We start from the raw sequence: 115,343 nt of genomic DNA, 5'->3' as shown, positions 1-115,343 counted from the left end.
AGCCATTCAAAGAAGTATCATTAGGTCAATACTCTTTGAATTTACCATTGTTAAATAAACAGCTGCTAAGAAATGCTGGAATTGAAGAAGAGCATATTCTAAGCTCATCCTTTTGTACCTCTTGCGAAGAAAAACTGTTTTTTTCACATCGCAGAGATCAAGGAAGTACCGGACGTATGATGAGTTTTATTGGGTACAAGGAGGATTGAAATTCTTTGTCAGTAAAAGAAAACCTAGCTCAAATTCAACATAGAATACATGAAGTATGCCAGATTACAGGTCGAAATCCTGATGAGATTACTATTGTTGCAGTGACAAAATATGTTACTATTGATTTAGCTGGGAAAGCCATTGAAGCTGGGATTAAACATATTGGTGAGAATCGAGACGTTGGTTTGCTTGAAAAGAAGCATTCGCTTGGAACTGGGCCAACCTGGCACTATATTGGATCCCTTCAAACAAGAAAAACAAAAGATATTATTAATGAAATTGACTACATACATTCTCTGGATCGGATTTCTTTAGCAAAAGAGATTAATAAGCGTTCTTCAAAAATAGTAAATTGTTTTGTCCAAGTAAATACATCCGGAGAAGGAACGAAGCATGGTCTTGCTCCGGATGAAACAATTAAGTTTATTAAAGAACTGAGTACCTTTAATAATTTAAGAGTTGTAGGGCTTATGACGATGGCCCCTTTTACAGAAGATAAGGTGGCCGTTAGACAATGTTTCAAATCGCTTAAAGAACTAAGAAATGATGTACAAGCATTACAACTTCCATATGCTCCATGTACAGAGCTTTCAATGGGAATGTCAAACGATTATGAAATTGCGATAGAAGAGGGAGCAACATTTCTTCGCATAGGTTCTTCACTGTTCGAGTAACAACCGGCGCACTTTCAGTATTTTAACTTGTTGTGTCTAGCTTCATTGCCCATACCGCCTTAGGTCAAATAACCTAACGCCAGAAAGGCAAAGAACGCCTTTCTGGCGTTAGAACATTTGTTATTTCTGAGTCTAAGCGGGGTACTTCAGCATTTCTAATTAGGAGGTATATATATGACTATGAAGTCAAAGCTCAAGAATTTTTTTGCCTTAGATGAAGAATTTGAATACGATGAGCATGAACGTGAAATAGAAGAGGAAGAGTTTCCGATATCTCGTTCTGCTAAGCATCAGGTGAGTGGGAAACAAAATGTGGTAAATCTTCAGAGTGTTCCAAAATCCACGTCTAAGATGATCTTATTTGAACCAAAATCCTACTCTGAAGCACAGGGAATTGCAGATCATTTGAAGAACAGACGTTCAGTGGTTATAAATTTACAAAGAATTTCACGTGATCAAGCACTTCGAATTGTTGATTTTTTAAGTGGCACGGTTTACGCAGTTGGAGGAGATATCCAAAAAATTGGTTTGAATATCTTTTTATGTACACCTGATAATGTAGATGTTTCTGGAAACATTTCTGAAACTCTCCATGATGAAGAATTATCTGAAAAGGGGTGGTAAGTATGGAGGCAATTTTAGGAATATTGTTATTGGCAATTCGGTTCTATACGTATGCATTAATTGTTTATATTCTATTATCATGGTTTCCGAATGCTAGGGAAAGTGGCTTTGGAAAATTATTAGCTAGAATTTGTGAGCCTTATTTAGAACCATTTAAACGCATTATCCCACCATTAGGCATGATAGATATTTCACCAATTGTTGCGATCTTCTTATTGAATTTCGCAAGTATAGGTTTAACAGCATTATTTGGAATGTTAGGACTAACTTGAGGGAAAGGGAATCTATTGAATTGGATTCCCTTTCTTTTCGCATTTTAGTTGCTATGAGAGCCGTGAATGAGGAGAATTTTTATGTCGATTTATCAGCACTTCAGGCCAGAAGAACATGCTTTTATTGATCAAGTTCTAAAATGGAAGGAATCTGTGCGCTCTACTTTTGTTCCAAGGCTGACAGATTTCCTGGATCCAAGAGAACAAAAAATAATAAAAAGCATAATTGGTGAAGATACCGAAATTACCATTTCCTTTTTTGGAGGAGCAACACAAGTAGAGCGTAAGCGTGCGTTGCTTTTTCCAGATTACTATGTGCCTTTAGAAACTGATTACCAAGTTCAGTTTTTTGAAGTACAGTATCCTCATAAATTTGTAACAATTGAGCACCCCCAAGTATTAGGTTCGTTAATGTCTCTTGGCTTAAAACGTTCGAAATTCGGGGATATCTTAAAAAAAGAAGAAACGATTCAGCTTATGGTTGCAAAAGAAATCTCTGACTTCATTTTGCTTAATCTACAATCTATAGGCCGTGCAAAGATAACATTAGTTGAAAAAGAGGCCAATGAGATGATAAAGGTTATTGATGAATGGAGAGAAGAGGCGTTTACGGTTTCTTCGATGAGGCTAGATGTCGTGGTTGCAGAAGCCTACAATCTTTCTAGATCGAAAGCAGCTCCTTTAATCAAGGGAGGGGTTGTCAAGGTGAACTGGAGGCAAGTCGAAGAGGTATCTTTTGAATGTAAAGAAGGAGACGTGATTTCTGTGAGAGGTCATGGAAGATGCAAGATTATCGAGATAGAAGGACAAACAAAAAGGGAAAAATGGAGAATAAAAGTTGGGAAAGTAAAATAATAATTAAAATTTTTTCACTTTTTAGAAGGAATCTAGCCTAAATTTGTCGAATTAAGAGGTTAATTGTAATTAAGAGAATTATGTGGAGGTGGCCAGCGTGCCTTTAACACCATTGGATATTCATAATAAAGAATTTTCTAGAGGATTTCGTGGGTATGATGAAGATGAAGTAAATGAGTTTTTAGATCAAGTGATTAAAGATTATGAATTAGTCATCCGTGATAAGAAGGAATTAGAGGAAAAAGCAATTGAGCTAAAAGAAAAGCTAGGATACTTCTCTAATATTGAAGAAACTTTAAATAAATCGATTTTAATAGCCCAAGAAACGGCTGAAGATGTAAAAAGGAATGCTACAAAGGAAGCCAAATTAATCGTAAAAGAAGCAGAGAAAAATGCTGATCGTATTATTAACGAATCCTTAACTAAAGCAAGAAAAATTACATTTGAAATTGATGATTTGAAAAAACAATCCAAAATTTTCCGCAATCGATTTAGAATGTTAATCCAAGCTCAACTTGAGTTAATTGATAATGATGATTGGGATCATCTCATGGAATTGAATAAAGAAATTAAAGTTCCGAATTTAGATGGAGATTCGAACGAATAAAATCTTGACGGATATGAATTTTTTACATATAATTCATTAACAACCAAAGATAAAATAAATGTATGACCATGATAGGGACAGTATCTCTTTTATAAAAACTGCACTAGCGAACCGGGGACAGTGAAAGCTCGGTACAGTATTAAAGAGTGAAAATCACCCTTGAGTTCCATGCTGAAATAGTAGTAGGCTATGGCGTTTCATTCACGTTACGAATTTCAAGTGGACTTATTAAAGCTAGTTACTAACATACTCATTTTCAATAAGTATGTTTTAAGTCTATAAGGGTGGTACCGCGAGACCTTCTCGTCCCTTTGGGGATAGAGGTCTTTTTTTGTTTTAATCTAGCTCCAGCGCTTATCCCTCTCGAGGTCAAATAACCTGAAGAATAGAAAAGGGAAAAACACTCTTTTTTCTTCAGAACATTTGCTTTTCAAGTCTAACCAGGGCGCTTACGCTTTTTGTTTTACTTACTAGTAGTTTTGGACATGCTGAAAATGAAGAAAACTGGAGGAATTTTGATGGAATATAAAGATACGTTACTAATGCCAAAAACAGAGTTTCCTATGCGAGGAAACCTCCCAAACAAAGAGCCAGAAATTCAGTCGAAATGGTCTGAGATGAGCATATATGAAAAAGTTCAAGAGCGTACAAAGGACCGACCTTTATATGTTTTACATGATGGGCCTCCATATGCCAACGGTGACCTTCATATGGGCCATGCCTTAAACAAGGTACTAAAAGATTTTATCGTCCGTTATAAGTCAATGAGTGGATATAACGCTCCTTATGTACCAGGTTGGGATACTCATGGTCTTCCAATCGAAACGGCTCTAACTAAAAATAAAAAGGTGAACCGTAAAGAACTTTCTATTGCGGAGTTTAGAAAGCTATGCGAGGAATATGCATACGGTCAAATCAATAGTCAGCGTGAACAATTTATGCGATTAGGAGTACGTGGAGACTGGTTTAATCCTTATATTACGTTGGATCCTGCGTACGAAGCACAGCAAATTAAAGTGTTTGGTGAGATGGCGAAAAAAGGCTATATCTACAAAGGTCTAAAACCTGTTTATTGGTCTCCCTCAAGTGAGTCAGCTTTAGCAGAAGCAGAGATTGAGTATCAAGATAAACGATCTCCATCTATTTATGTTGCATTTGATGTGAAGGATGGAAAAGGAGTATTAGCAGGGGATGAGAAATTAATCATCTGGACAACGACTCCATGGACAATTCCAGCAAACCTAGGAATTTCCTTACACCCAGAATTAGATTACAGTATCGTTAAAGTTGACCAGACGAGCTATGTGGTTGCCTCTGCACTTCTAGAAGAAGTGACAAAGGTGCTAGAATGGGAACATCCTGAGACTGTAAAAACTGTAAAAGGAATCGAACTAGAGGGTGTGATTACGAAGCATCCATTGTACGACCGTGACTCTCTCGTTATGGTAGGGGAACATGTAACGACAGAAGCTGGTACTGGTTGTGTACATACAGCACCAGGTCATGGGGAAGAAGATTTTATAGTGGGTCAAAAATATAACTTGGATGTACTTTGTCCTGTCGATGAGAAGGGTTATATGACCTCAGAGGCTCCTGGATTTGAAGGGATTTTCTATGAGGAGGCAAATAAGGCGATAACAGAGAAGCTTCAAGAGTCTGGTGCTCTTTTGAAACTAAGCTTTATTACTCATTCATACCCACATGATTGGCGTACGAAAAAGCCGACCATTTTCCGTGCAACAGCTCAGTGGTTTGCTTCTATTAAAGACTTCCGTCAAGAATTATTACAGGCAATCCAAGATACCAAATGGGTACCTTCATGGGGAGAAACACGCCTCTTCAATATGGTCCGTGACCGTGGAGATTGGTGTATATCCCGTCAACGTGTATGGGGCGTTCCTATTCCTGTTTTTTACGGTGAAAATGGAGAGCCAATTATTACAGACGAGACGATTGATCATGTATCAAGCTTATTTAGAGAGCACGGATCCAACATATGGTTTGAACGTGAAGCAGTTGACTTACTTCCAAAAGGTTTTTCTCATGCTTCTAGTCCGAATGGTCAATTCACGAAAGAAAAAGATATCATGGACGTTTGGTTTGACTCTGGTTCCTCACATCAGGCAGTATTAGAGGAGCGTTCAGACTTAAAACGTCCAGCTGACTTATATTTAGAAGGTTCAGATCAATATAGAGGATGGTTTAATTCATCTTTATCAACAAGCGTAGCTGTTACAGGTAAGGCAGCATATAAGGCAGTGCTTAGTCATGGATTTGCTCTAGATGAGCAAGGAAGAAAGATGAGTAAGTCCATTGGAAATGTCATTGTACCAAGCAAAGTAACGAATCAATATGGTGCAGATATTTTACGATTATGGATCGCATCCGTTGATTTTCAATCAGATGTACGTGTTTCAGATAATAGTTTCAAGCAAGTATCTGAAGTCTATCGAAAGGTTCGTAACACGTTCCGCTTTCTGCTAGGGAACCTTGCTGATTTTGACCAAATGACAAATGCAGTTAGCAATGAAAATTTACGTGAAGTCGATTTATACATGCTCGTAAAGTTGAATAAACTGATTGATAAAGTTAAAAAATCTTATGAATTATATGATTTCGCAGGGATTTATCATTCTATTCATAATTTCTGTACAATGGAATTAAGCTCATTTTATTTAGATTTTGCTAAGGACATCTTATACATTGAGTCTGAAAATCATCATGATCGCCGATGCATTCAAACGGTATTGTATGAGTCCCTCTTAACTTTAACAAAACTTGTTGCACCCATTCTTCCTCATACAGCAGACGAGGTTTGGCCTTATATCCCAGGAATGGCAGAAGCAAGTGTTCAGCTAGTAGATATGCCTGAGGCAGGAATAATTGCTCAAAGTGATGAGTTAGAGAAGAAATGGGATCATTTTATGCTGCTACGAGATGATGTATTAAAAGCATTAGAAATAGCTCGTAATGTGAAAATCATTGGAAAATCGCTCACAGCAAGTGTTACACTATTTACTTCAGTAAAAGTGGATGCTTTGTTACAATCCATTCATGAGGATTTAAAACAATTATTTATTGTTTCAAACGTTGAGATTGGTGGCTCTGTGGAGAATGCACCTGGGACTGCACATAAGTTTGAGGATGTATCTATTGTCATTACAGCAGCAGAAGGTGAAACATGTGAACGGTGTTGGATCGTTACTCCAACAGTTGGCCAAGATGTAGACCATCTAACACTGTGTACTCGATGTGCGGAAGTCATAAAAACTAGCTATACAGAATAAGTTTAAAGAGGCTAACCTTGACGATATGTTAAAGGATTAGCCTCTTGATTTGTTTATTGGGATATTTTAATTTTATTGTAAAATTAGGTCAATTTTGACGGGCTAAAGGGCAATCTTGTTATCGTATCTTTTGAAAGAAAGGAAAAAGTTGTTGCTTCTAATTTCTTGCCTGAGGGTTACACTAACTGTTAAGTAGCACAGTGAATACCATTCAAGAGGAGGCGTCCGATGAACAACGACTTTACGGAACTTTATTCTGAACTTCTTCTGATCAAAATGGAGCTTGAAAGTAGTCTACTTAAAGGTAAAGAAAACTTTAGTCAAGAACTTGCTAATGAACCCCTTTTTCAGTCCACTCCAAATGAAAAAAAAATTATGATCCAAAAACACATCCAAGATGATTTAGTTGATGTTAATCATGCCTTATATAAAATCGAATTTGGTTTTTATGGAATTTGTGAAGACACTGGCGAACGGATTCCTATTGATAAATTAAAAACCATTCCGACGGCAAGAAGCATTCATGATTTTAGATATAAAGAGCTAGTGAGAATATGACAATGAAGGGGCGCACTATATTTGCGTCTTTTATTTTGTTTTTTTCGTTGGATTTAACAAAATAGGAATGTTTTTTGGTTTAATTGTCTGTTTTGTCCATAATGTGATAAAATCAGTAAGTATCTTATAGGAATCGGGGGAATTAGTGTTGGTCTATTATGTTATCGCACTAATGGTTATTTTATTAGATCAAGGAACGAAATGGTTAGTTGTTACAAAAATGGAACGTGGAGAGAGCATTCCACTCATTACGGACTTCCTCTATCTAACTTCACACCGGAATACAGGGGCAGCTTGGGGGATTCTAGAAGGTCAAATGTGGTTTTTCTATATTGTGACAACAGCGGTGGTAATTGGGATCGTTGTCTTTATCCAACGATTGAAGGCGCATGAAAAATTAATAGGCTGGTCTCTTAGTCTCATGCTAGGTGGAGCAATTGGAAATTTTATAGACCGTTTATTTCGTAAAGAAGTCGTAGACTTTATAAATACATTCATTTTCACATATGATTTTCCGATTTTTAATGTGGCAGATTCAGCTTTAGTAATCGGGGTAGGGCTTTTCTTCATTCATACTTTATTAGAAGGAAAGCAAGAAAAGGAGAAACAGCATGGAACAGGTAAACTACACAATTAACAAAGAACAACATTTAGAAAGACTTGATAAATTACTTACTGGGATCGATGACGACTGGACACGCTCTCAAGTCCAGCATTGGATTAAAGATGAGTTTGTAACAGTGAACGGATTAGCTGCAAAAGGAAACTATAAATGTAAGACAGGGGATGAAATTATCATTACCATCCCTGATCCAGTTTCTCTCGATGTGGATCCCGAGGAAATGAATCTTGAATACTACTACGAGGATTCAGATGTGCTCGTTGTAAATAAGCCAAGAGGAATGGTTGTGCATCCAGCACCTGGACATAGTTCGGGTACGTTAGTGAACGGTTTAATGGCACACTGTAATGATTTATCTGGGATTAATGGAGTGATGAGACCAGGAATTGTCCACCGGATCGATAAGGATACTTCAGGGCTATTAATGGTTGCAAAAAATGATATCGCACATGTGTCATTAGTTAATCAACTTGTCAAGAAGACGGTGACAAGACGATACAAAGCGGTTGTTCATGGTGTCATTCCACACGATAAAGGAACGATTGATGCCCCAATTGGTCGTGATGAAAAAGACAGACAAAGTATGACTGTAACGGAAAAGAATAGCAAGGATGCGGTTACTCATTTCCAAGTACTAGAGCGGTTTAAGGACTTCACTTTTGTGGAGTGTCAATTAGAAACAGGTAGAACACATCAAATTCGTGTTCATATGAAATATATTGGCTATCCTTTAGCTGGTGATCCGAAATACGGTCCGAAAAAGACAATTGAATTAGAAGGACAAGCTCTTCATGCAGGGGTACTCGGCTTTGATCATCCAAGAACAGGGGAATACATTGAGTTTGAAGCCCCATTACCACCAGAATTTGAAGCAGTATTGGACTTGCTTCGAAAAAGAAGTTGACAAAATTCGACCTCACTGACATAATAAGTTTAATAACAAATGGCCCTTTAACACAGTCCCGTGAGGCTGAGAAGGAAACGGAGTAAGTGCTTAAGATACTTGTATCTTATTTGCACTACAAATCTATCCTCTCACTACGGTGAGAGGATTTTTTACTTCCTATGGGTACAAAAGTGTATGGTGAGGTGAGAAATTTGTCACAAAAAGCAATCGTTCTTGACGAACAGGCGATCAGACGTGCATTAACAAGGATAGCCCATGAAATCATTGAACATAATAAAGGGATTGAGAATTGTGTTATTGTAGGGATTAAGACACGTGGTATTTACTTAGCAAAACGGTTAGCGGATCGTATTGAACAAATTGAAGGGAAATCCATTCCAGTTGGTGAAGTTGATATTACGCTCTACCGAGATGATTTAACAAAGAAAACTGAAGATCATGAGCCATTAGTTAAGGGTTCAAATGTACCAGTCGATATTACGAACCAAAAAGTGATCCTAGTAGACGATGTTCTTTTTACAGGCAGAACAGTCCGCGCAGGAATGGATGCATTAATGGATATGGGTAGACCTGCACTTATCCAACTTGCTGTTCTAGTAGACAGAGGGCATCGCGAGCTTCCAATCCGAGCAGATTTTGTCGGAAAAAATATTCCTACCTCAAGTTCAGAAAAAATAGAAGTAGAACTACAAGAAGTTGATGGGATCGAACAAGTGACCATCCATGATTTATAAATTATACACCCTTTTAAGTTTAGTCCAGAGAGACTAGCAAAGGGTAGACGTATACTTACACATTTGTGAGTATTCTCTGCCTCTTTGCGATCATGCAAAGAGGTTTTGTTATTCTTAGGATAATTTTAAAAAAATAGAGAACTAATAATGTAGGTATATATAGGGGGAAAACACATGAAATCCAAAAATGATATGATCTTAGACATTCACGAAAAACCAACACCGCTTAATTGGTTCTCACTTAGCTTTCAGCACTTATTCGCTATGTTTGGCGCAACCGTATTAGTACCATTTTTGACAGGCTTAAGCCCAGCCGTTGCTTTAATCTCAAGTGGTCTTGGAACATTAGCTTTCTTACTCATAACAAAGGGTCAAGTACCTGCATATTTAGGCTCATCTTTTGCCTTTATTGCACCAATCATAGCTGCTCAAGCTTTGGGTGGTCCTGAAGCTGCTATGCTAGGAAGCTTCCTAGCAGGTATCGTATACGGTATTGTCGCACTGATTATTAAAGCGGTAGGTCATAAATGGTTATTGCGTCTATTACCACCTGTCGTTGTTGGTCCCGTCATCATCGTCATCGGATTAGGTCTTGCAGGGGTGGCAGTCAATATGGCCATGCTTGAAAATCCAAGTGATAGTTCAACATACAGCTTAGTACACTTCTCTGCCGCACTAGTTACTTTATTACTCACGATCATGTTCTCAGTTTTCTTGAAAAAAGGATTCTTTAGTCTAATTCCAATCCTATTAGGGATTGTAGGCGGTTATATCTACTCATTCTTTGTTGGATTAGTGAATTTTACAGGAGTGATGGAAGCTAAGTGGTTTCAAATGCCTGAGTTCGTAACATTTTATACAGAGGTAGACTTTTCAATGAATATCGTTTATCTTATGGTGCCTGTTGCAATCGTGACATTATCTGAACATATTGGACACCAAATGGTACTAAGTAAGGTTGTTCATCGCGATTTAATTAAGAAGCCTGGCTTACATCGCTCCATTATGGGAGATGGTGCAGCGACCATCATCGCTTCCTTAATCGGTGGTCCGCCAAATACAACGTACGGTGAAAATATTGGTGTATTAGCGATAACAAGAGTATATAGTGTATACGTTATTGCTGGTGCCGCGATATTTGCAATAGTATTTGGTTTCATTGGTAAAATTAGTGCCCTTATAAGCTCGATTCCAACTCCAGTAATGGGAGGGGTATCCATCCTACTGTTTGGTATTATCGCTTCATCTGGTCTTCGAATGATGATCGATTCAAAGGTAGACCTTGGAAACAACCGAAACCTGATTATATCTTCTGTTATTCTGGTTATCGGTATCGGAGGAGCTATCATTAAAGTATCCGAACACTTTGAACTACACGGCATGGCTTTAGCTGCCATTTTAGGAATACTTTTAAATGTCATATTGCCTGGTAGAGATGAAGTGTCAGGTGACTTGTATGACGCAAAGGATCAGCTAACTGAATAATTCACCTTTTAACTAAAGTCCAGAGAGACTTAGAAGGGTGTGTCGGGAGAGTGCTTTTTAGTTTCCTCTTCTGACTTCTCACACCCTTTTCAACAGTCAAAAGGGTGTTTTTTTTCAAAAAAGGAGGAGAATCGATTGAAGCATTTATTGAAAATGAGTGATTTATCGGTTTCAGAGATCTTTCAAGTCCTAGACGTGGCTAAAGGATTTGAACAAGGAGAAGCGTGGAAAAGTGAAAAAGAAAACTTTGTAGCCAATTTATTCTTTGAACCGAGTACACGAACACGCTTCAGCTTTGAAGTAGCAGAAAAAAGACTTGGTCTACAAGTAGTGAATTTTGAGTCAGAAAACTCTAGTGTTCTAAAAGGGGAGACTCTTTATGACACGGTGAAGACATTTGAAGCCATTGGAATGGATGCTCTAGTGATCAGGCATACAATGGACAATTATTTTGAAGAGCTTATCCCTCATATCAACATTCCTATCCTTAATGCTGGTGATGGTTGTGGACATCATCCAACACAATCCTTACTTGATCTATATACAATCCAACAGGAGTTTCAAAAATTTAATGATTTAAATGTTGTGATTGTTGGAGACATCAGGCATAGCCGAGTGGCGCGTTCGAACGCGGATGTTTTGAAAAGATTAGGCGCAAACGTCTTTTTCTCTGGTCCTAAGAACTGGCACGATGAAGAAAACTCGAATGGTACTTATCTAGATATAAACGAAGCCATAAAACTAGCTGATGTTGTGATGCTTTTACGAATTCAACATGAAAGACATGGAGAAAAAATGGGATGGTCGCCATCTGATTATCATGGTTTATACGGTTTAACACTTGAAAGAGAGAGAAACATGAGGACAGACAGTATTATCATGCACCCTGCACCTTTTAATAGAAATGTAGAAATTGCCGATGGCTTAGTAGAGTGTGAGCGCTCGAGAATTTTTAAACAGATGAAGAATGGTGTGTATATAAGGATGGCCGTGCTTAAACGTGCATTACAAAATTAAGGGGGACTTTTTAATGGCAACAATTCTAAAGAACGGACAAATGATTAATAAGGAAGGTCAATTAGAAAGTGTTGAATTAAAAATTGAGAATGGAAAAGTACTAGAACTTGCTCCTTCCATACAAGAGTCTCCTTTGGATGACGTAATAAATGTGAATAACCAACTTATTGTACCTGGCCTTGTAGACTTACACGTCCATTTACGTGAACCAGGTGGAGAGCATAAGGAAACAATTGAAACTGGGTCAAGAGCTGCGGCAAAGGGTGGATTTACAACGATTGCGGCCATGCCAAATACAAGACCTGTTCCTGATTCAAAAGAACAAATGGAATGGCTCCAAGCTCGTATTAAAGAAACAGCCTATGGCAGAGTTTTACCTTACGCTGCGATCTCAATTAGACAGTTAGGTGAAACGTTAACAGACTTTGAAGCACTTAAGATTGCGGGGGCGTTCGCCTTTACCGACGATGGTGTTGGAGTACAAAGTGCTGGAATGATGCTTGAAGCAATGAAGCGTGCAGTGGAACTGGATATGTCAATTGTCGCTCACTGTGAAGACAATACTCTCATTAACAAAGGCTCCGTTCATGAAGGTATTTTTTCAAAACAAAATGGACTTAACGGAATTCCATCAGTTTGTGAAGCCGTTCATATTGCCAGAGATGTTTTGCTTGCTGAAGCAACAGGGTGCCATTACCATGTTTGTCACATCAGTACGAAGGAGTCAGTCCGAGTAGTAAGGGATGCCAAAGGAGCGGGCATTCGTGTAACAGCCGAAGTAACCCCACACCATTTACTTTTATGTGAGGATGATATCCCGGGTCTAGACTCTAATTACAAGATGAATCCGCCACTTCGAGGGAAGAAAGACCAAGAAGCCCTGATTGAAGGGCTATTAGATGGAACAATCGATTTCATCGCGACAGATCATGCTCCACATACAGCAGAAGAAAAAGCAGAGGGGATGCAGCTGGCACCATTTGGTATTGTTGGATTAGAAACAGCCTTTCCACTCCTTTATTCGCACTTTGTTGAAAAAGGCATTATTACATTAAATCAGCTAATTGACTTCCTAACAATAAAGCCATCAGATGCCTTTAATCTTCCATACGGCAGGCTAGGTGTAGGGACAGATGCAGATTTAACAATACTAGATTTATCATCAGAGAAGGAAATCAACCCTTCTACCTTTTTGTCAAAAGGAAAGAACACTCCATTTTCAGGCTGGAAGTGTAAAGGCTGGCCACAGCTAACAATGGTAGGTGGAAGAATCGTTTGGGAAATGGAGAGTGCTCGAGTATGAAAAGACAACTAATACTAGAAGACGGTACAGTATTTGTAGGTGAAGGCTTTGGTAGCACAGATTCTACAATCGGAGAAGTTGTATTTAATACAGGGATGACTGGCTATCAAGAGATTTTATCTGACCCTTCCTATTGTGGTCAAATTGTTACCCTGACGTATCCTTTAGTAGGTAATTACGGAATTAACAGAGATGATTTTGAGTCCATTATACCAGCGATATCTGGTTTTATCGTAAAAGAAGTATGTGATGTTCCTTCTAATTTCCGAAGTCAATTCACATTAGATGAATATTTTAAAGCGAAAAATATTCCTGGCCTATCTGGGATTGATACCCGAAAGCTGACAAGAATTATTCGCCAATATGGAACATTGAAGGGAGCTTTATGCTCGTTAGATGTTGATGTTTTTGAGGTGATTCAATTATTAAAGGGCGAGGAACTCCCAACTAACCAAGTCCAACAAGTTTCAACAAAGGATCCGTATCCAAGTCCGGGTCGTGGCGATCGTGTGGTTTTAGTAGACTTTGGTATGAAGCACGGAATTCTTCGTGAGCTGACGAAACGAAAATGTGATGTAATCGTAGTTCCTTACAATACAACCGCAAAAGAAATACTACAACTGAACCCTGACGGAATCATGCTAACTAATGGACCTGGAGATCCAAAGGATGTACCAGAGGCAATCGAAATGATAAAAGAGATCCTAGGGAAAGTCCCTTTATTCGGAATATGTTTAGGGCATCAATTATTTGCACTAGCTTGCTCTGCCAATACAGAGAAAATGAAATTTGGTCACCGTGGCTCAAACCACCCTGTTAAGCACTTACAGTCTGGTAAGGTAGCAATTACAGCCCAAAATCATGGATATACAGTAGAGGAATCCTCACTTTTAAAGACTAGATTAGAAGTAACGCATGTTGCATTAAATGATGGAACAGTTGAAGGATTGAGACACCTTGATTTTCCTGCCTTTACGGTACAATATCACCCTGAGGCATCACCTGGACCAGAAGATGCAAATGGATTATTTGATGAATTTCTATCTATGATTGAACAAAGCAAAAAAGAAGGGGTTGCTAGAAATGGCTAAACGTCACGATATTGAAACGATTCTTGTCATTGGATCAGGTCCGATTGTTATCGGCCAAGCAGCAGAATTTGATTATGCGGGCACACAGGCATGTCTTGCTCTTAGAGAAGAAGGCTATAAAGTGATTCTTGTAAACTCCAACCCTGCGACGATTATGACAGATACAGAAATTGCAGATAAAGTGTATATTGAACCTCTTACCGTTGAATTTTTAAGTAAAATCATTCGTAAAGAACGTCCAGATGCAATCCTACCAACTCTTGGTGGTCAAACAGGCCTGAATTTAGCTGTAGACCTTTCAAGAGTTGGAGTTCTAGAAGAGTGTGGAGTTGAGATTCTCGGAACAAAGCTTTCAGCCATTGAACAAGCGGAGGATCGTGATCTTTTCCGTCAGCTGATGAACGAGCTAGGGCAGCCAGTTCCAGAAAGTGACATCATCCACTCATTAGAACAAGCGTATGATTTTGTTGAACGAATCGGATACCCAGTCATTGTTCGTCCTGCTTATACAATGGGCGGAACGGGCGGTGGAATTTGTGAAGATGAAGAAGAACTTATCGAAATCGTAACAGGAGGATTAAAAAGTAGCCCTGTTACGCAATGCTTGTTAGAGAAAAGCATTGCTGGTTTCAAGGAAATTGAATACGAGGTTATGCGAGACAGCTCTGACCATGCGATTGTTGTATGTAACATGGAAAATGTTGATCCAGTCGGTATTCACACAGGCGACTCCATCGTTGTCGCACCAAGTCAAACATTAAGTGATCGCGAATACCAGCTTTTACGAAATGCTTCATTGAAAATTATCCGTGCCCTGAAAATCGAAGGTGGATGCAACGTTCAGTTAGCAATTGATCCCGATAGCTTTCAATACTTTGTAATTGAAGTAAATCCACGTGTGAGCCGTTCATCAGCACTAGCTTCCAAAGCAACAGGTTATCCAATTGCCAAGCTAGCAGCGAAGATAGCTGTCGGATTAACACTAGATGAAATGATGAACCCGGTTACAGGAAAAACGTTTGCTTGTTTCGAACCAGCCCTTGATTATATCGTGACAAAGATTCCAAGATGGCCGTTTGATAAATTTGAGTCAGCTAATCGTAAGCTCGGAACTCAAATGAAGGCAACAGGCGAAGTCATGGCGATCGGTAGAACATTTGAGGAGTCACTATTAAAAGCAATACGATCACTTGAAGCGAACGTTTTTCATCTTACTGAAGCTGCATTCGAGAGCTTAACCAATGAGGAACTGCAACATCGTATAACAAAAGCCGATGATGAACGATTATTTATCGTAGCAGAAGCCTTACGGAGAGGTATATCAATTGAACAAATCTTTGAGTGGAGTAAAATTGATCGATTCTTCCTTCATAAGTTTTGGAAGGTCATTCAAATGGATCAAAAAGTTAAGGATCACCCACTCGATATAGAGGTATTAACAAAAGCGAAGCGAATGGGATTCTCCGATATTACCATATCAAAAATGTGGAATATGCCAGAGTCTGAAGTGTATGACCTAAGAAAACAAGAAGGACTTTTACCAGTTTACAAAATGGTCGACACATGTGCAGCAGAATTTGAATCTTCTACCGCTTACTTCTACGGTACTTACGAGGAGGAAAATGAGTCGGTAGTAACAAATAAGGAAAGTGTATTGGTTCTTGGGTCAGGTCCCATACGAATTGGCCAAGGGATAGAGTTTGACTACGCTACCGTTCATTCTGTTTGGGCGATCAAGGAAGCGGGTTATGAAGCCATCATTATCAACAACAACCCAGAAACCGTTTCGACTGACTTCAGCATATCTGACAAACTATATTTTGAACCATTAACAGTCGAGGATGTTATGCACGTAATTGAAGTAGAAAAGCCGATGGGTGTCATCGTACAATTTGGTGGTCAAACAGCTATTAATTTAGCAGCAGGATTAGCTGAGAAGGGCGTTCGTATCCTAGGGACGTCACTCGAAGACTTGGATCGTGCCGAAAACAGAGATAAATTTGAAGCGGCCCTTTCTACAATGGGAGTTCCTCAACCAGAAGGAAAAACAGCAACCTCAGTTGAGGAAGCGGTTGTAATAGCAAAACGAATCGGTTATCCGGTTTTAGTGCGACCTTCTTACGTTCTTGGTGGTCGAGCTATGGAGATTGTCGATCAAGAAGAAGAGCTCCTTTACTATATGGAAAATGCAGTCAAAATAAATCCGCAGCACCCGGTCTTAATTGACCGTTATTTAACAGGGAAAGAAATAGAAGTGGATGCAATCTCAGATGGTGAAACAGTCTATATTCCAGGAATAATGGAACACATCGAGCGCGCAGGGGTTCACTCTGGAGATTCAATCGCAGTCTATCCTGCACAAAGCTTGTCAGACGAAAAGAAGCAGCAGATTATTGATTATACAATTGCCCTTGCAAAAGGTCTTAACATTATCGGGTTGCTAAATATACAGTTTGTCATCTCAAAGAATAATGTATATGTATTAGAAGTGAATCCAAGATCAAGCCGGACTGTACCATTTCTGAGTAAGATAACGGGTGTACCGATGGCAAATCTTGCGACAAAGGCTATCCTTGGAACTTCTTTAAGAGAACTAGGATATGAAACAGGCTATCATCCAGAGTCACAAGGCGTATATGTAAAGGTTCCAGTGTTCTCGTTCGCGAAGCTAAGAAGGGTAGATATTACGCTCGGACCTGAAATGAAGTCAACAGGGGAAGTAATGGGCAAGGATACTACATTAGAAAAGGCCCTTTATAAAGGATTAGTTGCTTCTGGTATCTCCATCCCAACTTATGGGTCGGTACTATTTACGGTTGCAGATAAAGACAAACAAGAAGCATTAAGCCTAGCAAAACGTTTTCACCAGATTGGTTACAACATATTGGCAACTGAAGGAACGGCTGCTTTTATTCAGCAAGAAAAGATACCGGTAACGGTTGTAAATAAAATTGGGGCTCAAAAACCAAACCTCCTTGATGTTATTCGGAAGGGGGAAGCGCAATTCGTTATTAATACCCTAACAAAAGGAAAGCAAATTGCTAGAGACGGCTTTAGAATTAGACGTGAATCGGTTGAAAATGGTGTTGCCTGCTTAACTTCACTTGACACTGCTTATGCGATCTTACGAGTGTTAGAGTCGATGACATTTTCAACGCAGTCGATGAGACAAAACAGCACACCTCAAAAGGTGGTACTAACATGATTCGTCAAGAATGGATGACGATTGTTCATCAGGAATCCATTGCCAAAGACATTTTTGAACTAACTGTTAAAGGAAAGTTAGTAGAAGAAATGAGCGAGCCAGGACAGTTTGTTCATATTAAGATAGGTAGTGGTGTAGAACCATTGCTGAGAAGACCAATAAGTATTTGTTCGATTGATAAAGAAAATTTACAATTTACGATGCTGTACCGCAGCGAGGGCATTGGAACGAAGATGCTCTCTGAAAAGCCAGTGGGTGAGAAGGTCAATGTTCTCGGACCACTAGGGAATGGTTTCCCAGTTGTTGAAACAAAAAAAGGTGAAACAGCCTTACTCGTCGGGGGAGGAATTGGTGTTCCCCCTCTTTATGAGCTATCGAAACAGCTTGTAAACCTAGGAGTAAAGGTGACTCACGTCCTTGGCTTTCAATCCATTGATAATGTATTTTATGAATCGCATTTTCATGAACTTGGAGACACGTATGTATCCACCGTGGACGGCACTTATAGTACAAAAGGATTTGTTACCGATGTGATCGACCAATTCAAGTTAGAGTTTGATACCCTATATTCTTGTGGGCCAAATGTCATGCTACAGGCATTAGAAAGCCGCTATATAGATAGAAGAGCTTATATCTCTCTAGAAGAGAGAATGGGCTGTGGAATTGGGGCTTGCTTTGCTTGTGTATGTCATGTTCAAAATGATCCAACAGGATTCGCCTATAAGAAGGTTTGTAGTGATGGTCCAGTATTCAAAGTCGGTGAGGTGGTATTGTGAGTCGCTTATCAATCGAACTTCCAGGGTTGCAGTTAAAGAACCCGATCATGCCAGCTTCAGGATGCTTTGGATTCGGGAAAGAGTATGCTAATTTTTATGATCTAAGTGTTTTAGGTGCCATCATGATTAAGGCAACGACCGTGGAGCCACGTTTTGGTAATCCCACTCCACGCGTGGCGGAGACGTCATCAGGGATGTTGAATGCAATTGGGTTGCAAAATCCAGGGTTGGAAAAGGTTCTAACTGACGAGTTACCTTGGCTAGAAAAATTCGACACGCCGATCATTGCGAATGTTGCAGGTTCTGTTGTTGAGGATTATATCGAGGTTGCAAGGGAGATTTCAAAGGCAAAGAATGTTCACGCGTTAGAGCTGAATATATCTTGCCCTAACGTGAAAACAGGCGGGATTGCTTTTGGAACAATTCCTGAGATTGCAGCTGAATTAACTAAAAAGGTGAAAGAAGTGTCAGAGGTTCCAGTTTATGTAAAACTATCGCCGAACGTCTCAAATATTGTAGATATGGCAAAAGCGGTGGAGGCTGCTGGTGCTGACGGAATCACGATGATTAATACACTTATAGGCATGCGCTTGGATTTAAAAACAGGTAAGCCAATCCTAGCCAATCGGACAGGTGGTTTGTCTGGTCCAGCTATTAAACCAGTAGCTATTCGAATGATCCATGAGGTTAGTCAACAAGTATCTATTCCGATAATTGGAATGGGTGGGGTTCAATCAGCTGAGGATGTAATCGAGTTTCTATATGCTGGTGCGAGTGCAGTAGCTGTAGGGACGGCAAACTTTGTAGATCCTTTTGTTTGCCCAACAATCATCGATGAATTACCACATCTACTAAAAAGTTTAGGCTATGACCACGTTTCAGAGTGTATCGGAAGGAGCTGGAATAAACCATGCAACGTTCTCTCATCATCGCATTAGACTTTCAAAACCTAGAGGAAGTGAAGAAATTTCTAGCTCCTTTTGGAAATGAACAGTTATTTGTAAAAGTAGGAATGGAACTATTTTATAAAGAAGGTCCACAAATACTTCACTATTTGAAGAACGCGGGACACCAGATTTTCCTAGATCTAAAGCTTCATGATATTCCGAACACGGTTAATAAAGCGATGAAAAGCATTGCAACACTTGGGGTAGACCTGGTTAATGTTCATGCTGCGGGTGGAAAGGCCATGATGGAAGCGGCTCTTGAAGGATTAGATGCAGGTACTTCCCCAGGATTAGAACGACCTAAGCTTATCGCTGTAACTCAATTAACAAGTACGTCTGACACAATACTGAAACAAGAGTTACTAATTGAAACATCGTTGTCTGAAACAGTCATTTCCTATGCGAGTTTAGGACAAGATGCAGGATTAGACGGAGTTGTTTGTTCAGTTAAAGAAGTACCGATACTTCGTAAGGTCCTGGGAGACTCTTTTTTAACGGTCACACCTGGAATCAGGTTGAAAGAGGACTCAAAGGATGATCAGACAAGAATTGCCACACCAACAGAAGCTCGTATTGCTGGCTCAAGCATGATTGTCGTTGGCAGAAGTATCACGGGTTCTTTAAATCCGATTGAAAAATATAAAGTCATAAAGGGTCAATGGGAGGGTGTTACTGTATGAAAAATCAAATAGCTGAACATTTGCTAAAGATTGGAGCTGTTTCACTACAGCCACAAAATCCTTTTACATGGTCTTCGGGCATTAAGTCGCCCATCTATTGTGATAACCGTCTAACTATGTCCTATCCACATGTTCGAAAAGACATAGCTAGTGGCCTGAAGGAATTGATTACTGAACATTTTCCAGATGCAGAGCTGATTGCGGGAACGGCAACGGGTGGTATTGCACCTGCTGCTTGGGTAAGTGATTTGCTAGAGCTTCCGATGTGTTATGTAAGAGGAAAAGCAAAAAGCCATGGCCAAGGCAAGCAAGTTGAAGGAGCTTTCAAACCAGGCCAAAAGGTCGTTGTGATTGAAGATCTCATTTCAACCGGAGGCAGCTCTTTAGCGTCGGTCGAAGTACTGCGAAAAGCAGGCTGTGAAGTACTAGGGATAGCGGCTATTTTTACTTATGAATTAGAAACAGCCAAAAAAGCATTTTCTAACTTAGAGGTAGATGCGCATACATTAACTACTTTTTCATCATTAGCAGAGATTGCGGCGGCAAATGGGATCATTTCTACTCAAGATTTAGACAAACTTGAGCGATGGAGAAAGAATCCAAAGGATGAAACGTGGATTACTACTTGATTGAATCTTAGAATCTAATTTTATTGGCGTGAATTTAAATATATTGGAAAAACACAGAATATACTAGGTATAAGCCAAAAATCCCACGTTTAAAAGAAAAAAAGCACAGTCACTAATTATATTTCCTAAACTGTGGAGAAATGGGAAATAACAGTAATTTTAGAACACAAAAGGCTTGGTATTAAAACCAAGCCTTTTGCGACTTTTTTTAGGACTGATATAAATAAAATCCCCGTTTGATGAATAAGTATATCATCCTAATTTCCAAGAGCGTGGTCTAAATCCACCGTTTGTAGACGGTATACGCTTTCAGCCTTATCTTTAAATGGTTATCAAAAAAGTAGTCATGCCGTATCTGATATAAAATATCACGTTATATGGGTTACAATATATAGGAATAAGGTTTTGAATGGTGCAATTGCCAAAAGAACAAGAGAGTTGATAAGGCAAGGATGCGAAGCTAGAGGAATAACTATTCTGCAGGGAAGTGTGGGCAAAGATCACATCTACCTTTTGCTTTCTTGTCCTCCTAGCCTAGCTCCGAGTAAAATTATGCAGTACTTAAAAGGAAGATCATCAAGGCTGTTACAAGATGAATTTCCTGAACTAAAGAAGAGGTTTTGGGGACAACATCTATGGGAAAGAGGTTACTTTTTGTTCGACAGTTGGTAATGTCACGGAAGAAATTATTAGAAATATTTATTTTCACTTTATAAGTATGAAAAAAATCCCTATCTTTGATATGTTTTAATCACCACAAAAAAACAAGAAGAAGAAGGGATTCTATATGAAAAGTGTACAAGAAAATGCTTATCTTTCAACAAAAGAGTAAAGGTTAATTTTGACGGTGGGATCTTTCGTCCGATTTAGGGTTACTACTATAAAAGAGTTTGTTAAAAAAGTTAGGCATAACCGGAACGCTTAAATAAAACATCAAGATCACGGATTCTGCCTTCCATCACACACTCTCCAACCAAGATGTCATCATGCGGAAAGTGTACCAACATCTTGCGGGCTATCATACGGGAAATTCAGCTGACGATCTACAAGTGGAACCCACTATTTCGCGTTTGAATTAAAAAGTAGACGAAGAAACAGTCGGTCAATTTCAACAGACCATTCAATGATTATTTGGTTGAGTGCAACGAATAAAGCCAAGTGAGGGCAATATCTTCGATATCGATTCTTCTAATTTCAAGACAACAGGAAATCAAGAGGATACTGCTTATAATGCACATTATCAGACAATGGGCTACCATCCTTTATTCTTATTTGCAGTCGGTTTAACCAACAAGAAATAATAAGACAATATCAAATTCTTAGCCCTAAAAAAATGAAAATATAGAGGGCTTAGTTTAGTGTTGCCTTCTGGCCAAAAGTGTTTTCATACAAACAGCATTGTTGAATTGAATGGACCAACTCGCATGTGAATTGGTCTTTGTCTGCTATTTATATTGACTCTCATATGCGGAACTAATAAAAAATCGACTGTCCTTATTTTTTTAACTGCCGTACCAAATCTTGGTCAGGTGTGACATATACAGTTTGCTGATTGTCATATATAACATAGCCTGGTTTAGATCCATTTGGCTTCTTTACATATTTCACTTTCGTATAGTCAACAGGGACTGAGCTAGAGTTTCTCGCTTTACTGAAGTAGGCTGCTAAGGTAGCTGCATCGATGATCGACTGCTCGTCTGGTTCCGGATGACGAATGACCACGTGAGAACCAGGTATGTCCTTTGTGTGAAACCATAGTTCCTCACGATGTGCTAACTTATTGGTTAAATAGTCGTTTTGTTTGTTGTTTTTTCCAACAAGGATTGGTTTCCCGTCACTTGATTGATATTCTTCTAGGGTTGGTTTTTGTGGCTTGTTTTTCTTATTTCCTTTTGTTTGTTTGGCTTTTACATACCCTTCTTCAACAAGCTCTTCCCTGATTTCCGCAATATCCTTTGGAGAGGCAGACTCCATTTGCTGTAATAACGATTCGAAATACATAGATTCTAGTTTTGCTTTTTCAATTTGGTCTAAGATGAAATTAACCGACTTTTTGGCTTTCTGGTATTTTATATAATAGCTTTGTGTATTTTGGGATGGAGTCCTTAAAGGATTGAGGGGAATCGAAACTAATCCATTAAACTCATCATAATAATTATTTACTTCAATCTCTTTTTGACCTTTTTTCATCAAATGCATATTAGCAGTGAGTAACTCCCCAAATAATTGATACTCTTCAGCTTTGCCCGCATCTTTCAGCGTTTTTTCCAGTTTAATAATCTTTTTATCATTTTTCTCTTTTTCATTTCGGATAAAACGCTCAAGGTCATGTCCTTGCTGTTTAACTCGGTCTCGTTCTGCTTTTCCAAAATAGAAACGATCGAGTAGATCACTTGGAGATGGAAAGGATTTTACTTCGCCGCCTAAATGACTCAAAGGTAATACGTAGAAATATTCTTTCTCCTTACCCACAACGATCACAGGCTGAAATTGATGGTTTTTGATCTTTTCTATTTGCGTAACAAAGGCATTCGCAAGCTTTTGTTTACCCGTTATCCCCGCTAGATGAACAACTTCATTTGCAAAAAGAGGTGATACACCACTAAAAGCGCCGACAATCTGGTTGGCAAGCTTTCCAGAATTGAAGTCGAGCTTTCTCAAAAACGTCTCTTCATCAACTAAAAGAGGGTTTAATTTTTCTTGTGATGGTGGACTCACATAGTCATATCCAGGCAGTATGGTTCGGTGACGGTTTACAACAGGTGGAACATGCTTAATACTGTCCAAGATGATGTTGCGTTCCTTATCGATTAACACAATATTACTATGTTTGCCCATAATCTCAATGATTAATTGTTTAACCGTTTCATCTCCAAGCTCGTTCCTACCTCTTGTTTCAATAGAGATAATCCTTTCCATCTCCAATTGCTGGATAGAGGTAATGACATAGCCCTCTAAATGCTTTCGTAACAGCATACAAAACATTGGTGGTTCTGACGGATTATCAAAAGACTCATTGGTAAGATGAACCCTTGAATAAGAAGGATTGGCCGAGATCAATAGTTTATATGATTGACCATTGGCACGAATTTGAAGTAAAAGTTCTTGTTTATAAGGCTGATAAATCTTTGAAATGCGACCATTTAAAATTTTTTGCTGTAACTCATTTGTTATAGCTTTTGTGAAAATACCGTCAAATGACATAATAACACCCTTTCAACCGATACACTGCTTCAATCTTATGGAGAGCTTTTTCCAAAAATGAAATTGAACAATTGCTCTTAGTATAGCATTTTTTACACCTTGTCTGAATAAGATTCTCTAGGAGAGTGTCGTACAAGCGTCTTGACTATTTAGAGAAAAGGTGTGAGGTTACTCGATGAAGTGGTATGAACTAAGGACAGAAGATGTAGAGAAAAGAGTAAACACAAATTATGATGCTGGCCTTTCAGTTAAGGATGTGCAAGATCGTCTTCAAAAATTCGGGTATAATGAGCTGCAAGAAGCAGAAAAGCCGAATATGTTTCTGTTATTTTTAGAGCAATTTAAAGATTTTATGGTATTAGTATTACTTGCAGCCACTCTTGTTTCAGGGTTACTCGGCGAGTATATAGATGCTATTGCCATTATTGCAATCGTCATTATTAATGCCTGTCTAGGCTTCTTCCAGGAACGAAAGGCAGAAAAGTCGTTGGATGCATTAAAGGAATTGTCTGCACCGCAAGTTTTGGTAAAAAGAGATTCGATTTGGGCGAAAATACCATCTAAAGAACTAGTAGTTGGAGATGTTGTCAAGTTTTCAAGTGGAGACCGAATAAGTGCAGATATTCGTTTGATTCAGTCCAATAGTCTTGAAATCGAGGAGTCTGCCTTAACCGGAGAGTCCCTACCTGTTCAAAAAGTAACGGGTCCCGTTAGTGGACAACACATCGGTCTTGGTGATCAGGAGAACATGGCATTTATGGGAACGATGGTTACGAGAGGGTCTGGTGTTGGAGTTGTTGTGGCAACGGGGATGAAGACGGCAATGGGCCAAATTGCGGACTTACTTCAAAACGCTGAAACGATGATTACACCCCTACAACTAAAGCTTGAGCAACTTGGAAAGATTTTAATCACAGTTGCCTTGTTCTTAACGGCAATCGTTGTTTTATTAGGTGTGATGCAGGGGCATGACGTATATAGTATGTTTTTAGCCGGTGTGTCTCTTGCGGTAGCAGCTATTCCAGAAGGTTTACCAGCTATCGTCACAGTCGCTTTGTCGTTAGGTGTTCAACGAATGATTAAAAATAACGCGATTGTTCGCAAGCTACCAGCGGTTGAAACGCTTGGGTGTGCCTCTGTCATCTGTTCAGATAAAACAGGAACGTTGACTCAAAACAAGATGACAGTAACCCATTTATGGTCAGGTGGGCAAACATGGAATGTCACAGGTACAGGCTATGAGCCTGATGGTCGTTTTTATGAAAATGACATTGAAATCTTTCCAAAAGAAGTAAAGTCACTTCAACAGCTACTTACCTTTGGTTTGCTTTGTAATAATGCAGAAATTAAGCAAAAGAAAAAGAATATTGTCTTAGACGGAGATCCAACAGAAGGAGCCATGGTTGTTTCAGCTATGAAGGCAGGCCTTATAAGAAAACTGCTAGCAGAACAATTTACAATTGAGAAGGAATTTCCTTTTGATTCAACAAGAAAAATGATGTCAGTAGTTGTCCGAGATGCTAGCGGGAAAAGATTTGTGGTCACAAAAGGTGCACCAGATGTACTCATCACAAATAGTGAATCGATTCTTTGGGATCATAGACAGCAATTTCTATCAGACCGATTGAAAACTGAGGTTGAAGCTGCTATCGAAGGTCTTGGCCAGCAAGCACTTCGCACCATTGCTGTAGCCTTTAAAGCACTTGGGCCTTCTCAAACCATTTATAATGAGATAGAAGCCGAGAAAAATTTAATTTTTATCGGCTTACAAGGAATGATCGACCCACCAAGACCAGAAGTGAAGCTTGCTGTAAAAGAATGTAAGGATGCCGGAATTCGAACAGTTATGATTACGGGAGATCACATTGTTACAGCTAAGGCTATTGCGAAACAGCTTGGAATCCTACCTGAAAACGGAAAAGTAGTGCAAGGCAGTGATCTTGCAAATATGTCTGATGAGGAATTAGTAGACATAGTTGAAGATGTTTACGTATATGCACGCGTCTCACCAGAGCACAAGCTGAAAATTGTAAAAGCTCTCCAGAAAAATGGTCATATTGTGGCAATGACAGGTGACGGGGTCAATGATGCACCTGCCATCAAAGCAGCGGATATCGGAATTGCTATGGGAATTACAGGAACAGATGTAGCCAAAGAAGCTTCATCTCTAGTTCTTCTTGATGATAACTTTGCTACTATAAAGACAGCCATCAAAGAAGGCAGAAATATTTATGAAAACATTAGAAAATTTATTCGTTACCTGCTTGCTTCAAACGTCGGTGAAATATTAGTTATGTTGTTTGCCATGCTCCTTGCCCTTCCGTTACCACTCGTTCCCATTCAAATATTATGGGTTAATCTTGTCACAGACGGACTGCCTGCTATGGCACTAGGACTAGATCAAGCTGAAAATGATGTCATGAAAAGAGCACCAAGAAACCCAAGAGAAGGCATATTTTCGCGAGGGTTAGCTTGGAAGATTATTAGTCGCGGTTTTTTAATCGGTGGTGTAACATTAGCAGCTTTTATGATTACGTATTCAAATGATCCTGAGAATCTTATGTATGCTCAAACCATTGCTTTTGCAACGTTAGTTATGGCTCAGCTTATCCATGTATTTGATTGTCGTAGTGATCGTTCCGTTTTCCATCGAAACCCATTTGAGAATAAGTATTTAGTAGGAGCGGTTATTTCATCCATTTTGCTAATGTTAGTGGTCATTTACTATCCGCCATTCCAACCAATCTTTCATACAACAGCTATTGCGCTAAGAGATTGGCTACTCATATTAGGATTATCTGCAATTCCGACATTCCTGCTTGCAGGAGCATTGTTAACGAAAAAACGTTTATAACAGTCCTGTTTAAAGTGAGAATTAGAGTAAATCTAATTCTCTTTTTTTGCATGATCACCTATAAACCACCACCAGAGAAGGATGTAAGGTATGTTTGCATTTGTACAAATATTACGAATAATCATCTCATCTTGCCTTTTTACTATCGGATTCAAACAATAGGTGTTAAACTAGTTAGACTAGGAGTTAGGATGTGATAATATGCTAGCTAGTATGACTGGATTTGGTCGGGTACATAAACAGTTTGACCACTATTCAATAACGGTCGAAATGAAATCGGTCAACCATCGATTTTGTGAAGTAAATATTCGATTACCAAGACACATGATGAACCTGGAGGAAAAGTTTAAGAAACTGATAACAAACCATCTACACCGGGGTCGTATTGAGGTATTTATTACTATCGAAGGAAATGCACAAACCTCAAAGGCAATAAGGGTAGACTGGGCGCTTCTCGATCAATATTACCAAGCACTCTTAGCCTCTAAAAGGCGATACAAGTTAGAAGATTCTATTACCTTAGAACTCCTAATGGGGCAACCTGAACTAGTTGAAGTTATTGAAAAAGAAGAACCAATTGAAGGGCTAGAACAGAGTTTAATTGAAATGGTTGAGCAAGCTGTCAAACAACTTAAAGGAATGCGGCTTGAAGAAGGTACAAAATTACTCCAAGACATTCAGTTAAATCTTACATACATAGAAGAAAGCTGTGAGAAAGTTGCCTCATACGCTCCTCAAGTCATAGAGCAATACCGAGAACGGATACATAAGAGATTAGCAGATTATACGGCAGGCATTGTAGATGAATCTCGACTTTTGACAGAGGTTGCCGTCTTTTCTGAAAAAGTAGATATTAATGAAGAACTTACACGGATTAACAGTCATGTTAGGCAGTTTTATAATACACTTCAAGGCAAAGAAGAAGTGGTTGGCAGGAAGCTAGACTTCCTTGTTCAAGAGCTTAATCGTGAAATTAATACCATTGGTTCAAAATCTTATGACATAAATATTTCTGAGAATGTGGTTAATATGAAAACAAATTTAGAAAAAATTAAGGAACAAGTCCAAAACATTGAATAAGTGGCTTATAATCATGAGGGAACAGGGTTAGAATAGATTTGTGACTTTAGGAGGACGTAATGAGTATTAAGTTAATTAACATTGGATTTGGAAATATTGTTTCAGCCAATCGGATCATTGCGATTGTCAGTCCTGAGTCTGCACCGATTAAACGAACCATACAAGAAGCAAGAGACCGAAGTGTACTTATTGACGCTACGTATGGTAGGCGAACAAGAGCAGTCATTATTACAGATAGCGGACATATAATATTAGCTGCAGTTCAACCAGAGACAGTCGGACAGCGCTTTGGAAACAAAGAAGATTTATCTGATGAAGGGTAGGAAAAGAATCACATGAATGAAAGAGGACTATTAATCGTTCTTTCCGGACCTTCTGGTGTGGGGAAAGGAACTGTAAGGAAAGCTATATTTAACAAATTGGATACGAAACTTCAGTACTCAATCTCAATGACAACTCGAGGTCCACGAGCGGGTGAAGTAGATGGTGTCGATTACTTCTTTAAATCAAGGGAAGACTTTGAAAGCCTTATAAAGAAGGATAAACTATTAGAGTGGGCTGAATATGTAGGCAACTACTATGGTACACCGATAGATTATGTTGAAGAAACCTTGCAACAGGGTCGAGATGTCATTCTTGAAATTGAAGTTCAAGGAGCTCTGCAAGTTCGTAAAGCTTTTCCAGAAGGTTTGTTTATTTTCTTAGCTCCACCTAGCTTAAATGAACTGAAGAATCGGATTCATTCAAGAGGAACGGAATCAGAGGAATTAATAAACAATCGTATGACCGTTGCAAAAGAAGAAATCGAAATGATGGATGCCTATGATTACGTCGTAGAAAATGATAAAGTGGAGTTTGCTTGTGAACGAATTCAAGCAATCGTAACGGCTGAACATTGCCGTCGTGAACGTGTTGCAAACCGATATAAAAAGATGCTGGAGGCGGAATAATATGTTATATCCATCTATAGACACATTAATGAATAAAGTCGATTCTAAATACAAGCTAGTTACGTTAGCTTCAAAACGTGCAAGGAATCTTCAAAATAAAGATACATTATTTCTTGATAAAACAGTATCACATAAATTTGTTGGGAAAGCCTTAGAAGAAATAGAGGCTGGTCTGCTTCGAGCAAAGCCTGTTCTAGATTCGACTACTTACGAAGACGAGGAATTATAACAACCTAGTGGCTAGGTTGTTATTTTTTTCATTTATTTAATTGAAATTAGATTCATTGTATGTATTTGCGTTTTTTTAGATAAGAGTAGGATAGTAAAAGTTTTTTAAAAATGGTTTTTGTTTCTAGCTCTTGCGCAAAGGCCCGCCTGTGGTCAAATAACCTGAAGCAAATTTAAGGATACCACCCTTTTATTCGATTCAGAACATTGGCTATGCCTGAGGCTAAACAACGTGCTTGCGCTTTTTGTCAAAGGGGGAAATTGCATTGAAAAAAAATGTGCTTTTATGTGTAAGCGGAGGAATTGCGGTATATAAAGCAGCTGCATTAACTAGCAAGCTGGTACAGGCTAATTTTAACGTGAAAGTTATGATGACTGAATCTGCGACAGAGTTTGTCTCTCCTCTAACCTTTCAATCGTTATCAAGAAATCCTGTTTTTACAAATACGTTTGATGAAAAAGATCCAAATGTGATTGCACATATTGATCTTGCAGATTGGGCTGACCTCTTACTTGTGGCTCCAGCAACTGCAAATACGATAGGGAAGCTTGCGAATGGTATTGCAGATGATATGGTAACAACGACCATATTAGCGACGAAAGCACCCGTTTGGATTGCTCCTGCCATGAATGTGAATATGTATGATAACCCAGCTGTAAAGCGTAATATTGCTGTGCTTTTTGACGATGGCTATCGCTTCCTAGAGCCAACTGATGGATATTTGGCTTGTGGTTATTTAGGGAAAGGTAGATTAGAAGAGCCTGAAATCATAACAGAGTTAGTTAAAGATTTCTTTACCTACTCTAATCAGTTTCTAAAAGGTCTATCTATACTTGTTACGGGTGGACCAACGAGAGAGAATCTAGATCCTGTTCGTTTCTTTTCCAATCGCTCATCTGGAAAGATGGGTTTTGCTATTGCTGAGGTTGCGGCCAAGCTAGGTGCACAAGTCACACTAGTATCAGGACCATCTTCTTTACCAAGTCCGTCCAATGTGAAAGTTGTTAGGGTAGAATCAGCTCAGGAAATGTATGAGAGTGTGTTGGAGTCGTTCCCTAAAACGGATGTCGTAATCAAATCTGCTGCGGTAGCTGATTATCGCCCAAGCGAATCATTTTCTGAAAAAATGAAGAAGCAAGAGGGTACTTTAACAATTGAGTTTGAACGAACGATTGATATTTTAAAAACGTTAGGTACCATGAAAGCTGATAAACTTTTAATTGGATTTGCAGCAGAGACAGGAAGTATAGAGGAATATGCGAAAAAGAAACTATATGCAAAAAATCTAGATCTTGTTGTTGCAAACAATGTAAATGAAGCGGGAGCAGGCTTCCAAGGTGATACCAACATCGTAACTTTCTACCGAAAAGATCACACATTAAGAAAACTGCCAATCTTGTCAAAGAAAGAAGTTGCCTTTATTTTGCTACAAGAGGTTAAACAGCTTAGGGGAGAGTTGAAATGAACATAGCCAAGGTTATTGTCGACGTACCTGCAAAGCAAACGGATCGCGCCTTTGATTACTTGATTCCACAGGACTTTATTGGACTTATTTCTCCAGGAATTCGAGTGGTGGTGCCCTTTGGTCCAAGAAATGTACAGGGCTTTGTAGTTGCACTCGACACTAAATCAGATGTGAAAAAATTGAAGCCCATTTCGCAATTATTGGATGTTGAGCCCATATTAAATTTGGAGCTTCTACAATTAGGGAAATGGGTTTCAGAACAAACGTTAAGTTTTCAAATATCCGCCTATCAAGCCATGCTACCAGCTGCATTAAAGTCCAAATATGAAAAAGAAGTTATGTTAAAACAAGCTGAAAAAATGGAAGATCTACCGAAAGTCCTACAAGTACTATTTCAAAACAGAAGATCGTTTCAATGGGAAGAAATTGAAAAACATACAGATGTGATAAAGGCGATTCAACAAGCTATAAAGAATGAAATCGTAGAAATAGACTATGTGGTAAAATCTAGAGCAAAAAAGAAAACACAAAAGGTTTTATCATTAAATGTATCGATTGAAGAAGCACAGAAAACGGTCGAGTCCTTTTCTGCTCAGGCTGCACGTCAAAGGGAGGTTTTAGAATTTTTTATAGATCGAAATCAAACGAGTATCCCAAGAATTACACTAAAGGAAGTCCTATCAACAACAGACGCCCCCATTAAAACCTTACTTGGTAAAGGGCTATTAGCAGAAAAAGATATTGAAATCTACCGAGATCCTCATCGTGATTTAACGTTTAAGAAAACCACTTCACTGCCTTTAACGGACGAACAATCAAAGTCTATTGCCCCCATATTAAATTCCATCGAAATGGAGTCACATCAAACCTACTTGCTTTATGGTGTTACTGGGAGTGGGAAAACAGAAATATACTTACAGTCTATTGAAGAAGTGATCAAACAAGGGAAGCAAGCTATTGTGTTAGTGCCTGAAATTTCCTTAACACCACAGATGGTGGATCGGTTTAAAGGTAGGTTTGGGTCAAGTGTCGCCGTTTTACATAGTGGATTATCTATCGGAGAAAAGTATGATGAGTGGCGAAAGATTCACAAAAAAGAAGTCAAGATCGTGGTTGGAGCAAGATCAGCTATTTTTGCTCCCTTTGCTAAGCTCGGAATTATTATCATTGATGAAGAGCATGAGTCAAGTTACAAACAAGAGGAAAATCCCAGGTACCATGCTAGAGATGTTGCCATCAACCGAGGGCAATATCATAATTGCCCCGTTGTGTTAGGGAGTGCAACACCAACGCTAGAATCTTTTGCAAGGGCTAAAAAGGGTGTTTATCAACTTTTAACTTTATCTAAAAGAATGAATGATAGAGAGATGCCAAGTGTCGAAATTATTGACATGAGAGAAGAGTTAAGAGATGGTAATCGATCCATGTTCTCAACCCTTCTTTTTGAAAAGCTACAAGACCGGCTTCAAAAAGGAGAGCAAATTGTTTTATTTTTAAATCGTCGTGGATTTTCGACATTTGTTATGTGCAGGGATTGTGGATATGTTGTCAATTGCCCTGATTGTGATATATCTTTGACGTATCATCGATCCCAAAACGTGATGAAATGCCATTATTGTGGCTATGAGGAACCAGTAGTAAAAGAATGTCCATCGTGTCAGAGTGATCACATCCGTTTTTTTGGAACAGGTACGCAAAAGGTTGAAGAAGAAATTGGTAAACTTCTACCTGAGGCTCGCATCATTCGGATGGATGTAGACACAACAAGCCGAAAAGGATCTCACGAAAAGCTATTAACTGCATTTGGTGAAGGAAAGGCAGATATCCTTCTTGGCACCCAAATGATTGCAAAAGGATTAGACTTTCCTAGAGTTACACTAGTTGGTGTCTTAACAGCGGATACAATTTTAAATTTGCCTGATTTTAGATCAAGTGAAAAGACATTTCAGCTATTGACTCAGGTGAGTGGAAGAGCAGGAAGACATGAGTTGCCAGGAGAAGTGGTCATTCAAACCTATACACCAGAGCATTATAGTATTCAGTTAGCCAGCCATCACAATTTTAATGAGTTTTATCAAAAAGAAATGGGTCTAAGAAAGATTCTTCAATACCCTCCATTTTTTTATATCTCCTTACTTACGATAAGTCATCCCGAGATAACAAAAGTGGTATCTGTTACAGAGAGAATTACAACCTATTTACGTACAAATCTTTCTAGTCAATCTGTTGTTCTTGGACCGGTTTCTTCTCCAATACCTCGAATCAAAAATAGATATCGCTATCAATGCATGATAAAATACAAAGATGAACCGAAGCTAAAGCAATTGCTAAAAGGGTTAATTGATCATTACCAAAAAGAGATGCAACAAGATCTCCAAATTTCGATTGATATGAACCCGTATATGATGATGTAAAAGAGGAATATAGATGAGTAAAATAACGATTTTGACCTACCCGAATGAGCTTTTACAACAACACTGTGAACAAGTGAAGGTTTTTAATATAGAGCTTCGGAGATTATTAAACAGCATGCATAAAGCGATGACCGCTGCAGATGGAGTTGGGTTAGCAGCTCCACAAATAGGGCTACTGAAACAAATTGCTATCGTAGAAAATGAGGATGAAGAAATCATCCATTTGATAAATCCGGTCATCCTTGATAAATCCGGAAGTCAACTAGGACTTGAGGGTTGTCTTAGTTTTCCAGGATTATTTGGTGAAGTGGAGAGGCCATATTATGTTAAGGTTCGTGCTCAAGATAAATTAGGTAGATTTTTTGTTCTAGAAGCAGAGGAGTATTTTGCTCGTGTAATACTTCATGAAATCGATCATTTAAACGGCATTTTATTCCCTTCAAAAGCAGTAACACTATATAACGAGTAGTTGACCTAGGAGGTAGAGGAATGATAAATATAGTGTTTATGGGGACACCTGATTTTTCTGTCCCGGTTTTACAAAGAATCATAAAGGACGGCTACAATGTGATTGGAGTCGTTACTCAACCAGATCGTCCAAAGGGAAGAAAAAGAGAATTAACTCCTCCGCCAGTAAAAGTAGAAGCATTAAAGCACGGTATTCCTGTGTTTCAGCCAGAGAAAATACGAGTAGTTGAGGCTTATGTAAAAGTGATTGAATGGGGAGCAGATTTAATCATAACGGCTGCATTTGGACAAATACTACCAAAAGCTTTGCTAGAAGCACCAAAGCTTGGATGTATCAATGTTCATGCTTCACTTTTACCAGAACTTAGAGGTGGAGCACCCATTCATTATTCCATTCTTCAAGGAAAATCGAAAACAGGTGTAACGATTATGTATATGGTTGAAAAGCTAGATGCAGGTGACATTTTAACCCAAGTGGAAGTTCCTATTTTAGAGAATGATCATGTTGGTACAATGCACGACAAATTAAGCATTGCAGGCTCTAATCTTCTCTCTCATACAATTCCTTCTCTTTTAAATGGAAAACTAAAACCGATCAAGCAGAATGGATCTGAAGCGACCTTTGCCTATAATATAAAAAGGGAACAAGAACGAATTAATTGGTCCAAAAGCGGTGAAGTTATTTATAATCACATTCGTGGATTACACCCTTGGCCTGTTGCCTATACTTCTCTTCATGGAGTTGTGCTCAAGATATGGTGGGGGGAAAAGGTGAACGTTGACGCGGATGCTCAGCCAGGTCAGGTCATTCGGTTAGACCAAGATGGATTTGTCGTATCGACTGGGGACAAAATCGCAATTAAAGTAACGGACCTTCAGCCCTCTGGGAAAACTCGAATGAGTGGAAGCCAATTTTTACGTGGGGCAGGATCTGCACTTCAAGTAGGAACCTTGTTAGGAGATAATGATGAAAACAACAACAACAACGAAAACTAGGAATGTTCGCGAAGTCACATTAGACATTCTTTTGCAAATAGAAAAAAATCAAGCTTACAGTAATCTTCTATTAAATTCTGCAATAAAACATCATCAAGTTTCTTCAATTGATGTTGGGTTATTAACGGAAATTGTATATGGAACGATACAACGAAAGCTTACGTTAGATTATTACTTAAGCCCCTATCTTAAAAACCCAGGCAAGATTGAAGACTGGGTCGTAATACTATTAAGAATGACACTGTATCAAATGCATTACTTAACTAGAGTACCTGACCGAGCAGCTATTTTTGAAGCGGTTGAAGTGGCGAAAAAAAGAGGCCATAAGGGCATTGCCTCCATGGTAAACGGAGTTTTAAGGTCTGTTCAAAGAGCCGGTATTCGTCCAATAGATTGTAAGGATGATATGGAACAACTATCAATTGAAACGAGCTTTCCTTTATGGCTTGTTAAACGCTGGGTAGGTCAGTATGGTTTAGAGGAAACTAGACAATTATGTGAGGCTACCCTTCAGCATCCAATATCCTCTGCACGTGTTAACCGTTCTATTCATTCTGTGGATGAAGTTCTGAAGAAGCTAGCAGACGAAGATATTATTGCTCAAAGAGGCGAACTTTCAGTAGATTCTGTGACAATCGATAAGGGGAATTTTATTCATACAACTGCCTATCAAGAAGGCTTTTTAACCATTCAAGACGAAAGCTCTATGCTTGTAACGAGAGCACTGGGCATTAAAGAGAATGAAGTCATTTTAGATAGCTGTGCAGCTCCTGGTGGAAAAACAACGCATATTGCGGAGCTTTTACAGAATACAGGTAAGGTTGTCGCGGTTGATTTACATGAGCATAAAGTTAAGTTGATCAACGAACAAGTTGCAAGGCTTAACCTTTCCAACGTAGAAACTTTGGTAATGGATAGCCGTAAATTACTTGACCACTTTAAGAAAGAGACGTTTGATCGAATTTTAGTTGATGCTCCTTGCTCAGGTTTAGGTGTGATAAGAAGGAAGCCGGATCTTAAATATCAAAAGAACGAAAAAGATATTAAAGCCTTAGCTTCCATTCAATCTACCATATTAGAAAGTGTTGTACCGTTATTGAAAAAAGGTGGAACCCTCGTGTACAGTACCTGTACAATGGATAAAGAAGAGAATGATGAAGTTGTAGAAAGATTTTTAGAGAGTCACCCAAGCTTTGAGAGAGATCGAGAGCTTATCGAACGATTACCAAACAAAATAAGAGGAAATGCTATATATAAAGATGGACAAATCCAAATTCTTCCTCACCATTTTGGAACGGATGGATTTTTCATTGCATGTTTACGAAAGCGGGTGTAATAGTGGAAAATGTTTTATCAACAAAGAATAGTCAACTAGAAAAAGTCGTGAAACCATCAATCTATTCCCTAAGGATAGAAGAATTAGAGCAATGGTTAATTGAAAATGGTGAACCTAAATTCAGAAGCACACAGGTCTTTGAATGGCTCTATACGAAGCGTGTCACTTCATTTAGATCGATGTCAAACATCTCAAAAGCGGTTCAAGATAAGCTAGACCAAGCTTTCTCCTTATCCGAAATGAAAACAATTATTAAACAAGAATCAAAGGATGGCACCATCAAGTTTTTATTTGAACTGCATGATGGCTATTCAATTGAAACCGTGCTAATGAGACATGAGTATGGAAATTCAGTTTGTGTGACCACGCAAGTAGGATGTCGCATAGGATGTACGTTTTGTGCTTCTACATTAGGTGGATTAAAACGAAATCTTGAAGCCGGAGAAATCGTTGGACAGGTTGTAAGTGTACAAAAAGAGTTGGACGAAGGAGGAGAACGTGTTAGTCATGTCGTAATAATGGGAATAGGAGAACCTTTTGATAACTATGATGCCATGTTATCGTTTTTAAACATCATTAATCATGATAAAGGTTTAAATATTGGCGCCCGCCATATTACGGTTTCGACGAGTGGAATCATACCTAAAATCTACGCATTTGCAGATGAGTTATTACAAATTAATTTTGCCCTATCTTTACATGCACCAAACAACGAACTTCGCAGTAAGCTAATGCCAATAAACAAAGCTTATAAGTTAGATGATCTCATGAAGGCAATTCGTTACTATGTTGATAAGTCAGGTAGACGTGTAAGCTTTGAATATGGTTTATTCGGTGGCGAAAATGATTCGGTTACACACGCGGAAGACCTTGCAAAATTAATTAAGGGCATTAAATGCCACGTAAATTTAATTCCAGTAAATTACGTCCCGGAACGAGATTATGTTCGAACACCAAAGGAACAAATTTTTGAATTTGAACGGACACTAAAAAAACATGGCATTAATGTAACGATTCGAAGAGAGCATGGCCATGATATAGACGCTGCTTGCGGGCAACTCCGAGCAAAGGAGCGAAAAGAGGAGACTAGTTAAAATGGTGGGAACGTTTTTTCTGACAGATAGAGGAAGAGTTAGACAGCATAACGAGGACAATGGCGGTACTTATTACAATAAAGGAAACCAATTGTTAGCGATTGTAGCAGACGGTATGGGAGGTCATCGTGCAGGAGATGTGGCGAGTTCGATGGCAATAGGAGCTTTTGAAGAATATTGGTCTAAAACTGAAACTCTACGTACCTCTGATGAAGCAGAAAAGTGGTTAGAAAAGCACGTTAAACTTGTTAATGAGCAGGTATTTAAGCATGCAAAGGTAAATACGGAATGTGACGGGATGGGAACAACACTCGTTCTTTCAGTATGTATACAGGGTTTTATAACTTTGGCACATATTGGTGATAGCCGCTGCTACATAATTGAAAAAGGTGAGATTCTAATAGCAACTGAAGATCACTCACTGGTTAATGAACTTGTTCGTTCTGGGCAAATTTCAAAAGAGGATGCTGAGTATCATCCAAGAAAAAATGTCTTATTGCGTGCATTAGGAACGGATCTATCTGTTCAAGTAGACATTAAAACGTTAACCAACGATGACTTTGACTACATATTGCTTTGCTCTGATGGCCTTTCAAATAAGATTTCAAGTGAAGAAATAGTAAATGCACTTCAAGAAAACGTTTCATTAGAAGAGAAAGGTAAAGCACTTGTTGCTCGTGCAAATGAAAATGGTGGCGAGGATAATATTACTCTTGTGCTTATAGATTTTTCAAATGTTCAACCTGAAAGCGGTGAACGTTAATGATTGGAAGAAGACTAAGTGGGCGATATAAGGTCATTGATGCGATCGGTGGCGGTGGGATGGCCAATGTCTATTTAGCTAGAGACATGATTCTAGATCGAGATGTCGCTGTAAAAGTATTACGACCGGACTTTTCTGATGATCAAGAATTTATTCGTCGTTTTCATAGAGAAGCGCAATCTGCCACGAGTCTGAATCACCCAAACATTGTTAGCATTTATGATGTAGGTGAAGAGGACAGAATCTTCTACATCGTTATGGAACTTATTGAAGGAACAACATTAAAACAATATATTCAAAAATATGGACCACTCTCAAATGAAGAGAGTGTAAATATTATGCTTCAGTTAACATCTGCTATTGCAAATGCTCATGAAAATCAAATTGTCCACCGAGATATAAAACCACAAAATATATTAATAGATGAAAACGGTGTAGTTAAAGTAACAGATTTTGGCATTGCTGTAGCTTTAAGTTCGACCACGATTACTCAGACGAATTCATTTCTTGGGTCTGTACACTATCTATCCCCTGAACAAGCACGTGGTGGAATGGCAACAAAGAAATCTGACATTTATTCTTTAGGTATTGTTATGTTTGAGCTGATTACAGGAAGACTTCCGTTTTTTGGAGAATCTGCTGTTTCAATCGCTTTAAAGCACTTACAAAATGAAACTCCATCACCGAAACGATGGAACCCGTCCCTTCCACAAAGCTTAGAAAATATTATTTTAAAATCCACAGCCAAGGATACCTTTCATCGATATGACTCAATTGAAGCTATGGAAGTGGACTTAAGAACATCTTTAGAGCCGCGTCGTTTACATGAGGCTCCTTTCAAGGTTCCACAGCTTGAGGGGGATGTTACAAAAGCAATACCTATCATTACAAACGAAAAAATGTTTGAAAATAATAATTCTGATGAAACGATTGTTCATAGTGATAAGAAAAAAGAAGAGCCGAAGAAGAAAAATAGAGGAAAGAAAATAGCCATTTGGGTAATCACTATTTTCTTCTTATTAGCAGCTGCTGGTGTGGCTTCTATTACCATTATTCCATCATTGTTTATGCCAGGGGATGTAACAGTTCCAGATGTAACTAATGAAGACTATAGAACTGCATACAATGAACTAGATACACTTGGTCTTATTATCGGTGAACCAGTAGTAGAAGTTTTCGATGATGAAATAGAAGAAGGGAAAGTAGTAAAAACAATCCCTAAAGCTGGAGAGGTTGCCAAGGAAGGCTCTGAAATCATCATATATACAAGCAAAGGGAAAGAAAAAGAAGAATTAGTTAACTTTATTGGGCAAAACATAGATGAAGTAAAGAAACAGCTCCAATCAAAGGTGAAAAATATTGAGGAAAGACTACAATATTCTCAGGATATACCTGCTGGTGAGATTTATGATCAATACCCTAAACCAGGAGAATTTTTATTAGAAGAAACGGAGGTCATTTTTTTCATAAGCGAAGGACCTGCGCCGTTTAATTTAAATAACTTAGAGAGATTAACATTGATTCAAGTAGAGAATTATGTATCTGACAAGATTCTTATCCTTGAGAAAATTACAAAAGTACATTCCGAGGAGTTTGAAGAAGGGTTAGTTATCACACAGAATCCCGCACCTGGTACTCAACTAAAAGCGGGTGATAGTATAACTGTCACGGTTTCTTTAGGACCTGAAGAAAAGCCACCGAAATCTGTTTCAAGAGAAGTTACTGTTCTCTATGAACCTATCGAAGAAGGTAAGCCACAAGAGGTCCAAATCTATGTGTTTGATTTAGATCATAATGAAAGCAATGCACTAGTTATTTCTGAAAAAATAACAAAAGACAAAAAGTTTAAAATCGACTTACAAATTCCTTATGCTAATAGCGCAACGTATAGAATTGAAAGAGATGGAACAGTTACAGAAGAAACCACCGTTACTTATGAAGAAGAGTAAACAAGGAGTGAGGGTATGCCAGAAGGCAAAATTATTAAAGCTTTAAGCGGTTTTTACTATGTTAAGAACGAAGAGGGTATCACCCAATGCCGTGGTAGAGGGATATTTCGACTAAATAAAGTCACTCCACTTGTTGGTGACCAAGTTGTCTTCCAAGCTGAAAATAAGCGTGAAGGCTATTTAATGGAAGTTGCAGGACGAAAAAACGACTTAATCCGTCCACCAATTGCGAATGTCGATCAAGCCATATTAGTGTTTTCAGCTATTCAGCCTAATTTTAACCCGTTATTACTAGACCGCTTTCTCGTTTTAATTGAGTCTAAACGTATTTTACCTATAATCTGTATCAGTAAAATAGATATTATTACAGTTGAGGAACGGGCAAGCATTGAACAATTTGCATCCCAGTATCGAGATGTAGGATATGACGTGTTGCTTACTTCAACAGATGACCAACAAACGATCGACCTTTTACTACCCTATTTTGAAAATAAATTAACTGTTTTTGCGGGCCAATCAGGTGTTGGTAAGTCGTCCATTTTACAGACATTACGTCCAGATTTGGTCATAAAAACCGATGAAATATCTACTCATCTAGGTCGAGGGAAACATACAACGCGTCACGTAGAGCTGATAGAGATTGGCAATGGTCTTGTTGCTGATACACCTGGATTTAGTTCATTGGAGTTTTCGGAACTTGAGGTTACTGACCTCTCGAACTGTTTTCCAGAGATGAGAAGAATACATGAAGAATGTAAATTTAGAGGTTGTACTCATCTTTCTGAGCCCAAATGTGCTGTAAAAAAAGCTTTAGATGAAGGAAGTATTATGGAGTATCGATATGAGAACTATTTAGAATTTCTTCAAGAAATAAAAGATCGAAAGCCGAGGTATTAAGGATGCTTAAAATCGCTCCCTCCATATTATCAGCTGATTTTGCCAAGCTTGGTGAAGAAATTATTGATGTTCAAAAAGCAGGGGCAGATTATATTCATGTTGATGTGATGGACGGGCACTTTGTGCCCAATATTACAATTGGACCGTTAATTGTAGAAGCAATACGGCCTGTAACCAAATTGCCGCTTGATGTTCATTTAATGATTCAGAACCCAGACTTGTTCATAGATCGCTTTGTAAAAGCTGGTGCAGATATCATTTCTGTCCATGTAGAAGCTTGTAATCACTTACATCGAACCATTCAGCTGATAAAAGACTATGGAATAAAAGCCGGTGTAGTTTTGAATCCCGCGACACCTGCAGAAATGATTGAACCGATACTCGATGATTTGGATTTAATCCTTATCATGACTGTAAACCCTGGTTTTGGAGGGCAGCAGTTTATCTCAACAACTCTTCCAAAAATACGGAAAATTTCGCAATGGATCAAGGATAGGAACCTGTCAACTGAGCTAGAAGTTGATGGAGGAATAAATCCTAAAACAGCTTCGTTATGTGTGGAAGCTGGCGCGAATGTTCTTGTTGCAGGATCTGCAATTTTCAATGAAATTGACAGATTTAAAGCAATCCAATCACTTAAAGGATAGTAGAATATAGGTTATCAATGAAAGTAGACTGTTTCCTTATGCAGTCTACTTTTTTAGCAAAGGAAGAATATCTAATAAAGGTGGTATAAGATGATTTTTCATATCATGGCAGGTGGCCCAATCGAGATGCTACCTGAAATTGCCCATTATAAGTCTGATCCAGTTTCTTGGATTGGTGTAGATCGAGGACTGTTAACTTTATTAAATCTTGGAATCACTCCGGTAAAAGGAATAGGTGATTTTGATTCGGTAACAGAAGCTGAGCTAAAGTGGGTAAAAAGAAATTACGCCCATTTAGACATATCTCCTGCTGAAAAAGATCAAACAGATACTGAGCTTGCCGTTAATTGGTGTTTAGCTCAAAAACCTAATAAAATTAGGATCTTTGGAGCTACGGGAGGTAGACTCGACCATGCTTTAGCTAATATGCAACTCTTGATGAAAGGGGTATCACAAGAGATAGTTATTGAGATTATTGATAGGCAAAATATTCTTACTCTTTTGTCTCCAAATACATATAACTTTGAACAACATGAGGAGTATCCTTATGTTTCCTTTCTACCCTTTTCTAGAGAGGTTCATGGAATTACACTCAATGGGTTTAAATATCCTTTAACAAACCGAAGCATTGAATGGGGTACAACCTTATGTGTAAGTAATGAAATAATTGAACAAATGGGTACTTTTTCATTTAGTGAGGGCATAGTCATAATGGTAAAGAGTAAAGATTTAGGTGCAGGATAAAGATTTATTCAATTAGGTACTATTTTAGGCTTTACGAATATACTTATAATGAAATCGTCTATGAATTTTATTTTAAAAGTAGCATGTCTATAATAGGAGGGACAATATGAGATTTTATACAATTAAGCTTCCGAAATTCCTGGGTGGTATAGTGAGAGCTGTACTTGGATCGTTCAAAAAAAATTAGTTAGAAGCACCTTTGGGTTAAATGTGCTTTTTTTGTGGTATTAGGCTAGATATTTCCACTCCCCACCTGAATTTCATTCAGGTGGGGAGTGGAGAGGCATATTCGGGGAAGGGCGGCCTCGGCTCCAAAACCAAAACCAAAACCAAAACCAAAACCAAAACCAAAACCAAAACCAAAACCAAAACCAAAACCAAAACCAAAACCAAAACCAAAACCAAAACCAAAACCAAAACCAAAACCTAAAAGAAAAAAGAAAAAAGAAAAACCCAAGACAAATGAAAAAGACGGTGGGGATCCACCGTCTTTTTATCGTGCTATCATTTTATTATACGCGTTCTACTTTACCAGACTTAAGTGCTCTAGCAGATACATATACACGCTTTGGTTTACCGTTTATAAGAATGCGAACCTTTTGTAGGTTTGCTCCCCAAGAACGCTTAGTTGAGTTCATCGCATGTGAACGAGCATTTCCGAAAGAAGTTTTTTTACCAGTTATTACACATTTACGAGCCATTTTAATTTCCCTCCTTGCAACAATCTACATCAAGTACTTATTATATTTTTTGATAAGCACTCTACTACTACATATGAGATAAAAACACTTTTTAACTTTATCATATCGATTAATAGAATGCAATAATCTTATCAAGAAAAAAACCTTGACATAGTATTTTTTCATTTGCCGTATAATAAATGATGATGGGATTACTTGAACACTTAGGTTATGCTTTTAAATTGCATTATTGTATAGTAAAATGACGATAGCTGTGTTAAAAAACCCAAACATATAATGGTCTCCTATGTCTGGAACTTAAATAAAGCAAGTTCGATTTTTCAAAGGGGGAAGAATAAATGTCCATTGAAATGAAAACACAATATGGAAATATTGATATTTCCAACGATGTAATTGCTACCATTGCAGGAGGGGCTGCCATTGAATGCTATGGAATTGTAGGAATGGCATCAAAGAAGCAACTGAAAGATGGGATTACAGAAATATTGAAAAAGGAAAACTTTACCAAAGGTGTGCTCGTTCGCCAAGTTAGTGACGAGATTCACATTGATATGTACATTATTGTCAGTTACGGTACGAAAATCTCTGAAATTGCACATAATGTTCAAACAAAGGTAAAGTATACGTTGGACCAAACTTTGGGACTTGCTGTTGAGACAGTGAATATTTATGTGCAAGGAGTTCGTGTAACGAACGTATAATGAGGAGGAAGTCGTAGTGACAATTACAAAATTGGATGGGAAACGTTTTGCGCAAATGGTTATTCAGGGTGCGGAAAACTTATCAAACAACGTGATTATGGTTGATGCCTTAAACGTTTTTCCAGTTCCTGATGGTGATACTGGTACTAATATGAACTTATCTATTAGTTCTGGTGCAAAAGAAGTAAGAAATAATGTCAACTCTCATATTGGTAAAGCTGGGGCAAGTTTAGCTAAAGGTCTTTTAATGGGCGCAAGAGGAAACTCAGGTGTTATTCTTTCGCAACTATTTAGAGGCTTTGCAAAATCAATCGAACATAAGGAAACCATTAATAGCATGGAGTTTGCAGCTGCATTAGAAGCAGGAGTAGAAACAGCTTATAAAGCAGTAATGAAACCAGTAGAAGGAACCATATTAACAGTTGCAAAGGATGCTGCTAAAAAAGCCGTAATCGTTGCAAAGAAAGAAAAAGATATCATTGTCCTAATGGAAGAAGTTCTAAAGGAAGCTAGGGCGTCACTTGAGCGGACTCCTGATCTATTACCTATTCTAAAAGAAGTGGGAGTAGTAGATAGTGGTGGACAAGGACTAGTTATTGTGTACGAAGGTTTTCTTGCAGAATTAAAGGGTGAAGAATTGCCAACAGCTTCTGCTACGGGTCCTTCTATGTCTGAGTTAGTAAATGCAGAACACCATAAAAGCGTTCAAAGTCATATGAGTACTCTAGATATTGAGTTTGGATATTGTACGGAATTTATGGTCCGATTTGAAGAAGATAAATTAAAGGACAATCCATTTTCTGAAGAAGTGTTTAGATTGGATCTGAGTAACCATGGTGACTCCTTGTTAGTAGTAGCCGATGAAGAACTTGTTAAAGTACATATTCATGCCGAGTATCCTGGAGAAGTTCTGACATATGGACAAAAGTACGGAAGCTTAATTAACCTTAAAATAGATAATATGAGACAACAGCACAGTAATATCTTGTTTGAAGATGAACGCCATGAACGACCGACCCCGACTCCAAAAAAGAAAAAAAAGTCCGAGTATGGAGTTGTAGCCGTCGCGATGGGTTCAGGGATTGCTGACCTATTCAAAAGTTTAGGTGCGGGTGCCGTCATAGAAGGCGGACAAACAATGAATCCCAGCACAGAGGATATCGTCAAAGCAATAGAGGAAGTTAATGCAAAGCATGTTTATATTCTACCAAACAATAGTAATATTGTGATGGCAGCACAGCAGGCATCTTCTGTTATGGGTGACCACGTGGCCGTTATTCCTTCTAAAACTGTACCCCAAGGAATGGCAGCCTTACTAGCATTTAACCCTTCCATTTCAATGAATGAAAATACAGATTTAATGAAAGAAGCTCTTTCAAAAGTAAAAACAGGACAAGTAACCTATGCCGTTCGTGATACAACTATTGACGGTTTAACTATTGAAAAAGATGACTTCATGGGAATCTCAAATAGTAAAATAGTCGTAACTTCAAAAGAGCAAGTTGATGTAGCACAGCAATTATTAACTTTTATGATAAGCGAAGATGATGAAATCATCACTATTCTTCAAGGTGAAGATGCAACAGATGCTGAAGTAGAAGAATTAACTGCTTTTATTAAAAATAACTACGAAGATATAGAAGTAGAAGTCCATAAAGGGAACCAACCTTTATATTCTTATATATTCTCAATCGAATAAATTTCATGAAATAGAAGGGGATTTCCCTTCTATCTCAATGTATTTGGGGAGGGGAGCACTAATGAAATACAGAAGTGTATTCGATATAATTGGTCCAATTATGATTGGTCCTTCTAGTTCACATACAGCTGGAGCTGCTAGAATTGGGAGAGTAGCGAGAAGTTTATTTGGTAGAGAGCCTAAATGGATTGACGTTTCTTTTTATGGTTCTTTTGCTAAAACGTATAAAGGTCATGGTACAGATGTTGCCATCATCGGAGGCATCCTTGATTTCGACACGTTTGATGAACGAATCATTACGTCCATGGAAATTGCAAAAAAGGCAGGCATTGCTATTACATTTAGAGAAGAAGAAGCCATTACAGACCACCCGAATACGGCAAGAGTTCGAATTGGTGATAGCTCAGGAGAGTTAGAAATTGTCGGTATTTCAATTGGTGGTGGGACGATTGAAATTACTGAATTAAACGGTTTTTTTCTTAAGTTGTCTGGTGCAAATCCTGCTATAGTAGTAGTTCATAATGACCGATATGGTGCCATTGCATCTGTATCTAACGTACTAGCAAAATATGAAATTAATATTGGTCATATGGAGGTTTCAAGGAAAGAAAAAGGTCAGCTTGCTCTAATGACAATCGAAGTTGATCAACGAATCGAAGATAATGTGATACAGGAACTTTTGAAATTACCTAATATTATTCAAGTAACAAAAATTGTTGAGTAAATAGAAAATTGTGAACGCTTTCAATAGATGCCAAGCAAGGTGATGAAAAAACAAAGGGAGGGATATCAATGTTTCGAAATGTAGCTGAACTAGTAGAGCTAGCGGAATCGAAGAAGATGAAAATCTCTGAGATTATGATTCAACAAGAAATGACTGTTTCAAACAAGTCTAGAGAGACGTTAATTGGATTAATGGAAGCCAATCTTACGGTGATGGAGCAGGCGGTTGAAAAGGGTATTGCTGGTGTCAAGTCACACTCAGGATTAACAGGTGGGGACGCTGTACTCATGCAAAAATATATTGAAAAAGGTAACTTTTTATCAGGTAGACCCATATTGGATGCTGTGAGTAAAGCTGTTGCTACAAATGAAGTGAATGCTGCAATGGGCACCATTTGTGCGACTCCAACTGCTGGATCTGCAGGAGTTGTACCTGGTACTTTATTTGCTGTCCGTGATATATTGCATCCGACTCGAGAGCAAATGGTTCAGTTCTTATTTACGGCTGGTGCATTTGGTTTTGTCGTTGCAAATAACGCCTCGATTTCGGGTGCAACTGGTGGGTGCCAAGCAGAGGTTGGATCTGCGGCGGGTATGGCAGCTGCTGCTATTGTGGAACTAGCAGGTGGAACACCTAGCCAATCTGCAGAAGCAATGGCGATCACACTGAAAAATATGCTTGGACTTGTCTGTGATCCTGTAGCCGGTTTAGTAGAGGTACCCTGTGTGAAACGAAATGCTATGGGTGCTGCCAATGCAATGGTAGCTGCAGACATGGCTTTAGCTGGTATTACAAGTAGAATCCCGTGCGACGAAGTAATTGATGCCATGTATAAAATCGGTTTAGCCATGCCTTCATCACTAAAAGAAACCGCTGAGGGAGGTTTAGCGGCTACACCAACAGGTCGAGAGCTTGAAGCGAGGATCTTTGGTTTACCGCTTAACAAAGGTGAGTAACATACTTTCTCGATCTGTAACAAATGTTAAAGGAATTGGTGAGGGGTCAGCTGGGGCATTAGCCGAGATGGGCTTGTATACAATCCAAGACCTGTTTGAACATATACCATTTCGTTATGAGGATTATAGGCTAAAGGATTTATCAGAAGTAAAGCATGAAGAACGTGTTACCTTAGAAGGGAAGGTTCATAGCGAGCCTTCTCTAACTTTTTTTGGAAAGAAGCGTTCAAAAATAATGGTGAGGATACTTGTAGATCGTTATTTGATTTCGGCCGTGTTTTTTAATCAAACTTATGTAAAAAGTAAATTAACGTTAGGGTCAACTGTCACGATTACAGGAAAGTGGGATTCTCATAGACAAACGGTTACTGTAAGTGAGATGCAAGCTGGAGAGGTTAATAGGGATATAGAATTAAAACCCATTTATCATACAAAAGGTGATGTAACCACAAAAACTCTTCGACGGTATATTGAAAATGCCTTTACGCAATATGAGGTCCATATTTTTGAAAATCTACCAAATACGTTAAGAGAACGTTATAAACTATTATCAAAGAGAGAAACTCTTAGATTGCTACATTTCCCTTTGAACTTTCATAGTGTGAAGCTTGCGAGAAGAAGAATTGTGTACGAAGAGTTCCTATTATTTCAATTAAAAATGCAAGCACTTCGTAAATATGAACGGGAAAATTCTAATGGAATAGCCCATCACTTCTCAGAAGAAAAACTTCAGTCTTTTATCGATATACTACCTTTTTCGTTAACCTCTGCTCAAAAGCGAGTTGTCGATGAACTCTCGCTTGACTTGAAATCACCCTATCGTATGAATCGGCTTTTACAAGGAGATGTTGGTTCTGGTAAAACAGTAGTGGCAGCTGTTGCCCTATATGCATGCTTTTTGTCAGGATATCAAGGAGCATTAATGGTGCCAACAGAAATCTTGGCTGAGCAACATGCGGAAGGATTAAAACAGCTTCTTGAACCTTATGGTTTAAAGGTTGAGCTTTTAACATCCTCTGTTAAGGGAAAACGAAGAAAGCAATTATTAGGCGAGCTTGTCGAAGGTGAAATTCACTTATTAATCGGAACTCATGCACTGATTCAAGAAGAAGTGAATTTTTATCGTCTTGGTCTCGTTATAACAGACGAACAACATCGCTTTGGAGTGGAACAAAGAAGGGTACTTCGTGAAAAGGGTGTATCACCAGATGTCCTCTTCATGACAGCAACCCCGATTCCTCGTACACTGGCCATAACGGCCTTCGGTGAAATGGATGTTTCAGTGATTGATGAGCTTCCTGCAGGAAGAAAGCTAATTGAAACTTACTGGGTAAAGCATGATATGCTAGATCGAATCATTGGCTTTATTGATCGCGAGCTTAAAATGGGTAGACAAGCCTATGTGATTTGTCCATTGATTGAAGAGTCTGAAAAAATCGATGTACAAAATGCCATTGATGTCCACAGTATGCTCACACATACATTTGCTTCTACCTATAAAGTTGGACTTATGCATGGAAGACTCTCTTCTGAGGAAAAAGAAAATGTAATGAAGTCCTTCAGTCTAAATGAAGTCAACGTACTGGTTTCTACAACAGTTGTAGAGGTCGGAGTCAACGTCCCAAATGCAACAATCATGATTATTTACGATGCGGAACGTTTTGGTTTGTCACAGCTACATCAGCTAAGAGGGCGAGTAGGGCGTGGAGCAGATCAATCTTACTGCATTCTTCTTGCAGATCCTAAGTCAGAAACTGGAAAAGAACGCATGCGAATCATGACTGAAACAAATGATGGATTTGTTTTATCTGAGAAAGACTTAGAACTTAGAGGACCAGGAGATTTCTTTGGTCGTAAACAAAGTGGACTTCCAGAATTTAAAATAGCTGATATGATCCATGATTACAGGGCCTTAGAAATTGCGAGGCAGGATGCAGTGAAGCTAATTAATTCAAAAGTGTTTTGGGAAAGTGAAGAATACAAAATACTTCGGGAAATGGTCGAAGTCTCAGGCGCACTATCTGGAGAAAAACTAGACTAAGTGCGTTAGACATTTTTTTCGATAGGATTGAGTATTCATTTTTAACATGATTCACCTGAAAACCATTTAAATAGAATTGGTTTTTATTAGGATAGCATAGCTCAAGGAAGCAGAAATGGTTGCATTCTGCTTCTTTAAATTATATACTTCTTTTAGTACCTAGTCTTAATAGCGCGAAGGGTGTCATTATGAAGAGAAATAAAAAAGAGAGGCAGCTCCTACTTCAAGAAACAATCTTAGAGAATCCGTTTATAACTGATGAGGAGTTAGCTGATAGATTTACAGTTAGTATTCAGACTATTCGATTAGACCGACTCGAGCTTTCTATACCTGAGCTACGTGAGAGAATTAAACATGTTGCAGAAAAGCAACTCGATAAAGAAGTTCGTTCTTTGCCCATTGATGAAATTATCGGTGAAATTGTAGACCTTGTTTTAGATGAATCGGCAATTTCAATTTTTGATGTTAAGGAAGAACATGTCTTTAAGAGAAATCAGATTGCTCGTGGTCACCATTTGTTTGCACAAGCCAACTCTTTAGCTGTTGCAGTGATTAATGACGAACTAGCCCTAACAGCCAAGGCAAATATTCATTTTACGCGCCAGGTAAAAGTGGGAGAGCGTCTAATTGCAAAAGCAAAAGTAACTTCTGTTGAAAAAGTGAAGGAACGAACGATCGTTGAGGTAAATAGTTTTGTAGGAAATGAATTAGTTTTTTCAGGGGAGTTTCATATGTTTAGATCAAGCCGTACTGAGCATTATAACGAATAACAAGTAGAACCTGCTTATAAAGGAAGGTAAAAGAGTGAGAATAGCAATTGATGCAATGGGTGGAGATCATGCTCCTAATGAGATTGTTAAGGGTGTTTTACAAGCAGTCCATACATATACAGATATTTCGGTACTACTAATTGGTAATGAAAAGCTCATACAACCATTACTTACATCAAATGAAAGAATTGAAATAATCCATACCGAAGAAGTTATTGAAGCAACAGATGATCCTGTTCGATCCGTTAGAAGAAAAAAGAATGCATCCATGGTTCTTATGGCAAAAGAAGTAAGTGAAAATAGAGCAGATGCCTGTATATCTGCAGGAAACACGGGAGCTTTAATGTCCTCAGGTCTATTTATAATTGGACGAATTGAAGGTATCGATCGCCCAGCATTAGCTCCAACTTTACCAACGATAAATGGGGATGGATTTTTGTTTTTAGATGTAGGTGCTAACGCCGATGCAAAGCCTGAGCATTTACTTCAATATTCTATCATGGGCTCTATCTATGCAGAAAAAGTAAGAGGTATAAAAAAGCCTCGAATCGGTCTACTAAACGTTGGAACAGAAGAAAAAAAAGGTAACGAACTTACTAAAGCGGCGTATGTGTTACTTTCAGAAGCAGATATTCACTTTGTTGGAAACGTAGAAGCTCGTGATTTGCTAAATGGTGTGGCAGATGTAGTCGTAACAGACGGTTTTACAGGTAATGTGACTCTAAAGACGATAGAAGGCACAGCCTTATCTGTATTTTCAATGTTGAAAACAGCTTTATCGAGTAGTCTTTCAACTAAATTAGCTGCTGCCGTTTTAAAGCCTAAATTAGTAGGATTAAAAAAAATAATGGACTATTCCGAGTATGGTGGAGCGGGTTTATTTGGTCTTAAAGCACCTGTCATTAAGGCACATGGATCCTCAAACGCTAACGCAATATTCCATGCCATTAGACAAACGAGAGAAATGCTTCAAAATCAGGTTACTGAAACGATTGCAACAGCTGTAAAAGCTAAAGAGTAGAGAAGATATAGAGAGGGGAAAAGCATATGAGTAAAATTGCGTTTATTTTTCCTGGACAAGGCTCTCAGAGTGTTGGAATGGGGAAGCAGTTAGCTGACCTTTACCCTGAGGTTCAAACCATATTTACTATAGCAGATGAGAAATTGGGGATTTCCTTGTCCTCCATTATTTTTGAGGGACCGACTGAAAAATTAATCTTAACTGTTAATACACAGCCAGCTCTTTTGACAACAAGTATGGCCATTTATGAGAAGTTTAAACAATCTGGAATTGTGCCAGATTTTGTTGCGGGACATAGCTTAGGTGAATATACCGCTCTAGTTGCTGCTGGAAGTATCTCTTTTGAAGATGCCGTTTATGCAGTTAGAAAACGCGGTGAGTTTATGGAAGAAGCTGTTCCAGCTGGGCTTGGAGCAATGGCTGCAGTATTAGGACTGGAAATGGAGATGCTGGAACAAGTGACTACTTCAGTTACGAATGAGGGTCATTCTGTTCAACTCGCAAACCTAAACTGTCCAGGGCAGATTGTGATTTCCGGCACTGCAAAAGGGGTGGAAATGGCATCGGTTCGTGCGAAGGAAAATGGTGCTAGACTTGTAATACCTCTTGAAGTAAGTGGTCCATTCCATTCTTCTCTCATGATGCCTGCTGCAGAAAGACTTAAAGAAGTGTTAAATGGTATAGAAATTCTTGAAGCAAAAGTACCTGTCATTGCGAATGTTACGGCTCTGCCAATGAACGGGTCAGATGAGATAAAAGAAAAACTAATACAACAACTTTACTCGCCAGTAAGATGGCAGCAATCTGTTGAAAAACTGATTGAACTAGGAGTAGGGACCTTTATTGAAATTGGACCTGGTAAAGTACTATCGGGACTAGTGAAAAAAGTGGACCGCTCGATCAAAACGTATGCTGTTTCTGATGAAGAATCTTTACGAAAAGCGATTGACGCGGTAAAGGGGGAAATGTAGATGTTGACTGGAAAAGTAGCCCTTGTAACAGGTGCATCGAGAGGAATCGGAAGAGCGATAGCAATAGAGTTGGCAGAGAAGGGTGCAACAGTTGTTGTTAACTTCTCTGGAAGTGAAGCAAAAGCAAACGCGGTCGTTGATGAGATTAAAACACTTGGTAGAGAAGCAATCGCGTTTCAAGCAGATGTATCAAATAATGAATCTGTCACACTAATGGTGAAGTCTGTTATCGACACATTCGGTCGTTTGGATATACTTGTTAATAATGCAGGAATTACAAGAGACAACCTATTGATGAGAATGAAGGAAGAAGAATGGGATGCCGTGATTAACACGAATCTTAAGGGTGTGTTTCATTGTATGAAAGCAGTGACTAGGCAAATGATGAAGCAAAGAAGTGGGAAAATCATCAACATTGCTTCCATTGTCGGTGTTAGTGGGAACCCAGGTCAAGCAAATTACGTTGCTGCAAAAGCTGGTGTCATTGGTTTAACGAAGACTGTAGCAAAAGAACTTTCAACTCGTAACATTAATGTAAACGCTGTTGCACCAGGCTTTATTTCGACAGATATGACAGAAGAACTGCCAGAAGAGGTAAAAACTGAAATGCTAAAACAAATTCCATTAGCACGGTTTGGCGAACCGCAGGATATTGCAAAGGTAGTTTCATTCCTTGCTTCAGAGGATAGTAAATACATCACAGGTCAAACACTTCATGTTGATGGTGGAATGGTGATGTAAGTTTAAAGGTTAGAAAAAAAGGAACTAAGGTAATGAAATATCGTTACTGATAAAACTAGTTTTTTTTACTGGAATTAACTATAATGATTTGAGGGGAGGTGAACGACAATGGCAGAAGTTTTAGAACGAGTAACAAAAATTATCGTTGATCGTCTTGGAGTAGATGAGACTGAAGTAAAGTTTGAATCTAAATTCAAGGAAGATTTAGGTGCAGATTCCCTAGATGTAGTAGAACTTGTTATGGAACTAGAGGATGAGTTTGATATGGAAATCTCTGATGAGGATGCTGAAAAGATTACAACAGTTGGAGATGCTGTTACTTACATACAAGGTACCCTTTAATAGACACATTACCATTTAAACAAAGAAAGTCCCTTATAAATACGGGACTTTCCTAGCTTTTAGGGACACTAAAGTGAGTGAAGAGCATATGTATTTTAGGCCTGGAGGAAGGTTTCATGAAATCTACAAATAAAAAGTCATTTAGTGCACAGAAGACAGCCTTTCATGCCTTTCAAGAACAAATAGGCATTAATTTTCAAAATGAAAAGCTATTATTTCAGGCTTTTACCCATTCATCGTATGTGAATGAGCATCGTAGAAGACCGTTTGAAGACAATGAACGGCTTGAATTTTTAGGAGATGCTGTTTTAGAGCTGACTGTTTCCAAGTTTTTATTTGAGACCTATCCAATGATGAGTGAAGGTGAATTAACAAAACTAAGAGCATCAATTGTTTGTGAGCCTTCATTAGTCCAATTTGCGATTGATTTTCATTTTGGTGAACTCATTTTACTTGGAAAAGGAGAAGAACTCACAGGTGGTAGAGCACGTCCAGCACTTCTCGCCGATGTGTTTGAGGCCTTCATTGGTGCCTTGTATTTAGATCAAGGAATCAATACTGTGTGGCAGTTTTTGGAACTGGTCATTTTCCCGAAAATTCAAAAGGGTGCTTTTTCTCATGTGATGGACTATAAAAGTCAGTTACAAGAGCTTATTCAGCGTGATGGCAGTGGTGTAATCGAATACAAAGTACTTCAGGAAAAAGGTCCTGCACATAACAGAGTCTTTGAATCCCGTGTATACTTAAACAGTGAGACCCTGGGAACTGGCATTGGAAAATCAAAAAAAGAGGCAGAGCAGCAAGCAGCTCAAATGGCTCTACAAACACTATTAGATATCTAGTCTCATTTCTAATAGGGATACTTCTACTATCTATTTTTTGCAAATTAAAGGAATCCCTTGAAAATAAGGGATTCCTTATTCGTTTTGTGATAAAATCAAGCATAAGTGAATTTGTTTTTACTATTAAAATTGAATGTAAATAGAGCTTATTTAGGAGGGGAATTAGATGTTCCTCAAACGTTTAGATATTGTAGGTTTTAAATCATTTGCAGAGCGTGTTTCCATTGATTTCGTTCCTGGTGTGACTTCTGTAGTTGGACCAAATGGTAGTGGGAAAAGTAATATCACGGATGCGATACGTTGGGTACTTGGTGAGCAGTCGGCCAAGTCTCTTCGAGGTGCAAAAATGGAAGATATTATTTTTGTAGGAAGTGATTCTAGGAAGGCTCTAAATGTTGCGGAGGTAACTTTAACTCTAGATAATGAAGATCAATTTCTTCCAATTGATTATCACGAGGTTAGTATAACTAGAAGAGTCTATCGATCGGGTGACTCTGAGTTCTATATCAATAAGCAATCTTGTAGATTAAAAGATATTGTTGATTTATTTATGGATTCGGGACTAGGACGCGAGGCTTTTTCTATCATTTCACAAGGTAAAGTAGAAGAGATTTTAAGTAGCAAAGCCGAAGAAAGAAGAACGATTTTTGAAGAAGCAGCTGGCGTGTTAAAATATAAAACACGTAAAAAGAAAGCTGAATATAAGCTTGCTGAAACACAGGAGAATTTAAATCGAATCGAAGATATTTTACATGAGTTAGAGAATCAAGTGGAACCATTAAAAGTACAGTCATCACTTGCCAAGGAATTTCTAGAGAAAAAAGAAGAGTTAGAGAAAATCGAAGTGGCACTAACGGTTTTCGAAATTGAAGATCTTCACACTAAGTGGGAATCTCTTCAAAAGTTACTAGAAGAGTATAAAGACAAGGAGATCCAATTAGGTTCTACCATTCAAACTGAAGAAGCACAAATTGAGAACCTTCGAGACAATGTTCGTGATCTAGACGCTTCCATTTCACAGCTTCAAGAAGTTCTATTGCTGGCAATAGAAGATTTAGAGAAGGTTGAAGGGCGAAAAGAAGTACTAAGAGAAAGAAAAAAGAATGCCTCTCAAAATCGTCATCAACTAGAAAGTTTAGTTGCAGAAAATGAAGTGAGATCAGCTAGTTATAAAGAGCTCCTTAAACAAGAGATGATACGATTACATGAGCTAAGGGAAAAAGTGAAATCTTTAAAGACTGAACTTGATATGAAAGACAAGATTTACAGTGCTTTTTCCGAAAATATTGAGGAACAATTAGATAATAGTAAAAGTGAATATATTGAGCAATTAAATGAACAAGCAGCAAGAAGGAATGAAATTTCTTATATAGACGAGCAATTTAAGCAACAGCAGATTAAAAACGAAAGACTCTACAGCTCTAATGAAAAATATGTTGGTAGGCGTAAAGAATTAGAGCAAAAAAAAACAGAGATAGAAAAGCAATTAATTGGCATGCAAATCCAAGTAAATGAACAGATTGATGAATATAGAAAACTTCAACTTAAGCTTGAAAAGAGTAAAGAGGATTATCAAAAGAAAGAAACAATGCTGTATCAAGCCTATCAAGTATTGCAACAAACGAAATCAAGAAAAGAAGCTTTAGAAGAAATGCAAGAAGACTACTCAGGCTTTTTTCAAGGTGTAAAGGAAGTCTTAAAAGCACGTGATCATAAACTTGATGGAATACATGGGGCTATCGCTGAACTCATAAAAGTCCCGAAAAAGTATGAGATAGCGTTAGAAATCGCGCTTGGTGCCTCGATGCAGCATATCGTTGTTGATCAAGAATCTAATGCAAGAATGGCTATACAATTTTTAAAGCAAAACCATTACGGTAGAGCAACGTTTTTACCATTAACTGCTATAACAAGTAAAAAAATACCCGAAGATGTAGTCAGACGAGTTCATGTACATGATGCATTTATAGGTGTAGCCTCTGACTTATTAACATTTGATGCAAAATATGCTAATGTCGTGGGAAGCTTATTGGGAAATGTAATCATTACAACCGACTTAAAGGGCGCAAACGAGCTTGCGAAGCTTATTAATTATCGATATCGTTTAGTTACGTTAGATGGAGATGTTGTAAGCCCTGGAGGAGCAATGACTGGTGGTGCTATCAAGCAAAAGTCTAGTTCTATATTAGGTAGACAAAGTGACTTAGAACTGCTAACAATCCAGCATAAAGAGATGGAAGACAAGACTGCGAAGCTTGAGGATTATGTGAAAAAAGCAAAAAAAACAATTGTAGACGAAGAGACGTTACTAAACGAAGTTAGAGCAAGTGGTGAAGAACTTCGCTACCGTGAACAAAGTATTAAGGCCAGTATTCGAGAGATTGAAGTAGAGGAAAAGAGTTTAAACGAACGATTATCCATGTATGACTATGAAAAGGAACTAAATACATCTGATACTCAGGATATGAGTAAGCGTAAGGAAACAATTCAATTTCAGCTTATATCCATAGGCAAAAATATCATTCGTTTAAATGAAGAAATTAAACGATTAACTGAGCTCAAGACACAGCAACAATTCTCTAAAGAAACAGTACAAACGGAGATTACAAACATTCGCGTAGAACTAGCGGAAAATCGACAAGCACTTTCTAATCAACAAGAAAAAGTCAATCGACTTCAACAAGACTTAACAGAAACAGATCGGTTACTGCTAACCACGAAAGAGGACTTACAATTTCTATCAGATGAAATGACTTCTAGTTTGTCTGGTGAAGAGCAGTTAGAGAATCTATCTAAACAAAAACTACAGGATAAAAACGACACGATCTTACTTATTTCTGAGAGACGTGAAGAACGCCTCCAGCTTCAAACTAAGATAGAGGACACTGAGCATGAATTGAAGGAAATAAGACGTCAATATAAGCAATTTATAGAAATGAACAAAGATGAGGAAGTCAAGTGTAATCGGTTAGATGTAGAATTAGAAAACCGATTAAATCATCTTTCAGAAGAATACACGCTCACCTTTGAAGCTGCGAAAGAAAAATTCCCTCTTACTGTTGAGTATCAGGAAGCTAGAAAAAAGGTAAAACTAATTAAGATGGCTATTGATGAGCTTGGAGCAGTGAATCTTGGTGCTATCGAGGAGTATGAGCGAGTATCCGAACGCCATCACTTCTTGCTTGAGCAGAAGACTGACTTAGTGGAAGCAAAAGATACCCTTTATAGAGTGATTGATGAAATGGACGAAGAAATGACGAGACGATTTGAATCAACCTTCACAAGCATTCGTTCACATTTTGAACAAGTATTCCAATCATTGTTCGGTGGAGGAAGAGCTGATTTACGTTTAACAAACCCAGAAGATCTTCTCAATACAGGTGTAGATATAGTTGCGCAACCACCCGGAAAAAAATCACAGAACTTAAGTCTCCTATCGGGCGGAGAACGGGCACTCACAGCTATTGCATTATTATTTTCAATCTTAAAGGTACGCCCTGTTCCATTTTGCATTTTAGATGAGGTCGAAGCTGCTCTAGATGATGCAAACGTGCACCGCTTTGGACTATACTTAAAGAAATTTAGTAAGGAAACACAGTTCATTGTTATCACTCACCGTAAAGGTACAATGGAAGAAAGTGATGTATTATACGGTGTTACGATGCAGGAATCTGGAGTATCAAAGCTTGTATCTGTAAGATTAGGGGGTTCGAAAGACCTTGTTGGGATTAAGTGACCGTAGAAAAGAGGGAAAAAGAATGAGCTTCTTTAAAAAATTAAAAGAAAAAATTTCAAAACAAACAGATTCAGTTACAGAGAAGTTTAAAGAAGGGTTAACGAAGACAAGGAACTCATTTGCTGAACGTGTGAATGATTTAGTTTACCGATACAGAAAGATAGATGAGGACTTTTTTGAAGAATTAGAGGAAATCTTAATTTCGGCTGATGTCGGTGTTACAACCGTTATGGATTTAATTGATGAACTAAAAGACGAAGTGAAGAAACAAAATTTACAGGACCCTCGCGAAGTGCAATCCATGATTTCTGAAAAGCTTGTGGAGATTTATAAAGGAGATGACCGTGGAACTGAAGGACTTAACCTACAGGAAAATGGTTTAACCGTTGTATTAGTTGTGGGTGTGAATGGTGTAGGAAAAACAACTTCAATTGGTAAACTTGCACATAAGCTTAAACTAGATGGAAAAAAGGTAATGTTAGCAGCAGGTGATACGTTTAGAGCGGGAGCCATTGAACAATTAGAGGTATGGGGAGAAAGAGTCGGAGTAGAGGTTATTAAGCAATCAGCAGGTTCAGACCCAGCAGCAGTTGTGTATGATGCATTGCATGCGTCAATATCCCGCAATGTCGACGTCTTGCTTTGTGACACAGCGGGTCGATTGCAAAACAAAGTGAATTTGATGAAAGAGTTAGAGAAAGTGAAGCGAGTAATTGAACGGGAAGTTCCGGGAGCCCCTCATGAAGTGCTTCTTGTCTTAGATGCAACAACGGGTCAAAATGCGATGAGTCAAGCAAAAACCTTCACTGAAGCAACAGATGTTACTGGAATTGTCTTAACAAAATTAGATGGTACAGCAAAAGGTGGAATTGTTCTAGCCATTCGTAATGAGCTTAAGACTCCTGTAAAATTTGTAGGTCTGGGTGAAAAAATGGACGATCTCCAAGAATTTGATGCTGAGCAATTTGTATACGGTATATTTAGTGAAATGCTAGAACAATCAGAGGATAATGAAGAGAACTGAACATGAAAAACCCTTTAAGTCAAGTCAAATAACTTGACACTCGATTCTTCGTCATGTAAGATGTTGTTTTGTAAAGGTAATTTACTTAACAAGGGGGAGAATTCATGCTTGAAAAAACAACAAGAATGAACCTTCTGATGGATTTCTATCAATCCCTGCTTACACCAAAGCAGCGAAGCTATATGGAGTTTTATTACTTAGATGATTACTCCTTAGGAGAAATTGCCGATGAATATAAGATTAGTCGACAAGCAGTCTATGACAATATTAAGCGAACTGAAACAATGCTAGAAGAATATGAATTGAAATTGCTTTTGCTTTCGAAGTTTCAAAAGAGGCAAAACATTATTCTTAAATGTAGGGAAGCGATACTGAATCAGTCCGAATTATCAGTATTGTTCGAGGAACTTGAGGAATTAGATTAGGGGGCGGCCATAAATGGCATTTGAAGGATTAGCCGACCGGTTACAAAGTACAATTCAGAAAATAAAAGGCAAAGGTAAAGTTTCTGAGACTGATGTTAAAGAGATGATGCGAGAGGTTCGTCTAGCCCTTCTTGAGGCAGATGTTAACTTCAAAGTTGTAAAAGACTTTGTCAAGAAGGTTGCCGAGCGATCAGTTGGAATTGAGGTTATGAAAAGTCTAACCCCTGGTCAGCAAGTGATTAAGGTAGTTCAAGAAGAACTAACGACACTAATGGGTGGAGAGCAAAGCAAGATTGCAGTGTCTAGTCGTCCACCAACTGTTATCATGATGGTTGGTCTTCAAGGTGCTGGTAAAACGACTACAACTGGTAAGCTTGCCAATATGCTGAGGAAGAAGTACAACAAAAACCCGATGCTTGTTGCAGCAGATATATACCGACCTGCTGCTATTACACAGTTAGAAACTCTCGGTAAACAGCTAAGTATTCCTGTGTTTTCATTAGGAGACCAAGTAAGTCCAGTTGAAATAGCAAAGCAAGCCATTGACCATGCAAAAAAAGAACATTATGACTATGTAATAATTGATACCGCTGGTAGACTTCACATTGACGAAAATCTCATGGCTGAGCTAAAAGACGTAAAAGAACTAGTGAAGCCAGACGAGATCTTCTTAGTCGTTGATGCAATGACAGGTCAAGACGCAGTTAATGTTGCACAAAGTTTTAATGAACAGCTCACGATTACGGGTGTTGTGTTAACAAAGCTTGATGGAGATACACGCGGTGGGGCGGCCTTATCAGTTAAGGCTGTTACGAATGTTCCGATTAAATTTGTTGGTTTAGGTGAGAAAATGGATGCAATTGAACCTTTTCACCCTGAACGAATGGCTTCACGTATACTTGGTATGGGAGACGTCCTCACTCTTATTGAGAAAGCTCAAGCATCAGTCGATGTAGAGAAAGCGAAGGAACTAGAGCAGAAAATGCGGACAATGTCCTTCACTTTTGATGATTTCTTAGATCAGCTTTCTCAGGTTAGAAGTATGGGCCCGTTAGATGAAATTCTAGGGATGCTTCCAGGTGCGAGTAAAATGAAAGGCCTCAAAAACATGCAAGTTGACGAAAAGCAAATTAGTCATGTTGAGGCAATCATTAAGTCAATGACAAAAAAAGAAAAGGTCCAACCTGAGATCATTAATGCCAGTAGAAAAAAGAGAATTGCGAAAGGTAGTGGAACTTCTGTGCAGGAAGTCAACCGTTTACTAAAGCAATTCGAGGATATGAAAAAGATGATGAAGCAAATGACGGGTATGCAAAAAGGGAAGAAAAAAGGTAAGTTTGGATTTAAGCCTCCTTTTATGTAATCCCAGATCATTTTCTGTGCATGGGTTGATCGAGGTGCTTTAGCATCTCTTTGTCTGTTGCCCTAGCTTCAGCACCCAGTTCCCCGAGGTCAAATAACCTGAAACAAATAAAAGGTAAAGTGCGCCCTTTTCTTTGTTTCAGAACATTTGCTTGTCGGAACTAACCGGGGTGCTTCAGCTTTTCTATGAGTTGCCCTAGCTTCAGCACCCAGTTCCTCGAGGTCAAATAACCTGAAACAAATAAAAGGGAAAGTGCGCCCTTTTCTTTGTTTCAGAACATTTGCTTGTCGGAACTAACCGGGGTGCTTCAGCTTTTCTATGAGTGTTGCCCTAGCTTCAGCACCCAGTTCCTCGAGGTCAAATAACCTGAAACAAATAAAAGGTAAAGTGCGCCCTTTTCTTTGTTTCAGAACATTTGCTTGTCGGAACTAACCGGGGTGCTTCAGCTTTTCTTGTGGGGTGTTAAGAAAAAATACTTTACAAACATTTTGCTTACTGATATTATATTATTTGTTGTCAATTAACAGGATAATGTATATATCCAAAATTAAATTTGATAGTAAAAAAATCCGGAGGTGCTATATAAAATGGCAGTAAAAATTCGTTTAAAGCGTATGGGTTCAAAGAAGACTCCTTTCTATCGTGTAGTTGTAGCTGATTCTCGTGCTCCACGTGACGGTCGTTTCATTGAAGAGATCGGAACTTACAATCCAGTAGCTGCACCAGCAATTGTTCAAATTAACGAAACTCAAGCTCTTAAATGGTTACAGGATGGGGCAAAGCCGTCTGACACAGTTCGTAACCTATTTTCAAAGCAAGGAATCATGGAAAAGTACCACAATCTAAGAAACAGTAAGTAATGAATGTGGTTATGATGAAGGGTTTAATTGAAACGATCGTTATGCCTATAGTTGATTATCCAGAAGATGTTGTCATAACAGAAGTTGAAGACAACTTCACTATTACGTATAAGCTTACTGTTCATAAAGAAGACGTAGGCAAAATAATTGGGAAAAACGGACGAGTTGCTAAAGCTATCCGTTCGGTTATCTACTCTTCTACATTACAAAGTAATAAACGTATACATCTAGATATTCAATAAGAGCTATGTACGTTTCAAATCAAGCTGCTGTCCCAAAGGGTGCAGATGCTAAAACCAAAAGGGTGAGGATTTTCCTCTCCCTTTTTTTAATATATAGAAGAGATTTCTAGTCTGACTTGTACAAGGGAGGCAAAATGTTGAAAATCCTTCAGACCGTTACGATTAAACAAGTCCTTACTGAAAAGAGTAAGCAAGACCTTTATGAGCATTTCTCTTTACAGAAGCTACAGCTACAGAAAGAGTGTGAGCAGCTAAGATTTGAACGGAAAAGAATGGAGTCCAATAAAAAGCTTTTGACCTCACAATTTCAAATGCACGAAGACGAAATTTCCTTGAGAAAAGAATCAATGAAGAACTTAGATTTTAAGATTGAACAATTACATATGCTACCACTAGGCAGTGAAATTAAACAGAAAGAAATCCAAGGAGTAATAGATGTGAAAATTGGAGATCAGTGGGATGCGATTGAAAAAACGATTGTTGTCAAAGAGGGTAAAGTTGTAGATATCAGATAGAGGTGAGTAAACATGAAGAAATGGTTCAATGTAGGTAAAATTGTTAACACCCATGGAATTAAGGGCGAGATCCGAGTTATTTCTTCAACGGATTTTCCAAATGAACGGTATGCAATAGGAAATCCTTTGTATATATTTTTTAAGGATCAAACAGAACCAATCGAACTGATTGTAGAAACCCATCGTGTTCATAAAAATTTTAACTTGTTAACCTTTGAAGGGTATCCAAATGTTAACGACGTGGAAAGATTTAAAGGCTCGATTTTAAAAGTACCAGAGGATCAGCAAGGGGACCTTGATGAGGGTGAATTTTATTACCATGAAATTATTGGGTGCAGTGTTAAAACGAATGATGGGCAGATCATCGGGGAAGTGATAGAGATTATTTCTACAGGTGCAAATGATGTATGGGTTGTTAAGCGGGAAGGTGAGAAGGATGTCCTCATTCCTTATATTAAAGAAGTAGTAGAAGAAATTGATATCGATCTAAAGGAAATAACAATTCACCTTATGGAAGGATTGCTTTCTTGATGAGAATTCATATCCTCTCTTTGTTCCCAGAGATGTTTACTGGGGTCTTGCAGCATTCTATGATGAAAATTGCTCAAGAAAAAAGGGCAGTCGAAATCTCCGTAGTGAACTTTAGGGACTATTCATCTAATAAGCATAAGAGTGTTGATGATTATCCTTACGGTGGTGGTGCTGGGATGGTGCTGACTCCTCAGCCTGTTTTTGATGCCGTAAAAGCCCTTGTAGGTCTTTCACCTAAGAAGCCACGTGTTATACTTATGTGTCCTCAGGGGGAGCGTTACAATCAAAAAAAAGCTGAAGAACTTGCAAATGAAGAGCATCTAGTATTTATTTGCGGGCACTATGAGGGCTATGATGAGCGAATTAGAGCGAACTTAGTCACAGATGAGATTTCCATTGGGGATTATGTGTTAACCGGTGGAGAATTGGCCTCTATGGTCATTGTAGATAGTGTTGTAAGGTTATTACCTGATGTTCTAGGAAATGAGACATCCCACATAAAGGATTCATTTAGCACTGGATATTTAGAGCATCCTCAATATACGAGACCGGCTGATTTTCGTGGTTTAATGGTTCCGGAGATCCTTATGTCAGGGAATCATAAAAAGGTGGATGAATGGAGATCAAAAGAGTCACTAAAAAGAACTTTTTTGAGAAGACCTGATTTGATTTCTGAAGAAAACCTTTCGTCCGAACAAAAAAAATGGCTTCTTGAATTTCGAAAAGAACTTGTCTAGCTATTGCAACACTTAGCGAAATATGTTAAGATATCTCTTGTGACTTAGGCTGTACAATGCCATTTGTCTGTTATAACGGTGTTCCGCTGCAATGATAAATTATGGCACTGTAATGAACATCTGTTGGAAGGAGTTGAAAACGATGCAAAAGTTGCTTGAAGATATCGCAAAAGACCAATTAAAGTCTGATTTACCAGCGTTCCGTTCTGGAGACACTGTACGTATACACGTTAAAGTTGTCGAAGGTACTCGTGAGCGTATCCAGCTTTTTGAAGGTGTTGTGATTAAGCGTCGTGGCGGTGGAATTAGTGAAACATTCACAGTTCGTAAGATTTCTTACGGAGTTGGTGTTGAACGAACATTCCCAGTCCATTCACCTAAAATTGCGCTAATTGAAGTTATTCGTCGTGGTAAAGTACGCCGTGCGAAGCTATACTATTTACGCAATCTACGTGGTAAAGCTGCGCGTATTAAAGAGATTCGATAGAAGAAAAAAGGAGCTTGAGTATCAAGCTCCTTTTTTAAACGAAAAAATGTTGGAGGAACTAAAGATGACGCGTCAAAAGAGCGAAGCTTGGGAATGGATAAAAGCACTTGCGATTGCAGTTATACTTGCCGCTGTCATTCGCTACTTTCTATTTGCACCGATTGTTGTAGACGGACTTTCCATGATGCCAAACCTCCATGATCAGAACAGAATGATTGTTAATAAACTAAGTTATTCAATTGGAGAGCCAAAGCGCTTTGATATAGTTGTTTTTCATGCACCAGAACAAAAAGATTATATTAAACGAGTCATTGGGCTTCCAGGAGATCATGTTGAATATAAAAATGATATTTTATACATAAATGGTGAACCAGTTGAAGAACCTTACCTAGAAGGAGCAAAGATGGAAATTGTCGATGCACCGTTAACGTTTGACTTTGAACTGGAGGAACTAAGGGGTCAAAAAGCAGTCCCTGAAGGTCACCTTTTTGTTATGGGAGACAATAGGCGTTTTAGTAAAGATAGTAGAAGTATAGGTTTTATAGCCATGGAAGAAGTAATAGGTAAAACGAGTATTGTTTATTGGCCAATTTCAGACTTTCAATACATTAAATAGATAAAGTTTGAAGGGAGGAGTATCACTCGTTCCTTTCTTTATTTTAATAAATTCAGCAAAAAAACGTTTCAACACAAATAGGTGGTGCTTTACTTGACAATACAATGGTTTCCTGGTCATATGGCCAAAGCAAGAAGACAAGTACAAGAAAAATTAAAATTAATTGATGTGGTTGTGGAGTTAGCGGATGCTAGAATACCTAATTCATCACGTAACCCAATGATTGATGAAATTGTTTCTAATAAGCCGAGGTTGATGCTTTTAAATAAAGCGGACCTTGCTGATGATCGTAAATCAAATGAGTGGATTCATTATTTTCAGAGTAAAGGTATTAAAACGATTGCCATAGATGCACAAAGTGGTAACGGATTGAAGCAAATTATTACTGGATGCCAAGAACTTGTTCACGATAAGTGGGAGAGAATGAGAGCAAAAGGTATTAAGCCAAGAGCAATACGTGTCTTAATCGTCGGAATACCAAATGTAGGGAAATCAACACTAATAAACAAATTGGCAAAGCGAAATCTTGCGAAAACAGGAGATCGACCAGGTGTTACGACTGCTCAGCAATGGATAAAAGTTGGAACCGAGCTTGAATTACTGGATACTCCTGGAATACTGTGGCCAAAATTTGAAGATCAAATGGTAGGGAAACGTTTGGCAGCGACAGGAGCAATAAAGGATACGATTTTAAACCTACAGGAAGTAGCTATATATGCTCTGAATTTCCTCACAACTCATTATCCTTCTGAATTGATAAATCGTTATGATCTAAAAGAAATTCCGGAAGATATCGTGTCTTTATTTGATGAGATCGGTAAACGTAGAGGCTGTTTGGCAGGCGGAGGCTTAATAGATTATGACAAAACATCTGAATTAATCCTTCGTGAGCTTAGAGGCGGAAGACTTGGAAAACTAACACTTGAAACTCCCAAGGATTGGGAAACGAAGAAAGACCTGTAGATTCAGGTCTTTATTTTTTTGAGAAAAAACCGATATAAGTAACAAGGAGAGGTTTATTCAATGCAGAAGTATTCAATTCACCAGATTGCCAGCATGCTTGAGGAATCTACTATAGATCACGAGTTCATAAGAAAACTTAAAAAGGACCCTAGAAAAGGGGTTTTAAAGCTTATTGAAAAAAGGGAAAAACAAGAATCTCACATAAAAGAACAACAGACTAAGCTTGATGAAATGTCTAAATACGAGAAAGATTTGTATGAGAATGGTTTTGAAATGATAGCTGGGGTAGATGAGGTTGGACGAGGACCTTTAGCAGGACCAGTTTTGGCAGCCGCCGTTATACTTCCCAAACATTTTAGCGTATTAGGTATCAATGATTCTAAGCAATTATCACATGAGAAAAGAGAAGAATACTTTCATCTCATTGGGGAACAGGCAATTAGTATTGGTATAGGTATGATTCCTTCGTATCAAGTTGATGAGGTCAACATTTACGAAGCAACTAAATTAGCCATGATACAAGCAATTACACGGCTTGATCCATTACCTCATTTTCTTTTAATCGATGCAATGAAGCTTGAACTAGATATTCCGCAGCTTTCTATTGTGAAGGGTGATGAGAAAAGTGTCTCAATTGCAGCGGCATCAATTGTTGCGAAAGTCGTAAGAGATCGATATATGAGAAAACTAGGGGAGGAATACCCAAATTACGGGTTTCAATCTCACATGGGTTATGGAACAAAGCAACATTTAGAGGCGATTTCTAACTTTGGAATAATTTCAGAGCATCGGCGTTCTTTCTCTCCGATTAAAGAGGTCCTTGCCAGTAGCTAAGGAGTAATGATGTATGAATCCAATCCAAGTAATGCAGTCAATATTGAGATCGGATCGTACAAATCGGTCGCATGAATTAACCATAAGACCTGGGCAACTATTACATGGACGAGTCGAAAAGTTGTTTCCAAATCAAACAGCACTTATTCAAATCGGATCAATGAAATTGTATGCTCATATTGACGTTTCCTTAGAAGCTTTGGAACGGTATTGGTTTGAGGCTCAGCCGGATCAAAACGGAGAGGTACATTTGAAGGTGTTAGAGACAAAAAATTCAGGACGTTCCAATATAAATGACTTGGGAAGCACTTTACTTACCCAATTCCAGCTACCAGATACAAAGAAAAATCAGCAGCTCGTAAAATTTCTTATCTCAAAGGAGTTGCCATTTTCAAAAGAACATGTAACAAAGGGCTCCCAATGGCTAACTAGCAAACAAGATTTCCAAAAAGGATTAACAGCGATAGAGATGATGATAAAAAGAGAGTTACCTGTCACAAATCAAACGTTTAAATCGTTAGTAGCTTTTCAAAGCTCAAGCTCAATTGCAACGCAACTACTACAAGTAACGGAATGGCTTGGAAGTGATAAGCTAAAGCAATCAGAGACAACTCAGCAATTAAAAAGCCAACTACATAAGTTAGTAGGAGCTGTCACAGTAGAACAGGGTCAGAAGGTCGTGAGTGAATTGGTTAAGTTATGGTTGTCTCCAACATCTACAGTATCGGAACAACAATCCTCCTTTCGATTGCTTCAAAAGCTAGAACTACTACCAAAGAGTTTTTCACTTGAACAATCACTTCAATCGGTTGCCAAGCAGTTAAACATAGAATGGACAGGACACTCAACGATTGCGCGTCTGAGTAGCGATAATAGATCACAGTTCGCTGAATCGTTTGTTCATAAATTCCCTAGCCAGCAACAAAATAAATTTCCTCTACTAATACAGGAGCTCCTTCAAAATCCCTCGCAAAGTATTGGAGAGGATGAGCTCGCTCTTATTAAGCAAGTGCGAACAGAACTAATGCCTAAGAGTGTTCAATTAGAAAATGGGACAGAAGTCAAACAACTGTTTAAGCAAATGATTTACTCATTAGGTCTAGATTATGAGAATGAATTAGGAAAATGGTCAAAAGCTAATTTTGAAGCAATGGATGAACTTGATTCACTAAAACCATTATTAATTAAAGCGATGAGCGAGCTAGGGACCAGTGGTAGAGAACTAGAACCACTGTTAAATCGGTTAACAGGGATACAGATGCTGTCTCAAGAGACAAATGGTCCATTGCAACAGCTTTTTATGCAGTTCCCTCTAGCGCTAGGTGATAAGCTGTCTGACGTTACCCTTCAGTGGAGTGGTCGAAATAAAAAAGATGGTCAAATAGATTCGAGTTTTTGTAGAATTTTATTTTACTTGGATTTGCAGAACATAAAGCAAACCGTTATCGATATGCATGTACAAAATAGGATTGTCAATATTACCATTTTCAATCATACAGAAGGAATGGAATCCTCAGTCTCAAGACAGCAATTGGAACTAAAAGATCAGTTAGGTAACTTGGGCTACACTCTCTCATCAGTTAAAGTTACGGATCATTCTTTGTTGAAGAATGATCAAGATGATCAAATACAGACCCACTCACTATTTACTAGGGATAGCTATCAAGGGGTGGATATCAAGATATGAAAAGTGAAAAGGGCGAGAAGCGATCTTCAGCATTGGCGTTATCCTATGATTCGAAAAACCAATCAGCTCCGAAGGTCGTTGCAAAAGGGAAGGGATTGACAGCTGAAAATATCATACAAAAAGCAAAAGAGCATAACGTTCCGATCCAAGAGGATTCCTCATTAGTGGAACTCTTAAGTCAGCTCCAAATAAATGAATCAATCCCCGAAGAACTTTATCAAGCCGTAGCTGAAGTATTTGCATTTGTATATCGTGTGGATCAACAATTCAAAAAGTCTACTCTTTAGTTGGGTAGACTATTTAATGCTTGACTAGTCTAAAAACCCAGTTTTTCAACTTAACCAAAAGTGATTGTATTATTTAAAAATTCCAACATTTTAATCACGAGCAATAAATACCCGCTAATGGTAGACAAGGTAGTTGTCATTTTATACAATGAAAACGCAGTCTATTATTTTTGTTAGACAATGATAGGAGGATGACAAATGAATATACATGAATATCAAGGTAAAGAGATCCTCAGAAAATATGGGGTTTCGGTCCCAAACGGTAAGGTTGCTTTCACGGTAGAAGAAGCTGTTGAAGCTGCAAAAGAACTTGGAACACAAATTTGTGTTGTTAAAGCACAAATTCACGCAGGTGGCCGTGGTAAAGCCGGTGGTGTTAAAGTGGCTAAGAATTTGGACGAAGTTCGTACATATGCTAGCGAAATCTTAGGTAAGACGCTTGTGACTCACCAAACAGGCCCAGAAGGAAAAGAAGTAAAGCGCTTACTCATTGAAGAAGGCTGCGATATCAAAAAAGAATACTATATTGGTTTAGTACTTGATCGAGCAACTTCTCGTGTTGTTTTAATGGCATCAGAAGAGGGCGGAACTGAAATCGAAGAAGTAGCAGAACATTCTCCTGAAAAGATTTTTAAAGAAGTGATTGATCCTGCTGTTGGTCTTCAAGGCTTCCAAGCGAGAAGAATCGCATTTAATATCAATATCCCAACTCCACTTGTTGGTAAAGCAGTGAAATTTATGATGGGATTATACAGTGCTTTTGTTGAAAAGGATTGTTCAATCGCTGAAATTAACCCACTTGTTGTAACAGGTGACGGGAATATTATGGCTCTTGATGCAAAATTAAATTTCGATGCTAATGCTTTATATCGTCATAAGGATATTTTAGAATATCGTGATCTTGAAGAAGAAGATGCAAAAGAGGTTGAAGCTTCTAAATATGACCTTTCTTATATCTCCTTAGATGGAAACATCGGATGTATGGTTAATGGTGCAGGACTTGCGATGGCTACAATGGATATTATTAAGCATTACAGCGGAGACCCGGCTAACTTCCTTGATGTTGGGGGCGGAGCAACTGCTGAGAAAGTAACAGAAGCATTTAAGATTATTTTATCCGATCCAAAGGTTAAAGGGATTTTCGTTAATATTTTTGGTGGAATTATGAAGTGTGACATCATTGCTTCAGGTGTAGTAGAAGCGGCAAAGCAAGTTGAACTTAAGGTTCCACTAGTTGTTCGTCTTGAAGGGACTAATGTTGACCTTGGCAGAAGTATTCTAGCTGAGTCTGGTTTAGATATTACTCCTGCAGATTCAATGGCAGACGGCGCACAAAAAATTGTAGCACTAGTAGGATAAGAAAGGCAGGGGACAAAAATGAGCGTATTTATTAATAAAGATACAAAAGTTATTGTACAAGGTATTACAGGTTCAACTGCGCTTTTCCATACAGAGCAAATGCTAGAGTACGGCACGAAAATAGTTGGTGGTGTAACTCCAGGTAAGGGCGGCACAGAAGCACATGGAGTACCTGTTTTTAACACAGTTGCTGAAGCAGTAAATCAAACGGGTGCAACCGCATCTGTTATCTATGTACCTGCTCCATTTGCAGCAGACGCAATTATGGAAGCTGTTGATGCAGAACTTGATTTAGCGATTTGTATCACTGAGCATATTCCTGTTCTTGATATGGCTAAAGTGAAGCGTTACATGGAAGGTAAGAAGACCCGCCTAGTTGGACCAAACTGTCCTGGTGTTATTACACCTGACGAATGTAAGATTGGTATTATGCCTGGATACATTCATACAAAAGGTCATGTTGGAGTTGTTTCACGTTCAGGAACATTAACGTACGAGGCAGTCCACCAGTTATCACAAGCAGGTGTAGGCCAATCTACAGCAGTAGGTATCGGTGGAGATCCAATCAACGGTACAAACTTTATCGACGTATTAAAGGCATTTAACGAAGATGAAGATACGTATGCAGTTATTATGATTGGTGAAATCGGTGGAACAGCAGAAGAAGAAGCAGCACTTTGGGTAAAAGAAAACATGACAAAACCAGTTGTAGGATTTATCGGAGGACGTACAGCTCCTGAAGGGAAACGTATGGGCCATGCTGGTGCGATTATTTCAGGTGGTAAAGGTACAGCTGACGAAAAAATCCGTGTTATGAACGAGTGTGGAATTAAAGTGGCTGATACTCCATCAGTAATGGGAGAGACTTTAATATCTGCTTTAAAAGAGCGTGGGATTTACGAACAGTGTAAAACACACTAATTTATTGAGTAAGTAGCTCCGTACATGGAGCTACTTATTCTTTTATTATTATTAAAAAGGGAGGAATACATCATTAACAATAATAGTCGACTACTTCATTTACATCGCTGCGAAGCAGCAACTTGGACGACCATTCTACACTTATTAAAAATGGATCCAACTCTAGAGAGCCTCTATCAATTGTCCCCATCCGATCTTCATCAAAAACTTCATTTAACACTAGAGAAATCCCGAGCCTTATATAATCAGTTGCAATCTATTTCAATAGTAAGTATGCTAGAACAATATAAGAGTCGAAATATTCAGTGCATAACAGTTTTTGATTCTGATTACCCAATTGCTCTGAAGCAAATCTATAACCCACCGTGGGTTTTATATGCAAAAGGTAATTGTCAATTATTACTTAACAACAGAATGATTGCAATCGTCGGGACAAGAAATCCAACATCATACGGACTGAAAATGACAGAATACTTCGTAGAATCTTTAGTAGCAAATAAGTGGGTGACTGTAAGCGGCCTTGCAAAAGGAATAGATGCTAAAGTTCATAAATCCACCCTACAAAAAGAGGGTAAGACCATCGGAGTTTTAGGTTCAGGATTTAATCATATTTATCCTAAGGAAAATAACCAGCTTGCAAGTGACATGATCAATACCAGCCTATTAATAACAGAATATCCACCGGAACGAAGGCCGCAAAAATGGCATTTCCCAGCAAGAAATCGAATTATAAGTGGCTTATCCCTAGGGACAGTGGTGATCGAAGCCAAGGAAAAAAGTGGCTCCTTAATAACGGCAGAATTAGCCCTACAGCAAAATAGAGAAGTTTTTGCCATCCCAGGACCTATTAATTCGGACTATTCCATTGGAACGAACTTGCTAATCCAGGAAGGTGCCAAATTAATTTTACATCCACAAGATATTTATTCGGAATTTGATCAAAAAATTATATAAAAATAAACTATTAGTAAGATTTTTTGTGAATGTGTTTGACAAATCATGGTTGTATATTTAATATAAGTGAAGATTTCGTACATAAAATATACTACGACCTCTTAAGGAGGAACGAATAAATATGGCTGATTACCTCGTCATTGTCGAATCGCCTGCGAAGGCAAAAACAATTGAACGATATTTAGGGAAGAAATATAAAGTTAGAGCCTCAATGGGACACATTCGCGATTTACCAAAAAGTCAAATGGGTGTTGAAGTGAATGGTGATTTTTCTCCGAAATATATTACCATCCGCGGCAAGGGTCCTGTGTTAAAGGAATTAAAAACAGCTGCCAAAAAAGCTAAGAAAATTTATCTCGCAGCTGACCCTGATCGCGAAGGAGAAGCGATTGCTTGGCATCTTGCCCATTCACTAAATGTTGATATCCATTCAGATTGTAGAGTCGTTTTCAATGAGATAACAAAGGATGCAATTAAAGAATCGTTTAAGCATCCTCGAGCCATTAATATGGACTTAGTCGATGCCCAACAAGCGCGTCGTATACTCGACCGATTAGTTGGATATAACATAAGTCCATTACTATGGAAGAAAGTTAAAAAGGGATTAAGTGCGGGAAGAGTTCAATCTGTAGCAGTACGACTTATTATTGACCGTGAAAACGAGATAAAAGCTTTTGAACCTGAAGAATATTGGACGATCAAAGGTGAATTCCTTAAAGAGAAAGAAATGATTGAGGCAAGCTTTTATGGAGTGGATGGTCGAAAATTAGAGCTCGGGACAGAGGATGACGTAAAAGCAATCAGGTCCAAGCTAGACGGTAATGCTTTCACGATTACCACTGTCGCAAAAAAAGAACGTAAACGTAATCCAGCTGTTCCTTTTATCACTTCATCTCTTCAGCAAGAGGCAGCAAGAAAGCTTAACTTCCGTGCTAAGAAGACAATGATGCTAGCACAGCAACTTTATGAAGGTATAGATTTAGGTAAAGAGGGTACTGTTGGTTTGATTACCTATATGAGAACTGATTCGACAAGGATTTCTGATACAGCGAAGCTAGAAGCGATTGAATATATTACGGCTACCTATGGTAAGGAGTATTTATCTACCGAACAAAAAGCCGCAAAGAAGACTCAAAAAACTCAAGATGCACATGAAGCAATACGTCCGACTTCTACTCTTCGTACACCAAACGAATTGAAAACGTATTTGTCACGTGATCAATTACGTCTATATAAGCTTATATGGGAACGATTTGTAGCAAGTCAAATGGCACCAGCTATTATGGACACAATGTCTGTTGACCTAGAGAATAGTGGAGTGATTTTTAGAGCAAATGGTTCTAAAATTAAGTTTCCTGGGTTCATGAAAGTGTATGTTGAAGGAAACGATGACCAAGACGAAGAAAAGGATCGCATCCTTCCTCCATTAGAAGAAGGAGAAAAGCTTGTCCTAAAAGACATTGAGGAAAATCAGCATTTCACTCAGCCGCCACCGCGCTATTCAGAGGCGAGGCTCGTTCGGACATTAGAAGAATTAGGCATTGGTAGACCTTCTACTTACGCTCCAACACTTGATACCATTCAAAAACGAGGGTATGTTGCCCTTGATAATAAACGTTTTATACCAACTGAGCTAGGGGAAATCGTTGTCAGCCTAGTTTTAGAATTTTTCCCGGAAATTATCGATGCAGACTTTACGGCTAAGATGGAAAATAGTCTAGACGAAGTAGAAGATGGAAATGTTGATTGGGTTCAAATCATTAAGGATTTTTATCAAGGCTTTGAGAAAAGATTAGAAGTTGCTGAAAAAGAAATGGAAGAAATTGAAATAAAAGATGAACCTGCAGGTGAAGATTGCGAGACATGTGGAAATGAAATGGTCTATAAAATGGGAAGATATGGAAAGTTCATGGCTTGCTCAAACTTTCCTGAATGCCGCCACACGAAAGCGATAGTTAAGGACATCGGGGTAGAATGTCCGAACTGTGAAAAAGGTAGAATCATTGAAAGAAAAAGTAAAAAACGTCGTATTTTTTACGGTTGTGATCAGTACCCTGCTTGTGAATTTATCTCTTGGGATAAACCAATTCCAAGAAAATGTCCGAAATGTGAACAACTTCTAGTCGAGAAGAAACTTAAAAAAGGCATACAAGTACAATGTATGTCATGTGATTATAAAGAGGATCAGCAAGTATAAATGATGTGAGTCTTTATGGCTCACATCTTTCCTTTTTTTAGAGAATATTTCGAATCTTATATATATGGAGGTTTTTGGCAATGAAACAACAGGCGGTAAATGTTATAGGAGCTGGTTTAGCAGGTAGTGAAGCAGCTTGGCAAATAGCCAATCGCGGGGTCCAAGTAAACTTATATGAAATGAGACCTGTCAAGCAAACACCAGCACACCATACAGATAAGTTTGCCGAGTTAGTGTGTAGTAATTCACTACGAGCAAATACTCTTACAAATGCAGTAGGGGTTTTGAAGGAAGAAATGCGTTTGTTAAATTCTTTAATTCTTAGTGCCGCGGATGCTTGTTCAGTTCCTGCTGGAGGAGCTTTAGCTGTGGATCGGCACGAGTTTGCTGCACATGTTACAGATTCTATTCGAAACCATCCTAACATTACTATCTTTAGTGAAGAAGTAACAGACATTCCAGATACACCTACTATTATCTCAACGGGACCATTAACATCACAGCCTTTATCCGAAAAGCTAATACAATTAACAGGTGAAGAATATTTATATTTCTATGATGCAGCAGCCCCGATTATTGAAAAAGATAGTATTAATTTAGATAAGGTGTATTTAAAATCAAGATATGATAAAGGAGAAGCGGCATATTTAAATTGTCCTATGACAGAAGAAGAATTTGACCGGTTCATTGAGGCTGTGTTAGCTGCTGAGACTGTTCCATTAAAGGAGTTTGAAAAGGAAATATTCTTTGAAGGCTGTATGCCTTTTGAAGTAATGGCGGGTAGGGGTAAAAAGACATTATTGTTTGGACCAATGAAGCCGGTTGGACTCGAGGATCCTAAAACTGGAAAAAGGCCATTTGCTGTCGTTCAGCTCAGACAAGATGATGCAGCTGGAACATTATATAATATTGTTGGATTTCAAACCCATTTAAAGTGGGGAGCTCAAAAAGAAATCATTCAATTAATACCAGGTCTAGAAAATGCAGAAATCGTAAGATATGGGGTTATGCACCGAAACACCTTTATTAGTTCACCTAAGTTACTGAAACCTACCTATCAATACTGTAACCGAGATGATTTATTCTTTGCTGGTCAAATGACTGGAGTCGAAGGATATGTTGAGTCTGCTGCGTCTGGATTAGTAGCTGGAATAAATGCAGCTAATTTAATATTGGGGAAAGAGCTGGTGTGCTTCCCGCAAGAAACAGCAATAGGAAGTATGGCTCGGTATATAACAACCGCGAATCCAAAGAACTTCCAGCCAATGAATGCAAATTTCGGTTTATTTAAGGAACTAGATAGTAAAATTAAAAATAAACAAGCACGAAACGAAGCTTTAGCCAATAGAGCACTTGAAACAATTCAGAATTTTGTAAATAAATAAAGGATTTTCATTGCAAGGATAAATAAATTATGATACGATTTATTCGCCCTTGTGAGAGGTGATTATGTGATAGAGAATAGGGAGCTAGTCCAAAGATTTACAGAATATTTACAAATAGAGAGAAACTATTCTAACTATACAATTGTATACTATAATCAGGATATTGAGGGATTTGTCAAATTTATGCGGATTCAGTCAGTCGACAACTTTTCTTCTGTTACATACACTGATGTCCGTCTTTACTTAACCGAGCTTTTTAAACAAAAACTAGCAAGGAAATCTGTTGCACGTAAGATTTCAAGTCTCAGGAGCTTGTACAAATTTCTAATGAGAGAGCATGTAGTTCAAGATAACCCTTTCGCAGCTGTATCTCTGCCAAAGAAAGAACTAAGAATACCGCAATTTTTATATGAAGATGAGCTAGAAAAGCTTTTTCATGTATCTGATGTAACCACTCCTTTGGGTCAAAGAAATCAGGCCATCCTTGAATTGCTCTATGCAACAGGTATTCGTGTTAGTGAATGCTGTATGATAGAACTTGGGGATGTTGACTATTCAATAGGCACAGTACTTGTTTATGGTAAAGGAAAAAAGCAGAGGTATGTTCCATTTGGCAGCTTTGCAAGTGATGCTATTGAGAAGTATGTGGAAAATGGAAGAAATAAATTACTCGTTAAAGCTAAAAACTCTGCTACCTCTTCCCTTTTCTTGAATTTTCGTGGAGGTCCCTTAACGGCAAGAGGTGTTCGGTTAATTCTGAACGACTTAATTGAAAAGGCGTCTATGACTATACATATTAGTCCTCACGTTTTAAGACACACGTTTGCAACACATATGCTTAATGAAGGAGCAGACTTGCGAACTGTTCAGGAATTGCTTGGTCATTCACATCTTTCATCAACACAAATCTATACTCACGTTACAAAAGACCGTCTTAAGACCATTTATATGAACCATCACCCTAGAGCTTAGGACCGTTAAATTCCGAAGGAGGCAAGGCAATGTCAACGTCAACTTTTCATGCAACCACTATTTTTGCCATTCAACATAATGGAAAATGCGCAATGGCAGGAGATGGGCAAGTTACCTTTGGGAATGCTGTTGTAATAAAGCATACCGCAAAAAAAGTACGTAGGTTATTTCATGGCAAAGTAATTGCAGGTTTCGCAGGGTCAGTAGCAGATGCATTTACACTTTTCGAGAAGTTTGAAGGAAGGCTTGAGGAATATAACGGGAACCTTCAAAGGGCAGCTGTTGAATTAGCAAAGGAATGGCGTAGTGACAAAGTGTTAAGAAGATTAGAAGCTATGTTGATTGTCATGAATGAAGAGCACCTCCTATTAATCTCTGGAACAGGGGAAGTCATTGAACCAGATGACGGTATTTTAGCCATTGGATCTGGTGGGAATTATGCACTTTCAGCTGGTAGAGCGCTTATGAAGCATGCTGGTTCACATATGACAGCAAAAGAAATAGCGTATGCCGCCCTCCAAATTGCAGGAGAAATATGTGTGTATACAAATGATAAGATCATAGTGGAAGAACTTTAAGGGGGAGTCCAAATGATGAATCTAACACCTCGTCAAATTGTAGAGCGTCTTGATCAGCATATTGTAGGGCAAACAAACGCAAAGAAAGCTGTTGCGGTTGCGTTGCGTAATCGTTATCGCAGAGGGTTATTAAATGAAAAGCTTAAGGATGAAGTTGTTCCAAAGAATATCTTAATGATTGGACCAACAGGAGTTGGAAAAACAGAAATTGCCAGGCGCATGGCTAAACTTGTTGGTGCCCCTTTTATTAAAGTGGAAGCCACAAAGTTTACTGAAGTTGGATATGTGGGTCGTGATGTAGAATCAATGGTTCGAGATTTAGTAGAAACCTCTGTACGTCTTGTCAAAGAAGAGAAGATGCAAAGTGTGAAGGAAAAAGCGCTTGAGAATGCAAACAAACGACTCGTTGAGCTATTAGTACCTCAGAAACAAAAGCAATCTTCCTATAAAAATCCCTTTGAAATGCTTTTTGGTGGTGGAGGAGGTCAAACTCAACCTGTTTCAGATGATGAAGAAAACCATGAAGAGAACTCTGTTGCTCAAAAAAGAAAACAAATAGCACACCAGCTTGCTTTAGGGGAACTAGAGGACCATTATATAACGGTCGAGCTAGAAGAGCAGCAGCAATCTATGTTTGATATGCTACAAGGCTCAGGACTCGAGCAAATGGGCATGAATATGCAAGATGTACTTGGCGGAATGATGCCAAAGAAAAAGAAAAAGCGTAAGTTAACTGTTAGAGAAGCTAGAAAAGTACTTACAAACGATGAAGCCGGAAAGCTGATTGACATGGATGAGGTAACTCAAGATGCTGTAAGCCGTGCTGAACAGACTGGTATAATCTTCATAGACGAAATCGATAAAATTGCCGGGAAAAACAACAGCGGTTCTGTAGATGTTTCCAGGGAAGGTGTTCAGCGAGACATCCTCCCAATTGTGGAAGGATCGACCGTTGTTACGAAATATGGCTCTGTTAAAACAGATCACGTCCTATTTATCGGTGCAGGGGCATTCCATATGGCAAAGCCTTCTGACTTAATACCTGAGCTTCAGGGACGTTTTCCGATTAGGGTGGAATTAACGAAACTAACAGTTGAGGACTTCGTACGTATATTAGTAGAACCCGATAACGCCATTATTAAACAATATATTGCATTATTGGAAACTGAAGGTATACAAATTGAATTTTCTGACGAAGCTATTCGTAAGATAGCAGAAGTTGCGTTTCATGTAAATCAGGATACTGAGAATATTGGTGCTAGAAGGCTACACACAATCATGGAGAGATTACTTGAGGATCTATCGTTTGAAGCACCGGACATTACCTTAGAAAAAATTACGATTACACCAAAATATGTAGAAGAGAAATTGGACACTATTTCGAAAAATCGTGACCTTAGTCAATTTATTTTATAGAATAGAACATGGGCGTAGGAGTTTGTACTATTTAGGAGGAGCAAGTAAAATGGAATTATTAGACAAAACAAGGAAGATTAATGCATTACTTCAAAGAGCAGCAGGGAAACCGGTAAACTTTAAAGAGATGGCCGAAACATTACGTGATGTAATTGAAGCTAATATATTCGTAGTAAGCCGTAGAGGAAAACTATTGGGGTTTGCGATCAATCAGAAGATTGAGAACGATCGTATGGTGAAAATGCTTGAAGATCGTCAGTTTCCTGAAGAGTACACAAACGGATTATTTAACATCACTGAAACATCCTCGAATTTGGATATCGATAGTCCATACACAGCTTTCCCAGTAGAGAATAAAGATCTATTTGCGAATGGGTTAACAACTGTCGTTCCAATCATTGGTGGAGGAGAACGACTTGGGACATTAATTTTAGCAAGAATTACAGGTCCATTCCTAAATGATGATTTCATCCTAGCTGAATATGGTGCAACAGTTGTAGGGATGGAAATTCTTCGTGAGAAGTCTGAAGTCATTGAAGAGGAAGCTAGAAGTAAAGCCGTTGTTCAAATGGCAATTAGTTCATTATCATACAGTGAATTAGAAGCAATTGAACATATCTTTGAAGAGTTAAATGGAAATGAAGGATTACTTGTCGCGAGCAAAATTGCGGACCGCGTAGGAATAACTAGATCTGTGATTGTAAATGCACTTAGAAAATTAGAGAGTGCAGGGGTTATCGAATCTCGCTCATTGGGAATGAAGGGTACTTACATTAAAGTATTAAATGATAAATTCCTTCAAGAGTTATCAAAATTAAAGACAAGCTAAATAATCTGCAACCAGATAGTAAAAAGAGCACTTTATCCTAAAGGATATCGTGCTTTTTTTTGCGATTTTGTCGAAATTGGTAAAAATATGTTCTATTAGATATATTTTGTGGTGTTACAAATTTCGACATTGTATATAATGGGGATATACATAAAACTTTTAAGACAAAAGTTTTGTAATAAAACTAGTCCTAAATAACGATTTTTCAAAAGTATGTTAGGTCTGATGGACATTGAAGCCATTATTAACTACAATAATAATGGATGACTAGTACAATTCGATTATATATTATAGTTATATATTAATAGAAAAGAGAGGTGATTGTGTATGAAACTGTTCTCTGGAACCATAAATAATCTCGAGAATTCGCTAAAATACTCCACAATCAAACAAAATGCGATAGCGCAAAATATAGCAAATGTCGACACACCTAATTATAAATCTAAAGAAGTGCTTAAGCCTTCCTTCAATAAAAGTCTAAATGAAGCAATGATGGCAAATCGTTCAGATTCTCGTCATCTTGAATTTACTAACTCATCTGGGACAAGTGCCTCTGTCGTATCTAGATCGAATTCTCAATATAACCATAACGGTAACAGCGTTGATATAGATAAGGAAATGTCAGAGCTTGCTGAAAACCAGATTTATTATAATGCATTAATTGAGCGTTTGAATGGCAAATTTAACACGTTAAAAACAGTGATCTCTGGAGGGAATTAATTGTGTCGATATTCCAAGGGCTTAATATCACGGCTTCTGCACTAACAACCCAACGGTTAAGAATGGATGTCATTTCATCTAATATGGCAAATGTTGATACCACGAGAGGTAAGTTTGTAAATGGTGAGTGGCAACCTTATACACGTAAAATGGTTGTGACACAAGCAAGTGAACAAAATCGATTCTCGTCCATGTTAAATCATTCGATGAAATCCTCAACAAACAACTCAGTAGGAACTGGTGTTAAAGTTACGAAGATAGCAGAAGATACTACTCCATACAAGTTAGTCTATAATCCAGAACATCCTGATGCAAATGAAGATGGTTTTGTTCAAATGCCAAATGTTGATCCATTAAAGGAAATGGTTGACTTAATGAGTGCTACCAGGTCGTATGAAGCCAATGTTACAGTCTTTAATGCAAACAAAAGTATGCTAATGAAAGCACTAGAAATAGGGAAATAAGGTAGGTGTGTTGAAGAATGATAAATAAAATCTCAAATCCATCAATGATACAGCCAATTAACTCAACCTCTATTGGAAAATCTTCACCAGCAGAGTCAAAAGAGAGCTTTGCTACTTTCCTTAAAGAGTCAATTGACAATGTGAATAGAGCTCAGGTACAATCAGATGTTGCTACACAAAAGCTTGCAAACGGTGAAAAAATTGATTTGCATGAAGTGATGATTGCCTCTCAAAAAGCAAGTATCACTTTACAAGCAACAATTGAAGTTCGGAATAAAGTGATTGAAGCTTATCAAGAAGTTATGAGAATGCAAGTTTAATAGAATCTTAGAGTTGGAACAAAAATTGCAGAACGGTTATTTACTTACTTGTGATTTTGTAATTACAGAACGAATAAATAACCGTGGGGGGAAAAAATGAACGAAAAACTGCAACTTACACTAAATAAAATAAAACAATTTTGGCAGAATCGGTCATTAGCACAAAAAGGTATGATGATCGGTTCGGTTTTACTATTAATAACACTAATCTTTGTGGTTTCCATGCTCTCGTCTAAAGTTAATTTTGCACCTCTATATAGTAATTTAACTGCGGGAGAAGTCGGTGAGGTTAAGGCCCAGTTAGATGGAAGAGGTATTAAAACACAAATAGCTGATAACGGGACAACCATTCTTGTGCCTGAAGAAGTTGTAGATACTTTAAAGGTTGAATTAGCAGCAGAAGGGTTTCCAAGTAGCGGAAGTATTGATTATTCATTTTTCAGCCAAAATGCAGGCTTTGGTATGACAGACAATGAATTTAATGTTTTAAAACTTGATGCTATGCAAACGGAGTTAGCTAATTTAATGAAGGGCATTGAAGGAGTTAACGATGCAAAGGTAATGATTAATCTTCCACAAGAATCTGTGTGGATGTCAGATACAGTGCAAGAAGCATCTGCCTCTATTGTATTAAACACAAAACCAGGTTACCGCTTTGAACCTCAGCAAATTCAAGCATTGTATAACCTGGTTTCAAAAAGTGTTCCAAACTTACCTACAAGTAATATCGTCATCATGAACCAAATGTTTGAGTATTTTGACTTACAAAATGAAAATAATAATTTAACAGATCCGGCTTTTGCGTTTCAAACCCAACACGGAATTAAGCAAGAGGTTGAAAGAGACATTCAACGTCAAGTTCAACAAATGCTTGGAATGATGATGGGCCAAGATAAAGTTGTAGTCTCCGTTACTGCTGATGTTGATTTTACTCAGGAAAACAGAGAAGAAAACCTTGTCACACCAGTAAACCCTGAGAATATGGAAGGGATTGCTGTAAGTGTGGAACGAATCACCGAAACGTTTACAGGTGATGGAGCCACGCAAGCAGGGGTTGATGGAACAGGTGAAACAGACATTCCGAACTATGCTACTGGTGGGGATGGATCTAGTGGTGACTATGAACGAATTGAAGAGCGAATTAATAACGATGTAAATCGAATTAGAAAAGAAATAGTAGAAAGTCCATATAAAGTACGTGATTTAGGAATACAGGTTATGGTTGAACCTCCTACATCAGACGATTTGACATCATTACCGCAACAATCAATTGATGACATTGAACAGCTATTAAGTACAATTATTCGTACATCAATTGCAAAGCAAGAAGGTACACCTGAATTAACAGATGAGGCTATTGCTTCTAAGGTAGCAGTATCTGTTCAATCATTCAACGGAAAAACAGATTTTGAAACACCACCAACCGAGCTAATCCCAATGTGGGCGTATATAGCAGGTGCGGGACTACTTGTCATTATTCTACTTTTATTATTCCTTTTGTTTAGAAAGAAAAAGAAGAATAAAAAGAATGAGGAAATATTTGAAGATCGCTATACTGCTGCAACTGTTCAAGATATTAATGACGAAAAAGAGACAGAAGCTGATCTTATTAAGCTTCAGCTCGAGAAGTTAGCAAAAGATAATCCAGGAGACTTTGCAAAGCTATTAAGATCATGGATTGCAGAAGACTAGGGGGATTGGTGTAATGGCTAGAAAAGATAATAAGGGCGAACTAAGTGGTCGTCAAAAAGCAGCCATCCTCCTTATTTCAATGGGACCGGATGTAGCTTCTTCCGTTTATCGACACCTTTCAGAAGAAGAAATTGAGAAGCTTACCCTTGAAATCTCCGGAGTAAGGAAGGTTGACTCAAAAGCAAAAGAGGATGTTCTAGAAGAATTCCACCAAATTGCTTTAGCGCAAGACTATATCGCACAAGGTGGTATTAGCTACGCTAAACAAGTATTAGAAAAAGCATTAGGTGTTGAGAATGCTGCAAATATTATTAACCGTCTCACTTCATCCCTGCAAGTAAAACCATTTGATTTTGCTAGAAAAGCGGACCCAGCACAAATTCTAAATTTTATTCAAAACGAGCATCCACAAACGATCTCTTTAGTACTTTCTTATCTTGATCCATCACAGGCAGGTCAGATACTTTCAGAGCTTCCACAAGAGATGCAAGCTGATATTGCTCGTAGAATTGCCTTAATGGATAGCACATCACCAGAGGTAATAAATGAGGTTGAGCAGATTCTAGAACGAAAATTATCTGCAACTGTTACTCAGGATTACACACAAACTGGTGGGGTAGAAGCTGTGGTAGAAGTGCTGAATGGAGTGGATCGCAGCACAGAACGTACCATTTTAGATGCACTAGAGATTCAAGATCCCGAGCTTGCTGAAGAAATTAAGAAGCGTATGTTTGTTTTCGAGGATATTGTTACACTTGATAATCGTGCCATCCAACGTGTCATACGTGATGTGGAAAACGCTGACCTATTACTTTCACTTAAGGTTGCTAGTGAAGAGGTTAAAGATATTGTATTTAGTAACATGTCTAAACGGATGGTCGATACCTTTAAAGAGGAAATGGAATTTATGGGACCTGTTCGCTTACGTGATGTAGAAGAAGCGCAATCTAGAATTGTCGCAATCATTCGCCGCCTAGAGGAATCTGGTGAAATTGTCATTGCTCGTGGTGGAGGTGATGATATTATTGTCTAGGCTAATAAAATCTCACTACTCACCCTCGCAAGATATAGAAAAAAAAGTCATCCATCTTCAGCCCTTAAGATTTGAATCTCTTAAAGAACAATCACCTGAAACTACAATACTCAGATTAAAGGCAGAAGCGGAAAAACTACTGGTTGACGCTAAGTTACGTGCTGAAAAAATAGTGTCAGAGGCAAATGCGAATCTTCAGACTACCAATGAAATGATAGCCCATTCAAAAAAAGACTGGGAATCCGAAAAAATAAATTTGATTGAATTAGCCAATCAAGAAGGTTTCCAAGCTGGCTATAAGCAAGGTGAACAGGCTGCAAAAGAACAATATTCTGAAACTTTACAAGAGGCGAATCGGGTTGTTGAGCAATCAAAGATAGATTTCGTAGAACAGGTTGAGCAATCTGAAGAAGTCATATTGAAATTAGCAGTGAAGATTGCAGGGAAAATTCTTCAAGTTCATCTTGAGGATAAAAAAGAAGACTTTGTAAAAATAGTAAAGCATGCTATTAAAGAAGTGAAGGATTTTGGTGATATCAATATCATTGTTCATCCTTTCATGTATGAACTAGTAGTTACACAAAAAGATGAACTCAGAGCTCTATTCAATCGTGAGAAGAATTTATTTATATACCCAAGTGTTGAGCTACAAGAAACTAGTTGTATAATCGAGTCATCATTTGGACGTATTGATGCAAGTATAGACAGTCAGCTTGCTGAAATGAAAGTTAAGCTACTTGAGTTACTCCAGGAGGAATAAATTCCCATGAGAGCATCAGAACTTTTAAATGAAGTTGATTCTATTGATTCATATAAACGCTTCGGAAAAGTATCACGGGTAGTAGGATTGATGATTGAATCCAAAGGGCCAGAGTCCTCAATTGGAGATGTTTGTTACATTTATATTGGCGGTTCAAGGAAAACGAGAAAAGTAGCAGCTGAAGTAGTGGGTTTCCGTGATGAGTATGTAATCCTAATGCCTTTCACCAATGTAAAAGACATCTCACCAGGTAGTATAGTGGAAGCAACCTCAAAACCACTACAAATAAAGGTAGGTATTGGCTTGATTGGTAAAGTAGTTGATTCACTAGGTTTACCTTTAGATGGAAGCTTATTACCAAAAGGGCTAACTAGTGTTGGTACGGAACAAGCACCACCCAACCCAATGGAACGTCCACCAATTGACGAAAGTATTGATGTAGGTGTTCGTGTAATCGATTCTATGTTAACGGTAGGAATGGGTCAGCGTGTGGGGATCTTTGCTGGTAGTGGTGTCGGTAAAAGTACATTGCTTGGAATGATTGCGAGAAATACGACGGCAGATTTAAATGTGATTGCTTTAATTGGAGAACGTGGCAGGGAAGTAAGAGAGTTTATTGAAAGGGATTTAGGGCCAGAGGGTCTTAAAAGATCGATTGTTGTGGTTGCAACGTCTGATCAACCAGCGCTTATGAGGATTAAAGGTGCTTACACAGCAACTGCTATTGCGGAGTACTTCAGGGACAAGGGACTAAATGTGATGCTTATGATGGACTCGGTTACACGTGTTGCGATGGCACAACGTGAAATTGGACTATCCATTGGTGAGCCACCAACGACTAAAGGGTACACACCCTCTGTATTTGCCATCTTGCCTAAGCTACTTGAACGAACTGGGACTAATAAACACGGAACCATTACAGCTTTTTATACCGTTTTAGTTGATGGGGACGACATGAATGAGCCAATTGCCGATACAGTGCGAGGTATATTAGATGGTCATTTTGTTTTAGATCGTAACCTAGCGAACAAAGGCCAGTTTCCAGCAATCAATGTCCTTAAGAGTATAAGTCGTGTTATGAACCATATTGTAGAACAGGAACATAAGCTCTCATCTGAAAAGTTAAGAGAACTTCTTGCCACATATATAAACTCAGAAGACTTAATAAATATTGGTGCATATAAACGTGGTTCTTCAAAGGAAATTGATGAAGCCATTCGTCATTATCCAAAAATAATAGCATTTTTAAAGCAAGGCACACATGAAGAAGTTTCAAAGGAAGAAAGTATTAGCTTACTCCAATCTCTAATAGTAGGTGGATAATCAATGAGTTATACGTACAAATTCCAGAAAATACTTTCCATTAGAGAAACAGAGAAAGAAAGAGCACTTGAGGCTTATCAGATCTCTGTTAAAGACTTTGAAGAAGTAGCCGAAAAGCTTTATCAATCGTTAAGGCAAAAAGAGAAATTAGAAGAAAACCAACTTGAGAAGATCTCGTTCGGGCTGAGTGTACAAGAACTAAGGCATCATCAGCAGTTTATTCTAAATTTAGAAAAAACCATCAATCACTTTCAAAGTCTAGTATTCTCTGCAAGACAGAATATGGTGAAGCACGAAGAAGTACTATTAGAAAAAAACATTGAAGTGAAGAAGTATGAAAAAATCAAAGAAAAAGATTACTCTCTTTTCGTGGATGTATTGAGTGCTAATGAGAGTAGATTAATGGATGATATTTCTATCCAACAATTTATGAACAAAGAAGGCTAGGTGACAGAATGGAACTTCAAGAAAATGAACCCAAAGTATATAACAAGTTTCAGTGGTTTCTTTTTGCTGGGGTTATCCCGTTCCTCTTCGCAGTCACGTTTGCACTAGTGGTTTTAACGATTGCGGGTGTTAATGTAATGGATGTCGTTAAGAAATATGGCCAACACATACCAGGAATATCAGCTCTAAGCAAAAGTGATGAACCAGAGATTAATATTGAAGAAAAGCTTCGCAAAGATATTGGTGATTTAGAAGCAAATGCTACTGGTCAAATAGCAACAGTGACAAAACTAGAAAAAGAAGCTGAGCAAAATCTTCAAGAATTACAAAATCAACAAGCACAAATTGATAAGTTAACGGAAGAATTAATAAAAAAAGATGCTCTGCAACAAGATACCAAGCAAACCTTAAAAGACATAGCGACTATGTATGAGTCGATGTCAGCACAAAACGCAGCTGCTATTTTGACAGAGTTAAATGATCAAGAGGCACTAAAAATAGTACAATCCCTTTCAATGGAGGCACTAGGGGCCATTTTTGAAAAAATGAGTCCAGCAGATGCTGCAAAATTTACAGAACACCTAACTAAAGAAGCTTCAAGCAAATAGTATTGATAATTTGAAGGGAGGTGAAATAAATGAACGTTGCGGGAATTCAAATGCAAAATAAAGTGAACGATTTTGCATCAAAATCAACCGAAAAGCAAGGGACTCGTCCATCCTTTCCATTCGCTTCATTGCTTAACAATGAGGTACAACAAGCTGCTTCTATGCATTCAGAAATGACGAAGCTAGAGGACGTAAAAACAGCTTTAATGAATATATTCACTAAGTTTTCAAGTCAGGCTGAAAATGAACCATTACAAGAAGGTGACCTTGTCCAAGGAGATATTCGGTTAGAAGAAATGGAGGAAATGCTTCAACAATTACTACTAGAAGATGCATTACCGGCCACTTTAAACGAAGAAATACTAGGGACAGAACAACTATCTTGGATTCAATTACTGCCACAAGATTTAGTAAATAAGCTAAAAGGTTTACTTGAAGAAGAAATAGAAATTGAAGATTTACTAACGACTGAAGATGGGGTTCATCCAGTAGAGAACCTTTTAGCGGGCCTTATTTTTTTTCAGCAAGCTGTTCAACCTAGCGATCAATCTTTGAGCACTGGTTCAAAGGAATCTTTATTATCATTTTTCCAATATGTAAACACTCAATTACAACAAGCAAATCAACTTGTAAGTCAGCAAGCTCAGTTAAATCAGCAGAGTCTGCCAAAAGAACTGGAATCTTTTCTTTCTAGTATTCATGCAAAACTTACTGGGCAAAACTCAATTGCAACTCATAGCGAGGATAAGCTAGATTACTTGAAATCATTATTCCAGATGACCTTTCGAGTTGATGATGGTTCAAAAGATCAGCCATTACAAGATACGAGTAATAAAGTTGCTTTTTCGGGGGTAGAGAACCAGTCTCCTTTAAGTCGTGTTCAACAATTCACTCTATTTGTGGATCAAAGTGGTTCAAAAGCCGTTAATCAAGAGCAATTTATTAAAGAATTTCAAAACCTTCTATCAAGGAGTTCATTCCAAAATGCGAATGGCGGCATGAAGCTACTAATTAAGTTGTACCCGGAGCAGCTTGGACAACTAAGGATTGAAATACTTCAACAGCAAGGAGTCGTAACAGCTAGATTGGTTGCAACAACTGCTGCTGCTAAGGAAATGCTAGAATCCCAGCTTCAAGGTTTAAAAAATGCATTCGCAAGTCAGAATATTCAGGTTGAAAAACTTGAAATCATTAATGCTGGTTCATTACAGCAAGAATTCGAACGATCACTTAATAAAGAAAGTAATCATCAACAATCCTCAAATCGAGATGAAAAAGAGGAAGACAAAGAAAACAAAAGCAATTCCTTTGAAGCAACTTTTCAAGAAGAGCTAATGAATCTAGAAGTGTAGGTGATACTATGTCCATTAAAATGGATCCCAGTTTATATTTAACAAAACAGCCTGAAAGAATTAGTAAGGGTGATGTTTTAGGTAAAGATGACTTTTTAAAAATATTAATGACTCAACTTCAAAATCAAGATCCTATGAATCCAATGCAGGATAAGGATTTTATCGCACAAATGGCAACATTTACGTCACTTGAGCAAATGACAAACATGAATAAGATGCTGGAGCAATTTATTTCAAGTCAAAGTGCAGATAACATTTTGAAATACAGTGAAATGATAGGTAAACAAGTAGAATGGGCAAACAAAACAGTTGACGAAGAGGGAAATGAAGTAGTTGAAGTAAAACAAGGAATCGTAAAATCCATTTATCAAAGAGGTTCTGAAATCTATTTAGAAATGAAAGACGGATCAACCATTTCATCTCTAGCCTTTTCAAAAGTAACGGATCCTTCTTCTACTGAAGATGGGAGTGAAAATAATGGATCATCGGATACATCAGCTTAGTCACCATCCACTTTCTTTACAAAATAAGAGTATGTACCAAGCTCCTGAACCGACAGTAAACTTTAAGGATGTCCTTCATGAAGCTGTTGTTCTTAAGATTAGTAAGCATGCTCAACAACGTCTTGCAGAACGAAAAATAGAAATAGCTGAGGATAGCTGGACCAAGTTGCAAGAAAAAATGATTGAAGCAAAAGATAAAGGGATTATTGATTCTCTTGTTGTCATGGATCAAGCGGCACTCATTGTGAATACGAAAAATAATACAGTCATTACCGCAATGGGTCGTGATGAAGCCAATTCACAAATATTCACGAACATAAATGGGACAATTATAATTTAGGCTGGACCGATTAAGGAAGCCTTGGTTGTGGATTGATTGAAGCAACCACCAAAAACGAAGGATAATGAGAGGGGAACAAATAAATGTTACGTTCAATGTATTCCGGTATCTCCGGTATGAAAAATTTTCAAACTAAGCTAGATGTAATTGGAAATAATATTTCTAATGTTAATACTTATGGGTTCAAAAAGGGAAGAGTAATGTTTAAAGACCTAGTAAATCAGCAGATTGTGGGGGCAAGTGCTTCTACACAAACACGTGGTGGTGTAAATCCTAAGCAAGTAGGTCTTGGATCTCAGCTTGGTTCGATTGATTCAGTCCATACTCAAGGTTCCTTACAAACAACTGGTCGATCTTTAGACATGGCACTTTCAGGTGATGGATTTTTTATGGTTGGAACATTGAAAAATGGAATTCCTGCTGCTGATAAATTTGCTGCTACAGGTTTTGATGGAGATATGAATTACACTCGTGCTGGAAATTTCTATATGGATAAAGATGGTTATGTTGTTACTGGTGATGGTCTATATGCAATTGGTTTTGGAGTAGATGTAACTGCTGCTACTGGAACCGATCCTGTTAAAACTGCTGTAAGTGCTTCAGAAGGACTTATAAAAATCCCTACATCTGCTAAAAGTTTCAGTATAAGTACAGATGGCACTGTAAACTATGTAGATGGAGACGGAAACCTGCAAGTCGCTGGTCAGCTTCAAGTTGCAAAATTCCCAAACAGTGGAGGGCTTGAAAAAGCTGGTGGTAACCTTTTCAAAGAATCTTCCAATTCTGGAGTAGCTACAATTAGCAATCCAGGTGAACAAGGAACGGGTTCTATCGTTGCGGGTACTTTAGAAATGTCAAACGTTGACCTTTCTGAGGAATTCACCGAAATGATTACAGCTCAACGTGGTTTCCAAGCAAACACTCGTATTATTACGACTTCAGATGAAATTTTGCAGGAGCTCATTAACTTAAAGAGATAAGTAAGGAGGTGGGGGGCTTAAGATCACCTTAAGCCCCCACACATTATGGTCAAACTGACTCGATTAAACGGAAGTTTATTTACACTTAATGCTGTGTACATAGAACAAATACAATCATTTCCAGACACAACAATTACGTTAACCAATGGAAAAAAAATTGTCGTGCGAGAGTCGGAAGATGATGTTATTCTTTTAGTAACAGATTTTTTTCGTCAAATTTCGATAATTAAGCTTAAAAACTGATATGGGGGATTCAAAATTGTGAAGAACAATAAATTATTAGTCACAGTTCTAATTATCATAACAACCATTTCATTATTAGGTGCTATCGCTTTAGTCGTCGTTTTAAAATTTACTGGTTCAGATAAGGTTGAAGAAGTCAAAGAGCCAACAATTGATGAAATTGTTGAATACTCTGTGGATGTACCAGAAATTACGACAAACCTAATTAGTGGTGACTTCGTTAGAATTCAATTTAAAATTCAAACTGAAAGCATTGAGGCAAAAGAAGAATTAGAGAAGCGAGATTTCCAAGTTCGAAACATACTTATCCAAGAACTATCTGAAATGAATTCAGAGCAGTTCCAAGGTAAAGAGGGAATTGCCAATCTAGAAACTATATTAAAAGATCAAGTAAATGAACTTATGCATGAAGGAAAAGTTGTGAGAGTATACACCACGGCCTTTGTTTTACAATAATGAATCACAATTTGAAAAGGTTTAGGGGAGGTGAAGCTTTTTGTCAGGAGAAGTTTTATCACAAAATGAAATAGATGCCTTACTCTCCGCACTCTCAACAGGGGAAATGAACGCAGATGAACTAAAAAAAGAAGATTCAGTTAAAAAAGTGAAATCGTATGATTTTAAAAGAGCCCTCCGATTTTCAAAAGACCAAATACGGAGCTTAACGAGAATCCATGAAAACTTTGCACGATTATTAACTACTTTCTTCTCTGCTAAATTAAGAACCTATGTTCAAATATCTGTCGCATCTGCCGACCAAATACCATATGAAGAATTTGTAAGATCCATACCGAAGATGACTATTTTAACTGTTTTTGAAGTTCCCCCACTAGATGGTAGGCTAATTATTGAGATTAATCCAACAATCGCCTACACGATGTTAGATCGAGTACTTGGTGGCCGTGGTGCTAGCATTAATAAGGTGGAAAATTTAACAGAAATTGAAACCAAAATCATGTCACAATTGTTTGAGCAAGCAGTCGATAATTTACGTGAGGCTTGGGCTACAATTGCAGATATTGATCCAATACTAACAGAGTTTGAGGTCAATCCTCAGTTCCTGCAGATGGTTTCTCCAAATGACACAGTAGTTGTTATCTCTTTAAATACACAAATTGGTGATACTAGCGGAATGATTAATATTTGTATCCCTCATGTAGTGCTGGAACCTATCATCCCTAAACTGTCCGTTCACTATTGGATGCAAACAGCTAAAAAGGAAAGAGAACCAGAGGAAGTAGCATTACTTGAAAAAAGAATTAGATCTGCGAACTTGCCGGTTATCGCTCAACTTGGTACATCAGAGATATCCATTCATGAGTTTTTACAATTAGGTCTTGGAGATGTGATTCAATTAGACCAAAGTATTGATAAACCAATCACCTTAAGTGTTGGAAATGAACCGAAATTCTTAGGTCAGCCTGGTAAAGTAAACAAGAAAATAGCTATTCAAATAATAGATCAAATTAAGGGGGGATATACTGATGATGAGTAATGATATGCTATCACAAGATGAAATCGATGCTCTTTTAAGGGGTAGTGACGATAGCGTTCTTGATAGCCCAAGCGAAGAGAAACCCCCTTTTGATACTAAGCTCAGTCCCATGGAAAAAGATGCTTTAGGGGAAATTGGAAACATATCCTTCGGTAGCTCTGCTACGGCCTTATCCACACTATTGAATCAGAAGGTGGATATTACAACTCCAACAGTCACGGTCATCGCTAGACATGAATTAGCGGACGAGTTTTCACAGCCATATGTGGCAATTCAAGTGAGTTACACGACCGGATTCACAGGGACCAATGTGTTGGTCATTAAATCTACTGATGCTGCGATCATTGCTGATTTGATGCTTGGAGGAGATGGCAAAAATCCACAGGATTTGTTAGGTGAAATCCAATTAAGTGCTGTTCAAGAAGCAATGAATCAAATGATGGGAACATCTGCTACATCCATGTCTACTTTATTTAATAAGAAGGTAGATATATCACCACCAAGTATTGAACTTATGGACTTAAAAGAGGGAGACGATCCAAAATCAATTCCCAATCATGATTATTTAGTCCAAGTTGCATTTAGATTGAAAATCGGGGACTTGATAGACTCAAGCATTATGCAGTTACTGCCTCTTGCATTTGCAAAGAGTTTGGTGGACGAATTATTAAATCCAGGACAGACTCCCACACCAGCTCCTAGCATTACTGTACCGGCTTATACTGAACAACCGACACATTTAGGACAAGCACCTATAATGAATGAGTCACAAGTTCAACGGCAACAAGAGGTATTCAACCAGGTACAGCAACAACAGGTGCAACAACCATCTGCTGTTCAATATCAACAGCAAGATGTTTATCAGCCACAATATCAAGCATCTGCTCAACAGCAACAGCAACAGCAACAGCAACAGCAACAGCATATTGGGTATTCACATCAAGTTCCAACAGGTTATCAACCTACCGTTCAACCAGCTGCCTTCTCTACATTTGAACAGACAACTTTAGTTGGGTCAGAATCAAAAAATCTTGATATGCTACTAGATATTCCTCTCCAAGTAACTGTTGAGCTAGGAAGAACGAGAAGATCTGTGAAGGAAATATTAGAACTTTCATCTGGTTCTATATTAGAGCTAGATAAGCTAGCAGGAGAACCTGTGGATATATTAGTGAACAACAAGCTTGTTGCAAAAGGTGAAGTAGTTGTAATTGATGAAAACTTTGGTGTTCGTGTTACCGACATCTTAAGTCAAAGCGATCGAATAATGAAATTAAGATAATTAACAGGGGGTTAGGAGTAATTATGGCACACAAAATATTAATTGTTGATGATGCAGCATTTATGAGAATGATGATAAAGGATATCCTTTCAAAAAATGGATATATAGTAGTTGGAGAGGCAGCAGACGGAGCACAAGCGGTTGAACAGTATAAAGAGCACAAACCTGATTTAGTGACAATGGATATTACTATGCCTGAGATGGATGGAATTACTGCACTAAAAGAAATAAAAAAGATTAATCCAAATGCTAAGGTTATTATGTGTTCAGCAATGGGGCAACAAGCTATGGTTATCGATGCTATTCAAGCGGGAGCAAAAGATTTTATTGTAAAACCTTTCCAAGCAGACCGTGTACTTGAAGCAATCGGAAAAACTTTAGCCTAACCTAGGAGAGGTGGCAGCAATTGCTACGCTATATAAAAATTATTCTCATAACTTTAGTGGTTTTTCATATACTACCGCTTGAACATTTGACTGTTCAAGCGAAAACAACTGATAAAGCAAGTGTTGCAGACTTTATTGAAAAAGATAAAACTACTGAAGATGATACTAAGAGTCCAACAGATGAGTCTTTTCCACTAGAAGAGGAAGAGGTCGAACCAATTAAGCGTCAATTTGGCTTTACTGACTTCTTTAACCTGTTGTTTGCTTTATTTCTAGTATTAATGCTCCTATTTGTTACACTTAGGTTTATTAAAAAGAAAAACCAAACGTATGGTCTTACCAAGAACATGATGAATTTAGGTGGAACAAGCCTAGGAGGAAATCGATCCGTCCAACTTGTTAAAATTGGAAATAGAATTCTAGTAGTTGGTGTAGGTGAGAATATCCAATTATTAATAGAAATTGATTCAGAAGAAGAAGTTCGACAAATTATCTCTCAACAGCAAAACGATGTACAACAAATGCTCCAGCCATCAGCTATTTTCACTAAACTGTTTGAACTAGCTAAAGATTATAGAAAGAAAGAAAATAAATCACAAGATAATTTTAAATCGATATTAGCCAGTCATTTGTCAGACCTTTCTAAGGGGAGAAAGAAGCTGTTAGAAGAGCTAGACCAGAAAGGAAAAAAGAACAATGAATGAGTTTATGGAGTTTTTTAATACGAATGACCCTGAAAATGTGTCAACATCTGTTAAATTATTACTCATATTAACTGTTCTTTCTATTGCTCCTAGTATCCTTGTATTAATGACTAGCTTTACAAGAATCCTGATTGTATTGTCCTTTGTACGTACCTCACTAGGTACACAACAAATGCCGCCAAACCAGGTTATAGTTGGACTAGCTTTGTTTATGACTTTCTTTATTATGTCACCCATATTCTCTGAGGTTAATGAGACAGCATTGACCCCTCTCTTTAATGAAGAAATTGGTCTAGAAGAAGCCTATACGAGAGCGTCCTTGCCAATGAAAGAGTTCATGAGTAAACATACTCGCCAAAAGGACTTGGCCTTATTTTTAGGATACTTGGGAATAGAAAGGCCAGAAACAGTAGAAGATATACCACTAACCGCCTTAGTACCAGCATTTGCTATTAGTGAATTGAAAACAGCCTTTCAAATTGGCTTTATGATATTCATTCCTTTCCTAGTCATTGATATGATTGTCGCAAGCGTACTAATGTCAATGGGTATGATGATGCTACCACCTGTTATGATTTCGTTACCCTTTAAAATTCTTCTATTCGTATTAGTTGATGGTTGGTATTTAATAGTCAAGTCTCTACTTATCAGTTTTTAGTTTAGGAAGTGATTCATTTTGAGCTCAGAATTCGTCATCAAATTAGCTGAACAAGCTATATATACTGTTTTAATGATAAGTGGACCTTTACTATTACTTGCGCTTGGGGTTGGTTTGCTCGTTAGTATTTTTCAAGCAACGACACAAATTCAGGAACAAACATTAGCATTCATACCAAAAATAGTGGCAGTTTTTGTAGGGATCGTCTTTTTCGGGCCTTGGATGTTATCAAGGATGATCAGTTTTACATACGAAATTTTTAATAATCTTCATAAGTATGTGGGTTAGCGTATGGATGAATTTGTAGTTAAGATTTCAGGATACTTGCTTATACTAGTCAGAATAAGTGCATTCTTCGTAACCGTTCCTATTTTTTCTTACCGTACTATTCCTAATACTCACAAAGTTGGTTTAGCTGTTTTTTTGTCATGGATCATGTTTTATACCGTCGAGATCCCTTCCATCCAATTTGATGGATTTTATATACTGCTGATAATTAAAGAGATACTAGTAGGTTTAATGATAGGGTTAATTGCCTTTATTGTGTTAGCTGCTATTCAACTTGCTGGAGGATTAATCGATTTCCAAATGGGGTTTGCTATTGCAAACGTTGTAGACCCCCAAACGGGTGCTCAGTCTCCTCTAATGGGACAGTTCTTATATATCGTATCCTTACTCTTTCTACTTTCAGTAAATGGGCATCATCTTTTAATAGATGGTATATTTTATAGCTACCAAACGATACCTCTCGATCAATTATGGGTTCCGTTTGGTGATGAAGAAATGCTAAATCATTTAATCACTACCTTTAACTCAATGTTTGTCATCGCTTTTCAAATGTCTCTTCCTATTGTAGGTTCTTTGTTTTTAGTAGACATTGCATTAGGAATTATAGCTAGAACGGTGCCACAATTGAATATATTTGTTGTTGGTATGCCGCTTAAAGTGATTTCAGGCTTAATCATGCTTGTGGTGATGATGTCTATTTTTATTAAGCTTGTGGAAAATTTATTCGAGCAAGCTCTTTATGCAATGAGAGCACTTATGCATCTTATAGGAGGGGCATAATTTGTATCGTTATTCGCTAAACCTTCAGTTCTTTGCAGGTGAGAAAACAGAAAAGGCAACTCCAAAGAAAAGGCAAGAATCAAGGAAAAAGGGGCAGGTAGCGAAAAGTCAGGATGTCAATACGGCCATCCTACTCCTATTTGTTTTCCTTTTTTTTTGGTTTAGCGGTGGAATGATGCTTGACGGAATGATCGACTTGTTTGTCCATAGTTTTGAGGATTATATGCTGATGGAACTTACTGAACAAACTGCTTTTAGTATTTTGTCAGATCTCCTCCCAGAAATCGTACTGATTTTGATGCCTGTCATGCTAGTGGCTATGCTAGGAGGAATAATCGCTAACTATCTTCAGGTCGGGTTCCTGTTTTCTACAGAAGCTATTCAATTCAAACTCGAGAAGTTGGATCCAATAAAAGGTGCAAAGAACATCTACTCACTACGTGCAATTGTAGAATTGTTAAAATCAACCATGAAAATATCGTTTATTGGGCTGGTTGCCTTTGGTGTTCTTTGGTCGGATTGGGACGGTGTCCTGCGTCTCTCTCAAGTGAGTGTAGACGAAGCACTGGTGTTTTTATCGAGTTTGGTATTGAAAATGGGGTTTGCATCGACCATTGTCTTACTCGTTCTTGCTCTTTTTGATTATACTTATCAAAAATTCGACTTTGAAAAGAATATACGAATGTCTATACAGGATATAAAAGACGAATATAAGAACACGGAGGGTGACCCCTTAATAAAATCAAAAATCAAACAAAAGCAACGTGAGATGGCCATGCAACGGATGATGCAAGAGGTTCCAAAGGCAGATGTGGTTATAACAAATCCTACTCATTATGCCATTGCATTAAAATATGATGATACTAAAATGGATGCACCCTACATTGTCGCAAGCGGAGTGGATTATATTGCCTTGAAAATTCGTTCTATTGCAACCAATCATGAAATACCAACAATTGAAAATCGACCTTTAGCGAGAGCTCTTTATGAGCAAACTGAAATAGGGGATGCTGTGCCAGAAGAATTTTTTAAGGCAATTGCCGAGATTTTGGCTTATATTTATCGTCTAAATCAAAAGATGGAATCACAGAAGTAAGGAGTGTTGAGAATGAAGGCAAGAGACTTTCCAGTAATAATTGGTGTTTTATTAATCATCGTAATGCTTATTATTCCTTTTCCGCCCCTATTACTGGATATATTAATCATGATTAATTTATCTCTTGCACTAATTGTGTTATTGACATCTATGAATATGACAGAACCACTGCAATTATCGGTTTTTCCTTCTCTCTTACTAATCTTGACATTATTCCGTCTAGGATTAAATGTCTCAACAACTAGATCTATTCTTAGTACAGGGGATGCAGGGAATGTTGTACATACCTTCGGAAACTTTGTTATTGGTGGAAATGAACTAGTTGGATTAGTTGTGTTCATTATATTAGTTATTATACAATTTATGGTTATTACAAAAGGGTCCGAACGTGTGTCAGAGGTAGCGGCAAGATTTACTTTAGATGCAATGCCAGGTAAACAAATGGCAATTGATGCTGACTTAAATGCAGGACTAATATCTGAGAAACAAGCAACAGAGAGACGGGAAAAAATTTCAGGTGAAGCTGATTTTTATGGAGCGATGGACGGAGCTAGTAAGTTCGTAAAGGGTGATGCCATTGCTGGGATTATTATCACGATGATTAATATCATTTTTGGTATTATTATCGGAGTGGTCCAAATGGGAATGACCATTGGAGATGCCTCAAGTACCTTCATGGTGCTATCAATAGGTGACGGATTAGTCTCACAATTGCCAGCCTTAATGATCTCGACTGCAACAGGTATCATTGTTACACGTGCTGCTTCTAAAGGTAATTTATCTCAAGATATTACAACTCAATTATTTGCTTTTCCAAAGATGTTATATGTAGCAGGTGCGACAATCATACTTCTAGGAATAGTTACACCACTAAGTGACCTTTTAACACTTCCAATTGGTGGGTTTATGATTTTTGGTGGATATATGCTCGGTAGAGTGAAAGAGCCTGGCGAAAATGAATTAGAGGAGCTTGAAGAACAGATTGAAACAGATGAAATGAAAAGTCCTGAAAGTGTTGTCAATCTTTTGAACGTGGACCCGATAGAATTCGAATTTGGTTACGGACTCATTCCTCTTGCTGATACAAACCAAGGTGGAGATTTACTGGACCGAGTTGTTATGATTAGACGACAGTTAGCAATTGAACTAGGTATTGTTATACCAGTCGTTCGGATAAGAGACAATATTCAGCTTCAACCTAATGAATACCGTTTGAAAATTAAGGGGAATGAAGTGGCTAAAGGAGAGTTGCTTCTTGATCACTACTTAGCAATGAGCCCTGGTATGGATGAAGATTCAGTTGAGGGAATCGACACAATCGAACCTTCATTTGGTCTTCCAGCAAAATGGATAACGGATAAAGTCAAAGAACAAGCAGAAATGTTTGGCTATACAGTAGTTGATCCCCCGTCTGTTGTTTCGACTCATATTACAGAAATTCTTAAATCGAATGCTCATGAATTATTGGGAAGACAAGAAACGAAACAGTTGGTGGATCATATTAAAGAATCTTACCCGATTTTAGTAGAAGAAGTAACACCAAACCCACTGTCTATTGGAGATGTTCAGAAAGTATTGGGTAAACTACTAAGAGAAAAAGTATCCATTCGAAATTTACCAGTAATTTTTGAAACGTTAGCTGATTATGGGAAAATGTCAACCGACACGGATTTACTTACTGAGTATGTAAGACAAGCATTAGCTAGACAAATTACCTCACAATTTGCCATTGAGGGAGAAGTATTAAGAGTTGTAACCTTGTCTGGTAGAGTGGAAAAGGCGATTGCAGAAGGTGTTCAACAAACCGAGCACGGAAATTACTTGTCGTTAGATCCTACGGTATCTCAAAACATTATCCAATCTGTCGCAAGCCAAGTGGAACAGCTTTCACTGCAAGAACAGCAATCGATCTTACTATGCTCACCAGCTGTACGTATGTATGCTAAGCAGTTAATTGAAAGATACTTACCTAATGTTCCTGTTCTTTCTTACAATGAGTTAGAAGCAAATGTTGAAGTTCAAAGTGTTGGGGTGGTGAATATAGAATGAAGGTAAAGAAATATGTAGCACCTACTATGCCTGAAGCAATGAAGAAAATAAGAGCAGAACTAGGCAAAGATGCCGTTATTCTTAATTCTAAAGTCATTCATACAGGAGGGATATTTGGTTTTTTTACTAAAAAAAATATAGAGGTAATTGCAGCCCTTGATCCCTCCCCTCTAGATAGGCAGCCTGTTCAAAAAGAGAAACCACGCCCGATTCAGCCTAGTGTTAACGAGACATTATGGACAAAACCAATTTCAAAAATAGAAGATAAGTCAATGGAAAGGAATGACTCAAATCTAAAAAATGAGATAGACGAGCTTAAAATATTACTTAAAGACTTATCGACAAACCAACATCATATTTCAACTACCTTATATCCAGAACAACTTCAAAAGGTGGAAATGAAATTGATGGAACAAGAGGTAGATCTAGCCATTAGAGTTGAACTTATGTCAAGTTTAGTCGAGCTTTGGTATAAAAATAATTCAAAGGCATCTGAGCGTGAAATCGAAGGATGGCTTCGTCAGCTATTGTTTCAAAAGGTTGAACAGTTTCAGCATGGTGGAATATCATTTCAAAAGAAATTTATTAATGTTGTGGGCCCAACGGGTGTTGGAAAAACAACAACTCTTGCAAAAATGGCAGCAAACTGTGTCCTAAAACACAACAAAAAAGTTGCATTTATAACGACAGATACATACAGAATTGCTGCGATTGAGCAGCTTAAAACATATGCAAAAATACTGGATGTTCCAATTGAAGTTTGTTATAACCTAGATGATTTTGTGAAGGCAAAAGAGAACTTTTCATCCTTTGACCTAGTTTTTATTGATACGGCTGGTCGTAATTTTAGAAACAAACAGTATGTTGAAGACTTAAATGAAGTGATTAATTTTTCAGATGAAATGGAAACCTTTTTAGTACTTTCATTAACAGCAAAAATAAAAGATATGAATGAAATCTACAAACAATTTTCGATTGTGGATATTCATCGATTTATTTTCACTAAAGCTGATGAAACTTCTCAATATGGGGCTATATTAAATCTAATGTTAGCCCATAAAAAGGGAGTAGCGTATGTAACAACAGGTCAAAATGTCCCAGATGATATAGTTGAAGCAACCCCTGAAATTCTTATCCAAACACTTCTTGGAGAAGAGAAAAAATGAGAGACCAAGCTGAAAGCTTACGTCATAAACTACTGAAAATCCACAAAAATGAAGCAAAAGTAATTGCAATAGTGAGTGGCAAAGGAGGAGTTGGCAAATCAAACTTCTCTATAAACTTCTCCATTAATCTATCAAGAAAAGGTCACAGTGTTCTCTTATTTGATATGGATATCGGAATGGGAAATATCGACATATTAATGGGGCTATCTTCAAAGGGAACCTTTATTGATATCTTTGAGCCTGATATGTCGATTCAGGACGTTATTAAACAAGGACCTGAAGGAGTCGACTATATATCAGGAGGTTCCGGGCTTTCTACATTATTTAAATTCGATACTGAAAAACTAACTTATTTATTAAATCAAATCGAAGTCCTTTCTGAGGAGTATGAGTACATTATCTTTGATATGGGTGCTGGAATAAACGAAGATAGTCTTCAATTTCTGCTTTCTGTTCATGAGATATTTGTCATTACAACTCCAGAACCTACTTCCATTACAGATGCCTATTCCATGATGAAATTCATATGTACAAGGGAGCAGGATGCAGATTTTTATCTAGTCGTCAATCGTGCCCATAGTCCAGATGAAGGGATTCATACACTTACTAGACTTAGCCAAGTGACAAAACAGTTTCTTCAAAAAGAGATCGTTCAGCTCGGATTTTTGCCAGATGATCGTTCTGTTAATAAGGCAGTTGGTCGGCAAACACCTTTTTCAATTTTTGATCCAAAATCGAAAATTAGCCTTGCTCTCTTTGATTTAACCGAACGGTATACTAAAGGAACCAGCCTAGTTAAGAAACAAAAGTCTCTGTCCTTCATCTCAAAGCTCCGCCAATACTTCTCAGAAAGGTAGGGATGATACATGAGAAAGATAAAAGTACTTGTTGTAGATGACTCAGCATTCATGAGAAAACTAATTATAGGATTTCTTCTGGAAGACAGTAGGTTTGAAGTTGTAGGGATTGCTAGGAATGGAAGAGATGCAATTCAGAAAGTGACAGAGCTAAAACCTGATGTTATTACCCTTGATGTAGAGATGCCGATTTTAAATGGTATAGAAGCATTAAAAGAAATGATGAAGGTTAACCCTTTGCCTGTGGTTATGCTTTCTAGTACGACGAAAGAAGGAGCAGAAAACACGATCTTAGCCATGCAATATGGTGCTGTAGATTTTATTTTGAAACCTTCCGGTGCTATTTCTCTTGATTTACATAAAGTTAAAGAAGAAATCAAAGAAAAGGTATTTCATGCTGCCCAAGTAAAAAAGGCTAATTTACAACGTTTTGAACCAATTTTACAAACTTCTATCCTGAATGTCGAAGAATGTAGTAAAATAGAGAATAATGAATATTCTTATAAGAAATTCAACTTAAATAAAAAAATTGTTTGTATAGGAACTTCAACGGGTGGTCCTAGGGCGTTACAGCAAGTGTTAACAAGACTACCCAGAGAAATGGATGCCCCATTATTAATTGTTCAACATATGCCACCAGGCTTTACAAAGTCGTTAGCTGTTCGATTAAATTCTTTATGTCAAATCGAAGTGAAGGAAGCAGAAGATGGTGAAATTCTCAGAAAGGGAATTGCCTATATTGCTCCAGGAGGTTTTCATTTAAAGGTGAAAAAGATTGGTAGCTCTATTGCTGTTCAATTAGATCAATCACCGCCTAGAAATGGTCATCGACCTGCAGTGGATGTATTATTTGAATCTGTTAGCAAGCTTTCAGAATATGCTAAGATTGCTGTCATTATGACAGGGATGGGATCAGATGGTACAGATGGACTAAAAGAAATGAAATCAACTGGTGAGGTTTTGAGTATGGCAGAAGCAGAGGAAACATCCATTGTATTCGGTATGCCCAAATCGGCTATTGCAACTAATAAGGTGGATATAGTCGTAAATTTAGATGAAATCGCTACACAAATAATGAAAAAGCTACTTAAGTAAGGGGTGTGGAGTTATGGATCTTAGTCAATATTTGGAAATTTTTATTGAAGAGAGCAAAGAGCATCTACAAGCAGTGAATGATCATTTATTAGTTTTGGAAAAAAATCCAGGTGATCTTTCAATCGTGAATGAAATCTTCAGATCTGCCCATACGTTAAAAGGTATGTCTGCGACGATGGGGTATGAAGATTTAGCAAGTTTAACACATCAAATGGAAAATGTTCTCGACGGTATTCGGAATGAGAAACTTACTGTGACTCCTGAAGTAATGGATGTTGTGTTTCAGTCAGTTGATGACCTAGAAGCAATGGTTCACTCAATTGCTGATGGCGGAGACGGAAAAAGAAACGTAAAAGAAGTTGTTGAAAAGCTGATTGCCATAGAGAAAGGAGAAAAAATTGGTAAATCTAGATCCACAAAACCATTAGCCCAGCTAAACCTAGAAGTAACTTCAACTCCGCAAATTCATTCTCAAGATTATGACGAGTTTGAACTTACTGTACTTCAACAATCTAAAGAACAAGGGTATGAAAGCTATGAAGTAACCGTTTCTTTACGAGAGGATTGTCTATTAAAGGCTGCTAGAGTATTTATGGTATTCGGAATTTTAGAGCAGGTAGGGGAAGTCATTAAATCTACCCCTTCAGTCGAGATTCTTGAAGAGGAGAAATTTGATCAGACATTTACTGTCACTATAGTTGCGAAGGAATCTTCAACTGCGATTCAAAGTAAGGTAATGAAGGTTTCTGAAGTGGAGAGTGTGACTTTACAAGCGATCGATTTCTCGACAATGGGTACTCCTAAAAAGGCAATTGAGAGTATCGAGACGGAGACAAGTTTTATTCAAAATGTCCAAATTGAAGAGCCAATAGATGGAAGTCCTGAGAAGAAGGAAGCGGCTTCTAAAGGGAAGAGCGTTGGGAATAAGACAATAAGAGTGAATATCGAGCGACTAGATGTTTTAATGAACCTTTTTGAAGAACTAGTTATTGACAGAGGTCGCTTAGAACAAATTTCTGGAGAGTTAAAAAACTCTGAGTTGCAAGAGACAGTAGAAAGAATGTCTAGAATATCAGGGGATCTTCAAAACATTATATTAAACATGCGAATGGTTCCAGTTGACACCGTATTTAACCGTTTTCCAAGAATGGTTCGCCAGCTAGCGAGAGACCTAGGGAAGAAAATAGAACTAGTTGTAGTTGGAGCAGAAACTGAATTAGATCGAACAGTTATTGATGAAATAGGGGATCCGCTCGTTCATTTACTTAGAAATGCGATTGACCATGGTGTGGAGATGCCAGACGAAAGAAAACGAAATGGGAAAAATGAAGAAGGTACTGTTGTGCTAAAAGCATTTCATAGCGGGAATCACGTGTTTATTGAAATTGAAGATGACGGTGGCGGAATTAGTCGTGAAAAGGTCTTGAGAAAAGCGATTAGTAAAGGCGCTGTTTCCGAAAAGATAGCTTCAACCTTATCGGATAAACAAGTTTTTGAATTGATCATGTCATCAGGGTTCTCTACTGCTGAAACCATCTCAGATATTTCAGGACGTGGAGTAGGTCTAGATGTGGTGAAAAACACGATAGAATCTCTAGGCGGTTCCATTTCGATTGATTCGGTTCAAGGAAAAGGGACAACATTCTCTATCCAACTTCCACTTACACTATCCATTATTTCAGTCATGCTAATAGAATTAGGTAAAGAAAAATTTGCAATTCCACTTTCATCAATAATTGAAACCGCAATTATTAAAAAAGAGGATATATTAAATGCACACAATCAGAAGGTAATTGATTTTAGAGGCAGGGTTGTTCCTCTCGTTTACCTAAGTGATGTATTTGAGGTGCCAGAAGTCTTAGAAGCAGGACTGTTTTTATCTGTCATTATTGTCCGTAAAGGAGACAAAATGGCAGGACTTGTAGTAGATTCTTTTATCGGACAACAAGAAGTCGTTTTAAAAACGTTAGGAAACTACTTAACAACTGTTTTTGCTATCTCAGGTGCTACCATTTTGGGTGATGGACAGGTTGCACTCATTGTAGATTGTAATGCCTTAATAAGATAGATGAGAGGAGGAATCAGCGAAATGTCACTAGAAAATGCTAACGATTTAAAAGTCATCGTTTTTCAACTTGCTGAAGAAGAGTATGGAGTACCGGTCGGGCAAGTCCGCTCAATTGAAAAAGTTCAACATATTACTCGCGTTCCGAAGTCGGTTGGTTTTGTAAAAGGTGTACTAAACCTTAGAGGGGTTGTGACACCTATTATTGATTTGAGAATACGTTTTGGCCTTAAGGAAATTGACTACACAGATAGTACACGCATCATAATCGTTACACTTGAAAATATGGAAGTAGGACTAATTGTTGATGCTGCAAACGATGTTCTAGATATTTCAAATGATTCGATTGAACCTCCTCCAAAAGTTGTGGGAGTAGTGGAGGCAGATTACTTAAAGGGAGTCATCAAAGTAGGGAAACGACTATTGATTCTATTGAATTTAGAATCAGTATTAAACGTTGATGAATTGGAAATTAGAAGGTAAAAGGTAAAAATATGTCATTCATAAAGAGTCTTAGCTCTACTCATATAGATATTTTAAAAGAAGTTGGAAACATTGGAGCTGGACATGCTGCAACTGCTCTTTCTAAACTGCTTAATAAGAAGATAGATATGAAGGTACCCGATGTAAAGATTGTTTCTTTTAATGAGATGATGGAAGTAGTCGGCGGTTCTGAAAAAATTGTGGCGAGTGTCTTTTTACGAGTAGAAGGTGATGCCCCTGGAAGCATGTTTTTTATTCTTTCAATTGAACAAGCTTCAAGGTTTATTCAGCAATTAACAAATGATCCGACATTTTCATTTAAGGAACTGCCTCATCCAGAAATGGCACTTTCTGCTTTACAGGAGTTAGGAAATATTTTATCTGGATCCTATCTATCATCTTTCTCGGATTTCACAAGGCTAAACCTTTATCCTTCTGTACCAGCTATTAGTATTGATATGATTGGTGCCATTATTAGCTATGGATTAATTGAACTTTCTACAGTAAGTGATTATGCAATATTGATTGATACAGCCCTTCAAGAAGAAGATCAACCTGTAAACGACAGTGTGAAAGGACATTTTTTTCTTTTGCCTGATCCAGATTCCTTTTCCATAATTTTTAGGGCACTAGGTGTTTCTGATGATAAATAGTGTGCATATCTCCACTATAATTAAAGTAGGAATTGCCGAAATGAATATTGTAAAACCACCCGGACTTATTAGAACCTCTGGTCTCGGGTCATGTGTTGGTGTCATTTTATATGATCCCATTCATGAAATAGGCGGATTAGCTCACATCATGCTGCCAGATTCATCATTAGCCAAGAATGGTACACTAAATCATGCGAAATTTGCTGATACAGCGATTGAAGCATTAGTTAAATTACTTGTTGAAGCAGGGGCAAAACAAATGTTACTCAAAGCAAAAATAGCAGGAGGAGCCCAAATGTTTCAATTTATTTCAGGCAGTGAAATGATGAGAATTGGACCTAGAAACTCAGAAGCAGTTAAAGAAGAGCTAAAGAGATTCAATATTGAATTGAAGGCCGAAGATACAGGTGGAAGTAGCGGTCGTACAATTGAATTCAATCCTAAAACTAGTGAACTTATGGTTCGAACAGTAAACCACGGAGTTAGAGTGCTATAATATGGCTGGTTCATGGATAATCAATATTTTTTTCGGATCAGTTGGATTTTTGGTTGTGTTTGTCTCAGCTTTTACAACGAATACCTTTGCGACATCTCTGATACGCGGGTTAATGGCCTTCGTATCTTTCTTTCTAATTGCCTATTTATTTAGATGGAGTTTTCATTTTATAATGCATGACTCTTCAGGGAATACTAGTGTAAGTAGTTCTGCAGATCAATCCATTGAATCAGAATCTAGTTCTGAGAATGGGATTGTCCAATCTACTCAGTCATTAACAGATGAAGAAGCAAAATTGACGTCCAGTTACATAAAAGATTTACTGAAGTAAAGTTACACTTTGATGGATGGGTGCCTCGACACCACTATGTGCTTAGATAGAGATCATATATTATGGAGTTTCCATTATAAAGGACAAACAAAATTAGATCGGCATATAGGGGAGGATGAATATGACTCAAGTTTCCACTAATGAGGATCAGATAATTTGGCAAAAGTGGACCTTAAACCGAGATTCTGATGCTGGTGATTCATTAATGCGTATGTATATACCTTTAGTGAGTTTTCACGTTCAACGCATTTCGGTTGGACTTCCTAAGAGCGTAAGTAAGGATGATTTAACGAGTCTTGGTATGCTTGGATTGTATGATGCTCTCGAGAAATTTGATCCAACCAGGGATTTAAAATTTGATACATATGCAACTTTTCGAATCAGAGGGGCTATTATTGATGGTTTACGGAAGGAAGACTGGCTATCAAGAAGCTCACGGGAGAAAACAAAAAAAATAGACACTGTAATTGAAAAGCTTGAACAGAAATACATGAGGACAGTTACTGCAAAGGAAATAGCAAGTGAATTAGGCATGACTGAAGAAGAAGTACAACAAACGGTGACCGAGGGCTTCTTTGCAAATGTCTTATCCTTAGATGACGGTCTTAAGGACCAAGATGACGCAAAAGACTCACCTAGAGTTACAATTAAAGATGAAAGAACGTTAACACCAGAAGATAAGATTCTTAAAGATGAACTAGTTGATAAGTTGGCGTTAGTCATACAGCAATTAAATGAAAAGGAACAACTAGTTGTAAGTTTATTTTATAAAGAAGAATTAACGTTAACAGAAATAGGAACAGTAATGGGCCTATCTACATCGCGAATATCTCAGATCCATTCAAAATCACTTTTTAAAATGAAAAAGCTTTTGGATTCAATATACGAATAACTTTTTTATTCAAAAAAATAAACTGCTGGGAGTGAGTATTAATGAGTTTAAAGCTTTTAGAGCTTCAGGTCGCACTTCCAAGAACAATAGATGCAAGTAAAATCCAGGAACAAATGCAACAACGAGGTCAAAATATGCAGGATCATATAACGACTAGCATGCTAAAGCAAGAGGATAGAAAAAGAAAACAAGTGGTGAAGAATGAGAAAAAAGAAAAATCATCCCTTCAACTTGGTATGAGGTCTTCAAGTGTTGGTAACTTGACAGCTAAGAAAAAAGAACAGATTCAAGAAAATAAAGAGGTTCATCCTTATAAAGGGAATACTATCGATTTAAATGGGTAGGGGGTTAGTATGACTACATTATTATGGATTATTAGCTTTATTCTCCATGGCGTTTCATTTCTGATTATCATTCTTTTTTATATTCGTCTTGAGCAAACTAAGGATATTGAGAGAAATCAAACTAGTAACCTAAAAGATATGGAAGATTTATTGTCTGCGTATATAACGGAGATCAAAGACGAGAATGAAGCATTCTTTGAAAAAACAAAACTAGAAGCTAAAGCCCATGTGAGTCACTCTACTAGTTCGAAAAATCTTGATGAAACAGTGAACCCTGTTACTAAGCAATCTAGGATTAATAGGGTAGAAGAGCAATTAACAGATCTTGATTTGGCAACATTATTACCTACATATGAAAATCCTGATGAATTAAAAAAGATAAATACTGATACTGTAGTCTTGAAAAGAGGTTCATCTTCTGATAAAGACAATAGTGAAGAACAAATGTCTTTGGGGCAGCAAGCTAGATTATTGTATAATAATGGGTTATCAGTGGAAGAAGTAGCTAAAAAGCTAAAAAAGGGAAAAACAGAAATCGAGCTGTTTTTAAAATTCAATGTATAAATAAGACGAAACATACTTGATTGTGGATTTTTACTGTGTTATAGTATTTCTTGGTGTTAACTACACACGCTCGTTAATTTGAACAATGGTGCTGATCATCAGTTTTGTTCAAAAATGATATGGGCGGAGGAAAATAAAAACCATTTTAGGAGGAAACACAAATGTCAGTAATTTCAATGAAACAATTACTTGAAGCTGGTGTTCACTTCGGTCATCAAACACGCCGTTGGAACCCAAAAATGAAGAAGTACATTTTCACAGAACGTAACGGAATTTATATCATCGACTTACAAAAGACTGTGAAAAAAGTTGAAGAAGCTTACAACTTCGTTAAAGAACTAGGTGCAAACGGCGGAACAATGCTTTTTGTTGGTACAAAAAAGCAAGCTCAAGATTCTGTTAAAGAAGAAGCTGCGCGTTCTGGTATGTATTTTGTGAACCAACGTTGGTTAGGTGGAACTTTAACAAACTTTGAAACAATCCAAAAGCGTATCAAGCGTCTTCGTGACATCGAGAAGATGCAAGAAGATGGAACGTTTGAAGTTCTTCCTAAGAAAGAAGTTATTAATCTTATGAAGGAATTAGAAAAACTAGAAAAGTTCTTAGGCGGAATTAAAGATATGAAGCGACTTCCAGATGCTTTATTTATCATTGACCCACGTAAAGAGCGTATTGCAGTTGCTGAAGCACATAAATTAAACATCCCAATCGTAGGTATCGTTGATACAAACTGTGATCCAGATGAAATTGATTATGTAATTCCTGCTAACGATGATGCAATCCGTGCAGTAAAACTTCTTACTGCTAAAATGGCTGATGCAATCCTTGAGTCAAAACAAGGTGAAGAAACAGCTCCAACTACTGCTTAAGTCAAACTCAAGGTGATAAGAGGGATGTTAGCCTTTTTATCACCTTTTTTAAGGCAAATAGTAAATTAATTTATAATCGGCTATATTAATAGTCGTACATCATTTTACATAACGTATAAACTTAAGGAGGAAATAACAATGGCTGTTACAGCTCAAATGGTTAAGGATTTACGTTTAAAAACTGGCGCTGGTATGATGGATTGTAAAAAGGCGTTAACTGAAACAGATGGTGATATGGAAAAAGCGATTGACTTCCTTCGTGAAAAGGGGATTGCTAGCGCTGCGAAGAAATCAGACCGTATTGCTGCAGAAGGTCTTTCTATCATTGAAATCCAAGGAAATGATGCTGTTATTCTAGAAGTGAACTCAGAAACTGACTTCGTTGCAAAAAATGAAGGATTCCTCACATTAACAAAAGAATTAGCGGCTCACTTATTAAAAAATAAGCCTGCTACTACAGAAGATGCATTACAACAAACGATGGATAATGGGACTTCAGTTCTAGATCACATTAATACAGCAATGGCTAAAATTGGTGAAAAGTTAACTCTTCGTCGTTTTACAATTGAGACGAAAACAGACAACGATGCTTTTGGTGCATACTTACACATGGGTGGACGTATCGGTGTTTTAACTGTTCTTGAAGGAACAACAAATGATTCAGTTGCCAAAGACGTTGCTATGCATATCGCAGCTGTCAACCCTAAGTACATTGACCGTGATGCGGTTACAGAAGAAGAAGTTGCGCGTGAGCGTGAAGTATTAACACAGCAAGCCCTTAATGAAGGGAAACCAGAAAAAATTGTTGCAAAGATGGTTGATGGCCGTCTAGGAAAATTCTTTGAAGATATTTGCCTACTAGACCAAAGCTTTGTTAAGGACCCTGACCAAAAGGTTCGTAAATTCGTTGAGAGCAAAGGGGCTACTGTTAAAATCTTCGTCCGTTATGAAGTAGGAGAAGGTATTGAAAAACGTCAAGATAACTTCGCAGAAGAAGTTATGAACCAAGTAAATAAATAATATTTGCAGTATTTTTCTAAGGGAGCATTTGCAAAATACTCTTCTAAGCTGATACAGCTAGAGATTCGAAAGAAGATAGGGAACACAATGTGTTCCCTCTTTTTTAAAGAAATTTGCTTTTGCTTCAATTAATAAGCAAAGCTAAATTGAACAATACTAGGTTCACAGGAGGTAGCGATGAGTACTGCAAAGTATAAACGAGTGGTATTAAAATTAAGTGGTGAAGCACTTGCTGGGGAACTTGGATTTGGAATTAATCCTGAGATTATTCAATCCATCGCAAATCAAATTAAGGAAATTGCTGAACTGGATGTTGAAGTGGCAGTTGTTGTCGGTGGAGGGAATATTTGGAGAGGCAAAGCCGGGAGCGAAATGGGAATGGACCGAGCCAATGCTGACTATATGGGTATGCTTGCGACAGTCATGAACTCACTTGCCCTGCAGGATAGCCTTGAAAATATTGGAGTTCAAACTCGTGTGCAAACATCAATTGAAATGCGACAAGTAGCCGAACCCTACATAAGAAGAAAAGCGATCAGACATCTTGAGAAAAAGCGTGTGGTTATTTTTGCAGCAGGAACGGGTAATCCGTATTTCTCAACTGACACAACAGCTGCTCTACGTGCTGCTGAAATTGAAGCTGACGTGATTCTTATGGCTAAAAATAATGTGGATGGTGTATATTCAGCTGACCCGTCCATTGATAAAACGGCTGTAAAATATGAGACCTTAACTTATCTAGATGTTTTAAAGGAAGGTCTAGCTGTAATGGATTCGACAGCTTCTTCTCTATGCATGGATAACGATATTCCTTTAATTGTCTTTTCTGTCATGGAAGAAGGAAATATTAAACGAGTTGTTCTAGGTGAAAATATAGGTACGATTGTGAGGGGGAAATAATATGGGCAAACAAGTAATTAAGAATGCCAAGGAAAAAATGGATAAGGCCATTCAAGCATATCAGCGTGAGCTTTCGACCATTCGTGCTGGACGTGCAAGTGCTTCTTTATTAGATAAGATCACAGTTGAATATTATGGAGCTTCTACTCCAGTCAATCAATTAGCTTCTGTTAATGTTCCAGAAGCCCGAATGTTAACTATTACTCCTTATGATAAGACATCACTAGGCGAGATTGAGAAAGCGATCATGAAATCAGATCTTGGTATTACTCCAAGTAATGATGGAACAATGATTCGAATTGTCATACCAGCTTTGACTGAAGAACGTCGTGTTGAATTATCAAAGCTAGTAAAAAAATATGGAGAAGAAGCAAAGGTTGCTGTTCGTAATATTCGTCGTGACTCAAACGATGATTTAAAGAAGCTTGAGAAGAGCGGGGATATCACGGAAGACGAGCTTCGCAGTATGACAGAGGATATTCAAAAAGAAACGGACTTGCATATTACAAAGGTTGATTCGGTAACGAAGGATAAAGAGAAAGAAATTATGGCTGTTTAAGCTTTTAGACGGTAAATAATAGAGATTAGTGAAAACCCTCTAATGGTAGGGGGTTTTTTGCTTGTTAAGTAAGCATGTAGTGTTTCCGCTCCCTTCTTCCTGTGAACCCCCCCACTAAGGTGTCTTCTGAGTCTTTTAGAAAGGCTCTTTTCTAAAAGATTGTCGTTTTATTAATAGGAATCTAGTGAAAGTAACCAGTTGATAAATAAGTTGATTGGAGCGAGCAACACACGTTCTAGTTAACGACTCCTCTATTGGTTAATTAGCAACGATGTTTACGAAAACAGCCTTTAGAAAACACCTACTTATAAAATCTATTAAATATCGTATCGAATTAATGGTATGATATATTTTGAATAAAAATTTAGAGTTTCTTTGAACTGTGGATAAGCTTTGTTTATAATGGTAATGATGGGGGATAAGAGAATGCTTGATAAACTTAAACGTTGGATAGACAAAAAAGAATATAGTACGGTTACTTCGAAAGAAGATGTTTTGTCGAAGCCAATTCCTAAGCACATTGCCATTATAATGGATGGAAATGGCCGTTGGGCTAGTAAGAGGGCTTTGCCTCGTATTGCGGGACATCATGAAGGGATGAAGGTTGTTAGGAAAATGACGAAGCTTGCGAATGAGCTTGGTGTTGAGGTACTGACTTTGTATGCTTTTTCAACTGAAAATTGGAAGAGGCCTAAGACTGAGGTAGACTATTTAATGAAGCTCCCTGAGGAGTTTTTAGGAACATTTTTACCGGAACTTGTGGAAGAGAATGTAAGAGTCCAAATGATTGGAAATCATAATGAAATCCCAATACATACTAGAAATGCTGTAGAGAAGGCTATGAGAGAAACGAAAAAGAACAATGGATTAATATTAAATTTCGCACTAAATTATGGGTCTAGGGATGAGATTACGAAGGCTGTTAAACAGATTGTGTCTGAAGTGCAGGCTGGTAACATTCTTGCGTCGGAGATTAGTGATGATACAATTTCGCATTATTTAATGACTAGTTCTCTTAAGGATCCAGATTTATTAATTCGCACAAGTGGTGAGCATCGTCTGAGTAATTTTATGCTCTGGCAGCTTGCATATTCAGAATTTTGGTTCACTGATGTATTGTGGCCAGATTTTTCTGAGAAAGAATTTATCCAAGCCATATTCGAGTTTCAAAAGCGTGGTCGTAGGTATGGAGGAGTATAAAAAGGTGATGAATCTAACATGATGCAACGGATATTAACAGCCATTCTAGCTGTTGCGATTTTCTTGCCATTTGTAATAATTGGCGGGCTGCCATTTACATTATTTATTTATTTACTGGCAACAATTGCTCTTTATGAATTACTAAGAATGAAAAACATATCGGTCCAAACTTTTCCAGGTGTTCTTAGCCTGATCTTAATTTGGGTCTTGTTGTTTCCAAGTACGACATTGGACTTTATGACGGATGTAAATGTATCAAAAGTAGAAATTGCACTTCTTGCCGTTGTCTTTTTGTTATCGTATACGGTAATTACAAAAAACAAGTTTACTTTTGATGATGCTGCTTTTGTTATTCTTGCTACTATTTATATAGGAATTGGATTTTATTACTTTATTGAGACAAGTGATAAGGGTCTTAAGTATTTATTTTTTGCTATGTTTGTTATTTGGGCGACAGATTCGGGTGCTTATTTTGTTGGTAGAGCAGTGGGTAAGAGAAAGCTCTGGCCTGAAATTAGTCCGAATAAGACAATAGAGGGTTCTATTGGCGGGGTAATATGTGCGCTAATTGTTGCCATTATATTTCAATTTTTTCTACCTATAACTGATTCATTCTTTAAAATGCTACTTATTACCGTTCTTCTATCCATTTTCGGGCAAATGGGGGATTTGGTAGAATCCGCTTTAAAGAGACATTACGATGTGAAAGATTCTGGCACCATTTTACCGGGGCACGGAGGGATACTAGATCGATTTGATAGCCTTTTATTTGTCTTACCAATTTTCCATTTTTTACAATTTGTATAAATGAGCTTTTACTTCAGGCTTAAAATATAGGAGCTGCAACTATGAAAAAAATCAGTTTATTAGGAGCGACAGGTTCAATTGGTACTCAAACACTTGATCTCATTCGTCTTCATCCGGAGCATTTTGAATTGATAGCTCTTTCTTTCGGTCGTAATACAGATCTGGGTCTTAAGATTATTGAAGAATTTAAACCTATTCTTGTATCTGTCCTTACTAAGGAAGATAAACAGAAGCTGGAACAACAGCTAATCTATAAGCCTGAAATTGTATATGGAGAAGAGGGTTTGGTACTTGTAGCCACTCACTCAGATTGTACGATTCTTGTAAATGCGGTTTTAGGAAGTGTAGGGCTTGTTCCAACTCTTGAAGCAATTAAAGCAGGTAAAACCATTGCGATTGCAAATAAAGAAACATTAGTAACGGCTGGGCATCTTGTAATGAAGCTCGCCCAGAAGCATAATGTGGACATTTTACCTGTTGATAGTGAGCATTCAGCTATTTTTCAATCACTTGTTGGACAGGATATAACAAAGATTAATAGACTCATTTTAACAGCTTCTGGTGGAAGTTTTCGTGATCGTTCCAGAAGTGAACTAACAAATGTGACCATTGATGAGACGTTAGCGCACCCAAACTGGACTATGGGAGCTAAAATAACTGTTGACTCAGCTACAATGATGAACAAAGGCTTGGAAGTAATTGAGGCTAGATGGTTGTTTAATATACCATACGAAAAAATAGAAGTAATATTACATAAAGAAAGTATTATTCACTCAATGGTTGAATATGATGACACGAGTGTCATCGCACAGCTTGGCACACCTGATATGAGAGTGCCGATTCAATATGCTCTTACCTATCCAATGAGATTGGAAATGCCACTTGCAAAAAGGCTTAATTTGTCTGAAATTGGAACTTTACATTTTGAAAAAATGGATCTAGATCGATTTAAATGTTTACATTTTGCTTATCAAGCTGGAAAATCAGGTGGTACCATGCCAACTGTATTAAATGCAGCCAATGAGGTTGCCGTTGATGCATTTTTAAAAGGAAGAGTCTCATTTCTTCAAATTGAGGACTTGATTGAACAAGCCTTGGAAAAGCATGAAAATAGCATGGAGCCAAATTTAGAAGAGATCCAACAAGTGGACAAGGAAACGAGAAGGTTTGTCACATCACTACTAAAATAAAGGTGGGTTACTATTGAATACAGTCATAGCTTTTGTGATCATATTTGGTGCACTTGTATTTTTTCACGAATTAGGACATCTAGTATTTGCCAAGAGAGCAGGCATTTTATGTCGTGAATTTGCTATTGGATTTGGTCCGAAGGTTTTCTCGTTCAAACGGAATGAGACAGTCTATACGATTCGACTTCTACCTATTGGCGGTTTTGTTAGAATGGCAGGAGAAGACCCAGAGACTATTGATGTAAAGGCTGGTTACCATGTTGGTTTAGTCATGAATCCCTCCAATGAAGTTATTAAAATTATATTAAACAATAAAGACAAATTTCCCAATGCACGTGTTATTGAAGTGGAGGAAGCTGACCTTGATAAACAGCTCTTCATTAGTGGTTATGAGCAAGATGAAGAGAAGCTTGAACGTTTTCAAGTCAATGAGAAGGCAGTTTTTATCATTGATGGACAAGAAACACAACTAGCTCCATACAACAGGCAGTTTGGTTCTAAGACGCTCGGTCAAAGAACACTTGCCATTATTGCGGGCCCTGCTATGAACTTTGTGTTAGCTTTTGTCACGTTTCTATTACTAGGCCTCCTTCAAGGAAGCCCCGTAGATGAGGCTAGATTAGGAGTTGTTGTTGAAAATAGTCCAGCAGCTAATGCCGGGTTACAACAAGGGGACCAGATTCAGTCCATTGACGGTGTCGATGTAACCACCTGGAAGGATGTTGTTGGAATTATTCGTCAACACCCTGAGGACGAACTAAAATTCACTATTCAAAGAAATGGGACATCATCTGACGTGATGATTACGCCTGAAAAAGCAAAGTTACCGGAGAATTCAGCTTCAACCGAGGAACCATTTGGGGTAATAGGTGTATATGGTCCTATAGAAAAAAATATAGTAAGTTCTCTTTCATATGGATTCACAGAAACTTATTTTTGGACAAAAGAGATTGTAACTGGACTTGGTAAGTTAATAACAGGCCAATTCTCAATAGATATGTTATCAGGTCCTGTTGGCATTTATGATGCAACAAATGAGGTAGCTCAAACAGGTATTTACAACTTAATGAGATGGGGAGCTATTTTAAGTATAAATCTTGGAATTGTTAATATGTTGCCACTTCCTGCGCTAGATGGAGGAAGGCTGATGTTTTTCCTTGTTGAAGCTGTTCGTGGGAAACCAATTGACCGTCAAAAGGAAGGTCTTGTTCACTTTATTGGTTTTGCGTTTTTAATGCTACTCATGCTTGTTGTCACTTGGAATGATATTCAACGTATTTTCTTCACTATGTAATTAAGATATTTACAGTTTCTATACTTATAATGAGGTGCAATAGATGAAACAAAGTATGATGTTTATTCCAACACTTAGAGAAGTACCTGCGGATGCAGATGTTAAAAGTCACCAGCTTTTACTCCGTGCCGGATTTATCCGTCAAAACTCAGCAGGTGTATACAGCTTCCTACCACTCGGAAATAAAGTTCTTCAAAAAGTTGAGCAGATTGTCCGCGAAGAAATGGAACTAGCAGGAGCAGTGGAACTTTTTATGCCCACCCTACAACTAGCTGAGCTTTGGCAGGAATCGGGTAGATGGTACTCGTATGGACCAGAAATGATGAGAATGAAAGACCGTCATAACCGGGAGTTCGCACTTGGACCGACTCATGAAGAAATGATTACAAGCCTAGTAAGAGATGAAGTTAACTCATATAAAAAACTACCGCTAACTCTTTTTCAAATACAGACGAAATTTAGAGATGAAAAAAGGCCGCGTTTTGGTCTTTTACGTGGAAGAGAATTCATTATGAAGGATGCTTATTCATTCCACGCCACGGCAGAAAGCTTAGATAATGTTTACCAAAAAATGTTTAACGCATATTCAAATGTATTCACGCGGATAGGCCTGAACTTTCGAGCAGTCATTGCAGATTCTGGTGCAATGGGTGGAAAAGACACACATGAATTTATGGTTTTATCGGAAATTGGTGAAGATACGATTGCCTATTCCGACTCTTCAAATTTTGCAGCTAATATTGAAATGGCACCTGTCAATATTACATATGAAAAGAATTCAGAACAACAGGATAAATTAATGAGAGTGGAGACACCAAATCAAAAGTCTATTCAAGAGGTTTCATCTTACCTAAAGTTGGCGCCTGAACAATGTATTAAATCTATACTTTTTAAAGTAGATGACCAATACAAACTTGTCCTGGTTCGTGGAGATCATGAAGTAAATGACGTGAAGATAAAAAATCTATTTGCTGCATCTGTCGTTGAATTAGCAACTTCAGAAGAGGCAAAAGAAATTCTAGGTCCCATTGGATC

At 37.9% G+C, this 115,343-nt stretch carries 120 protein-coding genes, 1 pseudogene and 1 other annotated feature (2 of these 122 running past the window's edge); of the genes and pseudogenes, 118 read left to right on the top strand and 3 right to left on the bottom strand.

Annotation, left to right across the window (positions count from 1 at the left end; genetic code table 11):
- From pgeF to ACOI1C_RS01660, 22 genes and pseudogenes are all read left to right on the top strand, one after another.
- Positions 1 to 209, top strand: the end of a protein-coding gene (gene pgeF, locus ACOI1C_RS01765; protein WP_422507365.1) for a peptidoglycan editing factor PgeF. Its footprint begins 619 nt before the window's first position; 209 of the gene's 828 nt are visible here — the last part of the coding sequence; its start codon lies beyond the left edge, outside the window; its stop codon occupies positions 207 to 209.
- Positions 210 to 215: 6 nt separating this feature from the next.
- Positions 216 to 884, top strand: coding sequence for a YggS family pyridoxal phosphate-dependent enzyme (locus ACOI1C_RS01760; protein ID WP_422507363.1), 669 nt, complete (start codon positions 216 to 218; stop codon positions 882 to 884).
- A gap of 174 nt (positions 885 to 1,058) precedes the next feature.
- On the top strand, positions 1,059 to 1,508 hold the full coding sequence (locus tag ACOI1C_RS01755) for a cell division protein SepF (protein WP_422507361.1): 450 nt from the start codon (positions 1,059 to 1,061) through the stop codon (positions 1,506 to 1,508).
- Positions 1,509 to 1,510: 2 nt separating this feature from the next.
- Positions 1,511 to 1,780, top strand: coding sequence for a YggT family protein (locus ACOI1C_RS01750; RefSeq protein WP_422507359.1), 270 nt, complete (start codon positions 1,511 to 1,513; stop codon positions 1,778 to 1,780).
- 81 nt (positions 1,781 to 1,861) lie between these two features.
- Positions 1,862 to 2,635, top strand: a complete 774-nt coding sequence (locus ACOI1C_RS01745) for an RNA-binding protein (RefSeq protein WP_422507357.1) — start codon at positions 1,862 to 1,864, stop codon at positions 2,633 to 2,635.
- A gap of 97 nt (positions 2,636 to 2,732) precedes the next feature.
- A complete protein-coding gene (locus tag ACOI1C_RS01740) occupies positions 2,733 to 3,242 on the top strand; it encodes a DivIVA domain-containing protein (RefSeq protein ID WP_422507355.1) in 510 nt (169 codons plus the stop codon).
- Between the two features lie 59 nt (positions 3,243 to 3,301).
- Positions 3,302 to 3,556: a binding site (T-box leader), on the top strand.
- Positions 3,557 to 3,760: 204 nt separating this feature from the next.
- Positions 3,761 to 6,529 (top strand): isoleucine--tRNA ligase, encoded by a 2,769-nt coding sequence (gene ileS / locus ACOI1C_RS01735; RefSeq protein ID WP_422507353.1) that lies wholly within the window; start codon positions 3,761 to 3,763, stop codon positions 6,527 to 6,529.
- Positions 6,530 to 6,757: 228 nt separating this feature from the next.
- Entirely contained in the window at positions 6,758 to 7,087 is a 330-nt protein-coding gene (locus tag ACOI1C_RS01730; RefSeq protein ID WP_422507351.1) for a TraR/DksA C4-type zinc finger protein, read from the top strand.
- Between the two features lie 148 nt (positions 7,088 to 7,235).
- The gene (lspA, locus tag ACOI1C_RS01725; RefSeq protein WP_422507349.1) at positions 7,236 to 7,724 is read left to right on the top strand and encodes a signal peptidase II; all 489 of its coding nucleotides are present in this window, start codon (positions 7,236 to 7,238) and stop codon (positions 7,722 to 7,724) included.
- The gene (locus tag ACOI1C_RS01720; RefSeq protein WP_422507347.1) at positions 7,699 to 8,613 is read left to right on the top strand and encodes an RluA family pseudouridine synthase; all 915 of its coding nucleotides are present in this window, start codon (positions 7,699 to 7,701) and stop codon (positions 8,611 to 8,613) included. The genes lspA and ACOI1C_RS01720 overlap by 26 nt, the downstream gene beginning before the upstream one ends.
- Positions 8,614 to 8,807: 194 nt before the next feature.
- A complete protein-coding gene (gene pyrR, locus ACOI1C_RS01715) occupies positions 8,808 to 9,350 on the top strand; it encodes a bifunctional pyr operon transcriptional regulator/uracil phosphoribosyltransferase PyrR (protein WP_422507632.1) in 543 nt (180 codons plus the stop codon).
- A gap of 174 nt (positions 9,351 to 9,524) precedes the next feature.
- On the top strand, positions 9,525 to 10,835 hold the full coding sequence (locus ACOI1C_RS01710) for a solute carrier family 23 protein (RefSeq protein WP_422507345.1): 1,311 nt from the start codon (positions 9,525 to 9,527) through the stop codon (positions 10,833 to 10,835).
- Positions 10,836 to 10,970: 135 nt separating this feature from the next.
- Positions 10,971 to 11,852, top strand: a complete 882-nt coding sequence (locus tag ACOI1C_RS01705; RefSeq protein ID WP_422507343.1) for an aspartate carbamoyltransferase catalytic subunit — start codon at positions 10,971 to 10,973, stop codon at positions 11,850 to 11,852.
- Positions 11,853 to 11,865: 13 nt separating this feature from the next.
- Entirely contained in the window at positions 11,866 to 13,155 is a 1,290-nt protein-coding gene (locus tag ACOI1C_RS01700; RefSeq protein ID WP_422507341.1) for a dihydroorotase, read from the top strand.
- Positions 13,152 to 14,246 (top strand): carbamoyl phosphate synthase small subunit, encoded by a 1,095-nt coding sequence (locus tag ACOI1C_RS01695; RefSeq protein ID WP_422507339.1) that lies wholly within the window; start codon positions 13,152 to 13,154, stop codon positions 14,244 to 14,246. Before ACOI1C_RS01700 ends, ACOI1C_RS01695 begins: the two co-directional genes overlap by 4 nt.
- The gene (carB, locus tag ACOI1C_RS01690; protein ID WP_422507337.1) at positions 14,239 to 17,451 is read left to right on the top strand and encodes a carbamoyl-phosphate synthase large subunit; all 3,213 of its coding nucleotides are present in this window, start codon (positions 14,239 to 14,241) and stop codon (positions 17,449 to 17,451) included. Before ACOI1C_RS01695 ends, carB begins: the two co-directional genes overlap by 8 nt.
- The gene (locus tag ACOI1C_RS01685) at positions 17,448 to 18,227 is read left to right on the top strand and encodes a dihydroorotate dehydrogenase electron transfer subunit (RefSeq protein ID WP_422507335.1); all 780 of its coding nucleotides are present in this window, start codon (positions 17,448 to 17,450) and stop codon (positions 18,225 to 18,227) included. The genes carB and ACOI1C_RS01685 overlap by 4 nt, the downstream gene beginning before the upstream one ends.
- A 47-nt stretch (positions 18,228 to 18,274) precedes the next feature.
- On the top strand, positions 18,275 to 19,165 hold the full coding sequence (locus ACOI1C_RS01680; protein ID WP_422507630.1) for a dihydroorotate dehydrogenase: 891 nt from the start codon (positions 18,275 to 18,277) through the stop codon (positions 19,163 to 19,165).
- Positions 19,138 to 19,854, top strand: coding sequence for an orotidine-5'-phosphate decarboxylase (gene pyrF, locus ACOI1C_RS01675; RefSeq protein ID WP_422507333.1), 717 nt, complete (start codon positions 19,138 to 19,140; stop codon positions 19,852 to 19,854). The genes ACOI1C_RS01680 and pyrF overlap by 28 nt, the downstream gene beginning before the upstream one ends.
- Positions 19,851 to 20,483 (top strand): orotate phosphoribosyltransferase, encoded by a 633-nt coding sequence (gene pyrE, locus ACOI1C_RS01670; RefSeq protein WP_422507331.1) that lies wholly within the window; start codon positions 19,851 to 19,853, stop codon positions 20,481 to 20,483. Before pyrF ends, pyrE begins: the two co-directional genes overlap by 4 nt.
- Positions 20,484 to 20,843: 360 nt before the next feature.
- Positions 20,844 to 21,234, top strand: a pseudogene (gene tnpA / locus ACOI1C_RS01665) (IS200/IS605 family transposase).
- Between the two features lie 388 nt (positions 21,235 to 21,622).
- Positions 21,623 to 21,784: a transposase gene (locus tag ACOI1C_RS01660; protein ID WP_422507329.1), complete on the top strand. Its 162-nt coding sequence runs from the start codon at positions 21,623 to 21,625 to the stop codon at positions 21,782 to 21,784.
- Positions 21,785 to 21,977: 193 nt separating this feature from the next.
- Here the strand turns inward: ACOI1C_RS01660 and ACOI1C_RS01655 are convergent, their stop codons facing one another.
- Positions 21,978 to 23,687, bottom strand: a complete 1,710-nt coding sequence (locus ACOI1C_RS01655) for an Rqc2 family fibronectin-binding protein (protein WP_422507327.1) — start codon at positions 23,685 to 23,687, stop codon at positions 21,978 to 21,980.
- Between the two features lie 175 nt (positions 23,688 to 23,862).
- Here ACOI1C_RS01655 and ACOI1C_RS01650 point away from each other — a divergent pair, with 175 nt between their 5' ends.
- The 17 genes from ACOI1C_RS01650 (at position 23,863) to spoVM (ending at position 41,760) form a co-directional block, all read left to right on the top strand.
- A complete protein-coding gene (locus ACOI1C_RS01650) occupies positions 23,863 to 26,541 on the top strand; it encodes a calcium-translocating P-type ATPase, SERCA-type (protein ID WP_422507325.1) in 2,679 nt (892 codons plus the stop codon).
- A 201-nt stretch (positions 26,542 to 26,742) separates the two neighbouring features.
- Positions 26,743 to 27,621, top strand: a complete 879-nt coding sequence (locus ACOI1C_RS01645; protein WP_422507324.1) for a YicC/YloC family endoribonuclease — start codon at positions 26,743 to 26,745, stop codon at positions 27,619 to 27,621.
- A gap of 59 nt (positions 27,622 to 27,680) precedes the next feature.
- Positions 27,681 to 27,944: an extracellular matrix/biofilm regulator RemA gene (gene remA, locus ACOI1C_RS01640; RefSeq protein ID WP_422507322.1), complete on the top strand. Its 264-nt coding sequence runs from the start codon at positions 27,681 to 27,683 to the stop codon at positions 27,942 to 27,944.
- A 12-nt stretch (positions 27,945 to 27,956) separates the two neighbouring features.
- Positions 27,957 to 28,571 carry a guanylate kinase gene (gene gmk / locus ACOI1C_RS01635; RefSeq protein WP_422507320.1) on the top strand — a complete coding sequence of 205 codons (615 nt, stop codon included), beginning with the start codon at positions 27,957 to 27,959 and terminating at the stop codon, positions 28,569 to 28,571.
- A gap of 1 nt (position 28,572) precedes the next feature.
- Positions 28,573 to 28,800, top strand: coding sequence for a DNA-directed RNA polymerase subunit omega (rpoZ, locus tag ACOI1C_RS01630; RefSeq protein ID WP_422507318.1), 228 nt, complete (start codon positions 28,573 to 28,575; stop codon positions 28,798 to 28,800).
- A gap of 259 nt (positions 28,801 to 29,059) precedes the next feature.
- A complete protein-coding gene (gene coaBC / locus ACOI1C_RS01625) occupies positions 29,060 to 30,265 on the top strand; it encodes a bifunctional phosphopantothenoylcysteine decarboxylase/phosphopantothenate--cysteine ligase CoaBC (RefSeq protein WP_422507628.1) in 1,206 nt (401 codons plus the stop codon).
- On the top strand, positions 30,262 to 32,679 hold the full coding sequence (gene priA / locus ACOI1C_RS01620; protein WP_422507316.1) for a primosomal protein N': 2,418 nt from the start codon (positions 30,262 to 30,264) through the stop codon (positions 32,677 to 32,679). Before coaBC ends, priA begins: the two co-directional genes overlap by 4 nt.
- 13 nt (positions 32,680 to 32,692) lie before the next feature.
- Complete coding sequence (gene def / locus ACOI1C_RS01615) at positions 32,693 to 33,148, top strand: peptide deformylase (RefSeq protein ID WP_422507314.1); 456 nt, start codon at positions 32,693 to 32,695, stop codon at positions 33,146 to 33,148.
- A 20-nt stretch (positions 33,149 to 33,168) separates the two neighbouring features.
- Positions 33,169 to 34,143 carry a methionyl-tRNA formyltransferase gene (fmt, locus tag ACOI1C_RS01610; protein WP_422507312.1) on the top strand — a complete coding sequence of 325 codons (975 nt, stop codon included), beginning with the start codon at positions 33,169 to 33,171 and terminating at the stop codon, positions 34,141 to 34,143.
- Entirely contained in the window at positions 34,115 to 35,479 is a 1,365-nt protein-coding gene (gene rsmB, locus ACOI1C_RS01605) for a 16S rRNA (cytosine(967)-C(5))-methyltransferase RsmB (RefSeq protein WP_422507310.1), read from the top strand. The genes fmt and rsmB overlap by 29 nt, the downstream gene beginning before the upstream one ends.
- Positions 35,458 to 36,573 carry a 23S rRNA (adenine(2503)-C(2))-methyltransferase RlmN gene (rlmN, locus tag ACOI1C_RS01600; protein WP_422507308.1) on the top strand — a complete coding sequence of 372 codons (1,116 nt, stop codon included), beginning with the start codon at positions 35,458 to 35,460 and terminating at the stop codon, positions 36,571 to 36,573. Before rsmB ends, rlmN begins: the two co-directional genes overlap by 22 nt.
- Position 36,574: 1 nt before the next feature.
- The gene (locus ACOI1C_RS01595) at positions 36,575 to 37,336 is read left to right on the top strand and encodes a Stp1/IreP family PP2C-type Ser/Thr phosphatase (protein ID WP_422507306.1); all 762 of its coding nucleotides are present in this window, start codon (positions 36,575 to 36,577) and stop codon (positions 37,334 to 37,336) included.
- Positions 37,336 to 39,285 (top strand): Stk1 family PASTA domain-containing Ser/Thr kinase, encoded by a 1,950-nt coding sequence (gene pknB / locus ACOI1C_RS01590; RefSeq protein WP_422507304.1) that lies wholly within the window; start codon positions 37,336 to 37,338, stop codon positions 39,283 to 39,285. The genes ACOI1C_RS01595 and pknB overlap by 1 nt, the downstream gene beginning before the upstream one ends.
- Before the next feature lie 15 nt (positions 39,286 to 39,300).
- Positions 39,301 to 40,182, top strand: a complete 882-nt coding sequence (gene rsgA, locus ACOI1C_RS01585; RefSeq protein ID WP_422507302.1) for a ribosome small subunit-dependent GTPase A — start codon at positions 39,301 to 39,303, stop codon at positions 40,180 to 40,182.
- 2 nt (positions 40,183 to 40,184) lie between these two features.
- Complete coding sequence (rpe, locus tag ACOI1C_RS01580) at positions 40,185 to 40,829, top strand: ribulose-phosphate 3-epimerase (RefSeq protein ID WP_422507300.1); 645 nt, start codon at positions 40,185 to 40,187, stop codon at positions 40,827 to 40,829.
- A 90-nt stretch (positions 40,830 to 40,919) separates the two neighbouring features.
- On the top strand, positions 40,920 to 41,573 hold the full coding sequence (locus tag ACOI1C_RS01575) for a thiamine diphosphokinase (RefSeq protein ID WP_422507298.1): 654 nt from the start codon (positions 40,920 to 40,922) through the stop codon (positions 41,571 to 41,573).
- A 106-nt stretch (positions 41,574 to 41,679) separates the two neighbouring features.
- Positions 41,680 to 41,760 (top strand): stage V sporulation protein SpoVM, encoded by an 81-nt coding sequence (gene spoVM, locus ACOI1C_RS01570; RefSeq protein WP_422507626.1) that lies wholly within the window; start codon positions 41,680 to 41,682, stop codon positions 41,758 to 41,760.
- Positions 41,761 to 41,805: 45 nt separating this feature from the next.
- Here the strand turns inward: spoVM and ACOI1C_RS01565 are convergent, their stop codons facing one another.
- Both ACOI1C_RS01565 and rpmB read right to left on the bottom strand, forming a co-directional pair.
- Positions 41,806 to 42,030, bottom strand: coding sequence for a hypothetical protein (locus ACOI1C_RS01565; protein ID WP_422507296.1), 225 nt, complete (start codon positions 42,028 to 42,030; stop codon positions 41,806 to 41,808).
- A 55-nt stretch (positions 42,031 to 42,085) separates the two neighbouring features.
- Positions 42,086 to 42,274, bottom strand: a complete 189-nt coding sequence (rpmB, locus tag ACOI1C_RS01560) for a 50S ribosomal protein L28 (RefSeq protein WP_422507294.1) — start codon at positions 42,272 to 42,274, stop codon at positions 42,086 to 42,088.
- Between the two features lie 338 nt (positions 42,275 to 42,612).
- On the opposite strand from rpmB, the gene ACOI1C_RS01555 reads away from it, so the two are divergent.
- From ACOI1C_RS01555 to ACOI1C_RS01165, 79 genes are all read left to right on the top strand, one after another.
- A complete protein-coding gene (locus ACOI1C_RS01555) occupies positions 42,613 to 42,975 on the top strand; it encodes an Asp23/Gls24 family envelope stress response protein (protein ID WP_422507292.1) in 363 nt (120 codons plus the stop codon).
- Positions 42,976 to 42,991: 16 nt separating this feature from the next.
- Positions 42,992 to 44,674 (top strand): DAK2 domain-containing protein, encoded by a 1,683-nt coding sequence (locus tag ACOI1C_RS01550; RefSeq protein WP_422507290.1) that lies wholly within the window; start codon positions 42,992 to 42,994, stop codon positions 44,672 to 44,674.
- Positions 44,675 to 44,735: 61 nt separating this feature from the next.
- Complete coding sequence (sdaAB, locus tag ACOI1C_RS01545) at positions 44,736 to 45,398, top strand: L-serine ammonia-lyase, iron-sulfur-dependent subunit beta (RefSeq protein WP_422507288.1); 663 nt, start codon at positions 44,736 to 44,738, stop codon at positions 45,396 to 45,398.
- A gap of 68 nt (positions 45,399 to 45,466) precedes the next feature.
- On the top strand, positions 45,467 to 46,354 hold the full coding sequence (gene sdaAA, locus ACOI1C_RS01540; RefSeq protein WP_422507286.1) for an L-serine ammonia-lyase, iron-sulfur-dependent, subunit alpha: 888 nt from the start codon (positions 45,467 to 45,469) through the stop codon (positions 46,352 to 46,354).
- Positions 46,347 to 48,395, top strand: coding sequence for an ATP-dependent DNA helicase RecG (recG, locus tag ACOI1C_RS01535; RefSeq protein ID WP_422507624.1), 2,049 nt, complete (start codon positions 46,347 to 46,349; stop codon positions 48,393 to 48,395). The genes sdaAA and recG overlap by 8 nt, the downstream gene beginning before the upstream one ends.
- A gap of 188 nt (positions 48,396 to 48,583) precedes the next feature.
- A complete protein-coding gene (gene fapR / locus ACOI1C_RS01530) occupies positions 48,584 to 49,165 on the top strand; it encodes a transcription factor FapR (protein ID WP_422507284.1) in 582 nt (193 codons plus the stop codon).
- A 34-nt stretch (positions 49,166 to 49,199) separates the two neighbouring features.
- Entirely contained in the window at positions 49,200 to 50,186 is a 987-nt protein-coding gene (gene plsX / locus ACOI1C_RS01525) for a phosphate acyltransferase PlsX (protein WP_422507282.1), read from the top strand.
- A gap of 26 nt (positions 50,187 to 50,212) precedes the next feature.
- Entirely contained in the window at positions 50,213 to 51,157 is a 945-nt protein-coding gene (gene fabD / locus ACOI1C_RS01520; RefSeq protein ID WP_422507280.1) for an ACP S-malonyltransferase, read from the top strand.
- Positions 51,158 to 51,898, top strand: a complete 741-nt coding sequence (gene fabG / locus ACOI1C_RS01515) for a 3-oxoacyl-[acyl-carrier-protein] reductase (RefSeq protein WP_422507278.1) — start codon at positions 51,158 to 51,160, stop codon at positions 51,896 to 51,898.
- 108 nt (positions 51,899 to 52,006) lie between these two features.
- On the top strand, positions 52,007 to 52,240 hold the full coding sequence (gene acpP / locus ACOI1C_RS01510; RefSeq protein WP_422507277.1) for an acyl carrier protein: 234 nt from the start codon (positions 52,007 to 52,009) through the stop codon (positions 52,238 to 52,240).
- 116 nt (positions 52,241 to 52,356) lie between these two features.
- Entirely contained in the window at positions 52,357 to 53,082 is a 726-nt protein-coding gene (gene rnc / locus ACOI1C_RS01505) for a ribonuclease III (RefSeq protein ID WP_422507275.1), read from the top strand.
- 166 nt (positions 53,083 to 53,248) lie between these two features.
- Positions 53,249 to 56,818 (top strand): chromosome segregation protein SMC, encoded by a 3,570-nt coding sequence (smc, locus tag ACOI1C_RS01500; RefSeq protein ID WP_422507273.1) that lies wholly within the window; start codon positions 53,249 to 53,251, stop codon positions 56,816 to 56,818.
- Positions 56,819 to 56,840: 22 nt separating this feature from the next.
- On the top strand, positions 56,841 to 57,842 hold the full coding sequence (ftsY, locus tag ACOI1C_RS01495; protein ID WP_422507271.1) for a signal recognition particle-docking protein FtsY: 1,002 nt from the start codon (positions 56,841 to 56,843) through the stop codon (positions 57,840 to 57,842).
- A 104-nt stretch (positions 57,843 to 57,946) separates the two neighbouring features.
- Positions 57,947 to 58,267, top strand: a complete 321-nt coding sequence (locus ACOI1C_RS01490; protein ID WP_422507269.1) for a putative DNA-binding protein — start codon at positions 57,947 to 57,949, stop codon at positions 58,265 to 58,267.
- Between the two features lie 13 nt (positions 58,268 to 58,280).
- Positions 58,281 to 59,630 carry a signal recognition particle protein gene (gene ffh / locus ACOI1C_RS01485; protein ID WP_422507267.1) on the top strand — a complete coding sequence of 450 codons (1,350 nt, stop codon included), beginning with the start codon at positions 58,281 to 58,283 and terminating at the stop codon, positions 59,628 to 59,630.
- Between the two features lie 587 nt (positions 59,631 to 60,217).
- Positions 60,218 to 60,490 carry a 30S ribosomal protein S16 gene (gene rpsP / locus ACOI1C_RS01480; protein WP_422507265.1) on the top strand — a complete coding sequence of 91 codons (273 nt, stop codon included), beginning with the start codon at positions 60,218 to 60,220 and terminating at the stop codon, positions 60,488 to 60,490.
- A 14-nt stretch (positions 60,491 to 60,504) separates the two neighbouring features.
- The gene (locus ACOI1C_RS01475) at positions 60,505 to 60,732 is read left to right on the top strand and encodes a KH domain-containing protein (protein WP_422507263.1); all 228 of its coding nucleotides are present in this window, start codon (positions 60,505 to 60,507) and stop codon (positions 60,730 to 60,732) included.
- Positions 60,733 to 60,869: 137 nt separating this feature from the next.
- Entirely contained in the window at positions 60,870 to 61,247 is a 378-nt protein-coding gene (locus tag ACOI1C_RS01470; RefSeq protein ID WP_422507622.1) for a YlqD family protein, read from the top strand.
- A gap of 12 nt (positions 61,248 to 61,259) precedes the next feature.
- Positions 61,260 to 61,778, top strand: coding sequence for a ribosome maturation factor RimM (gene rimM / locus ACOI1C_RS01465; protein WP_422507261.1), 519 nt, complete (start codon positions 61,260 to 61,262; stop codon positions 61,776 to 61,778).
- A complete protein-coding gene (gene trmD / locus ACOI1C_RS01460; protein ID WP_422507620.1) occupies positions 61,778 to 62,515 on the top strand; it encodes a tRNA (guanosine(37)-N1)-methyltransferase TrmD in 738 nt (245 codons plus the stop codon). Before rimM ends, trmD begins: the two co-directional genes overlap by 1 nt.
- Positions 62,516 to 62,657: 142 nt before the next feature.
- A complete protein-coding gene (gene rplS / locus ACOI1C_RS01455) occupies positions 62,658 to 63,002 on the top strand; it encodes a 50S ribosomal protein L19 (protein WP_422507259.1) in 345 nt (114 codons plus the stop codon).
- 64 nt (positions 63,003 to 63,066) lie between these two features.
- A complete protein-coding gene (gene lepB / locus ACOI1C_RS01450) occupies positions 63,067 to 63,618 on the top strand; it encodes a signal peptidase I (protein ID WP_422507257.1) in 552 nt (183 codons plus the stop codon).
- A 93-nt stretch (positions 63,619 to 63,711) separates the two neighbouring features.
- Positions 63,712 to 64,581: a ribosome biogenesis GTPase YlqF gene (gene ylqF, locus ACOI1C_RS01445; protein ID WP_422507255.1), complete on the top strand. Its 870-nt coding sequence runs from the start codon at positions 63,712 to 63,714 to the stop codon at positions 64,579 to 64,581.
- 60 nt (positions 64,582 to 64,641) lie between these two features.
- Entirely contained in the window at positions 64,642 to 65,415 is a 774-nt protein-coding gene (locus tag ACOI1C_RS01440; protein WP_422507253.1) for a ribonuclease HII, read from the top strand.
- 13 nt (positions 65,416 to 65,428) lie between these two features.
- The gene (locus ACOI1C_RS01435; protein ID WP_422507251.1) at positions 65,429 to 67,102 is read left to right on the top strand and encodes a hypothetical protein; all 1,674 of its coding nucleotides are present in this window, start codon (positions 65,429 to 65,431) and stop codon (positions 67,100 to 67,102) included.
- A complete protein-coding gene (locus ACOI1C_RS01430) occupies positions 67,099 to 67,389 on the top strand; it encodes an EscU/YscU/HrcU family type III secretion system export apparatus switch protein (RefSeq protein ID WP_422507249.1) in 291 nt (96 codons plus the stop codon). Before ACOI1C_RS01435 ends, ACOI1C_RS01430 begins: the two co-directional genes overlap by 4 nt.
- 198 nt (positions 67,390 to 67,587) lie before the next feature.
- A complete protein-coding gene (gene sucC / locus ACOI1C_RS01425) occupies positions 67,588 to 68,748 on the top strand; it encodes an ADP-forming succinate--CoA ligase subunit beta (protein WP_422507247.1) in 1,161 nt (386 codons plus the stop codon).
- Between the two features lie 18 nt (positions 68,749 to 68,766).
- Positions 68,767 to 69,669 (top strand): succinate--CoA ligase subunit alpha, encoded by a 903-nt coding sequence (gene sucD / locus ACOI1C_RS01420; protein WP_422507245.1) that lies wholly within the window; start codon positions 68,767 to 68,769, stop codon positions 69,667 to 69,669.
- Positions 69,670 to 69,693: 24 nt separating this feature from the next.
- Positions 69,694 to 70,623, top strand: a complete 930-nt coding sequence (gene dprA / locus ACOI1C_RS01415) for a DNA-processing protein DprA (RefSeq protein WP_422507243.1) — start codon at positions 69,694 to 69,696, stop codon at positions 70,621 to 70,623.
- Between the two features lie 121 nt (positions 70,624 to 70,744).
- Positions 70,745 to 72,820, top strand: a complete 2,076-nt coding sequence (gene topA / locus ACOI1C_RS01410) for a type I DNA topoisomerase (protein ID WP_422507241.1) — start codon at positions 70,745 to 70,747, stop codon at positions 72,818 to 72,820.
- Between the two features lie 80 nt (positions 72,821 to 72,900).
- Positions 72,901 to 74,205, top strand: a complete 1,305-nt coding sequence (gene trmFO / locus ACOI1C_RS01405; protein ID WP_422507239.1) for an FADH(2)-oxidizing methylenetetrahydrofolate--tRNA-(uracil(54)-C(5))-methyltransferase TrmFO — start codon at positions 72,901 to 72,903, stop codon at positions 74,203 to 74,205.
- Between the two features lie 69 nt (positions 74,206 to 74,274).
- Complete coding sequence (xerC, locus tag ACOI1C_RS01400) at positions 74,275 to 75,177, top strand: tyrosine recombinase XerC (protein ID WP_422507618.1); 903 nt, start codon at positions 74,275 to 74,277, stop codon at positions 75,175 to 75,177.
- A gap of 29 nt (positions 75,178 to 75,206) precedes the next feature.
- Entirely contained in the window at positions 75,207 to 75,755 is a 549-nt protein-coding gene (hslV, locus tag ACOI1C_RS01395; protein WP_422507237.1) for an ATP-dependent protease subunit HslV, read from the top strand.
- Positions 75,756 to 75,767: 12 nt separating this feature from the next.
- The gene (gene hslU / locus ACOI1C_RS01390; RefSeq protein WP_422507235.1) at positions 75,768 to 77,171 is read left to right on the top strand and encodes an HslU--HslV peptidase ATPase subunit; all 1,404 of its coding nucleotides are present in this window, start codon (positions 75,768 to 75,770) and stop codon (positions 77,169 to 77,171) included.
- A 49-nt stretch (positions 77,172 to 77,220) separates the two neighbouring features.
- Positions 77,221 to 78,000: a GTP-sensing pleiotropic transcriptional regulator CodY gene (gene codY / locus ACOI1C_RS01385; protein ID WP_422507233.1), complete on the top strand. Its 780-nt coding sequence runs from the start codon at positions 77,221 to 77,223 to the stop codon at positions 77,998 to 78,000.
- A 327-nt stretch (positions 78,001 to 78,327) separates the two neighbouring features.
- Complete coding sequence (gene flgB, locus ACOI1C_RS01380; protein ID WP_422507231.1) at positions 78,328 to 78,720, top strand: flagellar basal body rod protein FlgB; 393 nt, start codon at positions 78,328 to 78,330, stop codon at positions 78,718 to 78,720.
- A 2-nt stretch (positions 78,721 to 78,722) separates the two neighbouring features.
- Complete coding sequence (gene flgC / locus ACOI1C_RS01375; protein WP_422507229.1) at positions 78,723 to 79,184, top strand: flagellar basal body rod protein FlgC; 462 nt, start codon at positions 78,723 to 78,725, stop codon at positions 79,182 to 79,184.
- Positions 79,185 to 79,201: 17 nt separating this feature from the next.
- Positions 79,202 to 79,504, top strand: coding sequence for a flagellar hook-basal body complex protein FliE (gene fliE / locus ACOI1C_RS01370; protein ID WP_422507227.1), 303 nt, complete (start codon positions 79,202 to 79,204; stop codon positions 79,502 to 79,504).
- 96 nt (positions 79,505 to 79,600) lie between these two features.
- Positions 79,601 to 81,196: a flagellar basal-body MS-ring/collar protein FliF gene (gene fliF / locus ACOI1C_RS01365; protein WP_422507225.1), complete on the top strand. Its 1,596-nt coding sequence runs from the start codon at positions 79,601 to 79,603 to the stop codon at positions 81,194 to 81,196.
- Positions 81,197 to 81,209: 13 nt separating this feature from the next.
- Positions 81,210 to 82,229 carry a flagellar motor switch protein FliG gene (fliG, locus tag ACOI1C_RS01360; RefSeq protein WP_422507223.1) on the top strand — a complete coding sequence of 340 codons (1,020 nt, stop codon included), beginning with the start codon at positions 81,210 to 81,212 and terminating at the stop codon, positions 82,227 to 82,229.
- On the top strand, positions 82,222 to 82,989 hold the full coding sequence (fliH, locus tag ACOI1C_RS01355; protein ID WP_422507221.1) for a flagellar assembly protein FliH: 768 nt from the start codon (positions 82,222 to 82,224) through the stop codon (positions 82,987 to 82,989). Before fliG ends, fliH begins: the two co-directional genes overlap by 8 nt.
- Before the next feature lie 6 nt (positions 82,990 to 82,995).
- Positions 82,996 to 84,312 (top strand): flagellar protein export ATPase FliI, encoded by a 1,317-nt coding sequence (gene fliI, locus ACOI1C_RS01350; RefSeq protein ID WP_422507219.1) that lies wholly within the window; start codon positions 82,996 to 82,998, stop codon positions 84,310 to 84,312.
- A 3-nt stretch (positions 84,313 to 84,315) separates the two neighbouring features.
- Complete coding sequence (gene fliJ / locus ACOI1C_RS01345; RefSeq protein WP_422507217.1) at positions 84,316 to 84,759, top strand: flagellar export protein FliJ; 444 nt, start codon at positions 84,316 to 84,318, stop codon at positions 84,757 to 84,759.
- 8 nt (positions 84,760 to 84,767) lie between these two features.
- Positions 84,768 to 85,367 carry a MotE family protein gene (locus ACOI1C_RS01340; RefSeq protein ID WP_422507215.1) on the top strand — a complete coding sequence of 200 codons (600 nt, stop codon included), beginning with the start codon at positions 84,768 to 84,770 and terminating at the stop codon, positions 85,365 to 85,367.
- Positions 85,368 to 85,396: 29 nt separating this feature from the next.
- Positions 85,397 to 86,719 (top strand): flagellar hook-length control protein FliK, encoded by a 1,323-nt coding sequence (locus tag ACOI1C_RS01335; RefSeq protein ID WP_422507213.1) that lies wholly within the window; start codon positions 85,397 to 85,399, stop codon positions 86,717 to 86,719.
- An 8-nt stretch (positions 86,720 to 86,727) separates the two neighbouring features.
- Positions 86,728 to 87,222: a flagellar hook assembly protein FlgD gene (flgD, locus tag ACOI1C_RS01330; RefSeq protein WP_422507211.1), complete on the top strand. Its 495-nt coding sequence runs from the start codon at positions 86,728 to 86,730 to the stop codon at positions 87,220 to 87,222.
- Positions 87,197 to 87,562 carry a TIGR02530 family flagellar biosynthesis protein gene (locus ACOI1C_RS01325; RefSeq protein WP_422507209.1) on the top strand — a complete coding sequence of 122 codons (366 nt, stop codon included), beginning with the start codon at positions 87,197 to 87,199 and terminating at the stop codon, positions 87,560 to 87,562. Before flgD ends, ACOI1C_RS01325 begins: the two co-directional genes overlap by 26 nt.
- Before the next feature lie 83 nt (positions 87,563 to 87,645).
- Positions 87,646 to 88,542 carry a flagellar basal body rod protein FlgG gene (flgG, locus tag ACOI1C_RS01320; protein WP_422507207.1) on the top strand — a complete coding sequence of 299 codons (897 nt, stop codon included), beginning with the start codon at positions 87,646 to 87,648 and terminating at the stop codon, positions 88,540 to 88,542.
- 45 nt (positions 88,543 to 88,587) lie between these two features.
- On the top strand, positions 88,588 to 88,785 hold the full coding sequence (locus ACOI1C_RS01315; protein ID WP_422507205.1) for a flagellar FlbD family protein: 198 nt from the start codon (positions 88,588 to 88,590) through the stop codon (positions 88,783 to 88,785).
- Between the two features lie 18 nt (positions 88,786 to 88,803).
- Positions 88,804 to 89,241, top strand: coding sequence for a flagellar basal body-associated protein FliL (gene fliL / locus ACOI1C_RS01310; protein ID WP_422507203.1), 438 nt, complete (start codon positions 88,804 to 88,806; stop codon positions 89,239 to 89,241).
- A gap of 40 nt (positions 89,242 to 89,281) precedes the next feature.
- A complete protein-coding gene (fliM, locus tag ACOI1C_RS01305) occupies positions 89,282 to 90,280 on the top strand; it encodes a flagellar motor switch protein FliM (RefSeq protein ID WP_422507201.1) in 999 nt (332 codons plus the stop codon).
- On the top strand, positions 90,270 to 91,562 hold the full coding sequence (gene fliY / locus ACOI1C_RS01300; RefSeq protein ID WP_422507199.1) for a flagellar motor switch phosphatase FliY: 1,293 nt from the start codon (positions 90,270 to 90,272) through the stop codon (positions 91,560 to 91,562). The genes fliM and fliY overlap by 11 nt, the downstream gene beginning before the upstream one ends.
- A gap of 23 nt (positions 91,563 to 91,585) precedes the next feature.
- Positions 91,586 to 91,948 carry a response regulator gene (locus tag ACOI1C_RS01295; RefSeq protein WP_422507197.1) on the top strand — a complete coding sequence of 121 codons (363 nt, stop codon included), beginning with the start codon at positions 91,586 to 91,588 and terminating at the stop codon, positions 91,946 to 91,948.
- A 20-nt stretch (positions 91,949 to 91,968) separates the two neighbouring features.
- On the top strand, positions 91,969 to 92,652 hold the full coding sequence (locus ACOI1C_RS01290) for a flagellar biosynthetic protein FliO (protein WP_422507195.1): 684 nt from the start codon (positions 91,969 to 91,971) through the stop codon (positions 92,650 to 92,652).
- Positions 92,645 to 93,310 carry a flagellar type III secretion system pore protein FliP gene (gene fliP / locus ACOI1C_RS01285; protein WP_422507193.1) on the top strand — a complete coding sequence of 222 codons (666 nt, stop codon included), beginning with the start codon at positions 92,645 to 92,647 and terminating at the stop codon, positions 93,308 to 93,310. The genes ACOI1C_RS01290 and fliP overlap by 8 nt, the downstream gene beginning before the upstream one ends.
- 18 nt (positions 93,311 to 93,328) lie before the next feature.
- A complete protein-coding gene (gene fliQ / locus ACOI1C_RS01280) occupies positions 93,329 to 93,598 on the top strand; it encodes a flagellar biosynthesis protein FliQ (RefSeq protein ID WP_422507191.1) in 270 nt (89 codons plus the stop codon).
- 3 nt (positions 93,599 to 93,601) lie between these two features.
- Positions 93,602 to 94,378 carry a flagellar biosynthetic protein FliR gene (fliR, locus tag ACOI1C_RS01275; protein WP_422507189.1) on the top strand — a complete coding sequence of 259 codons (777 nt, stop codon included), beginning with the start codon at positions 93,602 to 93,604 and terminating at the stop codon, positions 94,376 to 94,378.
- Position 94,379: 1 nt separating this feature from the next.
- Positions 94,380 to 95,474: a flagellar biosynthesis protein FlhB gene (gene flhB / locus ACOI1C_RS01270; protein ID WP_422507187.1), complete on the top strand. Its 1,095-nt coding sequence runs from the start codon at positions 94,380 to 94,382 to the stop codon at positions 95,472 to 95,474.
- Between the two features lie 12 nt (positions 95,475 to 95,486).
- Positions 95,487 to 97,523, top strand: coding sequence for a flagellar biosynthesis protein FlhA (flhA, locus tag ACOI1C_RS01265; protein WP_422507185.1), 2,037 nt, complete (start codon positions 95,487 to 95,489; stop codon positions 97,521 to 97,523).
- Positions 97,520 to 98,689 carry a flagellar biosynthesis protein FlhF gene (gene flhF, locus ACOI1C_RS01260; protein WP_422507183.1) on the top strand — a complete coding sequence of 390 codons (1,170 nt, stop codon included), beginning with the start codon at positions 97,520 to 97,522 and terminating at the stop codon, positions 98,687 to 98,689. Before flhA ends, flhF begins: the two co-directional genes overlap by 4 nt.
- Entirely contained in the window at positions 98,686 to 99,546 is an 861-nt protein-coding gene (locus tag ACOI1C_RS01255) for a MinD/ParA family protein (RefSeq protein ID WP_422507181.1), read from the top strand. Before flhF ends, ACOI1C_RS01255 begins: the two co-directional genes overlap by 4 nt.
- A gap of 9 nt (positions 99,547 to 99,555) precedes the next feature.
- Positions 99,556 to 100,641, top strand: coding sequence for a protein-glutamate methylesterase/protein-glutamine glutaminase (locus ACOI1C_RS01250; protein WP_422507179.1), 1,086 nt, complete (start codon positions 99,556 to 99,558; stop codon positions 100,639 to 100,641).
- Positions 100,642 to 100,654: 13 nt separating this feature from the next.
- The gene (locus ACOI1C_RS01245) at positions 100,655 to 102,709 is read left to right on the top strand and encodes a chemotaxis protein CheA (protein WP_422507177.1); all 2,055 of its coding nucleotides are present in this window, start codon (positions 100,655 to 100,657) and stop codon (positions 102,707 to 102,709) included.
- Between the two features lie 21 nt (positions 102,710 to 102,730).
- Positions 102,731 to 103,189 carry a chemotaxis protein CheW gene (locus ACOI1C_RS01240; protein ID WP_422507175.1) on the top strand — a complete coding sequence of 153 codons (459 nt, stop codon included), beginning with the start codon at positions 102,731 to 102,733 and terminating at the stop codon, positions 103,187 to 103,189.
- 11 nt (positions 103,190 to 103,200) lie between these two features.
- The gene (locus ACOI1C_RS01235) at positions 103,201 to 103,842 is read left to right on the top strand and encodes a chemotaxis protein CheC (RefSeq protein ID WP_422507173.1); all 642 of its coding nucleotides are present in this window, start codon (positions 103,201 to 103,203) and stop codon (positions 103,840 to 103,842) included.
- Positions 103,832 to 104,338: a chemotaxis protein CheD gene (locus ACOI1C_RS01230; RefSeq protein WP_422507171.1), complete on the top strand. Its 507-nt coding sequence runs from the start codon at positions 103,832 to 103,834 to the stop codon at positions 104,336 to 104,338. The genes ACOI1C_RS01235 and ACOI1C_RS01230 overlap by 11 nt, the downstream gene beginning before the upstream one ends.
- Before the next feature lies 1 nt (position 104,339).
- Positions 104,340 to 104,669, top strand: coding sequence for a hypothetical protein (locus ACOI1C_RS01225; protein ID WP_422507169.1), 330 nt, complete (start codon positions 104,340 to 104,342; stop codon positions 104,667 to 104,669).
- Between the two features lie 121 nt (positions 104,670 to 104,790).
- Positions 104,791 to 105,561, top strand: coding sequence for a FliA/WhiG family RNA polymerase sigma factor (locus tag ACOI1C_RS01220; RefSeq protein WP_422507167.1), 771 nt, complete (start codon positions 104,791 to 104,793; stop codon positions 105,559 to 105,561).
- A 41-nt stretch (positions 105,562 to 105,602) separates the two neighbouring features.
- Positions 105,603 to 105,905, top strand: a complete 303-nt coding sequence (locus ACOI1C_RS01215; protein WP_422507165.1) for a hypothetical protein — start codon at positions 105,603 to 105,605, stop codon at positions 105,903 to 105,905.
- 9 nt (positions 105,906 to 105,914) lie between these two features.
- A complete protein-coding gene (locus ACOI1C_RS01210; protein ID WP_422507163.1) occupies positions 105,915 to 106,469 on the top strand; it encodes a hypothetical protein in 555 nt (184 codons plus the stop codon).
- Between the two features lie 161 nt (positions 106,470 to 106,630).
- Positions 106,631 to 107,338, top strand: a complete 708-nt coding sequence (gene rpsB, locus ACOI1C_RS01205; protein WP_422507161.1) for a 30S ribosomal protein S2 — start codon at positions 106,631 to 106,633, stop codon at positions 107,336 to 107,338.
- A gap of 138 nt (positions 107,339 to 107,476) precedes the next feature.
- Entirely contained in the window at positions 107,477 to 108,358 is an 882-nt protein-coding gene (gene tsf, locus ACOI1C_RS01200; protein ID WP_422507159.1) for a translation elongation factor Ts, read from the top strand.
- Positions 108,359 to 108,535: 177 nt separating this feature from the next.
- Positions 108,536 to 109,258, top strand: coding sequence for a UMP kinase (gene pyrH / locus ACOI1C_RS01195; RefSeq protein WP_422507157.1), 723 nt, complete (start codon positions 108,536 to 108,538; stop codon positions 109,256 to 109,258).
- Between the two features lies 1 nt (position 109,259).
- Entirely contained in the window at positions 109,260 to 109,817 is a 558-nt protein-coding gene (frr, locus tag ACOI1C_RS01190) for a ribosome recycling factor (protein ID WP_422507155.1), read from the top strand.
- A gap of 426 nt (positions 109,818 to 110,243) precedes the next feature.
- Positions 110,244 to 111,017 (top strand): isoprenyl transferase, encoded by a 774-nt coding sequence (locus ACOI1C_RS01185; protein ID WP_422507153.1) that lies wholly within the window; start codon positions 110,244 to 110,246, stop codon positions 111,015 to 111,017.
- Between the two features lie 18 nt (positions 111,018 to 111,035).
- Positions 111,036 to 111,824, top strand: coding sequence for a phosphatidate cytidylyltransferase (locus tag ACOI1C_RS01180; protein WP_422507151.1), 789 nt, complete (start codon positions 111,036 to 111,038; stop codon positions 111,822 to 111,824).
- Positions 111,825 to 111,865: 41 nt separating this feature from the next.
- The gene (locus tag ACOI1C_RS01175) at positions 111,866 to 113,014 is read left to right on the top strand and encodes a 1-deoxy-D-xylulose-5-phosphate reductoisomerase (RefSeq protein ID WP_422507149.1); all 1,149 of its coding nucleotides are present in this window, start codon (positions 111,866 to 111,868) and stop codon (positions 113,012 to 113,014) included.
- A 13-nt stretch (positions 113,015 to 113,027) separates the two neighbouring features.
- Positions 113,028 to 114,308, top strand: coding sequence for an RIP metalloprotease RseP (gene rseP / locus ACOI1C_RS01170; RefSeq protein WP_422507147.1), 1,281 nt, complete (start codon positions 113,028 to 113,030; stop codon positions 114,306 to 114,308).
- Positions 114,309 to 114,351: 43 nt separating this feature from the next.
- Positions 114,352 to 115,343 carry the 5' portion of a proline--tRNA ligase gene (locus ACOI1C_RS01165; RefSeq protein ID WP_422507145.1) on the top strand. Its footprint extends 706 nt past the window's final position, so only the first 992 of its 1,698 coding nucleotides appear in the window; it begins with the start codon at positions 114,352 to 114,354; its stop codon lies off the right edge, out of view.

This window comes from Bacillus sp. DJP31 (genome assembly GCF_049310945.1).
Taxonomy (GTDB): domain Bacteria; phylum Bacillota; class Bacilli; order Bacillales; family SA4; genus Bacillus_BS.
Note: the sequence above shows the minus strand (reverse complement) of the source record. Positions and strands in the feature narration are given on the sequence as shown.

What these genes read in the sequence shown, in the direction of transcription:
- ACOI1C_RS01755 (WP_422507361.1), top strand. Translation starts at nt 1,059, where the DNA reads ATGACTATGAAGTCAAAGCTCAAGAATTTTTTTGCCTTAGATGAAGAA.
- ACOI1C_RS01750 (WP_422507359.1), top strand. Translation starts at nt 1,511, where the DNA reads ATGGAGGCAATTTTAGGAATATTGTTATTGGCAATTCGGTTCTATACG.
- ACOI1C_RS01745 (WP_422507357.1), top strand. Translation starts at nt 1,862, where the DNA reads ATGTCGATTTATCAGCACTTCAGGCCAGAAGAACATGCTTTTATTGAT.
- ileS (WP_422507353.1), top strand. Translation starts at nt 3,761, where the DNA reads ATGGAATATAAAGATACGTTACTAATGCCAAAAACAGAGTTTCCTATG.
- ACOI1C_RS01730 (WP_422507351.1), top strand. Translation starts at nt 6,758, where the DNA reads ATGAACAACGACTTTACGGAACTTTATTCTGAACTTCTTCTGATCAAA.
- ACOI1C_RS01720 (WP_422507347.1), top strand. Translation starts at nt 7,699, where the DNA reads ATGGAACAGGTAAACTACACAATTAACAAAGAACAACATTTAGAAAGA.
- ACOI1C_RS01710 (WP_422507345.1), top strand. Translation starts at nt 9,525, where the DNA reads ATGAAATCCAAAAATGATATGATCTTAGACATTCACGAAAAACCAACA.
- ACOI1C_RS01700 (WP_422507341.1), top strand. Translation starts at nt 11,866, where the DNA reads ATGGCAACAATTCTAAAGAACGGACAAATGATTAATAAGGAAGGTCAA.
- ACOI1C_RS01695 (WP_422507339.1), top strand. Translation starts at nt 13,152, where the DNA reads ATGAAAAGACAACTAATACTAGAAGACGGTACAGTATTTGTAGGTGAA.
- carB (WP_422507337.1), top strand. Translation starts at nt 14,239, where the DNA reads ATGGCTAAACGTCACGATATTGAAACGATTCTTGTCATTGGATCAGGT.
- ACOI1C_RS01685 (WP_422507335.1), top strand. Translation starts at nt 17,448, where the DNA reads ATGATTCGTCAAGAATGGATGACGATTGTTCATCAGGAATCCATTGCC.
- ACOI1C_RS01680 (WP_422507630.1), top strand. Translation starts at nt 18,275, where the DNA reads ATGCCAGCTTCAGGATGCTTTGGATTCGGGAAAGAGTATGCTAATTTT.
- pyrF (WP_422507333.1), top strand. Translation starts at nt 19,138, where the DNA reads ATGCAACGTTCTCTCATCATCGCATTAGACTTTCAAAACCTAGAGGAA.
- pyrE (WP_422507331.1), top strand. Translation starts at nt 19,851, where the DNA reads ATGAAAAATCAAATAGCTGAACATTTGCTAAAGATTGGAGCTGTTTCA.
- ACOI1C_RS01655 (WP_422507327.1), bottom strand. Translation starts at nt 23,687, where the DNA reads ATGTCATTTGACGGTATTTTCACAAAAGCTATAACAAATGAGTTACAG.
- ACOI1C_RS01650 (WP_422507325.1), top strand. Translation starts at nt 23,863, where the DNA reads ATGAAGTGGTATGAACTAAGGACAGAAGATGTAGAGAAAAGAGTAAAC.
- ACOI1C_RS01645 (WP_422507324.1), top strand. Translation starts at nt 26,743, where the DNA reads ATGCTAGCTAGTATGACTGGATTTGGTCGGGTACATAAACAGTTTGAC.
- remA (WP_422507322.1), top strand. Translation starts at nt 27,681, where the DNA reads ATGAGTATTAAGTTAATTAACATTGGATTTGGAAATATTGTTTCAGCC.
- gmk (WP_422507320.1), top strand. Translation starts at nt 27,957, where the DNA reads ATGAATGAAAGAGGACTATTAATCGTTCTTTCCGGACCTTCTGGTGTG.
- rpoZ (WP_422507318.1), top strand. Translation starts at nt 28,573, where the DNA reads ATGTTATATCCATCTATAGACACATTAATGAATAAAGTCGATTCTAAA.
- priA (WP_422507316.1), top strand. Translation starts at nt 30,262, where the DNA reads ATGAACATAGCCAAGGTTATTGTCGACGTACCTGCAAAGCAAACGGAT.
- def (WP_422507314.1), top strand. Translation starts at nt 32,693, where the DNA reads ATGAGTAAAATAACGATTTTGACCTACCCGAATGAGCTTTTACAACAA.
- fmt (WP_422507312.1), top strand. Translation starts at nt 33,169, where the DNA reads ATGATAAATATAGTGTTTATGGGGACACCTGATTTTTCTGTCCCGGTT.
- rsmB (WP_422507310.1), top strand. Translation starts at nt 34,115, where the DNA reads ATGAAAACAACAACAACAACGAAAACTAGGAATGTTCGCGAAGTCACA.
- rlmN (WP_422507308.1), top strand. Translation starts at nt 35,458, where the DNA reads ATGTTTACGAAAGCGGGTGTAATAGTGGAAAATGTTTTATCAACAAAG.
- ACOI1C_RS01595 (WP_422507306.1), top strand. Translation starts at nt 36,575, where the DNA reads ATGGTGGGAACGTTTTTTCTGACAGATAGAGGAAGAGTTAGACAGCAT.
- pknB (WP_422507304.1), top strand. Translation starts at nt 37,336, where the DNA reads ATGATTGGAAGAAGACTAAGTGGGCGATATAAGGTCATTGATGCGATC.
- rsgA (WP_422507302.1), top strand. Translation starts at nt 39,301, where the DNA reads ATGCCAGAAGGCAAAATTATTAAAGCTTTAAGCGGTTTTTACTATGTT.
- rpe (WP_422507300.1), top strand. Translation starts at nt 40,185, where the DNA reads ATGCTTAAAATCGCTCCCTCCATATTATCAGCTGATTTTGCCAAGCTT.
- ACOI1C_RS01575 (WP_422507298.1), top strand. Translation starts at nt 40,920, where the DNA reads ATGATTTTTCATATCATGGCAGGTGGCCCAATCGAGATGCTACCTGAA.
- spoVM (WP_422507626.1), top strand. Translation starts at nt 41,680, where the DNA reads ATGAGATTTTATACAATTAAGCTTCCGAAATTCCTGGGTGGTATAGTG.
- rpmB (WP_422507294.1), bottom strand. Translation starts at nt 42,274, where the DNA reads ATGGCTCGTAAATGTGTAATAACTGGTAAAAAAACTTCTTTCGGAAAT.
- ACOI1C_RS01555 (WP_422507292.1), top strand. Translation starts at nt 42,613, where the DNA reads ATGTCCATTGAAATGAAAACACAATATGGAAATATTGATATTTCCAAC.
- sdaAB (WP_422507288.1), top strand. Translation starts at nt 44,736, where the DNA reads ATGAAATACAGAAGTGTATTCGATATAATTGGTCCAATTATGATTGGT.
- sdaAA (WP_422507286.1), top strand. Translation starts at nt 45,467, where the DNA reads ATGTTTCGAAATGTAGCTGAACTAGTAGAGCTAGCGGAATCGAAGAAG.
- fapR (WP_422507284.1), top strand. Translation starts at nt 48,584, where the DNA reads ATGAAGAGAAATAAAAAAGAGAGGCAGCTCCTACTTCAAGAAACAATC.
- fabD (WP_422507280.1), top strand. Translation starts at nt 50,213, where the DNA reads ATGAGTAAAATTGCGTTTATTTTTCCTGGACAAGGCTCTCAGAGTGTT.
- fabG (WP_422507278.1), top strand. Translation starts at nt 51,158, where the DNA reads ATGTTGACTGGAAAAGTAGCCCTTGTAACAGGTGCATCGAGAGGAATC.
- acpP (WP_422507277.1), top strand. Translation starts at nt 52,007, where the DNA reads ATGGCAGAAGTTTTAGAACGAGTAACAAAAATTATCGTTGATCGTCTT.
- rnc (WP_422507275.1), top strand. Translation starts at nt 52,357, where the DNA reads ATGAAATCTACAAATAAAAAGTCATTTAGTGCACAGAAGACAGCCTTT.
- smc (WP_422507273.1), top strand. Translation starts at nt 53,249, where the DNA reads ATGTTCCTCAAACGTTTAGATATTGTAGGTTTTAAATCATTTGCAGAG.
- ftsY (WP_422507271.1), top strand. Translation starts at nt 56,841, where the DNA reads ATGAGCTTCTTTAAAAAATTAAAAGAAAAAATTTCAAAACAAACAGAT.
- ACOI1C_RS01490 (WP_422507269.1), top strand. Translation starts at nt 57,947, where the DNA reads ATGCTTGAAAAAACAACAAGAATGAACCTTCTGATGGATTTCTATCAA.
- ffh (WP_422507267.1), top strand. Translation starts at nt 58,281, where the DNA reads ATGGCATTTGAAGGATTAGCCGACCGGTTACAAAGTACAATTCAGAAA.
- rpsP (WP_422507265.1), top strand. Translation starts at nt 60,218, where the DNA reads ATGGCAGTAAAAATTCGTTTAAAGCGTATGGGTTCAAAGAAGACTCCT.
- ACOI1C_RS01475 (WP_422507263.1), top strand. Translation starts at nt 60,505, where the DNA reads ATGAAGGGTTTAATTGAAACGATCGTTATGCCTATAGTTGATTATCCA.
- rimM (WP_422507261.1), top strand. Translation starts at nt 61,260, where the DNA reads ATGAAGAAATGGTTCAATGTAGGTAAAATTGTTAACACCCATGGAATT.
- trmD (WP_422507620.1), top strand. Translation starts at nt 61,778, where the DNA reads ATGAGAATTCATATCCTCTCTTTGTTCCCAGAGATGTTTACTGGGGTC.
- rplS (WP_422507259.1), top strand. Translation starts at nt 62,658, where the DNA reads ATGCAAAAGTTGCTTGAAGATATCGCAAAAGACCAATTAAAGTCTGAT.
- lepB (WP_422507257.1), top strand. Translation starts at nt 63,067, where the DNA reads ATGACGCGTCAAAAGAGCGAAGCTTGGGAATGGATAAAAGCACTTGCG.
- ACOI1C_RS01440 (WP_422507253.1), top strand. Translation starts at nt 64,642, where the DNA reads ATGCAGAAGTATTCAATTCACCAGATTGCCAGCATGCTTGAGGAATCT.
- ACOI1C_RS01435 (WP_422507251.1), top strand. Translation starts at nt 65,429, where the DNA reads ATGAATCCAATCCAAGTAATGCAGTCAATATTGAGATCGGATCGTACA.
- ACOI1C_RS01430 (WP_422507249.1), top strand. Translation starts at nt 67,099, where the DNA reads ATGAAAAGTGAAAAGGGCGAGAAGCGATCTTCAGCATTGGCGTTATCC.
- sucC (WP_422507247.1), top strand. Translation starts at nt 67,588, where the DNA reads ATGAATATACATGAATATCAAGGTAAAGAGATCCTCAGAAAATATGGG.
- sucD (WP_422507245.1), top strand. Translation starts at nt 68,767, where the DNA reads ATGAGCGTATTTATTAATAAAGATACAAAAGTTATTGTACAAGGTATT.
- dprA (WP_422507243.1), top strand. Translation starts at nt 69,694, where the DNA reads ATGGAGCTACTTATTCTTTTATTATTATTAAAAAGGGAGGAATACATC.
- topA (WP_422507241.1), top strand. Translation starts at nt 70,745, where the DNA reads ATGGCTGATTACCTCGTCATTGTCGAATCGCCTGCGAAGGCAAAAACA.
- trmFO (WP_422507239.1), top strand. Translation starts at nt 72,901, where the DNA reads ATGAAACAACAGGCGGTAAATGTTATAGGAGCTGGTTTAGCAGGTAGT.
- hslV (WP_422507237.1), top strand. Translation starts at nt 75,207, where the DNA reads ATGTCAACGTCAACTTTTCATGCAACCACTATTTTTGCCATTCAACAT.
- hslU (WP_422507235.1), top strand. Translation starts at nt 75,768, where the DNA reads ATGATGAATCTAACACCTCGTCAAATTGTAGAGCGTCTTGATCAGCAT.
- codY (WP_422507233.1), top strand. Translation starts at nt 77,221, where the DNA reads ATGGAATTATTAGACAAAACAAGGAAGATTAATGCATTACTTCAAAGA.
- flgB (WP_422507231.1), top strand. Translation starts at nt 78,328, where the DNA reads ATGAAACTGTTCTCTGGAACCATAAATAATCTCGAGAATTCGCTAAAA.
- fliE (WP_422507227.1), top strand. Translation starts at nt 79,202, where the DNA reads ATGATAAATAAAATCTCAAATCCATCAATGATACAGCCAATTAACTCA.
- fliF (WP_422507225.1), top strand. Translation starts at nt 79,601, where the DNA reads ATGAACGAAAAACTGCAACTTACACTAAATAAAATAAAACAATTTTGG.
- fliG (WP_422507223.1), top strand. Translation starts at nt 81,210, where the DNA reads ATGGCTAGAAAAGATAATAAGGGCGAACTAAGTGGTCGTCAAAAAGCA.
- fliI (WP_422507219.1), top strand. Translation starts at nt 82,996, where the DNA reads ATGAGAGCATCAGAACTTTTAAATGAAGTTGATTCTATTGATTCATAT.
- fliJ (WP_422507217.1), top strand. Translation starts at nt 84,316, where the DNA reads ATGAGTTATACGTACAAATTCCAGAAAATACTTTCCATTAGAGAAACA.
- ACOI1C_RS01340 (WP_422507215.1), top strand. Translation starts at nt 84,768, where the DNA reads ATGGAACTTCAAGAAAATGAACCCAAAGTATATAACAAGTTTCAGTGG.
- ACOI1C_RS01335 (WP_422507213.1), top strand. Translation starts at nt 85,397, where the DNA reads ATGAACGTTGCGGGAATTCAAATGCAAAATAAAGTGAACGATTTTGCA.
- flgD (WP_422507211.1), top strand. Translation starts at nt 86,728, where the DNA reads ATGTCCATTAAAATGGATCCCAGTTTATATTTAACAAAACAGCCTGAA.
- ACOI1C_RS01325 (WP_422507209.1), top strand. Translation starts at nt 87,197, where the DNA reads ATGGATCATCGGATACATCAGCTTAGTCACCATCCACTTTCTTTACAA.
- flgG (WP_422507207.1), top strand. Translation starts at nt 87,646, where the DNA reads ATGTTACGTTCAATGTATTCCGGTATCTCCGGTATGAAAAATTTTCAA.
- ACOI1C_RS01315 (WP_422507205.1), top strand. Translation starts at nt 88,588, where the DNA reads ATGGTCAAACTGACTCGATTAAACGGAAGTTTATTTACACTTAATGCT.
- fliY (WP_422507199.1), top strand. Translation starts at nt 90,270, where the DNA reads ATGATGAGTAATGATATGCTATCACAAGATGAAATCGATGCTCTTTTA.
- ACOI1C_RS01295 (WP_422507197.1), top strand. Translation starts at nt 91,586, where the DNA reads ATGGCACACAAAATATTAATTGTTGATGATGCAGCATTTATGAGAATG.
- fliP (WP_422507193.1), top strand. Translation starts at nt 92,645, where the DNA reads ATGAATGAGTTTATGGAGTTTTTTAATACGAATGACCCTGAAAATGTG.
- fliR (WP_422507189.1), top strand. Translation starts at nt 93,602, where the DNA reads ATGGATGAATTTGTAGTTAAGATTTCAGGATACTTGCTTATACTAGTC.
- flhA (WP_422507185.1), top strand. Translation starts at nt 95,487, where the DNA reads ATGAAGGCAAGAGACTTTCCAGTAATAATTGGTGTTTTATTAATCATC.
- flhF (WP_422507183.1), top strand. Translation starts at nt 97,520, where the DNA reads ATGAAGGTAAAGAAATATGTAGCACCTACTATGCCTGAAGCAATGAAG.
- ACOI1C_RS01255 (WP_422507181.1), top strand. Translation starts at nt 98,686, where the DNA reads ATGAGAGACCAAGCTGAAAGCTTACGTCATAAACTACTGAAAATCCAC.
- ACOI1C_RS01250 (WP_422507179.1), top strand. Translation starts at nt 99,556, where the DNA reads ATGAGAAAGATAAAAGTACTTGTTGTAGATGACTCAGCATTCATGAGA.
- ACOI1C_RS01245 (WP_422507177.1), top strand. Translation starts at nt 100,655, where the DNA reads ATGGATCTTAGTCAATATTTGGAAATTTTTATTGAAGAGAGCAAAGAG.
- ACOI1C_RS01240 (WP_422507175.1), top strand. Translation starts at nt 102,731, where the DNA reads ATGTCACTAGAAAATGCTAACGATTTAAAAGTCATCGTTTTTCAACTT.
- ACOI1C_RS01235 (WP_422507173.1), top strand. Translation starts at nt 103,201, where the DNA reads ATGTCATTCATAAAGAGTCTTAGCTCTACTCATATAGATATTTTAAAA.
- ACOI1C_RS01230 (WP_422507171.1), top strand. Translation starts at nt 103,832, where the DNA reads ATGATAAATAGTGTGCATATCTCCACTATAATTAAAGTAGGAATTGCC.
- ACOI1C_RS01225 (WP_422507169.1), top strand. Translation starts at nt 104,340, where the DNA reads ATGGCTGGTTCATGGATAATCAATATTTTTTTCGGATCAGTTGGATTT.
- ACOI1C_RS01220 (WP_422507167.1), top strand. Translation starts at nt 104,791, where the DNA reads ATGACTCAAGTTTCCACTAATGAGGATCAGATAATTTGGCAAAAGTGG.
- ACOI1C_RS01215 (WP_422507165.1), top strand. Translation starts at nt 105,603, where the DNA reads ATGAGTTTAAAGCTTTTAGAGCTTCAGGTCGCACTTCCAAGAACAATA.
- ACOI1C_RS01210 (WP_422507163.1), top strand. Translation starts at nt 105,915, where the DNA reads ATGACTACATTATTATGGATTATTAGCTTTATTCTCCATGGCGTTTCA.
- rpsB (WP_422507161.1), top strand. Translation starts at nt 106,631, where the DNA reads ATGTCAGTAATTTCAATGAAACAATTACTTGAAGCTGGTGTTCACTTC.
- tsf (WP_422507159.1), top strand. Translation starts at nt 107,477, where the DNA reads ATGGCTGTTACAGCTCAAATGGTTAAGGATTTACGTTTAAAAACTGGC.
- pyrH (WP_422507157.1), top strand. Translation starts at nt 108,536, where the DNA reads ATGAGTACTGCAAAGTATAAACGAGTGGTATTAAAATTAAGTGGTGAA.
- frr (WP_422507155.1), top strand. Translation starts at nt 109,260, where the DNA reads ATGGGCAAACAAGTAATTAAGAATGCCAAGGAAAAAATGGATAAGGCC.
- ACOI1C_RS01185 (WP_422507153.1), top strand. Translation starts at nt 110,244, where the DNA reads ATGCTTGATAAACTTAAACGTTGGATAGACAAAAAAGAATATAGTACG.
- ACOI1C_RS01180 (WP_422507151.1), top strand. Translation starts at nt 111,036, where the DNA reads ATGATGCAACGGATATTAACAGCCATTCTAGCTGTTGCGATTTTCTTG.
- ACOI1C_RS01175 (WP_422507149.1), top strand. Translation starts at nt 111,866, where the DNA reads ATGAAAAAAATCAGTTTATTAGGAGCGACAGGTTCAATTGGTACTCAA.